This window comes from Pyxidicoccus trucidator (assembly GCF_010894435.1).
GTDB lineage: Bacteria > Myxococcota > Myxococcia > Myxococcales > Myxococcaceae > Myxococcus > Myxococcus trucidator.
The window spans coordinates 57,672-173,014 of record NZ_JAAIXZ010000006.1 but is presented as its reverse complement, the minus strand read 5'-3'; the positions used below and the strand labels follow the sequence as shown (position 1 = coordinate 173,014).

General features: G+C 69.3%; 84 protein-coding genes and 3 pseudogenes (2 of these 87 cut by a window edge). 30 read left to right on the top strand and 57 right to left on the bottom strand.

Features of this window, described 5'->3' with window-relative positions; all coding sequences use genetic code 11:
• Positions 1-1,947, top strand: the 3' portion of a protein-coding gene (locus G4D85_RS18975) for an error-prone DNA polymerase (protein WP_164013904.1). It extends 1,074 nt beyond the left edge of the window; the window shows 1,947 of its 3,021 coding nt (coding positions 1,075-3,021); its start codon lies off the left edge, out of view; the stop codon is at positions 1,945-1,947.
• A gap of 163 nt (positions 1,948-2,110) precedes the next feature.
• Here G4D85_RS18975 and G4D85_RS18970 read toward each other — a convergent pair whose 3' ends face one another.
• The 5 genes and pseudogenes from G4D85_RS18970 to G4D85_RS49495 all read right to left on the bottom strand — a co-directional run.
• Positions 2,111-3,712 carry a DUF262 domain-containing protein gene (locus G4D85_RS18970; RefSeq protein ID WP_164013902.1) on the bottom strand — a complete coding sequence of 534 codons (1,602 nt, stop codon included), beginning with the start codon at positions 3,710-3,712 and terminating at the stop codon, positions 2,111-2,113.
• A complete protein-coding gene (locus G4D85_RS18965; protein ID WP_164013901.1) occupies positions 3,709-4,530 on the bottom strand; it encodes a hypothetical protein in 822 nt (273 codons plus the stop codon). Before G4D85_RS18965 ends, G4D85_RS18970 begins: the two co-directional genes overlap by 4 nt.
• A 157-nt stretch (positions 4,531-4,687) precedes the next feature.
• A complete protein-coding gene (locus tag G4D85_RS18960) occupies positions 4,688-6,349 on the bottom strand; it encodes an acyl-CoA dehydrogenase family protein (RefSeq protein ID WP_164013899.1) in 1,662 nt (553 codons plus the stop codon).
• A 130-nt stretch (positions 6,350-6,479) separates the two neighbouring features.
• Positions 6,480-7,082 (bottom strand): DUF6209 family protein, encoded by a 603-nt coding sequence (locus tag G4D85_RS18955; RefSeq protein WP_240359367.1) that lies wholly within the window; start codon positions 7,080-7,082, stop codon positions 6,480-6,482.
• Positions 7,083-7,126: 44 nt separating this feature from the next.
• Positions 7,127-7,255: pseudogene (locus G4D85_RS49495) on the bottom strand (DUF6209 family protein); the annotation flags it as partial.
• 173 nt (positions 7,256-7,428) lie between these two features.
• Between G4D85_RS49495 and G4D85_RS18950 the strand changes: the two are divergent.
• Entirely contained in the window at positions 7,429-9,234 is a 1,806-nt protein-coding gene (locus tag G4D85_RS18950) for an ATPase (RefSeq protein ID WP_164013897.1), read from the top strand.
• A gap of 1 nt (position 9,235) precedes the next feature.
• On the opposite strand, the gene G4D85_RS18945 is transcribed toward G4D85_RS18950, so the two are convergent.
• Positions 9,236-10,003 (bottom strand): WbqC family protein, encoded by a 768-nt coding sequence (locus tag G4D85_RS18945; RefSeq protein ID WP_240359395.1) that lies wholly within the window; start codon positions 10,001-10,003, stop codon positions 9,236-9,238.
• A 213-nt stretch (positions 10,004-10,216) separates the two neighbouring features.
• On the opposite strand from G4D85_RS18945, the gene G4D85_RS18940 reads away from it, so the two are divergent.
• Entirely contained in the window at positions 10,217-12,283 is a 2,067-nt protein-coding gene (locus G4D85_RS18940; protein ID WP_164013893.1) for an ATP-binding protein, read from the top strand.
• A gap of 33 nt (positions 12,284-12,316) precedes the next feature.
• On the opposite strand, the gene G4D85_RS18935 is transcribed toward G4D85_RS18940, so the two are convergent.
• Complete coding sequence (locus G4D85_RS18935; RefSeq protein ID WP_164013891.1) at positions 12,317-13,099, bottom strand: phytanoyl-CoA dioxygenase family protein; 783 nt, start codon at positions 13,097-13,099, stop codon at positions 12,317-12,319.
• 145 nt (positions 13,100-13,244) lie between these two features.
• Between G4D85_RS18935 and G4D85_RS18930 the strand changes: the two genes are divergently transcribed.
• The 6 genes from G4D85_RS18930 to G4D85_RS18905 all read left to right on the top strand — a co-directional run bounded on the left by G4D85_RS18930 (position 13,245) and on the right by G4D85_RS18905 (position 20,405).
• Complete coding sequence (locus G4D85_RS18930; protein WP_164013889.1) at positions 13,245-14,219, top strand: alpha/beta fold hydrolase; 975 nt, start codon at positions 13,245-13,247, stop codon at positions 14,217-14,219.
• A gap of 96 nt (positions 14,220-14,315) precedes the next feature.
• Positions 14,316-14,993 (top strand): response regulator transcription factor, encoded by a 678-nt coding sequence (locus G4D85_RS18925; RefSeq protein ID WP_164013887.1) that lies wholly within the window; start codon positions 14,316-14,318, stop codon positions 14,991-14,993.
• A complete protein-coding gene (locus tag G4D85_RS18920) occupies positions 14,990-16,387 on the top strand; it encodes a sensor histidine kinase (protein WP_164013885.1) in 1,398 nt (465 codons plus the stop codon). Before G4D85_RS18925 ends, G4D85_RS18920 begins: the two co-directional genes overlap by 4 nt.
• A gap of 230 nt (positions 16,388-16,617) precedes the next feature.
• The gene (locus G4D85_RS18915) at positions 16,618-19,074 is read left to right on the top strand and encodes a sensor histidine kinase (protein ID WP_164013883.1); all 2,457 of its coding nucleotides are present in this window, start codon (positions 16,618-16,620) and stop codon (positions 19,072-19,074) included.
• Positions 19,075-19,242: 168 nt separating this feature from the next.
• Positions 19,243-19,659, top strand: coding sequence for a hypothetical protein (locus G4D85_RS18910; RefSeq protein ID WP_164013881.1), 417 nt, complete (start codon positions 19,243-19,245; stop codon positions 19,657-19,659).
• An 89-nt stretch (positions 19,660-19,748) separates the two neighbouring features.
• Entirely contained in the window at positions 19,749-20,405 is a 657-nt protein-coding gene (locus G4D85_RS18905; RefSeq protein WP_164013879.1) for a hypothetical protein, read from the top strand.
• Between the two features lie 531 nt (positions 20,406-20,936).
• Here the strand turns inward: G4D85_RS18905 and G4D85_RS18900 are convergent.
• The 8 genes from G4D85_RS18900 to G4D85_RS18865 form a co-directional block, all read right to left on the bottom strand.
• A complete protein-coding gene (locus tag G4D85_RS18900; protein ID WP_164013877.1) occupies positions 20,937-21,695 on the bottom strand; it encodes a DUF5953 family protein in 759 nt (252 codons plus the stop codon).
• Positions 21,692-22,609 (bottom strand): DUF6310 domain-containing protein, encoded by a 918-nt coding sequence (locus G4D85_RS18895; protein WP_164013875.1) that lies wholly within the window; start codon positions 22,607-22,609, stop codon positions 21,692-21,694. Before G4D85_RS18895 ends, G4D85_RS18900 begins: the two co-directional genes overlap by 4 nt.
• Positions 22,610-22,946: 337 nt before the next feature.
• Entirely contained in the window at positions 22,947-23,444 is a 498-nt protein-coding gene (locus tag G4D85_RS18890; RefSeq protein ID WP_164013873.1) for an HXXEE domain-containing protein, read from the bottom strand.
• Positions 23,445-23,845: 401 nt separating this feature from the next.
• On the bottom strand, positions 23,846-24,970 hold the full coding sequence (locus G4D85_RS18885) for an alpha/beta hydrolase (RefSeq protein ID WP_164013871.1): 1,125 nt from the start codon (positions 24,968-24,970) through the stop codon (positions 23,846-23,848).
• A gap of 142 nt (positions 24,971-25,112) precedes the next feature.
• Positions 25,113-25,664 (bottom strand): hypothetical protein, encoded by a 552-nt coding sequence (locus tag G4D85_RS48865; RefSeq protein ID WP_205525605.1) that lies wholly within the window; start codon positions 25,662-25,664, stop codon positions 25,113-25,115.
• Between the two features lie 73 nt (positions 25,665-25,737).
• Positions 25,738-27,381: a carboxylesterase/lipase family protein gene (locus G4D85_RS18875; RefSeq protein WP_164013869.1), complete on the bottom strand. Its 1,644-nt coding sequence runs from the start codon at positions 27,379-27,381 to the stop codon at positions 25,738-25,740.
• Between the two features lie 440 nt (positions 27,382-27,821).
• On the bottom strand, positions 27,822-29,633 hold the full coding sequence (locus G4D85_RS18870) for a hypothetical protein (RefSeq protein ID WP_164013867.1): 1,812 nt from the start codon (positions 29,631-29,633) through the stop codon (positions 27,822-27,824).
• Positions 29,634-29,695: 62 nt separating this feature from the next.
• Positions 29,696-32,380, bottom strand: a complete 2,685-nt coding sequence (locus G4D85_RS18865) for an endonuclease/exonuclease/phosphatase family protein (protein WP_164013865.1) — start codon at positions 32,378-32,380, stop codon at positions 29,696-29,698.
• A gap of 388 nt (positions 32,381-32,768) precedes the next feature.
• On the opposite strand from G4D85_RS18865, the gene G4D85_RS18860 reads away from it, so the two are divergent.
• Positions 32,769-36,509, top strand: a complete 3,741-nt coding sequence (locus tag G4D85_RS18860; RefSeq protein ID WP_164013863.1) for a Calx-beta domain-containing protein — start codon at positions 32,769-32,771, stop codon at positions 36,507-36,509.
• A gap of 84 nt (positions 36,510-36,593) precedes the next feature.
• On the opposite strand, the gene G4D85_RS18855 is transcribed toward G4D85_RS18860, so the two are convergent.
• From G4D85_RS18855 to G4D85_RS18845, 3 genes are all read right to left on the bottom strand, one after another.
• Complete coding sequence (locus tag G4D85_RS18855) at positions 36,594-37,142, bottom strand: DUF4334 domain-containing protein (protein ID WP_164013861.1); 549 nt, start codon at positions 37,140-37,142, stop codon at positions 36,594-36,596.
• Positions 37,139-38,257 carry an NAD(P)-dependent alcohol dehydrogenase gene (locus tag G4D85_RS18850; RefSeq protein WP_164013859.1) on the bottom strand — a complete coding sequence of 373 codons (1,119 nt, stop codon included), beginning with the start codon at positions 38,255-38,257 and terminating at the stop codon, positions 37,139-37,141. The genes G4D85_RS18855 and G4D85_RS18850 overlap by 4 nt, the downstream gene beginning before the upstream one ends.
• A gap of 97 nt (positions 38,258-38,354) precedes the next feature.
• Positions 38,355-38,564: a hypothetical protein gene (locus G4D85_RS18845; protein WP_205525604.1), complete on the bottom strand. Its 210-nt coding sequence runs from the start codon at positions 38,562-38,564 to the stop codon at positions 38,355-38,357.
• 310 nt (positions 38,565-38,874) lie between these two features.
• Here G4D85_RS18845 and G4D85_RS18840 point away from each other — a divergent pair, with 310 nt between their 5' ends.
• On the top strand, positions 38,875-39,654 hold the full coding sequence (locus tag G4D85_RS18840; RefSeq protein WP_164013857.1) for a MarC family protein: 780 nt from the start codon (positions 38,875-38,877) through the stop codon (positions 39,652-39,654).
• Between the two features lie 38 nt (positions 39,655-39,692).
• Here the strand turns inward: G4D85_RS18840 and G4D85_RS18835 are convergent, their stop codons facing one another.
• Positions 39,693-40,583, bottom strand: coding sequence for a DUF3455 domain-containing protein (locus G4D85_RS18835; RefSeq protein WP_205525603.1), 891 nt, complete (start codon positions 40,581-40,583; stop codon positions 39,693-39,695).
• A gap of 230 nt (positions 40,584-40,813) precedes the next feature.
• On the opposite strand from G4D85_RS18835, the gene G4D85_RS18830 reads away from it, so the two are divergent.
• Positions 40,814-41,578 (top strand): zinc-dependent metalloprotease, encoded by a 765-nt coding sequence (locus G4D85_RS18830; RefSeq protein ID WP_164013853.1) that lies wholly within the window; start codon positions 40,814-40,816, stop codon positions 41,576-41,578.
• Positions 41,579-41,668: 90 nt separating this feature from the next.
• Here the strand turns inward: G4D85_RS18830 and G4D85_RS18825 are convergent, their stop codons facing one another.
• The 5 genes from G4D85_RS18825 to G4D85_RS18805 all read right to left on the bottom strand — a co-directional run bounded on the left by G4D85_RS18825 (position 41,669) and on the right by G4D85_RS18805 (position 53,814).
• Positions 41,669-43,384, bottom strand: a complete 1,716-nt coding sequence (locus G4D85_RS18825; RefSeq protein WP_164013851.1) for a choice-of-anchor D domain-containing protein — start codon at positions 43,382-43,384, stop codon at positions 41,669-41,671.
• 276 nt (positions 43,385-43,660) lie between these two features.
• Positions 43,661-45,313 (bottom strand): ABC transporter substrate-binding protein, encoded by a 1,653-nt coding sequence (locus G4D85_RS18820; RefSeq protein ID WP_240359366.1) that lies wholly within the window; start codon positions 45,311-45,313, stop codon positions 43,661-43,663.
• Between the two features lie 14 nt (positions 45,314-45,327).
• Positions 45,328-46,458 (bottom strand): SCO family protein, encoded by a 1,131-nt coding sequence (locus tag G4D85_RS18815; RefSeq protein ID WP_240359365.1) that lies wholly within the window; start codon positions 46,456-46,458, stop codon positions 45,328-45,330.
• Positions 46,458-48,434: a YncE family protein gene (locus G4D85_RS18810; protein ID WP_164013849.1), complete on the bottom strand. Its 1,977-nt coding sequence runs from the start codon at positions 48,432-48,434 to the stop codon at positions 46,458-46,460. Before G4D85_RS18810 ends, G4D85_RS18815 begins: the two co-directional genes overlap by 1 nt.
• Positions 48,435-48,540: 106 nt before the next feature.
• On the bottom strand, positions 48,541-53,814 hold the full coding sequence (locus G4D85_RS18805) for a cupredoxin domain-containing protein (protein WP_240359364.1): 5,274 nt from the start codon (positions 53,812-53,814) through the stop codon (positions 48,541-48,543).
• Positions 53,815-54,336: 522 nt separating this feature from the next.
• Here G4D85_RS18805 and G4D85_RS18800 point away from each other — a divergent pair.
• The 3 genes from G4D85_RS18800 to G4D85_RS18790 all read left to right on the top strand — a co-directional run bounded on the left by G4D85_RS18800 (position 54,337) and on the right by G4D85_RS18790 (position 57,974).
• Complete coding sequence (locus G4D85_RS18800; RefSeq protein ID WP_164013847.1) at positions 54,337-56,316, top strand: lamin tail domain-containing protein; 1,980 nt, start codon at positions 54,337-54,339, stop codon at positions 56,314-56,316.
• 77 nt (positions 56,317-56,393) lie between these two features.
• Positions 56,394-57,176 (top strand): exodeoxyribonuclease III, encoded by a 783-nt coding sequence (locus G4D85_RS18795; RefSeq protein WP_164013845.1) that lies wholly within the window; start codon positions 56,394-56,396, stop codon positions 57,174-57,176.
• An 18-nt stretch (positions 57,177-57,194) separates the two neighbouring features.
• Positions 57,195-57,974 (top strand): lysophospholipid acyltransferase family protein, encoded by a 780-nt coding sequence (locus G4D85_RS18790; RefSeq protein ID WP_205525602.1) that lies wholly within the window; start codon positions 57,195-57,197, stop codon positions 57,972-57,974.
• Between the two features lie 37 nt (positions 57,975-58,011).
• On the opposite strand, the gene G4D85_RS18785 is transcribed toward G4D85_RS18790, so the two are convergent.
• Positions 58,012-58,539 (bottom strand): hypothetical protein, encoded by a 528-nt coding sequence (locus G4D85_RS18785; RefSeq protein ID WP_164013841.1) that lies wholly within the window; start codon positions 58,537-58,539, stop codon positions 58,012-58,014.
• A 106-nt stretch (positions 58,540-58,645) separates the two neighbouring features.
• Here G4D85_RS18785 and G4D85_RS18780 point away from each other — a divergent pair, with 106 nt between their 5' ends.
• Entirely contained in the window at positions 58,646-59,863 is a 1,218-nt protein-coding gene (locus tag G4D85_RS18780) for an aspartyl protease family protein (protein ID WP_164013839.1), read from the top strand.
• A 36-nt stretch (positions 59,864-59,899) separates the two neighbouring features.
• Positions 59,900-61,003: a hypothetical protein gene (locus G4D85_RS18775; RefSeq protein ID WP_240359363.1), complete on the top strand. Its 1,104-nt coding sequence runs from the start codon at positions 59,900-59,902 to the stop codon at positions 61,001-61,003.
• 29 nt (positions 61,004-61,032) lie between these two features.
• On the opposite strand, the gene G4D85_RS18770 is transcribed toward G4D85_RS18775, so the two are convergent.
• The 3 genes from G4D85_RS18770 to G4D85_RS18760 form a co-directional block, all read right to left on the bottom strand.
• The gene (locus tag G4D85_RS18770; protein WP_240359362.1) at positions 61,033-62,997 is read right to left on the bottom strand and encodes a PAS domain-containing hybrid sensor histidine kinase/response regulator; all 1,965 of its coding nucleotides are present in this window, start codon (positions 62,995-62,997) and stop codon (positions 61,033-61,035) included.
• 35 nt (positions 62,998-63,032) lie between these two features.
• The gene (locus G4D85_RS18765; protein WP_164013835.1) at positions 63,033-63,821 is read right to left on the bottom strand and encodes an alpha/beta fold hydrolase; all 789 of its coding nucleotides are present in this window, start codon (positions 63,819-63,821) and stop codon (positions 63,033-63,035) included.
• Between the two features lie 150 nt (positions 63,822-63,971).
• Positions 63,972-64,433: a universal stress protein gene (locus tag G4D85_RS18760; RefSeq protein WP_164013834.1), complete on the bottom strand. Its 462-nt coding sequence runs from the start codon at positions 64,431-64,433 to the stop codon at positions 63,972-63,974.
• Positions 64,434-64,618: 185 nt separating this feature from the next.
• Between G4D85_RS18760 and G4D85_RS18755 the strand changes: the two genes are divergently transcribed.
• On the top strand, positions 64,619-65,491 hold the full coding sequence (locus tag G4D85_RS18755; protein ID WP_164013832.1) for an SDR family NAD(P)-dependent oxidoreductase: 873 nt from the start codon (positions 64,619-64,621) through the stop codon (positions 65,489-65,491).
• Positions 65,492-65,501: 10 nt separating this feature from the next.
• On the opposite strand, the gene G4D85_RS18750 is transcribed toward G4D85_RS18755, so the two are convergent.
• From G4D85_RS18750 to truD, 7 genes are all read right to left on the bottom strand, one after another.
• The gene (locus G4D85_RS18750; RefSeq protein WP_164013829.1) at positions 65,502-66,296 is read right to left on the bottom strand and encodes a trypsin-like serine peptidase; all 795 of its coding nucleotides are present in this window, start codon (positions 66,294-66,296) and stop codon (positions 65,502-65,504) included.
• Positions 66,297-66,653: 357 nt separating this feature from the next.
• Complete coding sequence (locus G4D85_RS18745; protein ID WP_164013827.1) at positions 66,654-68,141, bottom strand: FAD-dependent oxidoreductase; 1,488 nt, start codon at positions 68,139-68,141, stop codon at positions 66,654-66,656.
• Positions 68,138-69,484: a 2Fe-2S iron-sulfur cluster-binding protein gene (locus tag G4D85_RS18740; protein ID WP_164013825.1), complete on the bottom strand. Its 1,347-nt coding sequence runs from the start codon at positions 69,482-69,484 to the stop codon at positions 68,138-68,140. The genes G4D85_RS18745 and G4D85_RS18740 overlap by 4 nt, the downstream gene beginning before the upstream one ends.
• Before the next feature lie 234 nt (positions 69,485-69,718).
• Complete coding sequence (locus G4D85_RS18735; RefSeq protein ID WP_164013823.1) at positions 69,719-71,227, bottom strand: DUF8173 domain-containing protein; 1,509 nt, start codon at positions 71,225-71,227, stop codon at positions 69,719-69,721.
• Between the two features lie 7 nt (positions 71,228-71,234).
• Entirely contained in the window at positions 71,235-71,738 is a 504-nt protein-coding gene (locus G4D85_RS18730; RefSeq protein WP_164013821.1) for an anti-sigma factor, read from the bottom strand.
• Positions 71,735-72,310 (bottom strand): RNA polymerase sigma factor, encoded by a 576-nt coding sequence (locus tag G4D85_RS18725; protein WP_205525623.1) that lies wholly within the window; start codon positions 72,308-72,310, stop codon positions 71,735-71,737. Before G4D85_RS18725 ends, G4D85_RS18730 begins: the two co-directional genes overlap by 4 nt.
• 111 nt (positions 72,311-72,421) lie before the next feature.
• Complete coding sequence (truD, locus tag G4D85_RS18720; protein ID WP_164013818.1) at positions 72,422-74,059, bottom strand: tRNA pseudouridine(13) synthase TruD; 1,638 nt, start codon at positions 74,057-74,059, stop codon at positions 72,422-72,424.
• 71 nt (positions 74,060-74,130) lie between these two features.
• On the opposite strand from truD, the gene G4D85_RS18715 reads away from it, so the two are divergent.
• The 6 genes from G4D85_RS18715 (at position 74,131) to G4D85_RS18690 (ending at position 83,169) form a co-directional block, all read left to right on the top strand.
• Complete coding sequence (locus G4D85_RS18715; protein ID WP_164013816.1) at positions 74,131-75,057, top strand: hypothetical protein; 927 nt, start codon at positions 74,131-74,133, stop codon at positions 75,055-75,057.
• 132 nt (positions 75,058-75,189) lie between these two features.
• Positions 75,190-76,851, top strand: coding sequence for an adenylate/guanylate cyclase domain-containing protein (locus tag G4D85_RS18710; RefSeq protein ID WP_164013813.1), 1,662 nt, complete (start codon positions 75,190-75,192; stop codon positions 76,849-76,851).
• Positions 76,848-79,226, top strand: a complete 2,379-nt coding sequence (locus G4D85_RS18705) for a serine/threonine-protein kinase (protein ID WP_420821713.1) — start codon at positions 76,848-76,850, stop codon at positions 79,224-79,226. The genes G4D85_RS18710 and G4D85_RS18705 overlap by 4 nt, the downstream gene beginning before the upstream one ends.
• 156 nt (positions 79,227-79,382) lie before the next feature.
• The gene (locus G4D85_RS18700) at positions 79,383-81,089 is read left to right on the top strand and encodes an ELWxxDGT repeat protein (RefSeq protein WP_164013812.1); all 1,707 of its coding nucleotides are present in this window, start codon (positions 79,383-79,385) and stop codon (positions 81,087-81,089) included.
• A gap of 210 nt (positions 81,090-81,299) precedes the next feature.
• Positions 81,300-82,517, top strand: coding sequence for an MxcI protein (locus tag G4D85_RS18695; protein ID WP_164013810.1), 1,218 nt, complete (start codon positions 81,300-81,302; stop codon positions 82,515-82,517).
• A gap of 16 nt (positions 82,518-82,533) precedes the next feature.
• Positions 82,534-83,169 carry an MXAN_6652 family MXYO-CTERM-anchored protein gene (locus G4D85_RS18690; protein WP_164013808.1) on the top strand — a complete coding sequence of 212 codons (636 nt, stop codon included), beginning with the start codon at positions 82,534-82,536 and terminating at the stop codon, positions 83,167-83,169.
• A gap of 157 nt (positions 83,170-83,326) precedes the next feature.
• On the opposite strand, the gene G4D85_RS18685 is transcribed toward G4D85_RS18690, so the two are convergent.
• Complete coding sequence (locus tag G4D85_RS18685) at positions 83,327-84,094, bottom strand: hypothetical protein (RefSeq protein ID WP_164013806.1); 768 nt, start codon at positions 84,092-84,094, stop codon at positions 83,327-83,329.
• Positions 84,095-84,438: 344 nt separating this feature from the next.
• Here G4D85_RS18685 and G4D85_RS18680 point away from each other — a divergent pair, with 344 nt between their 5' ends.
• Positions 84,439-85,377 (top strand): hypothetical protein, encoded by a 939-nt coding sequence (locus tag G4D85_RS18680; RefSeq protein WP_164014454.1) that lies wholly within the window; start codon positions 84,439-84,441, stop codon positions 85,375-85,377.
• A gap of 60 nt (positions 85,378-85,437) precedes the next feature.
• Here the strand turns inward: G4D85_RS18680 and G4D85_RS18675 are convergent, their stop codons facing one another.
• The 3 genes from G4D85_RS18675 to G4D85_RS18665 form a co-directional block, all read right to left on the bottom strand.
• The gene (locus tag G4D85_RS18675; protein ID WP_205525601.1) at positions 85,438-87,810 is read right to left on the bottom strand and encodes a hypothetical protein; all 2,373 of its coding nucleotides are present in this window, start codon (positions 87,808-87,810) and stop codon (positions 85,438-85,440) included.
• A gap of 159 nt (positions 87,811-87,969) precedes the next feature.
• Complete coding sequence (locus G4D85_RS18670; protein ID WP_164013804.1) at positions 87,970-89,577, bottom strand: sigma-54-dependent Fis family transcriptional regulator; 1,608 nt, start codon at positions 89,575-89,577, stop codon at positions 87,970-87,972.
• A 13-nt stretch (positions 89,578-89,590) separates the two neighbouring features.
• Positions 89,591-90,424, bottom strand: a complete 834-nt coding sequence (locus G4D85_RS18665) for an MBL fold metallo-hydrolase (RefSeq protein WP_164013802.1) — start codon at positions 90,422-90,424, stop codon at positions 89,591-89,593.
• A gap of 345 nt (positions 90,425-90,769) precedes the next feature.
• Here G4D85_RS18665 and G4D85_RS50740 point away from each other — a divergent pair.
• Positions 90,770-90,835: pseudogene (locus tag G4D85_RS50740) on the top strand (Smr/MutS family protein); the annotation flags it as partial.
• 48 nt (positions 90,836-90,883) lie between these two features.
• Here G4D85_RS50740 and G4D85_RS18655 read toward each other — a convergent pair.
• From G4D85_RS18655 to G4D85_RS18635, 5 genes and pseudogenes are all read right to left on the bottom strand, one after another.
• Complete coding sequence (locus tag G4D85_RS18655) at positions 90,884-93,172, bottom strand: Kelch repeat-containing protein (protein WP_164014452.1); 2,289 nt, start codon at positions 93,170-93,172, stop codon at positions 90,884-90,886.
• Positions 93,173-93,508: 336 nt separating this feature from the next.
• Positions 93,509-93,700, bottom strand: a pseudogene (locus tag G4D85_RS18650) (ISKra4-like element ISMfu2 family transposase); the annotation flags it as partial.
• A gap of 95 nt (positions 93,701-93,795) precedes the next feature.
• Positions 93,796-94,107 carry a hypothetical protein gene (locus G4D85_RS18645; RefSeq protein WP_164013800.1) on the bottom strand — a complete coding sequence of 104 codons (312 nt, stop codon included), beginning with the start codon at positions 94,105-94,107 and terminating at the stop codon, positions 93,796-93,798.
• A gap of 64 nt (positions 94,108-94,171) precedes the next feature.
• Complete coding sequence (locus G4D85_RS18640) at positions 94,172-94,783, bottom strand: MBL fold metallo-hydrolase (RefSeq protein ID WP_164013798.1); 612 nt, start codon at positions 94,781-94,783, stop codon at positions 94,172-94,174.
• Between the two features lie 65 nt (positions 94,784-94,848).
• Positions 94,849-95,610, bottom strand: a complete 762-nt coding sequence (locus tag G4D85_RS18635; RefSeq protein WP_164013796.1) for a hypothetical protein — start codon at positions 95,608-95,610, stop codon at positions 94,849-94,851.
• Positions 95,611-95,722: 112 nt separating this feature from the next.
• Here G4D85_RS18635 and G4D85_RS18630 point away from each other — a divergent pair, with 112 nt between their 5' ends.
• Both G4D85_RS18630 and G4D85_RS18625 read left to right on the top strand, forming a co-directional pair.
• A complete protein-coding gene (locus G4D85_RS18630) occupies positions 95,723-96,658 on the top strand; it encodes a LysR family transcriptional regulator (RefSeq protein WP_164013794.1) in 936 nt (311 codons plus the stop codon).
• A gap of 179 nt (positions 96,659-96,837) precedes the next feature.
• Entirely contained in the window at positions 96,838-97,668 is an 831-nt protein-coding gene (locus tag G4D85_RS18625; protein ID WP_240359361.1) for a pirin family protein, read from the top strand.
• Positions 97,669-97,782: 114 nt separating this feature from the next.
• Here the strand turns inward: G4D85_RS18625 and G4D85_RS18620 are convergent, their stop codons facing one another.
• Positions 97,783-98,223, bottom strand: coding sequence for a protein kinase domain-containing protein (locus tag G4D85_RS18620; protein ID WP_164013789.1), 441 nt, complete (start codon positions 98,221-98,223; stop codon positions 97,783-97,785).
• 160 nt (positions 98,224-98,383) lie between these two features.
• On the opposite strand from G4D85_RS18620, the gene G4D85_RS18615 reads away from it, so the two are divergent.
• Together G4D85_RS18615 and G4D85_RS18610 are read left to right on the top strand one after the other, a co-directional pair.
• Positions 98,384-99,208, top strand: coding sequence for a hypothetical protein (locus tag G4D85_RS18615; RefSeq protein WP_164013787.1), 825 nt, complete (start codon positions 98,384-98,386; stop codon positions 99,206-99,208).
• Positions 99,205-100,125, top strand: coding sequence for a type VI immunity family protein (locus tag G4D85_RS18610; RefSeq protein WP_240359360.1), 921 nt, complete (start codon positions 99,205-99,207; stop codon positions 100,123-100,125). Before G4D85_RS18615 ends, G4D85_RS18610 begins: the two co-directional genes overlap by 4 nt.
• 69 nt (positions 100,126-100,194) lie before the next feature.
• On the opposite strand, the gene G4D85_RS18605 is transcribed toward G4D85_RS18610, so the two are convergent.
• From G4D85_RS18605 to G4D85_RS18550, 12 genes are all read right to left on the bottom strand, one after another.
• Positions 100,195-101,556 carry a serine/threonine-protein kinase gene (locus tag G4D85_RS18605; RefSeq protein ID WP_240359359.1) on the bottom strand — a complete coding sequence of 454 codons (1,362 nt, stop codon included), beginning with the start codon at positions 101,554-101,556 and terminating at the stop codon, positions 100,195-100,197.
• 283 nt (positions 101,557-101,839) lie between these two features.
• Positions 101,840-102,346, bottom strand: a complete 507-nt coding sequence (locus G4D85_RS18600; protein WP_164013783.1) for a hypothetical protein — start codon at positions 102,344-102,346, stop codon at positions 101,840-101,842.
• A 44-nt stretch (positions 102,347-102,390) separates the two neighbouring features.
• Entirely contained in the window at positions 102,391-102,975 is a 585-nt protein-coding gene (locus tag G4D85_RS18595) for a YdeI/OmpD-associated family protein (protein ID WP_164013782.1), read from the bottom strand.
• Positions 102,976-103,061: 86 nt separating this feature from the next.
• Positions 103,062-103,619 carry a hypothetical protein gene (locus tag G4D85_RS18590; protein WP_205525600.1) on the bottom strand — a complete coding sequence of 186 codons (558 nt, stop codon included), beginning with the start codon at positions 103,617-103,619 and terminating at the stop codon, positions 103,062-103,064.
• Positions 103,616-104,413 carry an archaeosortase/exosortase family protein gene (locus G4D85_RS18585; RefSeq protein WP_164013779.1) on the bottom strand — a complete coding sequence of 266 codons (798 nt, stop codon included), beginning with the start codon at positions 104,411-104,413 and terminating at the stop codon, positions 103,616-103,618. The genes G4D85_RS18590 and G4D85_RS18585 overlap by 4 nt, the downstream gene beginning before the upstream one ends.
• A complete protein-coding gene (locus tag G4D85_RS18580; RefSeq protein WP_205525599.1) occupies positions 104,410-106,725 on the bottom strand; it encodes a PEP-CTERM sorting domain-containing protein in 2,316 nt (771 codons plus the stop codon). Before G4D85_RS18580 ends, G4D85_RS18585 begins: the two co-directional genes overlap by 4 nt.
• 293 nt (positions 106,726-107,018) lie before the next feature.
• On the bottom strand, positions 107,019-107,825 hold the full coding sequence (locus tag G4D85_RS18575) for an aldo/keto reductase (RefSeq protein WP_164013775.1): 807 nt from the start codon (positions 107,823-107,825) through the stop codon (positions 107,019-107,021).
• Between the two features lie 86 nt (positions 107,826-107,911).
• Entirely contained in the window at positions 107,912-108,328 is a 417-nt protein-coding gene (gene rnk, locus G4D85_RS18570) for a nucleoside diphosphate kinase regulator (RefSeq protein ID WP_164013773.1), read from the bottom strand.
• Between the two features lie 98 nt (positions 108,329-108,426).
• Positions 108,427-111,255, bottom strand: coding sequence for an ELWxxDGT repeat protein (locus tag G4D85_RS18565; RefSeq protein ID WP_164013771.1), 2,829 nt, complete (start codon positions 111,253-111,255; stop codon positions 108,427-108,429).
• A 126-nt stretch (positions 111,256-111,381) separates the two neighbouring features.
• Complete coding sequence (locus G4D85_RS18560) at positions 111,382-112,878, bottom strand: condensation domain-containing protein (RefSeq protein ID WP_164013769.1); 1,497 nt, start codon at positions 112,876-112,878, stop codon at positions 111,382-111,384.
• A gap of 151 nt (positions 112,879-113,029) precedes the next feature.
• Positions 113,030-114,025 (bottom strand): hypothetical protein, encoded by a 996-nt coding sequence (locus G4D85_RS18555; protein ID WP_164013767.1) that lies wholly within the window; start codon positions 114,023-114,025, stop codon positions 113,030-113,032.
• A gap of 129 nt (positions 114,026-114,154) precedes the next feature.
• Positions 114,155-115,343, bottom strand: partial view of a serine/threonine protein kinase gene (locus G4D85_RS18550; protein WP_240359394.1) — the 3' portion only. 833 nt of this gene lie beyond the right edge of the window; 1,189 of the gene's 2,022 nt are visible here — the last part of the coding sequence; its start codon lies off the right edge, out of view — the gene reads right to left on this strand; its stop codon occupies positions 114,155-114,157.

Here is a 115,343-nt window from a genome sequence, read left to right as displayed (position 1 = left end):
CTGAGCATGGAGCGCAAGGAGCCGCCCGACATTGACGTGGACTTCGAGCACGAGCGGCGCGAGGAGGTGCTCCAGTACGTCTACGAGAAGCACGGCCGGCAGCGGGCGGGGATGGTGTGCGAGGTCATCTGCTATCGGGGCCGGCTGGCGCTGCGAGAGACGGGCAAGGCGCTGGGGCTGTCACTGGACCAGGTGGACAAGCTGTCGAAGGTGGCGGCGGCGAACGGGTTCCAGGTGACGCCGGAGGTGCTGCTGGAGGCGGGGCTGTCTGCCTTTGACAGCCGGGTGCAGAAGACGCTGTCGCTGGCGATGGAGATGGAAGGCTTTCCGAGACACCTGTCCATCCACGTGGGCGGGTTCGTGATTACACGCGAGCCGCTGACGGAGTTGGTGCCGGTGGAGAACGCGGCGATGCCGGGCCGCACGGTCATCCAGTGGGAAAAGGATGACATCAACTCGATTGGCCTGCTGAAGGTGGATCTGCTGGCGCTGGGGATGCTGACGGCGCTGTCGAAGTGCTTCGCACTGATTCGAGAGCACCGCGGGAGGGAGCTGTCGCTGGCGACGATTCCGGCGGAGGACCCGAAGGTCTACGACATGCTGTGCGAGGCGGACACGGTGGGGGTGTTCCAGATTGAAAGCCGCGCGCAGATGAACATGCTGCCGAGGCTGCGGCCGAGGACGTTCTACGACCTGGTGGTGGAGATCGCGCTCATCCGCCCGGGGCCGATTGTCGGGAATATGGTGCACCCGTTCCTGCGGCGGAGGCATGGCATCGAGAAGGTGGAGTACCCGAGCGAGGCGGTGAAGGAGATTCTCGGGAAGACGCTGGGGGTGCCGCTCTTCCAGGAGCAGGCGATGAAGCTGGCGATGGTGGCTGCGGGCTTCACGGCGGGGGAGGCGGATGGGCTGCGGCGGGTGCTGAGCCACAAGCGGGCGGAGTCGATGCTGTTGCAGTACAGGGGCCGCTTCGTGGAGGGCTGTATCGCGCGCGGGTACGCGCCGGGACAAGCAGAGGAGTGGTTCGACAACTTTCGCGGCTTCGCGCACTACGGGTTCCCGGAGAGCCACTCGGCGAGCTTCGCGCTGATTGCGTACGCGTCGAGCTGGCTGAAGTGCCACTACCCGGCGGCCTTCACGGCGGCGCTGCTGAACTCCCAGCCGATGGGCTTCTACGCGCCGCACACGCTGGTGGCGGATGCGCAGCGGCACGGGGTGGAGGTGCGGGAGGTGGACGTGCAGCGCTCGAGTTGGGACTGCACGCTGGAGGAGGGCGGACGGGCGCTACGGCTGGGCCTGCGGATGGTGAAGGGCCTGGGAGAGTCCGCGGGGCGCCGGGTGGAGTCGGCGAAGGGGGAGGGGTTCCGGGACGTGGGAGACCTGGCGAGGCGGGCGCGGATTCCCAGGCACGAGCTGACACGGCTGGCGCTGGCGGGTGCGCTGGCGGGGCTATGTGGAGCAAGGCGCAAGGCGCTGTGGGAAATCCAGGCGCTGGGGCCGCTGGACTCGGACGACCTGTTCTTTGGGATGTCGATGGACGGCACGGAGGTGGAGCTGCCTTCGATGAGCCTCTACGAGCGCGTGGTCGCGGATTACGACACGGTGGGGCTGTCGCTGGAGAAGCACCCGCTGGAACTGCTTCGGCCGACATTGAAGAAGCTGGGCGCGGTGACGGCGGAGGGACTGAAGAAGGTGCCCTCGGGTCGGAAGGTGGCGGTGGGCGGGATGCTCATCTGCCGGCAGCGGCCGCCCACGGCGAAGGGCATCTGCTTCATCTCGCTGGAGGACGAGACGGGCATCGCGAACCTCATCGTGCCTCCGGACGTGTACGAGCAGTGCCGGAAGCAGATCCACGGCGCGCTCTTCCTAGTGGGGCAGGGTGTGCTGGAGCGCTCGGGCAAGGTAACGAACTTGAAGACGCGAAGTGTAGTTTCGCTCAACGGTTGATATGGGAGGCTTGTGTCATGAGTGTAGAGATAAATTCATGACACAAGCGCGCTTGGCATACTGGATATTTTATCCGGTAGTGATCGCTAGTTTGGACGCAAGCGGCAACTGCTCTTCTGAAAGCCCAGCCTGAGTGCGCGGTGGGCTGTTCATCTCCAGGGTATTACGTTGTCAGCAGCTCAATCGATTGTTCGATGATATACTGAGCGCGAGAGTATAAGAAGGCGTTCCAGTCCCCCTCTTTCAAATGACGGAGGCATTCGTCAGTGATCAGCTGTGAGTCAAGGATACTGTTCGCAGATTTTCCAAATCGCTTAGGGGCGGTAAGGATTGTTTCCAAGACGGACGTCTTCCTGAACTCTTTCCTGTCTGAGGGGACTCCGAGAATCATGTTTGGAAGGAGCCGGGCGGTATCGGACTCAATCTCCGAGACGCTCAGTTCATTCATTTCAACAATCGGATAGTATGATGATTGATTGAATTCAGACATGAATTCCTGTGGATCTATTGCGTCTCCTGTCACGAGGCTCTTGGCTTCTCTCATCGAGAACAGTGTTGCCAATGCACTGGAGAGCGCTCGGCGGACAATAAATCGCCGATACACCAAGTCTTCGGGCTCCAAGTCAATGCGAATTTCGTGCAGTGGGGAGCGACTGTCTTCCAGGTGCTCGACGGAGTCGACAAGGTTGGCTATGTAGCTGTCAGGCTTTCCTTGAAGTCCCTCTGTCAGGTTGGTCGCCCATAGCCAGTTGCGGATGATTGTTTTTGATGCCGCTGTTTGTTTCTTTGGGCTAAGAAGAAAGAGTTTTGCAACGACTATGAGTTGAGCCTCATATGGGACGTAGTCGTATGAGTAGATTCTGAAGTCAGATTTTAGGAATTCAATTGATTTGCGAAGAGCGTTTTCGGTGAGCTTCATGGCTCCCCGCAGTTTGACGGCACTCTTGCCCCTGAGTTCTAGCATTTCGTCCAAGGTGGGGGCCTTGCCGAAGCTGACAGCAAGTACCTTTACAAAGGTTTCTGGCGGTATGTTGAAGCCGTCATCTTCTAGTGAGAGCTTGAGGCGCGAGGTCTCTTTCGTGAGGTCAAAGCGCTCCGACCACGTAACCGCTCTCATGAAATCGACTGCGCTTAGCCTTGTTCCTGTGTTGTTGATTCGCTCGAAGATCTCAACAACCTCCTTTGTATTTCGACCTTTGATTGTGACGGTTGGTATCATGTACTCTTGGAAAACGGCATGGAGCGTGATCGCTTGGTCGAGTAACGCCTCGCCATCCGGCAGTTTGGCGAGTTCTCGCTGAGCATTCAGGAATTCCCTAGGAGCAAAAAGAACGCCCAAGTTGATTCCTCCCTCCATCGAGTCTCTTGTTCTCGTTTGGTAAAAAGCTTGTTTTCTTAGGTCGAAGGAGACATTGAATTTCTCTTTATCTTTGATGTCTCTTGGGTAGAAACAGTTGAATAGGGTTGTCAGGCGTTGCTGGCCATCGAGGATGAATGATGTGGGCTGCTTGTTGTCTGCGCCTGGAGATGGGAAGTTTTGGTCGGTTTCTGTGATTAGCGTACCGCTCTCGGTGTTCCAGAAAAGAAGGCTTCCGATTGGATAGCCTTTGTATACGCTTTCCAGGAGTTCAAGAATTTGCTTCTCAGACCAGACGTAGCCGCGCTGAAATGCCGGAACACGAATTTCGCCTGACTGAACACGACGAAGTACGGTCGGTAAATGCTGCACTTCGGGAATGGGAGGGGGGAGGTGGGCTCTGGTCATTTTGCTGCTCCCTTCTTCTTCTTGGATGCCTTGCTGGACTGGCTCGTGTGTCGCAGTTCCATGATCGTACCTTCAAGCAGATGTAGAGTATGCCCAAGGTAGCTCGCTTTGAATCGTCCTGTGGAATAATTCCACTTCCACTCGTCTCCTTCTCGCTGCTCTTGGAGTCGAAGCTCTTCATAGAAGACGTGCGTCAGGGCGCGTAGTACTTCCTGAAGCTGTGTGGTTAGCTGGACTTCGACCCTGACTGGGGCGCGGAAGGTTCTCCAAGTTGGCCTTACGAGTTCTACCTCAATGTCCACGTAGAAGTGGTACGCATAGTACCCGCTGTCTTGTTGTCTAGAGTAGAAGTCCGAGGCGAGACTAAGCTTGTCTGCGCGGGCAGACAATGCCTGGGCCACATACTCAGGGCCATCAAGATATGCGCAAACAAGCTCGCCTCGGACAGTGTCATTGAGGCGCTGCATCCAGTTGTCCGGCGTGATCCATCCTTCTTGGGGCTTGCTTGGGAAATTCTTGTTTTTGATGATGTTTGTACGATAGGACTTGTTGACAACTGAGTCGTAGGTCTTAGGGGTCAATTGAAGCGCTGAGTTTGTAAATAGTCTTGTCCCGGTCCTGTCCTTGTATGACGACTCTAAGTCGATAAAGAAGTCGTCAAGATCGCTGAAGAACGGATGCGCCTGGGCCGTTGACAGTGCTGCTGTTGCGTTGGTTTGATAGATTTTCTTTGTCTTTTCGTCGAGAGCCTGTCTCAGCTCTGTCTTTGCCCACTGCGGGTATGCACTGTATTTTGGTAGCTCCACGACTTTTTTCATTTTTTATCCTTAGGCGTCGAGGGCGTGTGGAGGGCCGTATCTGTTGGAATTGGCTAGAAAGGTTCGTTTTTTTTGCTGCTTTGATGTTGTGCTTCGTGGATTTTGCGGACTTGGTGTGCCTTCTATGTGGTTGGTGCTTGTTGTGGCCGGCTGGAGATCATTCCAACAGACGCGCGTCCTCAAAGTCCAGTTCATCCCGGATGAGGTCCACGCCATGCTGCGCGAACCGCCGCGCCGCCGCCTTGCTTCGTGGCCCGTGCCCGTTATCCAGACACCACTGCGCATGATCGCTCAGCAGCGCCAGTTCCAGCGTCCGTCCCAGCGTCAGTGAGAACCGCCGAGCCCCAGCCTCCATCGTCGCCGGATTCCCCATCGCCCCAGTCACCCACGCCCGCGCGTGCTCCAGCGCACTGCCTGCCGCCTCCACACAGGGCCGCAGACCCGAATCCCTCACTCCGGCCAGTCGCCCCTCCACCTCATGGAAGAACGCCTCCAGCGTTCCCTCCTTCGCCAAGGCCCGCAGTGCATCCAGGGACAGCACATTCGTAGTCCCCTCCCAGATGGACAGCACCTGAGAGTCCGCCTGCAACCGCGGCACCCCGGTGTCCTCCACATACCCGGCCCCACCGAACGCCTCCGACACCTCCGAAGTCACCTGCACCGCCTGGCGCCCCGTGGTCAGCTTCGCCAGCGGAGTCACCAGCCGCTGAAGCAGCAGCTCCCGCTCCGTGGCCACCTTCGCCTCCATCCGCCCCAGCAATTCCACCGCGCGCAACGCCAGCATGAACCCCGCCTGGAACTCCGCCTCCAGCCCGGCCAGGGTGTCCACGTGGAGCGGCTTCTCCGCCAGCTTCGCCCCGAACTGCACCCGCCGCTGTGCATAGTCCCGGGCCAGCGCCAAGCCCCGGCGCATGCCCCACACCGCGCCCATGGCATTCCACGTGCGCGTCACATTCAGCATCCACGCCATGTTCTTGATGCCGTCCGTCAACCCGGCCACCGGAGTCGCCAGAGTCCCATCCAGCGTCAGCTCCGCCGTGGGCACCTTCCGCGTCCCGAACTTGTCCTTCAGCCGGTTGATCTGAATCCCATTCAGCTTCCCCGCGGCATCCCGGGTCTCCACGTAGAAGATCGCCAGCCCCTTGCCCCCGGGTCCATTCCCCTCGGGGCGCGCCAGGGTCAGCGCCATCTGCGCCGTCGTCGCGGACGTGAACCACTTCGTCCCCGACAACCTCCACCCCTCGGGAGACTGCCGAGCCGCCGTCTGCGTCAGCCCCACGTCCGAGCCGCCGGTCCGCTCGGTCATCCACTGTCCCGACGTCCAGAAGGTCGCCGGATCCCGCGAGGTCAGCCGGGGCAGGGCGCGGTCAATCAACCCCTGATTCCCCAGCATCAGCAGCGACCGCGCGGCCCCGTCCGTCATCGCCAGCGGACACGAGTACACATCGAGCGACGGCTGCACGAGGTAGTTCAGGACGAACTGGTGCACCCGGCTGAGCTCAGCGCTCTTCTGCTCGTACGCCGTCGCCACCAGCCCGTGCTTCGCGGCGAGAACCTCCGCCTCCTTCCACAGCGGCGACACCTCGATGTGGTCGATGCGGTGCCCCCACGCATCCCACTGCGTCAGCTCCGGCTCGTTCAGCCTGTCCCGCAGCTGGAACTCATAGAAATACCCCCCGCCCAGGTCCCCCAGCTCCCGCAGCTCCCCGTGAATCGAGCGCCGGAGGTCCTCGGGCAGGGTGCGCGCCAGGTAGCTCTGCAAGAGCGCGTCGTCGTCGTACTGGTTCCCAAGCCTCGGCGGTTCCTGGAAGAAGCCCATGCGCCGAAATTAACACCCGCTCTTCCGGATGGGCACCCAAGCCGCGTGGGCCACTCCGGACCCACCAAACACAGATGCCCCGAGGGCCAGGGGCCCACGGGGCATCCAGAAACACCACCGACTCCAGCCGCTACGGCTGCAGCGAGAACCCGTAGTTCGCGTTGAGGTTGGAGTCCCAGCGGCGGCAGTAGCCCCGGTCCCAGTTCTCGAACCACATCGTCACGGACCGCGCACCCACGGGCGGGTTGATCGTCACCGGCACTCCCCGGCGCGAGTACCCGGAGACCGCCGTGACGCTCACGTCCGTCACCGGGCCGTTGTCGAAGCGGTAGTGCATCGCCACTTCCCACGTGGGCGCGCCGTTGTAGAGGAGCCGGCACTCGGGGAGCCGGTCGAGGTCGAAGTCCACGACCAGCGGCTGCCCCGCCCTCGGCGTGCCGACGACGTACTCCACCCAGCCCTCCTGGAACACAATCGTGGGCGGTACCGCCGTCCCGGTCGCGTGGACGGTGAAATCGAAGTTCGTCCCGTAGTTCGAGTCGTAGTTCTCACAGCCGGGGCTGGCCACGCGGAACCACACCTCCAGCGGGCCCGCCACGGGCAGGTCGATGACGGCCGGGGCTCCCGTGGACGGAGCGCCCGCGACATCGAAGCTGGCCTCGGCGCCGCCGTTGAGGCGGTAGTGGCCGGTGAGGCTCCAGCCCGGGTGCCATCCGGCAGCGTGACGCGGCACTGCGGCAGGCGGGCGGCGTCGTAGGCAATCTGCACCTGTCCGCCGGCGACCAGCGGGGCGGACTCGGCGAGGCTCCAGTTGGCGTTGAAAGTGATGACGGGAGCGGTCTGCGCTGCGGCGGCGGTGCCGGCCAGCAGCAGGGGGAGGGTGAGGAGGGACAGGAGTCGCTTCACGGATGGGGCTCCGGGTGTGGGGGGAGTGCCTCGACGCGCGCATCTTTGCCACAGCCCCCTGACGCGGAAAACCCGCAGCCAGAGGAAACCCGTCTCAACCCGTCACCGTCGTGTTTCGTTGAATCCTCAGCAATGCGGTAGGCTCGCGGCAGCACAACTTCGAGCGAGCGCCAATGTCCCTGTTCAGGAGGCCGTCCCCCCCGGCCGCAGGCGAGCCAGCCGACGATTCCAACCGCACCGTCACCCCGGTGGAAACGCCCGCTGTCCCCGCCCTGTCCCCCAGCCCGGTGCTCTCCGGCCCGCCGCGCCCGCGCACGGGCCTCACGGGCGCATCCCCCGCGCTCCCGAGTCGGCCCGCCGTCCCCCAGCGCCCCCCTCTGCAGGAGAGCGCCGACGTCTCCACCGAGCGCCGCTCCGTCGTCGTCTCCCCGGACGCCGCCATCCCCGAGCGCCGCGCCCCACTCGCGCCCCCACCCTCCGCTCCGCCCGAGCGCCGCGCCCCACTCGCGCCCGCCGCCGCCGCGCCGCCTGAGCGCCGAGCTCCGCCACCCGCGGCCCAGGCTCAGGCCCCGGCCCCGTACACGGGCCCCGAGCGCCGCACCGCCAACGCGCCCCCTCCGGGCCCTGACCGTCGCGGAAGCGGAGCCGGCCCGCAGCGTCGGAGCGCGGACGGCTCCAGCCCCCCCGCCTCCACGGACCGCTTCTGGCCCGCGCAGCCGCGCAACCTCGAGGAGACGGGCCTTACCGCGACGTTCATCGAGGAGCTGGTCCTCAAGGCCCTCTTCTCCGCCGGTGAGATGCGGGGCATGGACCTGGCCGCCCGACTCCAGCTCCCGACCTCCATCGTCGACGACACCATCGAGGGGCTGCGCCGTCAGAAGTACGTCGACATCCGCGGCGGTGGCGGCTCGGGCGTGGGCAGGTCCACGATGATCTACCAGCTCACCACGTTCGTGACGGACGTGCTGCGGCAGATCAACGACCGCAACCGCTACAACGGCCCGGCCCCCATCCCCTTCCAGGAGTGGGCGGCGGCGGTGAAGAAGCAGACCGTCCGCGGCAACCGCATCACCCGCTCGCGGATGGAGGACAAGTTCGGCGACCTCGTCATCCGCGACTACATCTTCGACGGCATCGGCCCGGCGATGAACTCCGGCCGCGCCATCTTCTTCTACGGCCCGCCCGGCAACGGCAAGACGGCCATCTGCCAGGGGATGGTCAACTGCTTCGAGGGGGACGTCTTCATCCCCTACGCGCTGCTCATCGACGACTTCGTGGTGAAGATCTTCGACGCCAACCTCCACAAGCCCGTGGAGGAGGAGGGCGCGCCCGCGTACGACCGGCGCTGGGTGCGCTGCAAGCGCCCGCTCGTGGTGGTGGGCGGAGAGCTGACGCTGGAGATGCTCGACCTCGTCTACTCGCCGGAGGTGAAGTACTACGAGGCCCCGTTCCAGATGAAGGCGAGCAACGGGATGCTCCTCATCGACGACTTCGGCCGGCAGAAGGTGTCCCCCAAGGACCTGCTCAACCGGTGGATCGTCCCGCTGGAGAGCGACATCGACATGCTCACCCTGCACACCGGCAAGAAGGTGCAGGTGCCCTTCGACGTGTTCGCCGCCTTCTCCACCAACCTGGACCCCAACGACCTCGTGGACGACGCCTTCCTGCGCCGCGTCCGCTACAAGCTGGAGGTGCAGCGCCCGGACGAAGAGCAGTTCCACGAGATCTTCCAGATCATGTGCCGCAAGCGCGGCGTGGCCTACGACGCGGCCGCGGTGGACTACCTCATCGACACGCACTACCGGCCGCTGGGGCGTCCCTTCGCGGCCTGCCAGCCGCGAGACCTGCTCGACCAGGTCATCGACATGGCGCACTACCAGGGCACGGAGCCACGCCTGGCCCCGGAGCTGCTGGACGGAGCCGTGCGGGGCTACTTCGTCCGCTTCGACAAGGACAAGCCGGCCGGCAAGACGCCCTGAGTCAGCCGCCGCCCGGGGCCTGCGCGAAGGGCCCCCAGGGCGAGGGCTCCAGCCACCGGCGCACCTCGTCCACGGGGACGTTGGACAGCACGTCCACCAGCGACATGCCGTGGACGAAGCGCCCCTCGCGGCCCTGGGAGTAGGGCGGGTGGCGGAAGCGCTGCCACAGCACGCGCACGTCCGCGTCCCGGAAGAGGTTGAGCTTCAGGTACAGCGACGAGCCCATGCCCGAGTAGTACGTGTGCGCGCCGAGCTGCTGGCAGTACGCCACCAGCCGTCCCGTCTTGTCCTCGCCCTGCTTCTCCAGCGTGGAGGCCAGCACGAGGTTCGGCCGCAGCCCCAGCGGCTCGTAGAAGAGCGCCATGCTCGCCAGCAGCACCCGCAGCAGCGAGCCCGGCCCGCCCTCGCGCCCCGCCGCGTCATAGAAGGGCTCCACGCGCGGCAGCACCTGGGTGTTGAAGTGTGGCCGCCGCCCGTACAGCGTCACCAGCGTCTGCAGGTGCTTGCGGGCCCAGGGCTGGCGCGTGTCCACCGCCAGATCTCCAATGATGGAGTCCCGGTGGGGGTCCTCCAGGGGGATGGACAGCCACTGGAAGCCGGGCTCGGTGGGGGGCGGCAGGGGCACGTTGGCCGGCAGCGCCACCCGGGTGCGCCGCTGCCAGCCGCGCCGCAGCCACTGCACGTTGTCCAGCACCAAGAGGGTGCCCGAGCGCGCCACCTGCTCGTAGAAGTCCACCCACGGCAGGTAGTGCGGCTGCTCGGCCACCAGGATTCCAGGGATACCCGGCACGATCCAAGGATATGCGCCAGTGGCACCTCTCGTGACACCTCTCTTTCAATGGAGTCACCCGTTTGCAGCTTGCTCGCAGTGCCATGGGGCAAGTCAGACCCAGCTTGGAGCGGGGCACGGACGGTGGATTCAGCTACTGCGGGATTGTAAGATTTCAGACGTACGGCTCCCCCTCGGGGCAGGAAGGATGGGATGAAGTTCCTCTGCGTCAGCGCGGCTCCGCGGCACCCCGTGGCAGAGGAGCTGCGCCGTCAGGGGCAGGACGTGACGTTGGCCCAGACGGTGCTGGAGGCCGGCGCGGTGCTGATGCACGGGCCGGTGGACGTGCTGGTGGTGGAGTCGGAGGAGCTGGCGGCGGACGCGCGGTGGCTGGACTCGCTGCGGATGCGGGCGCGGCCGGACGAGCCCTTCGTGCTGGGGCTGGCGGCCACGGACGCGGCGCTGGAGCCACTGCTGGCGGCGGGCGTGGACGAGTACCTGGTGGCGCCCTTCACGCCGGTCGAGCTGCACGCGCGGCGGCTGCTGCTGGAGCGACGCGGCGCGGCGCGGCGGCAGCGGCGGACGTCCGAGGAGGCGGCGCGGGGGGAGATGGAGCGGCTGGCGGCCATCATCCAGACGCAGGCGGACGTGGCGCTGGCGGGGCTGGACCTGGACGAAATCATGGGGCTGCTGTGCGAGCGTGCGCGGGTGCTGTGCGGCGCGGACGGCGCGGCGGTGGCGCTGATCGACGGCGAGGAGGTGGAGTACCGGGTGGCCACCGGCAGCGTGGCGCAGCACACCGGCTTCCGTCTCAAGGTGGAGGGCAGCCTCACCGGCTCCAGCCTGCTGCGCGGCGAGGTGATGCGCACCGACGACACCGAGACGGACGTGCGCGTCAACGTGAAGGCCACGCGGCAGGTGGGCTCGCGGTCGATGATCTGCGTCCCGCTGTGGCGCGAGGCGCGGCCGGTGGGGGCGCTCAACGTCATCTCCGGCCGTCCGCATGCGTTCGACGACCGGGACGTGCGCACGCTGGAGCTGATGGCGGGCCTGCTCGGGGCGGCGATGGGCAACGCCGCGGAGGCGCAGGCGCGCCAGGAGCTGATGGCCCAGCGCACCGCCGCGCTCGCCGCGCTGCAGGAGTCGCAGGAGCTGTTCGCTTCCTTCATGAACAACAGCCCGGTGGTGGCCTTCATCAAGGACGAGGAGGGCCGGCGCGTCTGGGTGAACGAGTCCTACCGCCGCTTCTTCCGGCTGCCCGAGGGCATGGACCTGGCGCTCATCGACGACACGCAGCTGATGCCGCTCACGTCCGCCCAGCACGTGCGCCGCGAGGACCAGGCGGTGTTCGCCTCCGGCAAGCCCCACGTCAGCGAGGGGATGATTCCGGCGCCGGACGGCAGCGAGCGCTACTGGCTCACCTACCGCTTCATCGTGAAGGAGCGCTCGGGGCGGCGGCTGCTGGGCGGCGTGTCGCTGGACATCACCGACCGCAAGGCCATGCAGGCGCAGCTGGTGGTGTCGGACCGGCTGGCGGCGGTGGGCACGCTGGCGGCTGGCGTGGCGCATGAAATCAACAACCCGCTGGCCTTCGTGCTGTCCAACCTGTCCTTCCTCTCCGGGGAGCTTCAGGGCGTGTCGCGCGAGCTGCCGCCGGGGCGCACCGCGGAGATGGAGGAGGTGCTGCGCGAGGCGTCCGACGGGGCGCACCGTGTGCGGCAGATCGTCCGTGACTTGCGCACCTTCTCGCGCGGAGACGACGAGGCGGCCACCTCCGTCAACGTGCAGTCGGTGCTGGAGTCGGCCATCACCATGGCGCGCGGCGAGCTGAAGATGCGGGCCCAAATCGTCCGCGAGTACCGCGACGTGCCGCTGGTGGAGGGCAACGAGGGCCGCTTCGGGCAGGTGTTCCTCAACCTGCTCATCAACGCCGCGCAGGCCATTCCGCAGGGCAAGCCGGATCAGCACGAGGTGCGCCTCGTGCTGCGCCACGCGGGGGACCGGGTCATCGTCGAGGTGACGGACACCGGCGTCGGCATGCCCCCCGAGGTGCGCGCGCGCATCTTCGACCCGTTCTTCACCACCAAGCCGGTGGGCGAGGGGACGGGGCTGGGGCTCTCCATCTGCCACGGCATCGTCACCGGCTTCGGCGGCGAAATCTCCGTGGAGAGCGAGGAGGGCCGGGGCAGCACCTTCCGAGTCGTCCTCCCGGTGGCACAGGCGCAGCGCGCGCGGGAGACGCCGCTGGCGCAGCCCCCGCACCTGCACCTGCTGTCCTGAGCCTCCCGAGCCTCCCGAGCCTGGGCGTCGCGTCTACCGCCGGAACACGGGGTGGAAGACGCGGGGCGCCTTCTTCTTCCTCAGGCAGCGGATGTCCGCGCCCATGTAGCAGGCGGAGAAGGCGCGGCGGCGCAGCCCGGGACGGCCGCGTCCGGAGCGGTGCCACAGGTGGTTGTGGATGAGGATGGACTCACCGGCGCGGACGGGCAGGGGCAGCACGTGGCGCTCGGCGTCGGCGGCGGCCACGGCGTCCGCGGGGATGACGCCGCCCAGCGCCGTCACCAGCCCGCCGCGGTGGCTGCCGGGCACCACCTCCAGGCAGCCGCCGTCCTCGGGGGCGTCGTCCAGCGCGGTCCAGAGCTGCAGGTCGGGCTCGCGGGTGAGGCCCCACAGCCGGCCGCCGTCCTGGTGCCAGGGCAGGTTGCTGCCCCCGGCCTGGCCCTTGTGGAAGAGGATGGCGCGGTAGAGGACGACGTCCCCGGAGATGCGGGCGCGGGCGATGCGCTCGAAGAGGGGGTTCTCCAGCCACGCGAGGAAGCGCGGGTCCTTCTCCAGCTTCTCCAGCTTGCGGTAGTCCAGCGAAGGGCCCTGCCAGCCCAGCCCCAGGGGCGCATCCTCGTAGCGGCCCGTGGCGGCGTCCGGCTGGAAGAACAGGCCTTCATGGACCACGCGGCCGAGCATGAGGTCGTCCGCCCGCTCACGCAGGGCCTCCAGCCCCTCGTCGCCAAGCACCCGGCCCAGGCGCGCATAGCCGTGCTCGGCGTAGTGCGCGAGGGCGGGACCGATATCGAACTGTTCCGCATCGACGCAGAGCATGTGCCCCACTCTTAACCCGGCTGAGCCATGGGCGGGGAGCGTCACGGTGGGGGGCCGGGCGGGGGCGGGCGGCCTGGGGGGAAGCCTGGCTGGTGGCAGGGAGACCTTGCGCCCTCCACGGGGGCGACCCATGGTTGGAAGTGGCATGCCCTACCGCCGCTCCACGCGCTACGTCTCCGCCCCGGATGGCACCCGGGTGGCCTGGCATACCCACTTCGGAAACCTGATGGAGACCTCCGCGGACGCGGAGCTCGAGGGCCGGCCCGCGGTGCTGCTGACCAACGGCATCGGCACCTCGGAGAACTTCTGGCGGTACATCGTCGCCAACCTGGAGCAGGACCACCGGGTGGTGCACTGGGACTACCGGGGGCACGGCGGCAGTGAGAACTCGCGGAACGGGGACTACCGCGTGCCCGTGCACGTGGACGACCTGGAGCGCGTCACCGAGGCGGTGATGGCGCGGGGCAATGGGCGGCCGCCGCTGCACGTGGCCTTCTCCATGGGCGTGCGCGTCCTGCTGGACCTGTACCGGCGACGGCCGGACCTGGTGCCCGCGATGACGCTCATCGCCGGCACGCCGGGGGCGCCGGGCTCGGGGAGCAACCGGCTGCGCGCGCGGGTGGCGCTGTCCGCCACGCGGGGGTTGTTCCGGGCCACCACGCCCGCCCTGCCGCTGGCCGCGCCGGTGGTGCACGCGGTGATGGCCAGTCGCTTCGCCTACCCGCTGGGCCGGGCGGTGGGGGCGCTGCGGCCCCGTGCGCCGAGGGCGGACATCGACGAGTTCATGCAGGCCCTGCGGCGGATGAGCCCGGAGGCGTACTGGTACACGCTGCGTGGGCTGGCGGAGGGGCACGCCTGGGACGTGGTGTCGCGCGTGCGGGTGCCCACGCTCATCATCGCCGCGCGAGACGACACCCTGGTGCCGCTGAGCGAGATGGAGCGCATGCGCGACTCCATGCCGCACGCCCACTGGATGCGGGTGGATGACGCCGGCCATGCGGGGCTGCTGGAGGCGGGCACGGAGATCGCCGACGCCGTGCGTGGCTTCCTCGTGCAGCACGGCATGGAGGCGCCGGGGCCGGGCTCGATGTCCGTGCCCGTGGAGCCGCTCCCGGGCTGAGGCCGGGCGCGCGATGACTCTGGCTCCGCCCGGCACAACCGTGAAAAAGTATTCACGGATGTGAGGCTGGCAGCGGCCTCCGAAGGGGGGCCGTGCGTGAAGATCCTGCTCGTCGAGGACGAGGAAAAGATGGTGGCGCTCCTCCAGCGCGGGTTGACGGAGGAGGGCCACTCCGTGGATGTGTGCTCGGAGGGCCGCGCGGCGCTGGAGCGCGGCGCGCAGGATGGCTACGAGGTCATCATCCTCGACTGGGCGCTACCGGGCGTGGACGGCCTCACGCTGCTGAAGCACTGGCGGAGCGCCGGGGTGCGCACGCCGGTGTTGATGCTCACCGCGCGAGGCACGACGCCGGAGAAGGTGGCGGGGCTGCGCTCGGGTGCGGACGACTACCTGGTGAAGCCCTTCGACTTCGACGAGCTGCTGGCGCGCTTGGAGGCGCTCTGCCGCCGGGGCGAGGCGGAGGACGGGCCGCTGCGGCTCGGGGGCCTGGTCCTGGATCCCCGCCGCCGGGTGCTGCGCCGGGGTGAGCGCGAGGAGCCGCTGACGGCGCGCGAGTTCGCGCTTTTCTCCGCGCTGGCGAAGCACCCGGGAGAGCCGCAGGTGCGGGCGCGGCTGCTGACGCAGGCGTGGGGACCGGACTTCGACGGCAGCGGCAACGTGCTGGAGGTCTACGTGGGCTACCTGCGCACGAAGCTGGAGCGGCTGGAGGCGACGGACGTCACCATCCGCTCCGTGCGGGGCGTGGGCTACAAGCTGGTGGTGGCGGCTCCGTGACGCTGACCCGGAGGCTCTGGCTGTTGGGGGCGCTGGTGCCGACGCTGACCACGCTCGCCGCGCTGGTCATCGCGGGGCGGCTGTTCCGCTATGACCTGGAGCGCTCATTGGACAGGGCGCTGCTGGCACAGGCCGCGGTGGAGAGCGTCAGCCTCTTCGACGGGCCCGGCCAGAAGGTGCACCTGCACATGGCGGTGTCCCCGCTGGAGGAGCAGGTGCGCCCCTTCGCGCCTCGGGGTTACCTCTACGGTCCGGACGGGGAGCTGGTGATGCGCTACCCGCCGCTCCCGGAGGGGGCGCGCCCGCAGGCGCGCGTCGTGCCCGGCGAGCCCGGCGCGGAGCCGGTGCTCTCCACCCGGACGGACCGGAGCGGCGGCCGGTGGCGCGAGGTGCTGGTGAACGTGCGCTCGCCGCATGGAGAGCGGTACGCGCTGCGGCTGTCAGCGTCGCTGGGGCAGGTGGACGGCTCGGTGGGCACGTACTACCGCATGGCCTTCTCGCTGGCGGCGGTGACGGGGCTGCTGTTGCTGGTGGTGCAGACGCTGCAGGCGCGGCGGCTGGCCCGGAGGCTGGATGCGATGACCGGGCACCTGGGCCAGCTGCGCGAGGGGAACTTCTCGCACGCGCCGGCCGAGGACCAGGGAAGCGACGAGATTGGCGAGCTGCGGGCGGTGCTGGCGGAGGCGACGCAGCGGCTGCGGGGGGCGAGAGAGGCCCAGGAGCGGCTCATCGCGGACGCGGCGCACGAGCTGCGCACGCCGCTGTCGCTGATGCGGACGACCATGGACCTGGCGCTGCGGCGCGAGCGGGAGCCGGAGGAGCTGCGGGCCAGCCTGCGGGATGCGCGGCGCGAGGTGGATCGGCTGGCGGTGCTGGCGGAGAACCTGCTGGACCTGGCGGCGGTGGGGCGGGGCGCGTGGGACCGCAAGAAGGGGGACCTGTCGGAGGTGCTGACGCAGGCGGTGGAGGGGGCACGCGCGGAGGCGGAGCGGCGGGGCCTGCTCATCCGCCTGGACGCGCCGGGGCCCGCGGAGGCGCGCTTCGATGCGGGAGGCCTGCGGCAGGCGGTGGACAACCTGCTGTCCAACGCCCTGAAGTTCTCCCCGGACGGTGGGGAGCTTCGCGTGCGGCTGTCCCGGGAGGCGGATCGCTACCGGGTGAGCGTGGCGGACGACGGGCCGGGCATTCCCCCCGCCGAGCGCGAAGCGGTGTTCGCGCCCTTCCACCGACTGGTGGACACCGCCTCCGGCAAGCCCGGCTCGGGGCTGGGCCTGGCCATCGTCCGCGAGGTGGCGGCGAGGCATGGCGGCCGTGCGTACGTGGCGGACGTCCCGGCGGGGCAGGGGGCGGAGGTGGTCATCGAGCTGCCCGTCGCTCCTGGCACGGAGGGGTAGGGTCCGTGAGCACGTAGGGCCGTTCGCCTCCCGTCCGAGCGGCCGGTGAGTCCCTCGCATCATCATGAGGCGCCGGGCGGCGCCGCGTTCGCGGGCGGTCGCGGAGGTGCCTACTTTTGCTCGGGCACTCCTCGCGAGAAGCGGCCTCGTGCGGAGGGGAAGGCGGTGGCGCGATGGCCCGCGAAAACTTCGCCCGGATGGCGGCTGCGCAACTTTCGGGAGCCGTCCTCGTGGGTCTGGCCTACGCCGTGCTCGCGGCGCTCAGCGACAGGTATTTCTATTCCGACCCCGCCCGGTTCCTGGCGTTCTGGCTGCCCGCCGGCTTCACCCTCGCGCTCCTGCTGCGCACGCCGACGCGGAGCTGGCCCGTCTGGCTCGTGACCATCTTCATCTCGGAGACGCTGATCGAACTCCTCCTCCACGGGCGCCCCGTGCAGCTCGCCGTGGCCTGGGCTGTCTCCAACTGCCTTGAGCCCCTCCTGGGCGCCTCGCTGCTGCGTGCCGTCCTCCGGCGCCCCATGACGCTCAGCCACCCTCGGGAGGTGCTCGCGCTGGTGGGGCTCGGGGCCCTGCTCCCCGCCATGGTGAGCGGGCTCCTGGCCGGAGCCGCGGCTGCCCGGTGGCTGGCCCCGGACGTTCCCTTCCTGACGTGGTGGACGAGCTGGTGGCTGGGAGACGCGCTCGGCGTGGTGCTGATGGGGCCGTTCTTCCTCACCGCCTTCCCCATTCCCCGCCTCCGCTTCTGGCGTCGCGTGGAGTCAGTGGTGCTGATGCTGCTGCTCGCGGTGCTCAGCCAATGGGTCTTCAGCATCCCCTCCGTGCCCGGCACCCGCGGGCCGCTACCCACCGTCTTCATCGTGCTGTATGCCGCCTTTGGCTTCTTCGTGTGGGCGGCGCTGCGCTTCGGAGTGCCCGGGGTGTCCACCGCCACGGGGGTGCTGGCCCTCATCGCGGGCTGGAACGCGGGCCGGGGGCTGGGCCCCTTCCAGCACAACGCGGCCACGCCCCATGAGGCGCTCGTGGCCACCCAGGCCCTCCTCGCCGTCCTCGGCATCCTGACCCTCATGCTGGCCTCGGCGCTGCGGGAGCGGCGCCGGGTGGAGCGGGGACAGCGGCTGCTCGCGGACGCGAGCGTGATTCTCGCCGAGTCGCTGGATGACAAGGCGCTCGTGCGGGTCGCGAAGAGGATGGTCCCCGAGCTGGCGGATGCCTGTGTGCTGTCGCTCCGGCACGGCGGCCCGCGGGACCTGATCCCCGTGGGCGTGGCGGGCGAGCCGGCTGCCCTGGACTGGCTCCTGCCCATGCGTCCTCCCGCGCCACGTCAGACGATGACCGCCGCCGCTGCTGCCACGGCGTCTCCACGGGATGGTGCGCAGCTCACGCTCCCACTCGACAGCCAGGGCCGGGTCCTGGGGCAGCTCACGCTCTTCCGTACCCGGGCGGGGCGCACCTTCGAGCGGGAAGACCACGCCCTCGCCGAGGAGCTCGCCCACCGCTGCTCGCTGATGATCGAACGTGCCCAGCTCCATGACCAGCTCAAGGACGCGGTGCGGAGCGCGCGGGAATCCCTGGCCCAGCTCGACACCGTGCTCCAGACGGCCCTCATCGGCTTCGCCTTCTTCGACTCCGACTTGAAGTGCCAGCGGGCCAACGACGCCTTCCTCCGCCTGCTCGGGTTGGGGGAGGCCCGGCCGGCGGAGCGACTGGCCGAGGACCTCTGCTCGGACCTGGCGCCCCTCCTGCGCCGGACGCTCCAACTGGGAGAGCCGGTGAAGGAGCGGGAGCTGGAGAGACGCTCGTTCGGGGAGGAGCGGCACTTGCTGGCCAGCGCCTTCCCGGTGCGGTCCGCCGCGGGACGGGCGCCGTTCGGTGCCGGCGTGCTCCTCCATGACGTCACCGACCGCAAGCGGGTGGAGCGGGTCCATACGCGGCTCCTGCGCGAGGCGCGGACGGCCATCCGCGCGCGCGACGAGTTCCTCACCCTGGCCGCGCACGAGCTGAAGACGCCACTCACCCCGCTGGCGATTCGCCTGGAGTCGCTCGCGGGCCGGCTGCGCTCGGACCACCCGGACGAGGCGCGGACGTTGGAGGGCCTCCGCGGCCATGTGCGGCGCCTCCAGCGCCTCATCGAGCACCTGCTCGAAGCCGCCCAGGTGGACACGGGGCGGCTGTCCATCCGGCTCGCGCCCGTTCCCCTCCACGCGCTGGTGCACGCTATTGCGTCAAGCTTCCCGCGCAATGGCACCTCGCACGTGCTGAAGCTGGAGACGGGAGGCAGCGAGGCCTGGGTGCTGGGGGACAGGTTCCGCCTGGAGGAGGTGCTGCTCACGTTGCTGGAGAACGCCGTCAAGTACAGCCCGGAGGGAGGCACCCTCCGGGTGAATCTCGACGTGGCGGGAGACGAGGTCCAGGTGTCCGTGTCCGACCCGGGCGTGGGCATTCCTCCCGAGCAGCGGGGCCATGTGTTCGACCGCTACTTCCGGGCAAGCAACGCGCCCGTGCACGCCTATGGCGGCCTCGGGCTGGGGCTGTATCTCTGCCGCAACATCCTGGAGTCCCACGGCGGACGCATCTGGTTGGAGAGTGAGGTGGGGCAGGGCTCCACCTTCACCTTCGCGCTTCCGCTGCTGCGGGCCACCAAGGCGCCTCCGGAGCACGAGCCGGCCGAGGCCCACTGGGCGAGCTGACCCGTGGGCGAGGTCCGGCGCCGCTCCAAAAACGAAGCAATAAAGGAATAACGAATAATCCAGGCATGCCCCGTTTGGAATTTCGGCGCTTGATGGAGAGGGCGCCTCAACCCCCAAATGGAGTACTGACAAATGAGCTCGACTGTCATTCGTTCCCTGAAGGCTGGCATGGTGGCTTCCCTTGGCCTGTTTGCCGCCAGCGCCGGCGCCGCCGTCAATGGTGCTGGCTTCGACTTCAGGGCGATGAACCCCGCCGACGCCGGGTGCCTTGTGCGCTCCAGCTTCGGCGGCGTCGTCAACAACTGTTCGACGTCGAAGGAAGTCACCGCCTCGCTGTCCGTCACCACGACGGGGGTGCACCCGACGTCGATCAGCATGTTCGGGAGCAACAGCTGGTGCCAGTCGGTGAGCACCAACGGCGTGGGCAACGGCGCCAACGTCGGCGCCTTCACCTGGACGGTCGCCGGTCCCCAGACGTGGCAGACGCTGAACACCGGTGACCGCACCGTCTGGAGCTGGAGCCCGGTGGTCTTCCGCTGCTCGCTCGAGGCTGGCGGCATCATCGGTTCCTACACGGTGGGGTAGTCCCTTCCGAAGCCTCGCTGAAGCGGGAGCCCGCCTTGCCTCAGGGGCGGGCTCCCCGCTGTATCCCTCTCAACCCCTGGTTTCGCTAGATGCGCTCCAAGACCTGGCTGCCGTCCCTCATCGTGGCGTGCATGGCCCTCATCGTGTCGCTGTACCAGTCGAGGCGTCACGAGGCTTCGCGCGCCGAGCTCGAAAACCTGAGAGAGGAGGTGCGGCGCCTCGACGAGCTGGTGCGCAATCAGCCCAAGGTGCCGCCGCGCGAGGACGGCCGGGCGGTGGCGGAGGCCGTCGCCTATCTGGAGCAGCAGGCCGCGTTGCGGGAGGCCCGCATGCAGGCACTGGCCGGGGCAGGGGCCTCGAGCGACGCGGGTGCCCGCCAACAGGACACGCAGGCTCCGCCGCCACAGCCGACCTACGCGCAGGCGCAGGCCAATGTGCTGTCAGCGTATGAGCTGGAGCTGCCGGACGACGCCTGGAGCGGCAACGCCGAGCGCAGGCTGGGCGAGCTGGTCCGCGGCAGGCTGCCGGGTGGCTCGCGGCTGAACGTGCTCGAGTGCCGGGCGACGATGTGCCAGGTCGAGGTGTCCCATGCGGATCAGAAGGCGCATGGCCCATTCCTCATGGATGGGTTCATGGGCTGGCCCGGCTCCCTCTTCGTCGCGAGCGAGCGGCAGGAGCACGGCGAGCTTGTCGTCACCATCATCGCGTCCCGGGAAGGCACCGATCCGCCCACGGGCATGCGGTAGCCGCCACACGAAGAGAGTCCTCGTTCTTGATTTGAAAATCATTATCCACCGAGAACGGGCTCGGTGCCCTACGGCGGACGAGCTGATGCCGCCACGCAATGCGCGGTTGGGCATATGCGACGGTATCCGGCGCGGTGGCGGAAGGCGGTGTAGGGCTGACGTTACTTGCCTCCATGGAGGGCGTCGCGGGAACGTTCCGGCCATAGCGGCGACTCGGCGGCCGAGGTCTGGTTGCGCATGGACGGCCAGCCGGAGGTTCTCTCCTGGTAGCGGTTGTTGATGGTCACCAGAAAGCGCGGGAATCTGGTCATGGTCGAGAGAGGGCCTTGACTTCAGGCCAGTGCTCTCCGAGCGCTGGCCGGTGGCCACGAGCCCTGGAAATCCGGTCGACCTGTGACCAGAAATCTGCGCTTTCACGAGACCGCCAACAGCGCGCGTCGGACAGCTCCAGCTCGGCCCGGGTGCAGAGCGCGTCCGACAGTGCCAGCTCGGGCCGGGTGGAGTGTGCCAGGAGACGCGCGGCAGCCTCCTTCAGCGTGGAGAGTCGCGCCCGCCGATCACCGGGAAGCGCTCGTAGGCCCGATTGAGCGCGTCCAGGTGGGCGGGGTTGTCATAATCGAGCGGCGCATCAGTGAGCTTCACAACCCATCCGCCCGACGGCGTGCGCCGCGCCCGCGTGAGCAGTTCGGCGTCGCGGGCCGGGTCCGGGAACCCGATGGCCTGCGCGGCAGCAGCAGACCAATAGTTCAGCCACCCGAGGAAACAGGGAATCTCAGGCGCGGGGAGGTTTTCTGGAAGATTGAGCATGGGAAGCCCACGGGGTGAGCGCTCCGGTCCATGAGCGGAGCGGCGAAACTGATCCCCGACTTCCGAGCCGTAACCATACCGGGACGCATGCCCCCAGAACGAGCGCGCCCCTTCCGCCACGGCCTCAAGCATGGCCGCCGCTGCCGCGATCACAGGCTCGTCTAGTGGCAACTTCGCATGAACGTCGAGTTGCGGCTGACCGCCCGGGCTGAGGAGTGCTGGGCTCTGTCTCCCCGAAACCGTCACGGGGTAACTCTCGTCCCCGTTGCACAGAAGAGGGATTCTCCCGTCCTTAATCCTTTCTATGAGCCACGCGTCGCGCTGCGGCAAGGCGATGGGGCGCCCGCTTTCGGAGATCCTCCACGCCAGGCGCAAACCGGGAAGGGCATTTTCCATCCCATGGATGACATCGAGCGCGCGGTCGTCTTTGCCCACGAGCGCAGGCGCGTAGACGATGAGGGTGAGGGCTCTAGGCTTGGTCATCGTGTGCACCCCGTAATGACGACATTGAGCCCGGGAAGCACTTCGCGCAGCGCATCTTTGTGCCCTTGCGTGCTCACCCCAACGACGAAGTCGTATCCACAGGCCCGCGCAGCGGCGAGTTCCTTGGTCAATTGCTCCACCTCCTTCTCAATCTCCCGCTCCTGGATAAAGTCAGGGTAGGTGTCAAATCGGTGGGTCTTGATCTCCCACAGCACACGTACGCCGACTTGCAGCGCATCGAAGCGCTCACCTCCCACGAATACGTCCATGCCGGGATAACGGTTGGGCGGAAACTTATCGGCGCACTCGTTATGCGGGACATCTTCGCCCGCGTGCCGCACCGGGATGGGCTCGCACGACGGACGGCGCGGCGTGGTTTCTGGCGGTGGGGGGAAGATGTCTCCGGTGCTCGACCCCTTTGGCTTTGGCGTTCGGTCCGCTAACGGTTCCTTAGCGGGCTGCGTTTGAGCCTTGGGCTTCGCGCGCTCGCGGGATGCGTTCCGTTGATAAGCATCAATCCCCTCCTGGATGGCGGCTGCTACCACCACCGCGCCAAGAACAATCACTGCACCGACGACGATCTCGGGTGCCGCGAAAACACAGAGGGCCACGACTGCGGGAGCGGCTGCATCCGCGTAGGCGACAGCGCATCTTTTGGTGACATCCCTCAACCTGACCCTGTCGCGATCGAGAGCATGAAAGCACCGCTCCGCAAGGATCGGCCACTCGTTGGAGGCTTCCCGCACCGCGCATTTCCCATCATCCGTCCACGGGTACTGCGCCGCCCGCTGAAGGTTGGCGAATCTCGGACTCTGGGGACTCGGGTCCTCCAACTCTCCCGGGCTCGGATCCATCGTGGCGCAGGCCGAGAGCAGGAGCAGGAGCAGGGGGGCGCTGCAAGTTCGCGCACGCATGGCCACGTCCTTTCAATCAAGCAAGGTGCTGCGGGTCACGGCTCCGGTTCTCCGCTGGAGCATATCAGCACGTCCCAACAGCGAGAGCCGATGGAGGAGCGCGCGTCCGACAGCGCCCGCTCGGGCAGGTGGTGCGCGCGCGTCGGACAGCTCCAGCTCGGCCCCGATGGGCGCGCGCGTCGGACAGTTCCAGCTCGGGCCGGTGGCGTACGCCCGCAGCTTGGCAGTGCGGAAACCGGGCAAGGGAGCGCGCCCGGGGAGCACGGCGCTAGCAGCAGCCCGCCGCTTTAAGCCGCGCCCCTTCGGACTGGAGCGGCTCGTGGGCGTCGCGGGGCGCTCAGGCCGCGAACAGAAAGCGCCCCAGCCAGAAGAGCAGGGGGATTGCGCCCACAATCACAAGGGCAACGACAGCACAGGCCCTGGCGAAGCGGCCCGGAGTCAAGGCTCGCTCCTGGAAGGCGCGGCGCAGGAGGTACGCGTTCACGGGGAGGATGAGGAGCAGGGCGGTGGCCAGGCCCGGCGCGTATCGGCCCAGCGCCACGGTGGCGAGCAGGTGCGGGAAGAGAACGTTGAGGAGCATCACGCCCCACAGGCCGGTGAGCGCGAGGAACCAGCGCCCCCCGCGTCGCAGCGCCATTGCCGTGAGAAGGAAGCCGCCCACGGTGAGCACGGCCAACGCGAAGCGGAGCTCGACCGCGCCAACCGGCGGGTGAAAGCGGCCCGCGTACCGGGACCAGCCCGGAAGCCAGATGGCCTCCTCCAGGTTGTGGAGGGCGAAGGCGATGGGAAAGAGCCAGAGGACAGGGGAGCGCCGCCGCGGGCCGCTGGAGGTCATGAGCGCGCCCGCCGCTTACGGTGTGGGGGAAGCGGCATTGCAGACCATGTACTTCACCGGCATGAAGCAGCCTTGCAACGGACAGTCCGGAGACGCTGCCTGCTCCTTGTCCCTGGCGATGATGGGCTGAAGCGTCTCTCCCCGAGAGAGACAACGAACCTCCGGTGCGACCCCGCCGCAGCAACCACAGCCGCAGGCAAGATAGGAATCCCCAGGCGCTGGAGCGACCGCTTCCTCTGGAGGCGGGTCTTCCGCTGGAAGCTGCCTGGTGTCCTGTTCAGCGAGTGGCGTCTCCGAAGCACATCCCACCGTCAGGGCCCACAGCATGGTGACAAGGATTCGCATTCCCAGAGGATAAGCTCCAGGAAACATCACCGCATACTGGCTCCCGCACTCGAGCGCTACGCGCCGGGGGTCCAGCGCATCGCCAGGCTCCGCAGCATGCGCAGGTGCCGGTCCTGGAAGTCATCCGCGTGCCCGCCCTCGAACACCTGGTGCCGGAAGGGAATCCCGAAGGACTCGAGGGCACGGTCGAACGCCTCCGCGCCGAGGAAGGTCTCCTGGCTTCCCCGGTCCATGTAGAGCAGGTCCAGCGTGCGCAGCGCGGCATGGTGCCGGGGCAGCAGCGTGAGCGGATCCTCCTCCAGCCACCGCCTCCACACCGGGTCGTCGTCGCGTCCGCTCTGGAACGGCAGCTCGAGGAAGAGTGGGGGGTGGGACCGCGCGGGTGAGAACACGGCGGCCTTGGCGTAGATGGACGCCACCGTCCAGGCGTCCTCGAACGGGTACAGCGCCATGAGCTCCCGGGCGTCGCGTGCCACGGGCTTGTTCGCCAGCGCGTCACGGTACAGCGTCCTGCGCTGCTCGAGCGACAGCGGGCTCGCGCTCAAGGTGCCGACGCTCGAGAACAGGCCCGGGTATTTCATGGCCAGCTTGATGGCGCCGTGCCCGCCCATCGAGAAGCCGGCAATCGCGCGCCACTGCGCCTCGGCACGCGTCCGGTACCGTGCGTCCACGGCCCCCACGACTTCACGGACCACGTACTGCTCGAAGTCCCCGGTCGTGGGCGAGCGCGTGTAGTAGCTCCCACCCAGCGAGGTCGTCCCATCCACCGCGACGAGGATGTGCTCGGGAAGCTCGCCCGACTCCATCTGGTGGAACGCGGTGCGCTGCACGCCCACGTAACCCAGGTGCCCGTGCTCCCGCGGCCCCAGGCCATGGAGCAGGTACACCACCGGAAATCTGCGCTCGGGGGCGTGGAAGTACGAGGGCGGAAGCAGCACGCCCAGCTCCCGCGTCCGTGAGTCCCCCAACAGATTTCCATCGAGGGCGCGGCTGTCGAGCCGCACGTATTCCAGGTGCCGTGGCAGCTCTGCATCGCCCCGGACGAAGCCCAGGAGCGGCACGCCCCGCCCCGAGCCTTGCTCCCCATGTGCCGTTGCGTTCGAGGCACGGACCAGGGCGAAGGGCAGCATGGCGAGTGTCATCCCCAGGGCGGTGAGTGCAAGTGCGATGCGGCGCGACATCCGTGCCTCCTCTACTGGGGAGGCTTCATCTGCGAAGCGCATGCCGACGTCGTGCACACGCCACCGGCCGTTCGCGCCCACCACGACCCTGGTGGATTGCCATGCGCCGCCTTGCAAGATGCGGCTGCCTGAGCCGCGCGGGTCACGGCGCGCGCTGCCACTCCACCAGTGTCCAGGCGAAGTAGCCGATCGCGGCCAGCCCCCCGAGGCCCAGGAGGAGCACCAGGCCATGATGCAGGACAAGGGCCATCGCGTAGCGGAGTCGGCGCGCTCGCGTCCGTGGAGGCCCGAACTCATCCTCCAGCCTGCGGGCCTCCTCCTCGGTGACGAGGAACAACGGCGTGTCCGTCACCTCGTCGATGATGAAGGATTGCCACAGGGGAACATGGAAGCGCCCCTGGTCGTCCCGGTCGAGGTAGGTCTCGAGCACCTTCGCCTGCTCCAGGTCCTCCCCGCGTGTCCAGAGCGTGCCGCCCGGCGGGAGGTCATGGTCGTCTTCGCGGAGGCAGCTCACCTCGAAGGAGATGCGCGAGGAGAGCAGCTCTGGAGCGCCTCGGAACACGCGCGCCACCCGTCCCACCACCACCGCCTCGCCCGACTTGCCGGGCGGCAGTTCGACGCGCTCAATCTCGACTTGAACGTGCAGCGCCGCGTCCACCGCGGCGCGCGCGTATTCGTCAGGGGGCAGGGCCATGGTTGGAGCTTACCCTGGCCCTCCCTGTTGCCCACGCCCTGCCAGGCTCAGTCGTCCAGGAGGTGTGCTCCCTTCACGAGTGGCCCCCTGGAGGGGCCGGCTCGGGTGTGGGTTCGTGGTCTGCATACGCGCCCGTCTCGGTCGCTTCGGCCTCCTCCGCATTCTCGCCCGAGAGCACCGCCTCCAGGATGGGATACATCAGGATGAAACGGTCGAGACGGGCTCTCCGGAAGTTCTTCTGGAGAGTGATTGCCTCGTCCAGCTTCAGGGTGTTGTCCTTCGGCGCGAGGACCCCGTACTCGTTCTTGGTCCACGCCACGCTCCCGCTGGGGATGCCGGTGTTTGCGAACGAGTACCAGTAGTCGACGACCTTCTCGGACACCGCCCGGTCGTTATCCGTGAAAACGTCCTTGCTCCCCACGAAGATGTCGCCCGTGCCCATGGTGTAGACGACCTCGTTTCCGTGAGCGACGCCGTAGGGATTCTCCTGGCGGTCGGCCTCCGTGACGTAGCTGAAGTAGTAACGCCAGCTCGACGACTTCTTCGAGTGTTGGTCCGAGATCCAGCGGGCCTGCATGGTGAACAGCATGTCGCGCAGCAGCAGGGGGGCAAAGCGTCGGTTGCTGTCGAGCTCCTTGGGGTCGACCTCCGGATCGTTGGCGTAGAGGCCCTTCAGCTCTTGCAATACGGTCGCCGCGTCCTCGCCGGCGGCATTGACGAACGCGGCCAGCACGGCGGTCGGCTCCAGCTTGAATGCCGCGAGCACGCTGGCTTCGTTGCTGGTGCTCCCGATGATCAGCGGCAGCGCCTTCTGATCGCCGTCCTTGAAGGCTTGCCGGATGGTCTTCTTCAGCACCACGCCGTCGACCGCGGGCACCGGGGCCAGCCCACCGACCGGAACCGGCTGCCCGTCCGGGCCCTCCATCACCGTGGAGGCGAAGACCTCGGCCGGCACCCTCCGTAGCTCGGCTGCCGTGGCATCGGGGCCCAGCTTGAACAGCGCCCTCGCCACGGTGGTGCCCATTTCGATGGCCTTCTCCCGCGTGTGCTCGGGAATCGCATACGGGCTCTGCGAGATGCCCCTGCGGAACAGCCCGGTCGCCAGCGGCGAGGCGAACAGGGCGAGCACGCTCACGCCGCCGGCCGACTGGCCGAAGAGGGTCACATTGTTCGGGTCGCCTCCGAACGCGGCGATGTTGCGCTTGACCCACTCCAGCGCCGCGATCTGGTCCTGGAGCCCGAAGTTCACCGGACCCTCTCCCTCCGTCTCCTCCTCGAGGGCAGGATGCGCGAAGAAGCCAAGATTGCCGAGGCGATAGTTGACGCTGACGACCACGGCGCCCTTCTGCGCCAGGGGCAAGCCGCTGAACATCGTGATGTGGGAGGCACCCACCTTGAAGGCGCCACCGTGGATCCACACCATGACCGGCTTGAGCTGCGATGCGTCGACGCCGGGCGTCCAGACGTTCAGATACAGGCAGTCCTCGCTCTGGTCGCCCACGGGCTCGGAGCCATCCAGCGAGTCCTCATAGACAGGCTGGATGCAGGCTCGTCCGAAGGTGTCGGCCTTGAGTACGTCCTCCCAGTCGGCGACCGCCTGCGGCGGATGCCAGCGCAGGTCGTCCACCGGCGGCGCCGCGTAGGGGATGCCCTTGAATACGTGAAGGCCTTCCTCGGTTGTTCCTTCGACACGTCCCTTGTCTGTTTCGATGATCATCGGCACTCCTCTCCTTGATTTGCAAACTCAGCGCTGGCCTGGGCAATCGGCACAGGCGACGCACCACTCAAGATGTTCGGCGTGAAGCGGTAGCGGTCACCCGTCCGTTTGCAGTGGGTTGGTTGGCCATGAGGACCATGATTGGTTTGCGAGGAAGAGGCGTGATGCGCCTCGCGGTGAGCAGGAATCTTGGGCGGGCGCGTCGACGCGGCCATCTGCTCCCAGGGAGGGCGCAATGGCATACGCCGGATAGAGGGATGGGCCGCACCGGCCTGCTTGCTTCGACGGTGTCGGCAGGGTGTGGAGGGGCGTACCGGACGTTTCCCGGTCTATGGCAAACCAATTCCAGGCCAGTGCGAGCGCGGCTGCGTTCCCGTCCGCCCCGGGGTGAGGTACCTGGCACACTGCCTGGCGAAGCACATCACCGTTCGCCGACCGCCCTACCACCCCGCCATGCCGGGCCGGCTCGGGTAGGGGTAGCAGCAGGCCGGATAGGGGTTCTCGGACAGCTCGGGAGCCCCCTCCGTGTACGCAAGGCTCACCGTCTCCCAGCTCCACACGTCGCCATCGGTGGGGCCGACTCCATCGTCGGCAAAGGGCAGGTGGATGAGCGCGCCCCCGGGATACGCGGGCTCATGCTTCAACCCCAGGCCCACGCGCTGCTCGGCGAGCGCTCCCGCGGGGAGCTGGACGCGCACCTCCACATGCACGGTGCCCAGCTCATCCGCGGGCTCGGACACGCGCGCCGTCCAGCCCCACAGCTCGGGACTGTGGGCCGCGTCGAAGGCTCCCGTGCAGGTTCCCTTCCCCTGGGCCTGCGCCGTCACCTTCGCCACCGTCTCTCCGGGGGGAAGGGTGTAGCTGAAGCGGAGGCGCCGGTCCTCCGGTCCGGGCGAGGCGGGGCTGGCCGGGCAACCCTGCCCCTGGAGCGTGGTGAGCCGCCCATCGTCCAGCCACAGCGTCACCGTGCCGCCTTCCTCGCCCGGGGCCGCGCCATTGCCCGCGAGCTTCAGCGAGGCATACAGCGAACCCGAGTCCTTCGAGTGCACGAGTGCCACCTGCGTGGGCGCATGCGCCGGGTTGCCCTGGTCCACCACCAGGAAGCGCGTGGCGTTCTTCAGGTCCGTGCCCCGCACCACGCCATCCACCACCGGCTCCGCGAAGACGGCCCAGTCGGGCGCCCAGGCCTGTCCCACCTGCTGCGACGGGACATAGGCGGTATTCGGCATGGCACGCACCACCGTCCAGCCCCCATGGGTCCCTCCACCCGTCCACTCCACCGGGCCGCTGCCCACGCGAATGGGTGACGTGTCCGGCGTGCGCCCGGAGAAGTCATGCGCCTCCACCACGCGGCCCGCGCCGTCTCGAACCGTCACCCGGTCCACCCGGGCGGTGTCCAGGCCCTCGCTGCCGCTCCCGTTCTTCACGTACGCGAAGCGGACCTTCTTCGTGCCCGCGCCCACGTTCAGCCGGACGTGCGAGGCCTGGTTGCGCCCGGACGCCGACCACACCGGCGGGCCCGGCTTCGGCGCCATCACGTCGAAGATGTAGACGTTGAGCCGGTCTCCAGCCTCCGAGTCCACGAAGGCGTCGAACTCCAACGTGCCCTTCCACGGAGGGCAGCTGGGGGTGCACGCCGGGGAGCTCCAGGTGAGGGTGCGCTCCATGTATGACGCGCTGTTGTCCTTTCCTGCCTGCGCCCCCGGCCTCGCGACGCTCTGCTGGACGCCCGGAGTGCTGGGCTGCCATCCGCCACCGAAGCCCGCCGCCAACCAGCCCACGGGGACTGCGTTCGTCAGCGCGTCGAAGCGGTGAATCTCGAAGCGCCCGTGCCCTCCCGAGGAGAACGCCGCCACGTCGTCCACCCAGGCGGTGTCCGTCCCCTCGGTGCCGGCCGCATCCTTCTGGTAGGCGAAGCGCACCTTCACGTTTCCGCTGGCGGCCACGTTGAGACGCATGCGGCCCCGGCGGTTCAGCCCGGACATGGACCACACCGGGTTGACGAGGTCATTCACATACACCCGCAGGAAGTCCTTTCCCTCCTCCGAGTCCACGAAGTAGTCGAACTCGATGGCGTTGGTGCCCGCTGGGAACGCGATGGTGCGCTGCAGCACGGACAACTGTCCATGCTGGTCCACCATGGCGGCCGGGCGCTCCATGCGGCGGTCGATGACGGGCATCCGCGTCGCGGCGGAGGCGTGGAGGGAGAGGAGCGTCAGCAGGGCCAGGGCCCACGGCAGGACATTTCGCATGGGAAGGGGAGCCGCGACGGAGTGAGCGACGGAGGGCGGGAAGCGGCGCGAGCGCGGAGAGCTCATTGGCACTTCCCCGCCTTGCAGGCCGTGCCCGAGGGGCAGCCGTCATCCGGGCCCACGTGGCAGGCGGGCCGCGAGTGGCTCAGGCGGTACACCATGTCGTACCAGTACTCGTCGTCATCCGCCCGCCAGGTGTACTTCGCGGCGGCCGCGTCCCTGTCCGCGAGCGACGCGGGCAGCGCCTTGATGCGAAGGACGTCGGGCCGGGGCTGCAGGTACTGCTCCCCGCCAATTCCCTCGCCGTCCTGCCACAGGTTGGGCACCACGCTCTTCTGGAAGGCGCCGGTGAGCGCGTGCGGCAAGGCCCGGTTCGGGTCGCCGGTACCGGCCTCGCTCAGCAGTGAGCCGTCGTACATCTCGTTTGTCGCATCCGCGGACCCGTCTCCGTCGTACAGGCGCGACACCCAGAAGCAGTCGAGGTAGGCCGGGCCGCTGGACTCGCGGCACTTCGATAGCTGATTGGGCCCGTCGAAGACGAAGCGGGTCCAGATGTCGTCGCCACCCAGGTCGGTCTCCTCGACCTCACAGGCAAGCTGCAGCGGGTGGAAGTAGCTCAGTGACGTCTCGAACCAGACCTTCAGGTCGACTGGCTGGCTCACATACGCCATGTCGCGAAGCACCCGGAGCAGGTATTTCTCCGGCAGCTTGTTCGCGGTGCCAGGCAACGCCCCCGACCTGGCCGTGTGGACCTGCACGTGGCCGCCCGGGATGGCCGTCCACGGCTCCACGGAGGTGATGCCGGTTGGGAGCTGATTGTCGGACCGGTCCGCCAGCTCCGCGCCGAAGGGCGACGGGCTGAACACCACCGGGTCCGTCGACTTGGGAGGCAGCGAGGTCTGGACGTGGAACGTCACCCGCGGCGGATTGTCCAGGCGGTCGTGCGCGGTGACGAACTTGAAGTACATGGTCTCGTTGGCATTGAGGCGCCGGTCGGGCCACTGGCGCGTCAGGGCCACCGCGGGCTCCAGGGGGCAGGCCTCCGCGGGGGACGAGCAGTCGAAGCGGTGGAACTGGACGGTGTACGGCATGTCTCCCACCGTGCGGTCCGGCTTCGCGTTGGGGTCGGACGCCCGGGTGTCCACCGCGAAGACGCGCACGAAGTAGGGAGGCCTGGGCGCGGGATACGTACACTGGAAGCTCCGGGTCTCCTTCACCTCCTCGCACTCACCATCGAAGGGAGTCAGGGGCCGGGACAGGTCGCTGCCCTGGTACACCATCCAGCTCACGCGGGAGCCCGTCATCGTCACCCGGAAGGGCTCCGCCTGGTCCAGCACGTACCACTGCATGCTGCCGGGAAAGGTGAGCCGGCCATCCGCGAAGGTGACGGTCTTCGCCTGCGGTGAGCTGGGGTCCGCGAGGTTGAACACCACCGGCTCGGGCCCGTTCGGGTGGGTGATGCCGGGCGTGGGGTTGTTCACGTCGTCCACCTTGCGCGGGTGCGGGCTGCACCGTGGCGCCGCCCGGTTCACGTCGATGGTGACGGAGAGGTGGTCCGACCATTCCCTGCCCTGCACCGCGCGGGTGAGGTGCTGGGTGCAGTACTCGCGCTCATGGTTCAAGGGCTTGTTGTGGAGGATGTAGTCCAGGCGCTCGCCGTCGGTAGGGCCGGTGAACTCGGTGGCGCCGCCGTTGTTGGAGGACGAGTGCGTCTGCCCCACGTCCAGTGGCGAAGTCTCATAGGCCCAGCTGTCGACGAAGAACGTACCCGCGTTGGTGGCAGGGTCGTAGGTGCATGGCGCGTTCTGGCAGGCCCAGTAGCCGCCATGGTCGCTCTTGGTGTCATGGAAGGTGTATTGCCATTCCGTGAACGGCTTCCAACTCACCGCGTCCAGGTCCGGGTCACCGTCGCAGTAGAGGTTGCCCATGAAGTCTTGGCCACAGACGGGGATGAAGGGAGGGCGGACGGTGCTCTCGTGGTGGCGGCTGCCGTCGATGTTCAGGTCGCCCAGGATGTAGATGGGTTGGACGTTGCGGCTGAGCTGGCTGATGGACGCCTCGACGATGCTGCGTATCGTCTGGAGCTGGCCCCGGCGGTCGTCGAAGTCCTCGTAGAAGCGCCAGGCCTCCGTGTCCGGAAGGCTGGACTGCATGTGGGTGAAGCCGACATTGAACGGCAGCCGGCCATCGCACTCGTTGAGGATGCGCACCAGCGCGAAGCCCTTGTTGGACCAGGCGTCCGCGCCGTTGGTGTTGTCGCTGCTGTAGATGTCCCAGCTCGCGATGTTCTCGTCGTAGTAGCCGTCGTGCCACGTCTCCTGGAAGCCTTCGTCATTGAGGGTCCTGTCCAGCGCGGCGAAGCCATACTTGGAGAAGAGCATCAACCCGCTGTCGTTGTCGGTGTCGTGCTCGTCCAGGGTGTAGATGTAGTTCGGGTAGCGGGTGGACAGCTCCTTCACCAGCACGTCGCGCGCGGCGTCCTCGTTGGCCTCGCTGAGCACCACGACGTCCGGGTCCTCGGCCAGGATCTGCCTCGCGATGTCGCGGGCCCGCTCGACATGGGGCCTGCCGTAGTTGCTCTCCGTGTTGTTGGGCGCCACCTGGAGATTGAGGTTCCAGGTCTTGATGCGCAGCGAGGCACCCACCGGCGCCGGACAGAGGGCCCACGCGGGCAGGGCCCCGAGAGTGCAGCAGCCGAGCACCAGGGCACCCAGCCAGCTCCGAAGGGAAGAGACGGGAGGACTCATGCCTGCTCCAACGGCGGGTGCTGGAAACCTTCTGCGATGAGTCGCGACGGACCGTGGACCCGTGCCCCCACTTCGATGGGGTGTGAGGTCCACAGTTCGCCGTGTCTTCACGAGCAACGCGCGGCGTTCTCCTCCGAGTGAGCCATGTTTCGTCGGTGGCCCGGGGCTTGCCTGAGCGCGCGCCACCATTCACCCCAGTGAGACTTCGCTGGAGCGCGTCGCGCGACGTGAATGACTTTTCTCGTCTTCAGAGAGCCCGTTGTCCATTGATTGGAGCAAGTGCGTGTCACCACGAAATCATCTTCGCGCGTTACTCATCGGAGGACTGCTCGTCGCTGGGGGAGTACCTGCCTGGGCGCAGTCGTCTCGCGAGCCGGGCGCCACCGGCTTGAAGCCCCTGACGCCCCGGGAGGTCGAACAGCTCCGCTCGCAGGGCCAGGAGGTCCGGCAGGTCCTTCCGAACCGCATCGCGCTGGAGCGCATCAACGGGCTCCGGCGCGCGAAGGGGCTGAGGGAGCTTGCGCCCTCCGCCGCCGCGGCGGTGGGCGAGGAAGTCCTTGCTCCGGGCCTGCGCGCACCCTCCGGCGTCGCCTCGTTCGCCGTGCTGCCGTCGCACGTCGACAACAGCGTCCTGGACTTCTTCCCGCCCATCCGCAGCCAGGGGTCGATTGGCTCCTGCACCGCGTGGGCAACGACGTACTACCAGCTCAGCCACACCGTCGCGCTCCAGTACGGCTGGGACGCGAAGCACAGCGCGGACAACGCGCGCCTGTTCTCTCCGAAGTGGACCTACAACTTCATCAACTACGGCGTGGACGGGGGTAGCTACATCTCCGCCGCCTACGATCTGCTCTCGCGTCAGGGCGCGACGACGTGGGCCAACATCCCCTACGACTCCAACTACACGTCCTGGCCGGTGGACCCGGCGGTGTGGCGTGGTGCCCTCCCGTTCCGGACGAACCCGGTCCAGTACATCAACCAGGTGAGCACTCCGGCGGGCCTGGAGCGGGTCAAGGAGCTGCTGGCCAATGGCTACGTCCTCGTCTACGGCACGTACGTCAATTCGTGGCAGGGAATGACCATCAAGAACGACCCGGCCACGCCGGACGATGACGCGTTCGTGGGCAAGTCCGTCACCTACTGGCAGAACGGCTACAACGGCTCCCATGCGATGACCATCGTCGGCTACGACGACACGATCTGGGCCGACATCAACAAGAACAACGTGGTGGACCCGGGAGAGAAGGGCGCGCTGCGCATCGCCAACTCCTGGGGCACGGGCTGGAACGAAGGGGGCTTCACCTGGGTGGCCTACGACGCGCTGCGAGCGGTGTCGGCCGTCACCGGCGGCCCGAGCACGAGCCGTGTTCCTCTCTTCCAGGGCGACCTCGTCTACCACGTCACCGTGCGCCCCAACTACACGCCGAAGCTCGTGGCGGAAGTGAAGGTCAGCCACCTGCGCCGCAACCAGCTCGGGGTCAGCCTGGGCATCTCCGAGGTGGGGTACGGCATGCCGGTGGCGACGTTCCAGGACGCGGTGGCCTGGGGCGACGAGGGGGCCGGATTCCTGGCGGGAGAGGGTGAGCGGGACGCGGGCCAGCCGGGCGGTGGTGGCTCGACGGGCGATCAGGACGCCGGGCAGGGCGGGGGACGTGACGCGGGGCAGGGCGGAGGGAGTGACGCGGGGGTGGACCCGACGGTGTGGCGCTCGACGAGCGTCTGGTACGCCGGTGGGCCGAGAGCGTTCAATGGCTCCACGCAGACGGCGGTGGACGCCACGCTCGTGTTCGACTTCACGGACCTGCTGCCCGCCACGCTGGCGCAGAAGCGCTTCCTCGTGCGGATGACGGACACCACCGTGGGAGACCCCGCCGTGCTGAGGTCGTTCCGCATCGTGGATGTCGCGAACGGGGACCTGGCCGTGGCCAGCCTGGATGCGCCGCTCACCGTCGATGGTGCCACGGGCTACGCCCATATCGACTACACCCTGGTGAACCGTCCCCCCGTCATCACCAGCGCGCTGCCCTCGGGCAGGGTCAAGCTGGGGCCGGCGGGCACGGTGGAGCTGGCGGTCCTGGCGCAGGACGCCGACGGTCATCCGCTGTCCTACGCCTGGAGCGTGGATGGCGCTCCCGTTGGGGGCAACGCCTCGGTGTTCACCTACGCGCCGACGGCGGTGGGAACCCACTCGGTGCGCGTCGCCGTCTCGGACGGCGTCGGAGGCGTGGCGCTCCAGCACTGGGGCGTGGCCCTCAACTCGCGGCCGCTCGCCAACAGTCCGAGCGCCACGATGACCGAGGACTCCACCCGGGTGTTCGCGCTCACGGCCTTCGACGCCGATGGGGACGCGCTGACGTGGACCGTGGTGGACCCGCCCGCGCACGGCACGCTGACGGGCACGCTGCCGAGCCCGCTCTACCGGCCGGAGACGAACTACGCCGGGCCAGACAGCTTCACGTTCCAGGCGAATGACGGCATGGAGACCTCGCCGCTGGCCGTGGCCACGGTGACGGTGACTCCGGTGAACGACGCGCCGACGGTGCGCATCGCGTCCCCGGCCTACGGCGCGGCCTTCGCCGCCCCCGCGACGGTGACCTTCGACGTCACTGCCTCGGACGTGGAGGGCCCCGTGGCGCGCGTGGAGCTGTACCAGGGCGCCACGAAGCTGGGCGAGGACAGCGAGGCTCCCTTCTCCTTCCAGCTCGACGGACTGGTGGCCGCGACCTACAGCATCAGCGCGAAGGCGTATGACGCCGCCGGTGCCGTCACCACGTCTTCGTCCGTCTACATCTATGTCCAGTCGCCCACCGTGAGCGTCTCGGTCTCGGACGCGACGGGCTCCGAGCCGGGGACGGACACCGGTCGCTTCACCATCTCCCGCTCGGGCGGCGTCGCCGGCCAGGTGCTGACGGTGCCGTATACCGTCACGGGGACGGCAACCCCTGGCGTCGACTTCATCCCCGTCACGGGCTCGGTGACGCTGGCGGCGGGAGTGAACTCCGTGAGCGTCGACGTGAGGCCCCTGGACGACACCACCGTGGAGGGCCGTGAGACGGTGGTGCTGACCGTCTCTGCGGACCCGACCTACAAGCTGGGAAGCACGGTGAGCGGGACGGTGACGCTGCTGGACAACGAGCTGCCCGTGGTGACTGTGTCCGCGTCGGACTCACTGGCCGCCGAGCCAGGAACCGACACGGCGCGCTTCTCGGTGACCCGTACGGGAGCGACCACCTCGGCGCTCACCGTGCGGTACGCCCTGACCGGAACGGCGGCGGAGACGGACTTCGTCGCCCTGCCGGGCACGGTGACGATTCCGGCCGGCGCGGCCTCGGCGAGCGTGGTGATCACCGCGTCCGATGACGCCCTCGTCGAGGGCAAGGAGACGGTCATCCTGACGCTGCTGGAGGAAGTGGCGTATCAGGTGCACACCAGCGCGTCCGCGACGGTGTCGCTGCTGGATGATGAGCTGCCCGTCGTCACCGTGACGGCGAGCGACGCGGAGGCCGCGGAGCCCATGAACCCGGGAGCGTTCACCGTGACGCGCACCGGGCCGACGCTGGCGCCACTCACGGTGCTGCTGACGGTGAGTGGGAACGCGACCAGCGCGAGCGACTACCGGCCTCTCGCGACCTCGGTGGTCATCCCGGAGGGGGCGGCCACGGCGGTGCTGCCGGTGGACCCCGCGGATGACGTGCTGGTGGAGGGCAAGGAAGCTGTCACCGTCACGCTGGCGGCGGAGGCCGCGTACCAGCTCGCCACGAGCACCGCGGCGACGGTGTACCTCTTCGATGACGAGAAGCCGGAGCTGCGCATCACCGCGACGGACTCCGCCGCGGGCGAGGCCAACGCGAATGGCGGGCTGTTCTCAATCACCGCCATCCCGGCGCCCAAGGCGGACCTCTCCATTGCCTTCACGGTGACGGGGACCGCCACCCAGGGCACGGACTACACGGCGCTCGTCTCGCCGCTGACCCTGCCGGCTGGAGCCACGTCGGTGGGGCTGCCCGTCTCGCCCATTGACGATGCGGTGAAGGAGGGGAGCGAGACAGTCGTGGTGACGCTCACGGCGACTGCCGGCTACACCGTAGGCGCGGCGAGCGCGACTGTGTCGGTCGCCGACAACGACTGATGGACCCGGGCCGATGACCCGGCCCGGGTGTGCTCCTGCCTCGGAGCTGAAGTACCGGGGCAGGAGCGCTGGCGGCCGCCGGGTCTACCTCGCCCGGTCCGCTGGGTCGCCTGTCACCGAGAGGGGAGGGGACTCCGCATCGCGGCGCAGCACGAAGAAGTACGGCGTCGCCATCCCTCGCGCGTCCATCGCACCGAGCACCGTGTCCGGGTCGACCTTCCGGAACACGTCGTTGGTGGGCCAGTCGTCGTAGAGCATCGTCGCGCTGAGCTGCCCGCGATACTCGGTCATGCGCAGGCGCGCCTTGAACTTCCGGGTCTCCACCTCTGCCCGGTGCGGGCCCACGAGACCGGGAAGCTTCGGCGACGGCCACTTCCTCGGGTCCACCGGGAACAGCGCCGCGCGGTCCTCCGTGAAGAACAGCAGCGGGTGCACGCTCTCGGCGTCGATGAACTGCTTCCCGTACCAGCCGGTCGCTCCGAGCATCCCGTCCATGGGGTGCCCCGTCTGGAGCTCGCTGCCCTTCCACGTGCCGCGCAGGAACGCGAGCTCCACCGTGGGCAGGCTGTCGAACAACGCGAGCGCCTCTTCCACCCGGATGCGTCCTGCCTTCACTGCTTCGTCGAAGGTCATCGCGTGCTTCCTCCGTGCATGCGCAGCACCGGCTTGATTGCCGTGCGCGTCTCCATGGCGTGAACCGCGTCGTTGATCGCCTCGAAGGGATGGGAACGGCTCAGCTTCTCGAGCGGAAACCGTCCTTCCGTGTGGAGGGCGATCAGCTTCGGGATGAAGGTCTTCGGGTCGGCATCTCCCTCCAGGATGCCCACCAGCTTCTTCCCGGAGAGGAGGGCAGTCATCGGTAGCGTGACCTCCGCGTCGCGGCCAGGCAGGCCGAGCAACCCGCAGGTGCCCAGTGGCCGTGTCACGTCGAACGCCTGCCGCAGCACCTGCGGCGAGCCGACGCACTCCAGCGCGAAGTCCACGCCGCCCCGGGTGCGCTTCAGAATCGTCTTCGTGAGCTCGGGCTCGTGCGCCAGGAAGGTGTCCGTGGCACCCAGCTCGCGCGCGAGCTCGAGCCGCTCCGCGCTGAGGTCCACCGCGATGATCCTCGCCGCGCCCGAAACCCGCGCCGCCATGATTGCGGCGAGGCCGACGGAGCCCGCTCCGAAGACCGCGAGCTGCTGCCCCGCCGCGAGCCGGAACGCCTCGAGCACCGCGCCCGCACCGGTCTGGAACCCACAGCCCAGCGGCGCGAGCAGCTCGAGCGGCGCCGACGCGTCGACCTTCACCGCGTTGTGCTGGTGCGCCAGCACGTGCGTGGCGAACGACGACTGGTGGAAGAAGCTGGAGCGAACCGGCTCTCCGCGCCACCGCATGGGGAAGGAGCCATCAGGCCGCGCGCCCGAGAGGTTCCCCGCGTACCCGCGCTCGCAATACGCGGGATGTCCGCTGGCGCAGGTGTCGCACGCGCGGCACGAGAAGTAGCTGAGCACCACCGCGTCGCCGGGCGCGAAGTCCGTCACGCCCTCGCCGACGGACTCCACCACGCCCGCGCCCTCATGTCCGAGCACTGCGGGGAGGGGGAACCGACCCGCGCCCGCCCGGTACGTGAGGTCGGTGTGGCAGATGCCGCTCGCCGTCACCCGCACCCGCAGCTCGCCCGTCCGAGGCGACTCGAGCTCGACCTCGTCGATGACGAAGGGACCATTCACCACCTGCAGCAGCGCGGCACGCACCGGAAGACCCATGAGGGTTATCTTATTGGCAGTTTGCCAATAATGTCGCTGCCGAATTTCGCCGCGAGGTCGCCTCCATCTCCTGGAGGCGGCCATCAGGCACTGCGTGCTACGGCACGATGGTGGTGCACTTGAAGTTGCGCTGGGCGGACGCCGTGGCGCCCACGGAATCCGTGACGGTCAGCGTCACCTGGTTCGGGTTGCCGATGGTGCTGATCCTGCAGGTCCCTTCGATTCGCGTGTTCGTGGGGCCGGTAGCGACGTGGTCGATGGTGACGTAGCTGTTGGACGTCCAGGCGAAGGTGCAGGGCGAATTCAAGATTGTTCGGATTTGTCGGGAGATTCATGGAGCGAGATGCTGACACGATTTCTGCCAGCTCCACGGCAGCCGATCCTGTCGTGCCAGCCATTGCCATGGGGGCACACTCCTCCGGCATCCACGGCGGCCGTGCCGCCGAGCGAACGTCAGAGCGGGCGGTCCGTCCGCGCCTTACCCCTGTGCATGGCTTGCGGACCGCTCTCGCGGCACTCAGCTTTCAGGTGACCGGTTCGCTGCCGCCGGAGGCGTTCGGGCAGTGACGCGCGGCGCGACCGCGCGGAAGGCCTCAGCCATGGCTGTCGGAGATGGATTGACGTCGCTTCCCGCGCCCACGCCCCGACGCCGGTGGCTCGGGGAGGCCGTGCTCATTGCGGGCTTTCTCGCGCTCGCCATCTGGACAGTGGTGTCGGTCAGGCCGGACGCGTCCCTCGAGGCCGAGTCGGTCACCCGCACCTTCTCGTTCGGAAAGATCTTCACGCTCCTTTTCCTGACGATGGGACCGCTCAAGGTGGTGGAGCCCTTCGCACGCCTCACGCAAGGGCAGGCCCAGGGAATCAAGCGGAGACTTGCCCTAGATGCCACCGTGATTTCGGCGGTTGCCACCTTCGCAGCCGCGGGCATCGGCGCGATGGCCCTGCGCAGCTGGGGCATCTCGGTCGGAGCGCTGCAGCTGACGGCTGGCATCATCCTCTTCCTGGTTGCGCTCCGTCAGGTCCTCGGCCAGTACCTTCCGCGCACGGGCGCCCGGAGTGCCAGTGACGCGCCCCAGGACCCACCTCAACCGCTGCCGGCCGACCTCGCATTCATGCCGTTGGCCTTCCCGACCATCGTTACGCCTTACGGCATGGCGTTGCTGGTGATGCTCGTGGCCCTGGTCTCCGGCAGTGTCTGGCAACTCCTCCAGATGCTGGGCATCACCGTCTTCGTGCTGGTGTTGGACCTCCTCGCGATGCTCGGGGCAACCCGAATCCTCCAGACACGCTCGTTGGCCTCGACGTTGGGCATCGTCGGCACGGTGATGAGCGTGCTGCAGGTGTCACTCGGCGTCCAGGCGAGCATCGACGCGCTGAAGCTGCTGGGAATCACGTAGCGCCGGGCGGGGAGGGCGCGAGTCGCAATCAGCCATCGTCACCGGGGCGTCTGGACTTCGAGGAAGTAGTAGTCCGCCGTGTATGGCACTCGCTCCAGCTTGCCCTCGTCCGCGGCGCCCGCGCAGCCCGAGGTCGGCGCAATCCCTCCCAGGGTGTTGAGCCGGAGCACGTAGCCCCGCTGGCTTCCATCGGAGGTGGTTCGTGAGAACACGTCGGACGGCAGCCCCGTGTCGATGCGCGCGGCATTGGAGAGACGGAGCAGCGGGACGTTCTCGGCCCCGTTGGGAACCGAGGCATCGGCGGCCCCGATGAAGAGGCTCTGGCCCGAGGTGGGCACGCCCTGGTTCAGCGCCGCGGCGGAGACCCGCCAGGCGGGACCGATGGGAGGCGTTCCGGTGGGAGGCCCATAGTCGATGCCGCCCGGGTAGCGGAAGTGGTCGAGGATCAACGTCTCCAGGCCTACGACGGGCTCGGTGGTGAGGGGTCGGAGGCCGGCTTCGGGCCGGAGGAAGCTCCAGGCGAAGAGACCCAGGGAATTGCGGCACTCATACACCTGGGCGGCTGGCGCCGAAGGCGTGACGTCCGTCGGAAGGCTCGCGGAGCTCGTACCCAGGGGCGGCGCGTCCAACGGGGTGGAGACAGTCTGGTACGCGGCGACGATGCGCGCGGAGGGACGTGAGCCCGGGGCGCGGCTCAGCAATTCGCGGAGGTCGTAGTCCGCGCCTCCCATGGAGACGCGCAGCAGGTCCGCCGGCACGTCATCCGGCAGCTCGGTGAGCGCATCATCGGAGATTCGCCGCAGGGCCTCGGTGGCCACCTCAGCGTCCGAAGGGCCGTCATCCTCCTCATCATCGCACCCTCCGAGCACCACCGTGGAGAGTGCAAGCACGGCAAGGGCAAAGGCGGGCCTCATGCGAGAAGTCTTCAAGGTGTCCTCCTGCGACAGTGGGCGCACGGTGGGGCCGGCCTGTCGTGCCAGCAATCCGTGCGGGTGGAGGAACCGGTGTTTCGCGTTGGACGGTGCATTTCGGATTAATCGCCTAAATCTACTCTTTTGCCATTTGCAGAGAGAATGTCCTAGAAAGTCCAGTGTCCGCCCCGACGCTCCCGTGCCGGGACCGTGGGGAGCACCGCTTCAGGACAAAAGGGGAAACGGCAATGTTCAAGCGAGTGGCAGTCGTCGTGGTGAGCTGTGGCGCGTTGCTGGCCGGCTGCGGTACCGAGCCACAAATCGACAGCCAGGAGGAGATCATCTCCAACCTGCTCGAGGCCGGCTTTCAGGCCGAAGACATCATGGTCGTCGAGGATGCCGTGTACGTGGGGCGCGACGCGCATGTGACGCTCGAGGCCTCCCGGGAGATGCTCCAGCCCGGCGAGGGGAGTGCGGAGCACTACCGCACGACCAATCTCGTCGGCACCGCCGTGACGAAGATCTGCGTCAATCCCACCGCCACGTTCAACAGCTATACCCGGCTCAGCCAGGGGCTCGATCTGGCCCTCGCCAATTACAATGCCCTGGCGCTCAGGATCAGCTTCGCGCGGGGACCGACCACCGGCTGCACCGCGAACATCACCGCGGCGACCATGGCCGGCAGCGGCGGCTCTGCTGGATACCCCTCGGGTGGTCGCCCTTATGGACAAATCAATATCGGCACCGGGCTGAACGCCTACAGCGTGGACCTGAACGAGCACGTCATCACCCACGAGCTTGGCCACACCATCGGCTTCCGCCACTCGGACTTCTTCAATGTGGCCCACAGCTGCGGCGTCAGCGAAGGCTCCGCTGGCGTGGGTGCCATCCACATTCCCGGAACGCCGACCACGTCCCCTGCGGGCACCTCGCTCATGAACACCTGCTTCCGGTCGAGCGAGACCGGTGAGTTCACCAGCTCCGACATCACCGCGCTGAACTACCTCTACTGAGGGCCGGCGCTATAGGCCCGGGTCCGTCCATGGCTCCGTGGCGCCCGCGGAGCCAGGACGGATGGGGGCACCGCCTACGCCTGAGCGGACTCAACCGCCCGTCGGGTAGATGACCTCCACGGCGGAGGCGGGCGGAGGCGCGGCGGGCGTGTCGAAGATGACGGCCTGGGTCGGCGGGTCGAACTTCCAACCGGACCTCACCCCGCCCCCATCCACCCGCACCGTGATGCGCGAGGTGTCCGAGGGTGTCCCGGTGAGCGGGAAGGCGCGGTTGGGAGCAAAGGCGCTCTTCGACAGCTCGCGCAGGGATGCGGTCCAATCGGGCGTACAGATGCTCTCCACGATGCCGCCGGTGGCCTCGGCGAGCTGGATGTAGCGCGAGCCGGGGGAGCTGGCGGTGGGACAGGTGCCCAGGTCTAACGGGGCGACGATGGCGGAGACGCTGAACTTCGAGCGATCCCCTCCCTTCAATCCCAGGAGGAAGTCCTCATAGAAGCGCACCGGGGAGGAAGAAAAGTCCTCCTCATCGGAGATGAAGATGACGGCCAGCGTGGCATCCTCACGCAGGAAGCCCGCGTTGCCGTCCCGCGGCAGGGGCGTGCTCGGGTCATCCTCGCTGGACGCCAGCGGCGCGGACAGGGCGCGGTACATGGCGTCCAGGCCCTGCTCGTTCCAATGGCAGACACCCAGATTCGTGTTGGTCGCGAAGACCGCCTCCGCTTTCGGCGTGGCGGGGGTGATGATGCGGGGCGAGGAATGGTCCGGGGGGAAGAGGCGGCCGTTCTCGCCGCCCGCCGCGCCCCCCGGGCATTCCGACCAACCGCCCGGTGACGGATCAAGTCCCGTGGTGGTGACCGCGATGTGGTAGTCCAAGCCCCAGGAGGCCGCCTGGACGCTGAGGGCCCTGAAGTTCGCGCCCAGCAACTTCTGCTCTTCCATCATCGAACCCGAGTTGTCGACGACGAACAGGACGTCCACCTTGGGCTCGGGGTGCTGGATGAAGCGGTCGGCCTTTCCGCGCAGGCCCCGGCCGCGCAGCGGCACCCGCAGGTGGCCCGCGCCGGGTAGGTCCATCCAACCCTCGGCCACACCGGTGAAGTCATCCTCCGCGGTCGGCTTGAAGCGCACGAGCAGCCTGGCCTGCTGCCTGGGTTCGAGGGCGGTGGTGGCCACGGGCTCCGCGTGAAACGCCTCGTCCGAGTCTTCGTTCCGCCGCAGCTCCCTGAGGACGCAGGGGGTGGTGCCGATGTTGCGCACCACCACGTCGAGGGTCCTCTCCTCATCCACCGGCACCTCGCCGAAGTCCATCTCGGCCGGCTCCAGCGCGTACTGGCAGGGCAGCTTCTCCTCCTGGCGGGTGACGAGGCCGTTGCCGGAGAGGCGCACGACGACGTCCGCCCGCACCTCGCCCTCCGCTCCCAGCGGGCCCGAGCGGGTGCGCAGCCTCAGCTCGCCCTGCGCCGCGCCCTCCGCGTCCGGCGTGAAGCGCACCTCCAGCTCATGCTCGGCGTTGCCCTCCAGCGTGAAGGGCTCGAAGGGCTGCACGACCATGTGGGGGGCGGTGGTGCTCGCTCCTTCGATGGTGAGCGGCGTCTGCCCCTGCTTGGAGAGCCGCACCTTGAGCACCTGCGTCGCCCCCACCGTCGTGGGACCAAACTCCAGCGTCTCCGGTGTAACGACGAGGTTCGAGGGCTCAGCTATCACGACGGGGTTCGAGGGCTTGGCGGGCGCCGTCGAACTCCCACAGCCCACGATTGCAATGGCCCACAGGACCAGGGGCGTGAGCACCCAACGCGGTTCGTTCATTGCTGCCTCCTCGGATTGAGGAGGCGCGCGACATGCAACCTACAAGCCTTGAGAGGCTTCCCTCTGAGCCCACCTCTCCGTGCACGCGGGCGGCCGGGAAAGGTTTCCGGACTGATCTCCAGGTGACGGGAAAAAGCGCGGTTGCGCGCCCGCGCGAGCCTTCTCGTGCATGTCGCTGACGGGCTCCTTGCCGGCCCGACTCGAGGGCAGGAAGACGTCGCCCATCAGAAGCTACCCTGCGAATCCACCTGCGCGCCGCCGGGTCCGCATGCCGGCTCACGGCGTCAGGGGAATCCACTCTGACGCCGCGACGAGCCGGCCCGTTGCCGGATCCAGGGCCGCGAGCTGCGCGCCCTGCACGCCCACACGGCGGTTGACGCCGAAGGTGACGGGCGGAGACACGCCCGTGTCGAAGTCGCGGAGTGCTTCCAGGTGCTGCACCAGGCTGGCCCGCGTCACATCCGCGCCGGTGCGCGTGAGGGCTTCCACCAGCACTCGCGCCGCCGCATAGGCCCCGAGCTGGAAGGCCGTGTGTCCCGGCTGCAGGTCGTGCCGCTCCATGAAGGAGGCGAACTCCTTCAAGTCGGGTGCGCGCTCTCCCAGCCCCGCCGGGTACACGAAGCGCACGCGTCCGGTCGAGCCTCCCACCGCCACGGCATCCGCGAGGCTTGCCGGAGCGAAGACCGGTACCGCTGGCGCATGCGCCTCCAGGGCCCGCAGCAGCGTGCCCAGTCCGGACGAAGTGCCCGTGTACAGCACCGCATGCGGAGGCGCGGAGGCCCAGCGCTTCACCGTGGCCTCCAGGTTCGCCAGCGTCCCGTCCGCATCTGGAGCCAGCTCCACCGGCGCCGCCAGCTCGCGGCGCTCCGCCTCCTGACGCACCGCCTGTGCCCAGGCCTGCCCAGCCTCGCCGCCCGCATGCGCCACGACCAGTGGCTTGCGGCGCAGCTCGGGCTCGTTCAGCCGGGCCAGGTGCTGAACCGTCAGTCGCGCCAGGGAGGGTTCATCCGGGTAGAGGAAGAACACGGGACTGTCTTCCTCCGACGCGCCGCCTCCCAGGGTCAACGGCAGGACCAGCGGCACTCCCTCCTGGACCAACAATGCGTCCGAAGGCAGCGCCCCCTGGCGCACGCTGGCCACCAGCGCCAGCACGCCCTTGTCGAGCAGCCGCGCGGTGGCATCCGGCGCCACGTTCGAAGCGTTCTGCCGCGCATGGAGGGCCGCGTCGTCCTCCACCACCAGCTCCAGCTTCCGCCGGAAGATGCCGCCGCCCGCATTCACGTCCGCGAACACCGCGCGCACCACGGCCGCGGCCTCCCGTCCCAGCGGTCCCAGCCGCCCGCTCAGCGGCAGCGCGGCCCCCACGGTGAGGGTGGTGGTGGTGACGCCCGGATCCGGCTGTTCCCCGAGCTGCTGGAGGTACGCGAGCAGCTCCTCACGCTCCGCCTCGCCCAGCGCATACCGGGGCATGGCCACGCCCAGCTCACGGCCACTCGCGGACACGCCCTCGGTGATGGCCCGTAGCAACATCTCGCGCGTATACGCGGGACGGGCCCGGTCCTCGACCTCGCCCACTGCGCGTGCGCGGACATGCCCGAGCGCGCCCGGAGTGATGTCCGGCACCTCCACGCCGCCCTCGCGACTGCCACGTCCAGCCGGCCCATGGCAGCGCGCGCAGGCCGCCACCTCGCCGCTCAGCTCCACGCGCTCGGGCGCCAGGAACCCCATCAAGGGCTCACCCCGGACGCTCTGGCCGCGCTGGAACAGGCTCCGTCCACGCTTCGCCGCCGCCGGATCGAAGGGAGGAGGGGAGGCTTCCTGTCGCCTGCATCCCACCAGCCCCGCCATCAGCCACAGCACGAGCGCGGAGGCCCGCAGCCACGCCGTGCTCCAGCCGCACCCGGGCACTCCGCCTCGTCCCAGCCGCATGCCACGCATCGAAGTCACTTCGGATCGTTCAGGTGTTCCACCGCGTGGACGATGTTATCCACCTGCGCCATGGCGGGAGACTTCACCCACATGCCCGTGGCTGAATCCCCGATGAGCAGCGTGGTGTTGTGCGCGTCGGGGTTGTCCACGTACCCGCCCAGCTTCTTCAGCACGAGGGTGATGTTCTCCCGCGAGCCGGTGAGGAAGTACCACCCCTTCTTCACGCCGAACTTCTTCGCGAACGTGCCCAGGCTCTTCGGAGTGTCGTTGGCCGGGTCCACGGAGAGGGTGATCATCGTGATGTCCTTGCCCACGCGGCCGCCCAGCTTCTCCTGCACCTCGGCCAGGTGCTTCGTGATCGGCGAGCACGCCCCCTTGCACGAGGTGAAGGCGAAGTTGATGAGCACCTTCCGGCCGCGCACCAGGTCCTCGTAGAAGCGGTGCGTCTTGCCGTGCTGGTCCACCAGCTCCGTGTTGGTGAAGTACTTCGCGGCGGCCGCGTCCTGGGCGGCGGAGTCACTGGCCGCCGAGCCCAGCTCGGCCGGAGCCGCGGACGCGGCCTGCGCCTCGCGGATGGCCTCCAGGATGCGGGACGGGCTACCCAGCCCGTCCACGCGGGTCCACGAGTCCGCCACCGCGTTGCCCACGAGCACGGTGGGACGGTGCGCTTCCTTGTCGGGCACGTAGCCACCCAGGGCCACCAGGGCCTCCTTCACCTTCGCTGGCTCGCCGGTGAGGAAGGACCAGCCGGGTCCGGGCTTGAAGGGCTCGGCGAACTTCGCCATCCGCTCCGGCGTGTCGTTGGCCACGTCCAGGGTGATGGAGATGAAGCGCACGTCGTTCTTCGGGCCCAGGTCCTTCTGCACGCGCGCCATCGTCGCCGTCATGGGCGTGCAGATGGTCTTGCACCGCGTGAAGATGAAGTTGATGGCCACGGTGTGTCCGCGGACCAGGTCCGTCCACAGCCGCACCTTGCGGCCCGTCTGGTCCACCAGCTCCACGTCCGGCACCTCCACGTCCAGGGACGCGGGCTTCGCGGCCGCCGGTGGGGGCGTGGGGACGGAGACCTCCGCGGCGAGCACGGGCGTGGCGAACACCAGCGCGGCGGCCAGCATCCAGCGAGAGGGAAGGGCGTGCGGCTTCATCAGGGGACCTCGGTGGAAGCGGTGGCGGCGGGAGACGGCAGCACGCCCAGGGTGAAGGTGGGCAGGCGGCCCAGGTCGATGCCCCGGCTCTCCACGCCCACGACGAACTTGTACTGGCCGGGCTCTGGCGGCGCGAAGTCCACCTCGAACTGGCCCTCGGCGGTGCGGCGCGGCTCCGTGCGCCACTGCCACGTGCCCGGCGTCTTGAACATCAGCACGCGAATCTCTTCCGGCTGCACCGAGGGGGCACCGGTGCCCGCGGTGGGCTCCAGCTTGAAGCGCAGGGGCACCGTGGAGCCGGCGGTGAAGGTCGCCTTCGGGTCGAACTCCGGCGTGAGCGCCAGCGGCAGCTTCTTGACGAGCGCCGCGTCCTCGGGAACGCCGCCCACCTTCCACTCCGTGCAGACCACCGCGCGCGGGTTGTCCACGAGGAGCTGGACGTCGTAGGTGCCGTTCTCCCGCACCATGCCCGAGGCCGTGTAGACGCCGGGCTCCACCTCGCGCAGCGAGCGGTCCAGCACCAGCACCGCGCGGGGCTCGCGGCCGTAGTTCAGGTGGGTGCCGCGCGGGGCCATCATGCCCTCCTGGTAGAGGTAGAGGGCGCGGTCCGCGGCACCGGCGACGATGACGCCATTGCCTTCCGGCAGCGGGGCGATGGCGTCCGAGCGGCCCAGCTCGCGCGCGTCCGCCGGCCGCTTCTGCCCCATGGTGACGTGGACGATGGACGGCTTGCCGGTGCCCTCCAGCGTCCGCAGCTCCACCAGGGACACGCGGCCCTCCTGCGTGTTGCGCACGTAGGCGAAGGCGTCCGTGAAGATGACGGAGTCCGGCGCGGAGAAGCCGGTGAGCGAGTGCGCAACCTGGCTGCGTGCCGCGTCCACGATGTCCACCACGCCCGCGTCCTTGTGCACCAGGAAGGCCCAGCGGCCGGTGCGGTCGAAGCGCAGGGCCTCCAGGCCCGGCTTCACGGGGATGCGGCGCGACACCTCGCGGCTCGCCGGGTCCACCACCAGCACCTCGTGGGTCCGTGTCTGCGCCACGAAGACGGCGCGAGCCACCGGGCTCCAGGCCACCGTGCCCGCGCCCGCGCCAATCATCACCCGGCCCAGCACCTCGCGAGAGGCCACGTCCACGGCGAGGAGCGAGTCACCTTCCTCGCTGGTGAGCCACGCGGTGCGGCCCTCATCGGAGAAGGCCAGCTCGTGCCGTCCGGGGCCCGCCTCCACCGTGTCCACCACGGCGTGCGACGCGGTGTCGATGACGCTGACCGTGCCGTCGCCGTCGTTGCTCACCCAGGCGGTGCGGCCGTCCGGAGCCACCGCGATGCGGCCCGGCTGCCGTCCCACGCGAATGGTGCGCAGGGCGAGGAAGCGCTGCGTGTCCACCACGGACACGCTGTGGCTGGTGGGCACCGTCACGTACACCGCCGAGCGGTCTCTCAGCAGCGCCCAGTCCGCCACCGCGCCGCCCACCGACACCAGGCTGTGCAGCTTGGTGCGGCCGAAGGCAATCTGCGGGTTGATGACGGACAGCGTGTGGTCGTGGTTGAGGGTGAGGAACCAGTAGGCGTTGAGGTCCACCTCCGCCCGCGCGGACAGCAGCCCGCCCAGGTACGTCTTCACGCGCTCCTTGCACGTGGCGTCGTCCAGGGGCGCTGCGTCCTTCGCCCGCAGCGACAGCCAGCCCAGCGGCCGGCGGCCTTGAAGGGGCTCGCCCGTCTTCGCGTCCTTCAGCACGAAGCGCGCGGTGCCCTGCAGCGGCGCGCCGCGCTCGGCCTCCAGGGGACGCGGGGCGAGCGCCAGGTCGAAGGACACGGCGACGCCCTCGCGCTCCACGGACACCGCGGGCGCGGTGATGGCGGGGAGCGGAGCGGCGGGGGCTGGAGGCTGGGGCGCGCGGGGCAGGAACAGCCAGCCGGCGGCCAGGGCGCCCGCGGACAGCAGGCCGGAGGCGGTGAGGATGAGGTGCTTGCGCATGGGGTGTGCGGAGGAACAGGCGGCGAAGGGAAACGAAGAAGCGGGTGCGGCGCAGGCGGGGGGTGAAGACCCGCGCCGCACCCGGTGTTGCTCGACGAACGGGTGGCTACTTCACCCGGTACACGCCCCACAGACCGCCGCCGCTCCAGAGGAAGCTGGCGTGGTCCCGGTACAGGTAGTCACCCTTGACGCCGTACGCGCCGCCGGCCCCGTACTCGGGGATGATGTTGTAGGACTGCATCACCGACGCGCCGCCCTGGGTGGCGATGATGGGCGAGGACGCGTTGGGCCCCATGACGCGCGACTGCGCGCCCGCCGCCCACGGGTTGCGCCGCCACTCCGCGCCGTGCAGGGAGATGGCGTGCTGCCGCGAGTGGCCGCTCGGGTGGCCGAACCGCCAGCGCAGCGGCTCACCGGCATTCACGGTGAAGATGGGCGTGGCCGGGTCGCCGTACACGGCGGAGCTGAGGATGTCGCGCAGGTCGTAGTTGTTGATGTCCTCGGGCGACGTCTGCGGCGGCACTCCCAGCCGGGCCCACAGCGGCTCGGTGCGGTAGTTGAACGCCTTCTGGCCCGTGTCCTGCGAGTCGTCGATGCCGGCCGTGTTCCGCAGCGACCGGCCACTGTTCAGGCCGTCGGTGTCCCAGAACTTCGAGTTGTCGCTCTGCAGGCCGAGGTCGTCCTGGAAGAGGTTGACGAACTCGCGGAACGTCTCCTGCGAGCCGTCCGGCCGGGTGTACGTCACCCGCGCCTGGGCCTCGGTGCCGGAGTCGGTGGTCCAGGCCGAGTTCGTCGGCTCGATGATGAGCGCGCCGATGGCGCCGTGCATGCCGTGATTGATGACGTCCGCCATGTTGCGCAGGTTGACGATGCCGAACTCCATGCCCGTCACCTTGCCCAGGGGGAATGGCGACCCCTTGGGCGAGCTCTTGAACTCGCCGGCGTACCACCGGTACACGCGCGTCTTGCCCGGTGCCACCGTCTGCACCGCGTTGAGGCCCACGGTGGCCCCGTCATCCGTGTTCACGTCGTAGCTGACGAGCTGCGGATGCAGCGACACCCGGTTCGACATCCGCACCTGGTTGACGTTGAAGTTCTCGGTGATGGCGGAGTGGTGCGCCCAGATGTCCGTCTTCGGCAGCGGGGTGGAGGGCAGCCGGTTGGTCAGCGACACCTGCACGCACTCGCCCGCGCGGGCCCGGAGGATGAGCGGCTCCGGCCTGCGCTTGCCGTCCCGGAGCGGAACCAGGTGCGCGTCCTGGGCGAAGATGATCGCGTCCGGGTCGTAGATTGCGTACTCGTCGTTGTAGACGAGCCGCTTGTTGGGCAGCCAGTTCTTCGCGTCGATGGCGGAGACCCGGTACGTGCGCACCGGCGAGCCCTTGGGGCACGAGTCCACCAGCACGGGCTTGATGCCGAACCAGCCCGCCAGCTCGTACTTGGTGACGAGGTCGGCGTCGACCTTCATCATCGCCTCGCGGTCGGCCATCAGGTGCTCCACGGTGCGGGGCTCCAGCTCCTTGCCGGACTCGTCCACCTCGTAGGACTTCTGCACCACCTCGTCCTGCTCGCTCAGCTGCTCCAGGCCGGCCTCGGCCGGCAGCTCCTCCAGCAGCACGGGGGGATAGGCCGTCAGCTCACGCGCCTGGGCGTCCGGAGGCTGGAGCTTCGGCCGCTTGTCCGCGGCGAGCAGCGCCACGTCCGCCAGCGAGCGCGTGCCAATCTGCTTCCGCTTGTACGTCCGCATGATGCCCCACATGCCGTTCCACAGGTCACCGTTGGACGCGCTCATGTACATGTAGTCGGCGGTCTCGTACGGGCCGACGATTTGCGGCATGCCGGCGCTGAGGTCGAACTCGAAGTGCTCGGAGATGCCAATGGCCTGGCCGTTGTAGAAGCCGCTGTGCGGGTCGTACATCTCCTTGAGCCACTTGTTGCCGTGGAGGCTGAACGAGTGCTGCTCCTCCTCCGAGCCCTGGATGAGGCGGATGCGGACCTTGTCGCCCACGTAGCCCTCCAGCAGCGGCGTGTACGGGTCGCCGTGCACGTCCGAGCGGAAGACGTTGGCCATGTCTCCGCGCCAGTCCGTGTACTGCGCGCGGTCGCTGCAGCTGTAGCGCTGGGAGATGCGCAGGGGGATGGGCTCGTTGTAGTAGTTGACCGTCATCGCGCCCGGGTCCGCGGCGCTGATGGCCTCCGGCATCGGCGTGCTCCCGAAGCCGATGGCGATGGGCAGCTTCTCCTCCTTGTAGTTGGGAGGGTTCACCGGCTTGCCGCACTCGTCGTAGTAGGGGACGTAGTCGGCGAAGGCGAGCGCGAACTCACGGAAGCTGTTGGCGGGGTTCGCGGTGATGATGTTCGCGCGCCAGCTGGTGGGGCCACCGTCGGCCACTCGCGAGCCGAAGTACACGCCGCTCTTCGGGTCCTTCCACTTGGAGCCCGGCTCCTCGACGATGAGCGCGCCGTAGAAGCCGTGCTGCTGGTGTGACGACGGGCCGAAGTGGTCGTGCGTGAAGACAGTCTCCAGCGTGTGCTGCTTGCCCGTCGAGGTGGTGCCCAGCGGGTCCGCCCACCAGCGCTGCACGGTGGTCTGCGCCGTCGGCGGAGCGCGGGGGATGCGCGGGTGCGTGGCGGGGATGGTGAGCAGCGTCCGAGGGCCCGTCTCGCCCACGTTGCCGTCCACCGCGAAGGCGCCGCCGGCCGCGTTGGCCAGGTGGATGCGGTGCTCCACCGTGTCCGCGGACAGCGTCCCGTCCTCGTAGTTCCACCCATTGCCGGCGCCGTCGGACGCCGTCACGTCGAACTTCACCAGGTGGATGTGCTGCCCGATGATGTCCGTGGGCGTGTAGATCTGGAAGTCATCCGGGTTCAGGTGCGCGGGGATGATGTTGGTGGCGTAGAAGTTGATGCAGTCGTTCGAAGCGGCGCGGAAGAAGAACGGCTCCGGAGGGCGCTTGCCGTCCTGGGTGGCCGCCACGTCCTCGTTGAGCACCATCAGCCGGCCCTGCGGGTCATGCCAGCCTGCGCGATTCATGTTCTGGATGGCGACCTGCAGGTACGCCGCGCGGTAGTTGCGCATCGGCACGCCCGTGGGGCAGGGGTCCGCGAAGGGCGCGCCGGCCACCGCCGGGCGGCCGTTGATGAGGAAGCGCCCGCTTGCGCCCGACGGCGTGTAGGCCGGGTAGGACCTCGCCGCGTCGCCGTGGTAGGTGACCGCCGCCGCGGCGTTGGGGAAGGTGCCCGCGTGGAAGGACATGGCCGCCTGCTCCATCGCCGTGCCGTTCTGGGGCAGCAGCTTGATGTTGAGCGCGGAGGGGTCCACGTCGAAGCGGCCGTCGTTGCCGTACGTCACCGGACCCACCGCGCGCGTGACGATGTGGCGCGGCAGCCCGCCGTCGTACTCCAGGTCCAGCGGCGCCTGGGGCGCGCGTCGGCCGGCCAGGCCGGCGATGTAGAAGGGGAAGCCGGGGAAGGCGGGCCGCGTCATGTTGCCGGACGGCGTGCTGACCACGGTGGCCGCGTACGTGGGCATGGGCGGCATGGCCCGCTGGGGAATGGGGATGACGGCCGGGTTGGGCGTGCCGCCGGAAATCTCCGCGTCCGGCAGCATGCGGTCCTTGGTGCCCGCCTCGAACACGTCATGGACGCGCCAGAGGGCCCACATGCCCTGGGCGAAGTGCGGGTACAGGTGGCAGTGGTGGATGGAGTCGCCCGCGGTGAGGTTGCGGTTGCCGGAGCCACCGAAGTTGATGTCGTAGGTGAAGGCGGAGGCCGGGCCGATGGTCTGCGAGTCCAGGTAGTTGGAGTCGTTGACGCCCGGCGAGTACTTCCACTGGTGGGCGTGGAGGTGGAAGACGTGCGTCTCCGCGGGGCCCGCGTGGATGTTGCGGATGCGCACCGGGTCGCTCAGGTAGCTGTGGTGCACGTTGGACGGGTCATCCGGGTAGAGCGCCTCCACGGCCTTGCCGCTGGCGTCCTTCTCCACGTTCATCGCAGGGTCGCCGTTGGCCCAGGACTCGAGGAAGAACTCCTCGTACTCGCAGGTGACGCAGTCCTTGGTGGGGCCAATCTTCGCGCGGTTGGCGAGCAGCTCCGCGCCCAGGCCGGCCACGCCGTAGTTGATGCCGAAGCCGTCGCGCACGCTGTGGAAGGTGGGGTTCCACTCCAGCTCGTCGAAGGCCTGAACCGCCTTGATTTCGTCGTGGTAGATGGCGGTGATTTCGCGGAAGTGCCCCTGGTCCTTGGACGTGTTCGTCTGCATCACCGTGGAGCGGTAGCCGGTGATGATGGCCTCCAGGTCTCCGTGGCGGATGCGGTTGCTGCCGTCGAGGATGGCCAGGTGCGGCCGGCCGGTGGAGTCCGCCAGCTCGTAGTTGATGCGCGGGGTGCCGTCCGGGTTGGAGCCGGTGGTGACGGCCTTGAGCACCGCGTTGCTCACCTTGGAGCGGTACCACTTGCTGCCCTGGGGCTCCACGTTGACGGCGCCGAAGAGGCCCTGCGCGGTGGAGCCTCCGTCGCCCTGGCCGCCGAACGAGGCGCCCATGCTGTAGAAGAAGAAGGTGCCCTCGTGGTCCGCGTACCACGTCTGGTCAATGCTGTTGCCGGGGGCCACGAGGCTGCTGCCATTGAAGCCCACGTTGGCGCCGTCCGAGGCCATGTTGACGTACTGCAGGCCCTGGATGTGGAGCGACGCATGGCGCGTGGCGGGGGAGTCGTCCTTGTGGTCGCTCTCGAACTCCAGCTCCTGGTTCGGGAAGAACCACCGGCCGCCCACGGCCTTGTTGTTGATGAGGGAGAGGACCGGGTCATACGTCAGGTCCCACACCCAGGTGGGCAGGGCCTTCTGCAGGAAGCTGATGGAGGTGGAGCCTCCCGCCCTGCTGGGGCCGGGCTGCGACTGGCTGGGGCTGGGAATCATCGAGCGCGTGGGCGCCAGCCAGTTGGTGAACTTCACGTTGAGGCAGTCGCCCACGTTGGCGCGCAGCGCCAGCGGGCGGGGGCGCTTGCTCACCTTCAGGCGCGCGTTGCCCGGGCCAATGGGCTTGCTCGTGGAGATGGCCTCCACGTCCTCACGAAGGGCATACACCATGCCCGTGGGGTTGTAAGAGCCGAGCCGGTTGTAGGTGTAGACCTGGTCCAGGGCCACCACCTCCGCGGTGACGGTGCGTGCGCAGGTCGGCGCGGTGAGCGGCTGGGCCGAGGCCTCCACCTGCTCGGTGTTGGGAGGGCTGATGGGCTGGTAGCCGGGCGCGGCTGCTCCGCCCGCGGCGTCTGGCTGGCAGGCGAGGGCCGAGGTCAGCACCGCCGCCAGCACGGAACGGCCGAGCGCGGGCGTGCGCCTGCCTTCGGACAGGGTGCCCCTGTCCTTGCGTCGATTCACGGTTGAGAACACGCTTCCCCCTGGGGTGCGGGCGCATGGGATTCCTGAGAGATGTCTCAGGAATCACTTGCATGTTTCTGAGGAAATCCTCATCAAACACAGACGCACTGTCCGTGTTTCACGCTTCTCAGTAGCTGCCTGACTTCATGAAAGTAAACAGGTCTGCGTAACCGTGCGGACTCTGGCCGCTTGCCGCGAGCCGCTACACGCTGTCTGAGAGGTTTCACAGGAAGTGACGGCGCGTCATGGCGTGGATGGCGCCGTCCGGAAACCGCCGGAGCTCGGCACCAGGAACCGGCCAGGACGGGGCCGGCATGGGCCGGGAGGGGAGGGGCGCGCCAGACCCCGGTGGTCGGCGGCGCCCCGGTCCGGTCGGCGCGCATGCCCCTGAATTTGCTGGAAAACATGGAAGGACTGAAACCGGCAGGTTTTGGTGGGCCTGTAGCCTGCCGCTATTTGCGAAATGGAGGACATTTGTGGGATTCAAGGAGGCCCCCGCAAGCCGCAATGGAGTCTTCCCCCATGACCTGGTCCTTCCGGCAGCTGCTGGCGCCGCTCTCGGCGTTGCTCCTCCTTGTCACCGCCTGCGGCGATGATCCTGAGTGTGGGAACGGCATCGTCGAGGCCGGCGAGCAGTGCGACGACGGCAACACCGCCAACGGTGATACCTGCCCGAGCAACTGCCAGCCCGCTCCTGAGACAGATGCCGGCAGCCCTGTCTGTGGAAATGGCCGGTTGGAGGGGACCGAGCGTTGCGACGACGGCAACCGCGCCTCCGGCGACGGTTGCGAGAATGACTGCACCGTCACGCCCGAGCTGCAGATTGATTCCGGTGTGACGGACTCAGGTGTGTCGACGGACGTGGATGGCGGCGCGGATGCGGGCGACGGCACCGACGCGGGCAGCGACACGGATGCCGGTTCGGAGACGGACGCGGGTTCCGACACGGATGCGGGCACGGAGACTGATGCCGGCTCTGACACGGATGCGGGCACGGGAACTGATGCCGGCTCCGACACCGATGCGGGCACGGGGACTGACGCCGGCTCCGACACGGATGCGGGCACGGGGACTGACGCCGGCTCCGACACCGATGCTGGCAGTGGCACAGACGCGGGCAGCGATGTCGACGCGGGCACGGATGCTGGCTCCGACGTGGATGCTGGCATGGACGCGGGTTCCGACCTCGACGCGGGCCCGGCTCCGGACGCTGGCTCCGATGCAGGCACCGCCACCGACGCTGGCACGGGCACCGACGCGGGCACGGATGCAGGCACCGCCACCGACGCGGGCACCACGCAGGTGGCGCTGGCCGACTTCGGTCCGACGGGCACCTTCGCGCGCTCGGGCTTCAGCGGCCCGACGTTCCCGGATGCGCTCCGGGTGACGCTGAAGGAGCCCGCGCCCGTGGAGGTGTGGGTGGAGATGAGGTCCTCCAGCCCGGCCGTCGTGGTGGAAGACACCAACCTGGTGCGAATCCCCGCCGGCGCCACCTCCGCCACCGTACTGGTGAGCGCGGACCTGGCGGCGGACCCGGGGGTGACGAAGGCCGTGCTGACGGCCACCCTCGGGAACGTCTCGCGCGAGGCCACCGTGCGGGTCATCGCCGTGGACGAGCCGGTGTCGCTGTCCATGCTGACGCCCGAGTCGGCGGTGGTGGCGGGCGGCAGGACGCACACCTTCACCGTGGTGCTCGACGTGCCCCCGGCGGTGGATACGGAGGTCCAGCTCGCGGTGCAGCCCGCGTCGCTCGGCACCGCGCCGGTGCGCGTGACGGTGCCCGCCAACACGCTCTCCGCCAAGTTCGACTTCACCGCGGGCTCCACGGCCGGCCAGGGCCAGGTGTCCGCGACGCTGGGCGCCCGGACGGCGGTCTCCTCCGTCCAGGTGACGGGCGTCGGCGCGAACCACATCGTCATCAGCGAGTTCGCCGTGCGCGGCAGCGCGACTGGCCCGGCGGGCGACAACGACGAGTTCATCGAGCTCTACAACCCCACCGCCAGCACGGTGGACCTCGGTGGCTGGCAGGTGCAGTACAAGAGCTCCACGGGGCCGGACTACCTGAGCTTCAGCCTGCCCCCGGACGCGAGCATCGCGCCGGGGAGCTACTACCTGGTGGTCTCCGACGCGTATCCCGCGAGCGCCCCCGTCCAGGGAGACGCGAGCTGGGAAGGGCTCTTCCACCTGTCCGCCAGCGCCACGGGTGGCGGCCACGTGCGCGTGGGCCCGCCCGACCTGGGGACGAAGCCCGAGGACCCGCTGGCGGTGGACACGGTGGGTTATGGCACCGCCAACCGGCCGGAGGGCACCGCCATCCAGGGCTACCCGCCCAACGGCGGCAGCTTCGAGCGCAAGGCCAACGTCGACTCCACCGCCGCCAGCATGCAGACGGGCTCGGACGCGCTGAAGGGCAACGGGCACGACTCCAACGTCAACGCCGCGGACATCATCCTGAGGACGACGCGCCAGCCGCAGAACGCGTCCAGCCCGGTCGAGCCCTAGGCAGAGCCGGCAGCCCCTACCGCCAGTGTGCGTGGTAGGGGCTGGAAATACCGCCCGGGCCGGGCCATAAGCCTTCCGTGCGAGTCGTCTCTTGGAACGTCAACGGTCTGCGTTCGGTGCACCGCAAGGGCTTCCTGCCGTGGCTGGCGGGGGCCCGGGCGCAGGTGGTCGCCGTGCAGGAGGTGCGTGCGCGGCAGGACCAGCTCCCCGACGAGGTCCGGGCTCCGGCGCGCTGGAAGACCCACTTCGTTTCGGCGGACCGCCCCGGCTACAGCGGGGTGGGCCTGTTCTGCCGGCTGGAGCCGGACGACGTGGTGACGCGGCTGGGCGTCAGTGAGCTGGACGTGGAGGGGCGGCTGCAGATTGCCCGCTTCGGGAAGCTCACCGTGGTGAATGGCTACTTCCCCAACGGGAATGGGAAGGACCGGGACCTCAGCCGCATCCCCTACAAGCTGACGTTCTACCGGCGCCTCTTCGAGCGGCTGGAGAAGCCGCTGCGGGACGGGGGCCGGGTGCTGGTGGTGGGGGACTTCAACACAGCGCATCAAGACCTCGACCTGGCCCGGCCCCGGGAGAACCGCGAGACGAGCGGCTTCCGGCCGGAGGAGCGCGAGGAGTTCGACCGGTGGATTCGGGCCGGCTGGGTGGACACCTTCCGCCACTTCAACAAGGCGGGTGGGCACTACTCCTGGTGGAGCCAGCGCTTCGGGGTGCGGGAGAAGAACATCGGCTGGAGGATTGACTACGTGCTGGCCACGCCGGCGGCCATGGCATACGTGCGGAAGGCCGGAATCCACCCGGATGTGCTGGGCTCGGACCATTGCCCGGTGAGTGTGGACCTGGACCCGGCGGTCCGCTGAAGGTTGCTCGAGGCTCTCATGAATGCACTGCTCTCCATCTGGACGTGGATCGAGATTGGCCTGGTGGCCCTGGTTGGCTTCTTCGTGCAGCTGGCGCTGGCCATCCTCACCTGGGCCTTCGACAGGAACCGCTACGCGACGGGGCGCTGCTTCCGGCTGATTGGCGTCACGGCGGCGAAGCTGACGCCGTTCTGGCGCTTCGGCGTACACGGCCCGGTGCCGGCCGTGGTGGCGCCGAACACCGTGGTGGTGAGCAACCACGAGTCCAACGCGGACCCGTTCCTCATCTCGCACCTGCCGTGGGAGATGAAGTGGCTGGGCAAGGCCAGCCTCTTCAAGATTCCGGTGGTGGGGTGGATGATGTGGATGGCCGGCGACATCCCCGTGCACCGCGGGGACCGCGATTCCGCCACGGGGGCCATGGCCCGCTGCCGCGAGTGGCTGGCGAAGGGAATGCCGGTGATGATCTTCCCCGAGGGCACGCGCTCGAAGACGGATGATCTGCTGCCCTTCAAGGACGGCGCGTTCCGGCTGGCCATCGAAGCGCAGGCGGACGTGCTGCCCCTGGCGGTGAGCGGGACGCGCCGGGCGCTGCCGAAGCACTCGTGGCGCTTCGCCACGTCACGTGGGCTGGTGACGGTGGGCACGCCCATCTCCACCAAGGGCATGACGCTGGCGGACACGGAGCGGCTGAAGGACCTGGCGCGCGCTCAGATTCTCGCGCTGCGCGCCGGGCTGATGCCGCACACGAGCGGAGGCGCCGAGCCCTCCGCCCCGGGCGCCGCGCCCGCGGCGTAGTCCTCCGACTTCCGGAGGCGCCGCGGGCCCGGGTGCCTCAGACGTCCTTGTCCGCGTCGTCGATGATGTGGCAGCGCAGCTCCTTGTCGAGGGCCCCCTCGATGAGGCTGCGCACCACGTCCTTGCCGCCAATCTCGAAGGACAGGCTGACCTTGTCGCCCGCGACGGCGTCGTCCTTGTCGACGGTGAGCCGGCCTCCGAGCGCCACCGCGTTGCCGTCGACGCGCGCGCCGGAGTGGACGCGAACCTCCCCACCGAGCGACACCGCGTCGCCCTTCACCTGGGCGCCGGCCTCGATGATGACGCGGCCGCGGATGGCGACGGCGTCCTCGACCACGGCGCCCTTGCGGATGATGACGTTGCCCTCCACGGCGACGGCGTCCTTCACCTTCTCCCCGGCCTCGATGACCAGGTCGGTGCCCTGGACCATGCGGCTGCCGTCCTTGGTGTTGTTGGCGCACACCACCCGCCATTCATTGGGCTTCTTCGCGGAGTCATCTCCCGCGAAGGCCGGGGCGGCGAGGGTGAAGGTGAGGGCCAGGACGGGGATGGGGGACAGGCGCATGGACGGCTCCTGAGGACTCCGGGACAGGCTTCCTACGGACGTTCCGTGGGTCGATTGCATGGGCCCTGCTTTGCGCCTCCCCGGAGCGCGGGCTAGAAGGCGCCCCGTGCTGACCGAGCCCACCTGCATCCACAACTCCGACGCCGACCCCGCCTTCCGCTGTGGCGGCTGTGACAAGGTTCTCTGTCCGAAGTGCGCCACCTTCGAGGGTGGCAAGGACCGCTGCGCCGCCTGCGTCGAGCGCTACCACCGCGCGAAGACGCTGCGCACGGTGGGCGTGGGCGTCACGCTGGTCGTGGCCGCCGTCGCCGCGGGAGCCTGGTTCGCACTGCGTCCCGCCAGCGAGGCCGCACCGGAGGCCACGGCCTTCGACTACGGCAAGAAGGGCGTGTTCATCCGCCACCTGAAGGAGGAGCTGGCGCGCCAGCCGTGCGACAAGACGAAGGGGCGCGAGCTCGCCCAGGCCCTGTTCGAGGCCCGCGACCTGAAGGGCACCATCCAGGCCGGTGACGACTTCATCGCGAAGTGCGGGAAGTCCACCGCGCTCCGGCAGCTCACCTACACGGCCCACGTGCAGCTCCAGGAGTTCGAGCTCGCCGCGAAGGACGTGTCGGAGCTCATCGCCGGCGCGCCCGACAACGCCAACTACTTCGTCTGGCGCGGCATGGCCTACGAGGCGAGCAGCGCGCTGGACAAGGCGGCCGCCGACTTCCGGCAGGCCTTCTTCCTCAAGCCCGGCGAGACGCAGGTGGCCAACCTGCTGGCCACCGTCGACGCGCGCCGGGGGCGTCACTGCCAGGCGCGGCTGACGGTGCAGGAGAACCTGCTCGTCGGAACCGTGCCGGCGCCGGGCTCGAAGATGGAGGAGCGGCTGACCGAGCTCGTGAGCGCGGGCCGCTGCGGGACGGACGGGCAGGGCCGCGCGGAGGTGTCGTTCCCCGCGAAGGGGCCGCGCGAGGTGGAGGTCACGGTCGGCGGGAAGGAGCGCGGTCGCTTCCTCATCGACGGAGACTCCGTCCGGGTGGTGCTGTCGAAGGCGTTCGCGGACAGGCTCGGGCTCCAGGTCGAGGGCGCCCCCACGTTCCGGCTCCAGGCGTCCCATGACATCCTCACCGTCCGGCTGGTGAAGGTGCCTGAAATCGCGCTCCAGGGGGCGAAGGCCACCAACGTCGAGGTGGCCGTGACCGACACGCTGCCCGACGGCGTGGACGGGCTGCTCGGACTGAGCTTCCTTGCCCGCTTCGACCAGAAGCAGGACGCGAAGGCGGGCCGCCTGACGCTCATCGAGCGCCCACGCGAGTCGCAGGTGGTCTTCACGCCCTGAGCGTCCACGGCCCGCGAGGAGGGCAGGGCATGGCCGTTGCAACGTGGTATCCAGGTCCACCCCTGGAGGAACACCCTGGCTCCCGCGTCGACGCCGCACGATGACTCGAACGACCTGACCATCTGGGTGTACGCCTTCGGCTACTTCGCGGCGTACGCCCCGTACAGCGCGCTGACCAAGGCACTCTCGGGGGGCTCGCTGCCGGGGATGGAGCACGGCATCTCCGGCTTCACGCTGCTGCCGGTGAGCACCTCGGCCTCGCTGGTGGGCATGTTCCTCTTCCTCACCCTCAAGGGGTGGTGGCGCTACGCGGGGCATCGCGAGGTGCTGGGCGTCCGGGTGCCCGTCCCGGGGCGGTGGACGCTGCTGTCCGGACTCTGCTCGGCGGCCATCATCGGCACCACGACGCTGGCGTACACCCTGCCGGGTGCGTCCATCGTCTTCATGATGTTGCTGATGCGGGGTGGGGTGCTCGTCCTCGCGCCGGTGGTGGACGCCCTGAGCGGGCGGCGGGTGCGCTGGCCCTCGTGGGTGGCGCTGGGCCTGAGCCTCTCGGCGCTGGGGGTGGCCACGGGGACGAACGTGAGTGCCACCCTCACCCTGCTGGCCACGCTGGACGTGGGCATCTACCTCGCCGCCTATTTCTTCCGGCTGCGCGCCATGAGCAACCTGGCCAAGTCGGGAGTCCGCGCCGTGTCCATCCGCTACTTCGTCGAGGAGCAGATGGTGGCCACGCCCGCGCTGGTGGGCACGCTGGCGGTGCTGGCGCTCCTGGGCGGGGACGGCATCCTCGGAGAGCTTCGCGCCGGCTTCACCGGCTTCCTCTCGCGAGGCCACCTGCTGGAGGAGGTGCTGGTGGGGCTGCTGTCGCAGGGGACGGGCATCTTCGGTGGCCTCATCCTCCTGGACGCGCGCGAGAATGCCTTCACCGTGCCGGTGAACCGGGCCTCCAGCGTGCTCGCGGGCGTGGTGGCCACGGCGGTCCTCGCCGCCTGGTGGGGACTGCCCGGGGTGGGGGCGACGGAGTGGGTGGGCGCCTCGCTCATCATCGCCGCCATGATGGTGCTCGCCGTGCCCACCGTGCTCGCCGCGCGCGAGCGGGCCGCCCGGGAGGCACGTGCCCGGGTCCGCCCCGGCTGAGAGCGCTCCCGTCCGGGGCGGGGAATGAACTACGCCCGCCGCGCCTCCGCCTTCAGCGCCGAGATGATGGCATCCAGCTCGCGGTGGATGGCCTGGAGCGCGGAGGCGAGGTGGTCCGGCGTACCCGAGGCGTCCGCCAGCGCCGCACGCCCTGCTTGCACGGCCGCGCGCAGGGTCTGCGCCTGCAGCAGCTCCACCGTCGGCAATATCTTGTGGGCCTGGTACTCGAACGCCTCCCGGTCGCCGGCCTCCAGCGCCTTCTGGAACCCGACCTTGTATTGCTCGCAGCCGCTGAGGGTGAGGGCGCTCAGCTCGATGATGGCCTGAGGGTCCTCGTCGACGATGCGGCGCAGCGGCAGCAGGCTGAACGCCGGCCCCACGGCCCCCGGGGCGGAAGGCTCCGTGGGAGCGCCCGCCAGGGCCTTCGCGGCCTGCTTCCAGCCGCTGTGCTGCACGAGCTTCGCGGCAAGCGCCGCCGGCTTGTAGGGCTTGCCGAGAAAGTCCGTGAAGCCCGCGGCCTGCGCCCGGTGCTCCAGGCCCAGCCGCGTCGAGGCCGTCACCGCGATGATGGGGATGCGCGCGAAGTGCTCGCCGGGGCGGAGGGCCCGGATGGCGCGGGTGGCGTCGTAGCCATCCAGCTCCGGCATCCGCACGTCCATCAGCACCAGGTCGTAGTCGGCCTCCTGGATGCGCTGGACGGCCTGGCGCCCGTCCCCGACGACGTCGAAGTCGGCGCCCCACTTCTTCAGGAACTGCGACAGCATGAACACGTTGATGTCGTTGTCCTCGGCCACGAGGATGCGCAGGCCCTGGAGCGACTGGGTGCTGGCGGGGTTCTCCGCGGGCTCCTCCACCTCGGACGCCTGCCCGGGCTTCATCCTCAGGGTGAAGTAGAACGTCGAACCCTGGCCCTGCGTGCTCTTCACGCAGATGCGTCCGCCCTGCAGCTCCACCAGCTTCTGGCTGATGGAGAGCCCCAGCCCGGTGCCGCCGTACTTCATGCCGATGCTGGAGTCGGCCTGGGTGAACTCCTCGAAGATGCGACCCAGCCGGTTCTCGGCAATCCCGATGCCTGTGTCCGTGACGGCGAAATCGAGTGAGACGGCGTCCTGGGACTGCTCGCGGACCCGCAGGCCCACCGTCACCGCGCCCAGCTCGGTGAACTTGATGGCATTGCCCACCAGGTTGGTCAGCACCTGCCCGAGCTTGACCGGGTCTCCGACGAGATACTCCGGCACCTGCTCATCGATTTCCGCGATGACCGACAGGTTCTTCTCCTCCGCCCTGGCGCTGAGGGCGAAGAGGGTGCCGTAGACGAGCTGGCGGAGGTCGAAGCTCCGCTGCTCCAGCGTCACCTTGCCGGCGTCGATCTTGCTGAAGTCCAGGATGTGGTTGAGCAGGCCCAGCAGGTTCTCGGAAGACGAGCCCAGGATGCGGACGTACTTCTCCTGCTGGGGGGACAGCTCGGTCTTCTGCAGGAGGCTCGCGATGCCGATGATGGCGTTCATCGGCGTGCGAATCTCGTGGCTGACCATGGACAGGAAGTCCGACCTGGCCCGGGCGGCCTGCTCCGCCTTGCGCCGCGCCAGCACCAGCTCCTGCTCGTACTTCTTCCGGTCGGAGATGTTGAAGAGGGTGATGCGGTTCACCACGCTCCGGCCGGCGGCATCCCTGCGCTGGACGGTGTTGACCAGCACCGGCAGGAAGACGCCCTCCCGGGTCCGCACCTCCAGCTGGACTTCGTTGATGAAGCCCTGCATCTGCAAGAGGGGCGCGAAGTGCGTCTCGTAGAAGATCTTCCCTCCCACGGACAGCAGCTCCTGGAAGCGAACGCCGGAGAGCAGCTCCTCGCGCGCGCGGCCCAGCCAGGTGAGGAACGTCTGGTTGGCCTTGACGATGACGCCGTTCGGCAGCGTGGAGATGTAGCCACAGGGCGCGTTCTCGTAGAGGTCCTCCGCGCTCTCTTCGAGAAGCTCCGGAGGTTGGTCGTCCAACGCGCGTGTCCTGGAGTTCAAGGGGCAGTCCGGCGCTACAGGAAGAGTTTCATCGCCGCGATGGTCTCCTCGGGCGCGCTGAGGTTGGGGCAGTGCCCCGTCGCCTTGAGCACCACGAGCTGGCTGTTCGTGAGGTGCTGGTGCACGTACCGCCCCACCGCCTCGGGCGCGATCACGTCCTCGGAGCACTGGAGGACGAGCGACCGGGTCTTCACCTTCGGCAGGTCCGCCCGGTTGTCCGAGAGGAAGGTGACGTGCGCGAAGTGCCGGGCAATCTCCGGGTCGGTGCGGCAGAAGCTGTTGGTCAGCTCCTCCCCGAGCTCCGGCCGGTCCCGGTTGCCCATGATGACGGGCGCCATCGCGCTGGACCACCCCAGGTAGTTGCTGTCGAGCGACTCCAGCAGCCCGTCGATGTCACCCCGGGAGAAGCCCCCCACGTAGTCACCGTCGTTGATGTAGCAGGGCGACGGACCGATGAGCACCAGCTTGTCGAACCGCTCGGGCTCGGCGGCCGCGGCCAGCACGCCAATCATGGCGCTGACCGAGTGCCCCACGAAGACCGTCCGGCTCAGCCCCAGCTCGCGGCAGATCTCCAGGACGTCGTCCGCATAGCCCTTCAAGCTGCCATGCCGGCTGCGGTTGTAGGCGGAGGCGTCCGAGCGGCCGGCGCCCACATGGTCGAAGAGGATGACCTTGTAGTCGTCCAGGAAGGCGGGGGTGAGGAACCGCCACATGTTCTGGTCGCACCCGAAGCCGTGGGCGAAGAGCATCGGCTGCTCGCCGCGACCCAGGACCTGGACGTTGTTCCGGTGGAGGACGTTCACGAGCAGGGGGGCTCCAGGGCCGGGGGGAGGGTAGACTGCGACTCCCGCCCACTTGACCCCGAACATTCACCCCATTCAAGGACTTCAGCCCTGGACGGTTGGTGCTGGACACCAGGCGCCGTGCCGGCCGCCCCTCCACCGTCCGGGTGGCTATTTCTCCGGCGCGACGTGCAGGGTGACCACGGGGCAATGCGCGCGGGAGACGATCTTCTGCGCCACGCTGCCCAGCAGCAGCCGGGGCAGCCCGCGCCGGCCATGCGTGCCCATGACGATGAGGTCGAACTTCCCCTGGTCGGCCAGGTCGAGGATGGTGGACGCGGCCTCGCCGACGAGCACCTTGTGCGTCAGCGGCACCGGCGGCGACTCCAGCTTGTGGACCAGCGTTGTCAGCTCCTTGGTCGCCGTCTCCACGGCCACCTGCTCCAGCGACAGCGAGTTCCACCCGGGCGCGGCCACCAGCAGGTCAGGCGCCACGTACTGCGGCGGCTCCCAGGTGTGGACCACGTGCACGGAGGCACCGAAGGGCCGGGCGAGCTGCACGGCGTAGTCGATGACGGCCCGCGAACCTTCGGACAGGTCCACGGGGGCGAGGATGCGAGTGGGAGCGGACATCGGGCCTTCTCCTTGCGGGGTCCACCCCCGCTTGCTGACACCGGGTGGGTTCACCCTCATTGGAAGAAGCATGCCGGGGCTCGCGGGCCAGGCCGTCGAGCAAGCGTGCAGGCTTTGCGCGAGGGGAGGCGTGCGGCGCAGACCGTGCGCAGGATGGGCAACTTACCGAAGTCGAGGACCCCTCCATGCTTCCTCCTCCCATCGATCAAGGTACCGTCCTCATCATCGGCGCGACGGAAGGAATCGGCCGGGAGCTGGCCCGGCTGCTCTCCCGGCGGGTGCGCACCCTGGTGCTCGTCGACCGGCGCGCGGAGCGTCTGGAGCCGCTGCGCGACGAGCTGCTCACGCGCAACCCCACGCTCGGCGTGATGATCGAGCGGTGCGACGTGAGCGACCCGCGCCAGGTGGACGGGCTGCTGGCCTCGCTGGAGGAGCACTTCGTCCGCGTGGACGTGCTGGTGAACAACGCCGCCGCGGGCGACCGGGCTCTCTACGCGGAGGAGCGCTGGGGCCGCGTGGAGGAGATGCTGACGGCGAACGTGTGGGTGCCCGCGCTGCTGACGCACCGCCTGCTCGGGCCCATGCTGGCGCGGGGGCGCGGGGGCGTCCTCAACATCGGCTCGGGCGCCGCGCAGCTCTTCCTGCCCGGCTCCGCCACCTTCGCCGCCACCCAGCGCTTCCTGGACGGCTTCACCGAGGCGCTGCGGCTGGAGGTGGAGAGTAGCGGCATCACCGTCACGCGCGTGGCGCCGGGGCCTCTCTGGGACGAGGGCGCGGACGCCGCCACGGACGAGGTGGCGCCCTTCTTCCGCATCTCCCTGGCGCGCTGCGCCCGCGCGGCGCTGGCCGGCTTCGAGCGGGGCGCGCCCCTGGTGTACCCGGGCTTCGGCCACCGCTGGGTGATGCGACTGCTGCCGCTGCTGCCACGCGGCCTCAAGCGGAGCCTGGGCCGGCTGGCACTGCGGGGCCTGCGGCGTGAAGCGCTGCTGTCGCCACAGGCCCCTGGAATCGGGCCCGGCCGGCCGGTGCTGCTGGCCGGCGAGCCGTCGACGGCGTGAGTCGCGAAGCCTACAGGCCAATCTCCGCCAGGCGCGCCTTGACGCGGGTGGCCTTCACGCCGGTGTTGGCGGTGCCGCGGCCCGACGAGTTGCCGCCCAGGCCGATGTGGTGCAGGCCCACCACCTGGTTCGTGGAGGAGGACAGCACGGGCGAGCCCGAGGAGCCGCCCAGCGTGTCCGCGTCGTAGGACAGGTCCGTGGTGCTGTAGTTGGCGTTCTTCACCACGCCCGGCGAGTACTTCTTCGTCGGCGAGCAGCCGCTCGTCGTGTAGTAGTCGCAGTTCTGGTGGACCACGTAGACGCTCGCGTTGGTGGCGGCGTTGGTGGTGGAGACGGTGAGCCAGCCGTACACGTCACCGGGGAGCTGGCCGTTGAGCGCGCTGCAGCGCACCGCCGTCATGTCGTCCGAAGACCACGTCTTGATGAAGGTGGCGCAGTTGTACCAGATGCGGCCGGTGGAGCTGACGCCGTCCTCGTAGTTGAAGGACACGCGCGCGCCGACAGCCTGCGAGGCGCTGCCGATGCAGTGGTTGTTGGTGATGATGACGTCGCGCGACACCAGCCACGCGGTGCAGCGCGAGCCCACCGCGGGGATGGACAGGTAGCCCACGGCCAGGGAGCGCGTGCGCTGGGTGCCGGACAGCGAGGTGGCGCTGGTCCAGTTCACCGAGCCGACGATGACGTTGGACTCCTGCGACGCCAGCGGCTCGTTGGCCTCTACGTCCGGAACATCCGGCGGAGCCTCGGTACCGCAAGCCGACACAGCACCCACCAGGAACAGCGCACGAACGCTCTTCGCGAACATCGGACCACCTCCACGCGCGTGATTGCGCGGCGAGGGGCCCAGGCACGCTCCGTGCCAGCGGGCTTCACCGCCTGCCTTCCCTCTGAGGCGCCCCTGGCGCGGAACTCCAGGTGGTGTGTGCCTGCTCGTGCAACTCAGTTGCGTTCGTAAAGAGTTTTCACGTCAGCACGGACGAAGCTCAATGATTGTCCTGAGTTACGTGGTTTTCCGGGAGCGTCGCTTCCCTGGGCGGCCGGAGACCCCCTCCCTGTCTCCGGCCAGGACAGGCCCCGGAAAAGTACAAGGGCCGCGTTCCGGGCCGGCGGTGGGCACGGGGGCGCGGCCCCTCGGGGCACGGCGGAGAAGGCGTGGGGCCCGTCAGCCGATGATCATGTCCTCGCGCTCCAGCGGGCCGCCGGAGAAGCGGCGCAAATCGAAGCGGGTGAAGAGCTCATCGGACTCGCCGGTGGCCATCCACTTCGCCATCCGCTCGGCGACGGCGGGGGCCATCATGAAGCCGTGGCCCACGAAGCCGGACATCTGCAGCAGGTTGTCCAGGCCCGGCGTGCGGCCGAGAATCGGGTTGTTGTCGGGCGTCACGTCGTAGCAGCCGGCCCACTGGCGAAGCACCTTCACGTGGCCCACCTGGGGCAACTGCTCCATCAGCGCCTGGGCGAAGCGCGCCACGAAGCGCAGCGTGCTGCCCATGTTGAGGCCCGCGGGCTCCTTCGGGTCGCCCATGCCGCCGACAATCTCTCCGCGCATGGACTGGCTGAAGTACAGGCCGGTGTCGAGCACCGACACCAGCGGCCCGAGGAAGGGCTTGAGGGGCTCGGTGCTGAGGATTTCGTGCCGGTGCGGCTCGTTGGGCAATTGCACGCCGACGAGCTTCGCCACCTCGGGGCTCCACGCGCCGGCGGCCAGCACCACGGTGTCGCAGGCGATGTCGCCGCGCGTCGTCTTCACCTTGCGCACCTGGCCGTTGCTCGTCTCGAAGCCGGTGACGTCCGTGTAGGTCTCCACGCGGACGCCCTTCTTCTTGCAGCCCTGCGCGTAGCCCCACAGGAAGGGCCAGGGGAAGATGACGCCGTCCTCCGGGTTGTAGGACGCCGTCAGGCAGCCCTTCATGGTGAGGCCGGGGACGATGTCGCGCGCCTCGTCCGGGCTGATGATGCGGGTGGGCACGCCGAACTTGTTGTGCAGGGCCGCGTTGCGGTCCAGCCGCTCCGCCACCGGCTTCGTCTTCGCGAGGAAGAGGTAGCCGCCCTGGCGCAGCCACACGTTGATGCCCAGCTCACCGGCGAAGCCCTTCATCAGGTCGATGGAGCGCTTGGCCAGCTCGACAAGCGCCGGGGTGCCCCACTGCATGCGCACGCCGCCGCCGTTGCGGCCGGATGCGCCCGCGCAGAGGTAGCCGCGCTCCAGCACCACCACGTCCGTCTCGCCCTCGCGGGCCAGGTTGTACGCCAGCGCCAGCCCCATGACGCCGCCGCCGATGATGACCACCTTCGCCTTCTCGGGCAGGGGGCCCTCCGGGCGCAGCGCCGACGGGAAGACGTCCACCTCCAGGGGCACGCCGCCCACGGGCGGCTGGGACTCGTCCACCGGGGCGGTGGCCAGCACGCGCAGCTCGGTGGGGTAGAGCGGAGGACGTGGCGTGAAGGGCACCACGGCGGCGGGCTTGAGCGCCTTCTCCTGCTCCAGCAGCGAGGCCACCGCGGCCAGGCAGCTCTTGCCCTGGCAGATGCCGGTGCCGAAGCCGGTGTAGCGCTTCACCGACTCCACGTCGCAGAAGCCCCGGGACACCGCGTGCCGGACGTCGTCGACGGTGACGTCCTCACACGAGCAGATCATCGCCTTGCTCATGACAGCCCTCCCACCAGCGCCTCGGCCGCGCGGCGGCCGGCGGCCACCGCTTCCTTCGCCGTGCCCCCGCCGGTGAGGTCCCCGGCGGCGAACACGTCCGTTGCCTGCGTGCGGCCGTCCGCGTCCGCCTCCACCACGAAGAGGCCGCGTCCCGCATCGAACGGCACCTTCGCGCCGCCCTGCCGTGCCAGCTCGAAGCTGGGGCTGACGGGCACGGAGACCAGCACCGCGTCACACGACACCTTCCTCCGCTTGCCGCCCAGGGGCGTGTAGCTGAAGGCCCCCACGTGGCGCAGGCCGTGCGCCTTGGGCTCCGAGCCCTGCATCGCCAGGGGATGGGCCCCCTCGGGCGGCGGGCCCTTCAGGTCCACCACGGCTGTCAACTTCACGCCGCGCTCCTGCATCAGGTTCGCGAGCGCGTGCAGCTCCGGGCCCCAGCCCACCAGCGCCGCCATCTTCGGCGCCACGTCGTAGCGGCGCAGCAGCAGGCTGGCCGCGCGGCCCGCGTACACGCCGGGCAAGTCGTTGTTCTCGAAGGGCACCATCGGCGGGTGGCCGCCCGGCGCCAGCAGGAAGCGCTCCGCGTAGACCTTCAGCAGCCGGGGGCCCTCGGGCTCCAGGGCGCCCACCGCGAGGTAGCGCCCGCTTTCGTCGTCATACAGGCCCAGCACGGTGGCGCGGGTGACGACGGTGCCCTTGGGGAACGAGGCCGCGTCCTGCACCGCGGGCGCGTCCGGCTCCGGGGCGCCGTGGGCCAACCGGCCCCCGAGCGCTGTGTCGCGCTCGAAGAGGAGGAAGGGCACGCCGCGGTCGGCCAGCACGCGGGCCGCCGCCAGGCCCGCCGCGCCGCCGCCCACCACCGCCACGCGGGTGCGCAGCGTGCGGGCCGGGGGCGGCATGGGGGCCTCTTCCTTCGGCAGCAGGCCGAGGCCGGCGAGCTGCCGCGCCACCTTGGCCATCACCTGCTCGGCCACGGGCACGCCGGCGAACATCTCGTGGTGGTCCAGCCCCTTGGGGAAGAACCAGTCGATGGTTTCGAAGACGTCCACCTTCGCGGAGGGGTACGCGTTCTGCCGCTCCAGCCGCATGCCGTCCCGCGCCGGAGTGCGGCACGTGTAGACGTTGGGCATGCCATCCACCCGCATCAGGCAGTGCGAGCAGGCGGCGGCGAAGCAGTACGGGCTCCGGGGCCGGTGGTACTTGATGGAACGGGCGAGGACGGGCTCTTCCGCGGCGATGAGGGAGCACGCCACCGGCTCGCCTTCGACGGCGGGGATGCTCTCGCCGTCGAGGTCCACCGTGATGACCCTGCCGCGTGGGGGTGCGTCTGGGAGGCGTCGCATGGGGTGCCCAAAATGGCGCACGGCGACCACCGGGTCAAAGCCTGTCGGGCCATGACGCACCACGGCCATGCGTGTCAGCCGACAGTGGCGGTGATGGGGGGCGCGAGCTTCTCTAAGGGCCCGCAAGCACTCCGGGGACCGCCACGGGCCGTGTAGGCCTCGCGACAGTCCCCGGGAAACGTGCAGGAGCCGACTCTACCGGGTGTGCCGGGCAGGGCGCCCGGCACGGGCCCGTCAGATGGGCTGCTCGGTGGAGCTCATGATGGGCTGGGGCATGCCGCTGGGCCGGATGTTGCCGAAGCGGGTGCGGATGACCGCGCCGAGCGCCATCAGGACAATGGCCGCAGTGACGATGAATCCCAGCACCGGGATGATGCCCACCACCATCAGCACCAGCAGGCCCAGGGCCAGCACCACCGCCTGCGTCTTGCGGCCGCGCAGCAGGGGCAGCCGCGTGCCCAGCTCGCTCGCCACCGCCGCGTAGCCCAGCGCCGCCGCCAGGGGCGCCGCCATCCAGAGGACCATCGCGGCGGGGATGCCGATGATGGTGATGCACAGCACCACCGACAGGGGAACCATCGCCAGCAGGCCCAGCAGCCCGGTGAGCCCCGACTGCACGGGCTTGCGGCGAATCTCGTCCCCGAGCTGCTTCATGCGGGCGGGGAAGAACATCTGCCCCAGGAAGCCCAGGCCGAAGAGCACCGCGAACGTGAGGATGAACGCGGCCAGCCCCTCGCCGTCTTCGTCATTGTCGCTGGACTCGTGACGCTCGTCGTGGCGGGACTCGCGCATCCCGTTCTTGATTTCCCCGGCCACCATGCGGCCGATGCCGGCGCCGCCGAAGGTCTCGATGCTGCCTTCCACCTCCGCGCCGTCCGCGCGCTCGACGGTGCCGCCGAAGGAGGACACGTCGCCCTCCACGTGGGCATCCGGCCCGAGGATGACGTTGCCGCCGAAGGCGTGCGCGTCTCCCTCCACGTGGCCGTGGACCTCGAGGTTGCCGCCGAAGGCGACCGCGTCGTCCTCCACGTGGCCCTTCACCACCAGGTTGCCGCCGTACACCACCGCGCTCTCGACGTTCTGCCCCTCCTTCACCTCCAGGGACTGGCCGCGCGCCACCACATTGCGGCCACCGGAGCGGCGGCTGCGCCGCAGCTCCTCACGCGTCCGGTGCATCTGCTCGCTCGCCCGCTGCATCTCCTCCTGGCTCGCCTCACGCGCCTCGCGAATCGCCTCCGCGTCTTCCTCGGAGGGGTGGCCCGGGGTGGGAGGCACCGGCGGCATGGCCGGCAGCGGAGGCGCGGGCGGCGTCGCCGCTTCCGGCGCGGCGGCGACTTTCGGCGGCGCGGCCGCCTCGACGGGAGCCGGGGTCGCGGAGGTGTCACCCGAGGCCGCCGCCTCCTGCTCCTTCGCCGTCATGGGGCGCAGGGTGAAGATGGAGCCATCCTGCTCCAGCCGCAGCGAGTAGGCGCGGGCCACGGTGCGCAGGGCCTGGTTCGCGGTGACGCCGCGCAGGTGCACCTCGGCGGGCGTGTCCAGGTCGCCGGTGACGACGAGGTTGAGGCCGCCCTTGTCGGCGATGGTCTTCAGCGCGTCGCGCAGGCTGCCGCGGAAGCTGACGTCGATGGTGCGGCTAGCGGGCGCGGTGACGGCGGCCTGCGAGGCGGTGGGGGCCTCCGCGCCCAGCGCGAGGGGGGCGCCGAGGAGCAGAGCGGAAACGAGGATTCGGGAGGAGATCGTCATGGTTCGCTCAGGCTTCGGAGGGGGTGGGAACGCTGCCGGCAAGCCGCTTGAGGCCAAGCAGCGACGTCAGGATGAGGAGGGCGAGGGTGGTGGCCACCGCGAGTCCCGCGGTGGACCACAACGCGTGGGCGCCACTGAGCACCCCTTCGACGAAGAGGCGGCCCTCCACCACGAAGGAGGCGACGCCGGTACCCAGGCGGCCGAGCGCCTGGTCGTTCAGCAGCAGGTACCCGAGTCCTCCCACCAGTGAGGTGAGGAGGATGGCCACGCCGGACCAGACCTCGGTCCGCTGGGGCACGGGCTCGGCGGCCACGCGCGCCATGACGCTGGCGACCAGGGAGGGGGGCGGGAGCGGGTCCGCCAGCCGGTACAGGTCCTGCTCCATCAGCCGGTGCTCTTCCAGGACGGCGCTGCACGCCTCGCACTCGGCGGCATGGTCCAGGGCGAGCCCTTCACCAGCGTCCAGCTCCGCGAAGAGGACTTCCAGGTCCGGGCACGGGTGCGGGGTCATCGGGAGGTCTCCTCGGGCGCGGGGGTCATCTTCTTGCGCAGCTTCTCGCGGGCGCGGAACAGCCGCGCCATGATGGTGCCGGGAGCACACCCCATGACCTGGGCGATCTCCTTCGTGGTGCGCTTCTGGACGTAGTAGAGCGCGAGCACCTCGCGGTCCTCGGCGGACAGCGTGGCCATCGCCTCCTCGAGCGACTGCCGCTCCTCGCGGGCGATGGCGCGGTCCTCCTGCGACACGTCGCCGCTGGGGAGGACCTCCTTCATCGGCTCCAGCTCCTCCGTCTTCACCTTGGTGCGGCGGCGGAGCAGGTCCAGGCAGAGGTTGCGCGTAATCGCCAGGACCCAGAGGTCGAAGGGGCGCGACTCGTCGTACTTGTGGAGGTTCTGGTAGGCGCGCAGCAGGGCTTCCTGCGCCACCTCCGCGGCCTCCGCCTCGCGCTGGAGCAGGCGCAGCGCCAGGCCGTACACCGGGCGTTGCACGCTGCGCACGAGGGACTCGAAGGCGGAAGGGTCGCCACGCCGGGCGGCCAGCACGTCCGCCTTCCAGGGAAGCGGGGGAGCCTCCTCAGCCATCAGCATCCCGATGGCGTGGGCGAGCATCCCGGGGGCGTCGTCGAGGGCAAGAGCGGTCACGTCTTGCACTACGACGTGCCCGTCCGCCCATTGCGTCCGACTGTGACATCTCTATTTCTTCCGTGATTTCGCGGGCTTGGAGGCCTTGGGGGCCTTGCTCGCCAGCTTGGCGGCCGTTTCCGCGCGAGCATCCTCGCGGGCGGACTTGCGCTGGCGCTGCCGCTCGCGGAATCCCACGGGCACCGCGGGCTCCGGGACCTCGACCGGCTGCGTCTGGGTGGCCAGCGTGCGGCTGCGGGTCGGAGTCTCGGCGGCGCGCGACTCACGGCGCTCGGTGTCCCGGCGGCTCGGCGCCGCCGGTCCCCGGGCGCCACGCTCCTGGCGGGCTCCTGAAACGCCGCGCTCCGGGCGGGCTCCTGAAACGCCACGCTCCTCGCGGGCCGGCGCCGCGCGGCGGCGGTCTCCGTCCGAGCCCCGGTCGCCCCGGCGGCGCGGGCCGTCGTCCAGGTCGGCCTGCTGCTGCTCGGCCTCGACGAAGCGGGGGCGCTGGGAGGCGCGGATGACCTCCGGGGTGTCCTCGGTGTACTCGAAGTGGAAGAGGCGCTTGACGACGAGCGTGGCGTACGCGCCCGGCGGCAGGGTGAAGGCGACGTTGACCTTCACCTCCCCGCGGTTGATGTCGTCGGGCAGGGTGCGGCCGATGACGAGCTTGTGCGGGAACACGAGCAGCGGCCGCTCCTCGTGCTTGAAGTAGAGGCGCCGCTCCTCCTCGATGCGCAGGTCCGAGAGCTTGAGCTTCTCCTTGCCCAGCACCCACGCGACGGCCTCCTCCTTCTGGGGGTCGGTGATGACGCTGTCGGGAGCGAGCAGGGGGAAGGTGGCGTCCCGGAGGATGCGCATCACCTCCGCGCTGGCGTCCCGGTGGAACAGCAGCGTGCCAGCCTGGTAGCGCATGGGGAACAGGTGCTCGCGCGGCAGCAGCAGCTGGAGGTAGCGCCGCACGCCCTCGTTCCAGAGGTAGCTCTGGTACGTGAAGAGCAGCATCGCCCGGTAGTCCGAGTCGATCTGCATGAAGGCGCGGAGGAAGTCCTTCGGATGATCTCTCAGGGACTTGAGGATGCGGTGGTACTTGCGCGTGCCCTCGTAGGGGACGCGCGCGTCCCAGCGGCCCCAGTTCTCGCGCCAGAAGGCCTTCACCTTGGCGTCCTCGGTGCGGTCCAGCTCCGAGGGGGCGGCGAGGTAGTTGTGCAGGGCCGCCTCGAAGTCGCCCCGGATGAGGTCCTTGGCGATGAAGCCCTGGCCGTGCTTCAGCGAGCCGAAGCGCTGGCTGTCGAAGTAGTTCACCACGCCCAGGCGGTTGACCTCGGCGGTGGCGACGTTGAGGGGCCCCAGCGACTGGGGGGTCAGCGCGCGCACGGTGACGGAGAAGCGGTTGGAGGTGATGTTGGCGGAGGACAGGGGCTTGTCCGTGCGGCCCAGGTACTTCAGGCGCAGGTCGGGCTCCTGCATGTCCACGTCCGCGCCGTCCACTGCGATGATCTGCTCGGTGCGGCCCTGCTTGTCCTTCAGGCCGCAGTAGCTGATGGCGCCGGGCTTCAGTCCGAAGGCGTCCCTCAGGCGAGTCACCGCGTCGAACGTGGACAGCTTCTGCTTGTCCATGAGGTACACGCGGTGGCGTCCCGTCTCGACTTCGTCGAAACGGTAGGACTCCTTGACGGAGAAATCCTCGGGCTTCTGTTTGATTCTCACGTCGCCCCCCTTAGCAGCGTGGGCTCGCGGATTGAAGCGCGAGCGCCAGGAAGGGCATAACGTCGGACTCCATGAGGCTTCTTCCCGTCCCGCTGCTCGCCCTGGGGCTCGCCCTGACGCCCGGCTGTGCCACCACGCTTTCCACCATGCAGACGGCCCGGACTCTTGAGCCGGGGCAGGTCCAGGTGACGGGGGGGATGGGGGTGTTCCTCCCCGTGGGAAACCTCATCCGGGTGGTGGACACCGGCATCGAGCAGGGCGAGGAGGCCCGGGACGCGGTGGACGACGACCGCCCCTACACCCTGAGCGAGGAGGCCCAGCAGCGGCTCCTCACGGCCGGGGTGGCGCTGATGGTGGCCCCGCCGGGCGTCAACCCGGAGCTGTCGGTACGGGTGGGGGTGGTGGACCGGGTGGACGTGGGGCTGCGCTACAGCGGCATCTCCCTGAGGGCGGACGCCAAGGTGCTCCTGTTCCACGGTGGGCGGGAGCAGGGGGGGCGGATGGAGGCCGGGGAGCGCTCCTATGACGTGGCCCTGGGGCTGGGGGTGGCGCGCCACTTCTTCTCCAGCCCGGTGTTGGACGTGCTGGAGGTGGTCCAGATGAACGACTTCAGCCGCTACGACATCGAGGTGCCGCTGTACGTCAGCGCGGACTTCGGGGACATCTTCAAGCTCTATGGTGCGCCCAAATACGTCTACAGCCGCACCCGGCTGGACCAGCAGCTGGTGGACTACTCCCAGCAGGGGGCGCCGGTGTCGGGCTTCGACGCGGCGCTTCCCGCCACGGTGGACAGCCACTTCGTGGGCACCACCGTGGGCATGTCCCTGGGCTACCGGTACGTCTACCTCTTCGCGGAGCTGACAGGAGGGTACGTCATGTGCAATCCCACCCTCTTCGGGGTGGAGCGGAGGTTGGGGAGCGTCACCTTCTTTCCCTCCTTCGGGCTGGCGGTCCGGACGGGGGCCTCGGAGGGGGGGCGGAGTGGCCGGGGGCGCTGACAGGCCGTCCCCGGGGCCGGACGCTGACCGGCCGTGCAGTCCTTCGTCTGTTGGGAGGAAAGGGGGGATGGCGTCGAGCGTTCCCCGGATTCGGGCGGCAATGGTACTGTCCGCCCCGGTGAGGATTCGCGCGTGACCCAGGCCCCCGCCCCATTCGCTCCGAAACCCGGGCAGATCCGCGGCCCCCGCCTGACCGGGCGCTTCGCGGACGGCAGCCTTGGGGAGTTCCCCCTGGGACCGCTGACCTCCCTGGGCCGGCATCCGTCCAACACGCTCCGGCTGGTGGACCGCGAGGTCTCCAAGGAGCACGCCATCATCGAGCGTGTGGGCAAGGACTTCGTCCTCAAGGACCTGGGCTCGTCCAACGGCACGTTCGTCAACGGCCGGCGGGTGAAGGAGCTGAAGCTGCGGGACGGGGACGAGGTGGCCCTGGGCTCGTCGCGGCTCATCTTCCACAGCGGCGAGCCGGCGGTGAACCACAGCGCGCCCACCGCGCCCGGCGTGACGGTGGTGGCGCAGTCGGTGTCCATGCCGGCCTTCCTGGCGCAGATGGACCAGGTGCCGCAGAACTTCCGTCCGGTGGAGCTGGTGACGGACGTGGAGGCGCTGAAGCGCGACTACGAGAAGCTGCGCATCGCCCACGAGTTCCACCGCGAGGTGAGCCTCCAGGGCAACCAGACGGGCCTGTTCGAGCAGATCCTCAAGGTGGCCTTCAAGCTGCTGGCCGCGGACCACGGCGTCATCCTGAAGGTGGCGGACGACGGCCAGTTCATCCCCGCGGCGGTGCACCACCGCACGGGCAAGGCCGTCAACGTCATGCTGTCGGACACCGTGCTCAAGCGCGTGGTGGAGACGCGCAAGGCGGTGCTGACGGCGGACGCCATCATCGACGAGCGCTTCTCCGCGGCGGAGAGCATCGTCGCGCAGGGCATCCGCTCCGCCATGGCCGTGCCGCTGATGGTGAAGGAGAAGATCAAGGCGGTGCTGTTCCTGGACAGCCGGCAGCAGATCAACGCCTTCTCGGAGAAGGACCTGGCCATCCTCTCCGGCATCGCCGCGCAGGCCGGCATCGCCCTGGAGAACTCGGTGCTGGCCGAGCAGATCCGCAACGAGGCGGTGACGCGGGCGGAGCTGAGCCGCTTCCTGTCCAAGGCGGTGGCGGACGCGGTGATTGCCGGCGAGGCCGAGGACCTGGCGCAGAGCCGGCTGGCCGAGGTGAGCTGCCTCTTCGCCGACATCCGCGGCTTCACGACGATTTCGGAGAACGAGTCTCCGCAGGCCGTCGTGGACATGCTCAACGGCTTCTTCACCGCGATGGCGGACGTGGTGTTCCGCCACGAGGGGAACCTGGACAAGTTCATCGGCGACTGCGTCATGGCCGTCTGGGGCCCGCCCCTGTCCCACCCGGACGACGCGGCGCGGGCGCTGCGCGCGGCGCTGGAGATGCAGGACGCCGTCGCCGCGCTGAACCGGACGCGCGTGTCCGAGGGCAAGCAGCCGATTGAGGTGGGCATCGGCGTCAACACCGGCCAGGCGGTTGTCGGCTACATGGGCAGCGCCGAGCGGCACGAGTTCACCGCCATCGGCGACACGGTGAACACCGCGTCGCGCCTGTGCGGCATGGCCAAGAGCGGCGAGGTGCTGGCCTCGGAGTCCACCGTGCGCAAGGCGGGGAACGGCTTCGACGTGGAGGGCCTGCCGGCCATGCAGGTGAAGGGCAAGGAGAAGGCCGTCCCGACGTACCGGGTGCACGGCGTGGAATACACCACCGCTGCTTCTCCGCGCCGCGCATGATGACGACGCAGACCTGTCCCAACTGCGGGACGCAGCACGACATCCGGGTCTACGTCAGCGGGCAGAAGCTGACGTGCCGTTGCGGCATCCGGATCGAGGTGCGTCGCGGGGACTCGGGTGCCGCGGTGGGCTCGCGCAACACGGTGGTGCCGGGCGCCAGCGGCGTCTTCGACCGCCGTTCCCGGAGCGGGAATGGGGTGACGGTGGTTCCCGGCTCGGGCGTTCCGTCCACGGGCCTGAGCCTGAACGGGGCGGCGCGCGTGGGGGACAACGTGACGTTCGTCCCAGGCTCCGAGCCGGCGGGTGTCCTGGCCCAGTCCTCGGGCGTCTCCGTCGTGCGGCCGGTGGCGGCCTCGGCCGTGTCCCTGGCGGTGGACCCGGAGGCCCCCCAGGGGGCGCCGGCCAACGAGGATGAACCCGTCGCGGGGGGCGTCGTGCTCCCGGGCGTGGCCGCGCCGGCGGAGGTGACGAGCGGGGTGGCGACGCCCGCCGACGTGGCGGCGGCGAAGGACCTGCCGGTGGAGGCGACGGTGGTGCGCTCCTCGGTGAGGACTGGAAATGGGACGGCGCACTCGGACATGGGCGAGCAGGACCTGAGCACCTTCGTGGCGGGCGGGAAGGTGGACCTGCCGGGCTTCGAATTGCTGGAGATGCTGGGCCGGGGCGGCATGGGCGAGGTGTGGCTCGCCAGGCAGCAGTCCCTGGGGCGCACGGTGGCGGTGAAGCTGCTGCCGCCGCGGCTGGCGAAGGATCCGGAGTTCGTCACCCGGTTCGAGAAGGAGGCCACGGCGCTGGCCGCCCTCAACCACCCGCACATCATCCAGATCATCGACCGCGGCGTGGCGGGCGAGCACTACTACTTCGTCATGGAGTACGTGGAGGGCCGCTCGCTGCGCGAGGCGATGGCGGCGGGCCTCACGCCGGAGAAGGCGCTGAAGCTCCTCCTGTCGGTGGCGCGGGCGATTGAGTGCGCGCACGACAAGGGCATCATCCACCGCGACCTGAAGCCGGAGAACATCCTCCTGGACGGGCGCGGGCACGTGAAGGTGGCGGACTTCGGGCTGGCGGGCATCCGCGCGCAGGACTCGCGGCTGCAGCTCACCGCGACGGCGGTGGCCATGGGCACGCTGAACTACATGGCCCCGGAGCAGCGGCGCGACGCGAAGAACGTGGACGGGCGCGCGGACCTCTTCTCCATTGGCGTCATTCTCTATGAGGTGCTCACCGGCGAGCTGCCGCTGGGGCGCTTCAAGCTGCCCTCGGTGAAGGTGCCGGGGCTGGATCCGCGCGTCGACGACGTGGTGGAGCGGCTGCTGGAGACGGACCCGGAGGCGCGCTACGCGAAGACGGGCGAGCTGTGCGCGGCGCTGGAGGCGATGGTCTCCAGCACGTCCTCGCCGGGGCTGCCGCCGAGCGAGGTGGAGGGGCGGGTGGTGCCGGCGGGCACGCGGTCGGCGAGCAAGCTGTCGCGCCGGGTGAAGCTGGGCTGGCGGCGGGTGCGCGCGGGCCTGTCGGTGGTGGGCGGGCTGGCGATGCTGGGCTTCGCGGTGCGGTCGTTCGTGGGGCCGATGAACCTGCACATGGGCGAGGACGACAAGGTGGTCATCGGCACCAACGGCCTGCAGTTCCGGGGGAGTGACAAGCCGTGGCCGCCGAATACCTATGGCGAGGTCTTCGCCTCGCTGAACCTGGTGGCACCGCAGAAGCCCGGTGGGACGTCGCGGTTCGAGGTGGGGTTCGACAAGGGCGAGGAGGAGATCAACGTCCACAGCGGCCAGTGGACGCTGGTGGACGGGCAGCTGCGGGCGGTGCAGGGCGGCAAGGAGACGGACGGGCAGCGGCTGGTGCCGCGCGCGTACGTGGCGCACCGCTACTTCTCCATCAACGACTTCCGGGCGGAGGTGTTGATGGGCGTGAAGCCGCTCGGGAAGGATTACCCCGAGGAGCCCGACGCGCAGCACTACGGCGAGCTGGCCTTCCGCATCAAGGATTTGCAGCTGTCGGCCTTCGCCATCCCCGGGGCGGGCATGCGGCTGGCGTGGCGCTACTTCACGGATGACGGCCAGGAGGTGGTGGGCAACAGCGCGCTGGACACGGACAACCTCGTCGAGGACGAGATGCCGCTGCCGGCGCATGGGCCCTACCTGGTGCGCCTGCAGATGCAGCGCGTGAAGAACGGCGGCGTCCTGGTGGAGGCGTTCCTGAACAACGAGCGCTTCGCGCGCAAGCTGCTGCCGGGCCTGGAGAACCGCGTCGGTAAGGTGGCGCTCGGGTGTCGGAACCTGGAGTGCACGTTCGACGACCTCAAGATTCGCGGCGTGCTGGAGTCCCGCCCGCAGCGCCGGGTCGCCAATGGCGCCGGGGGCGTGGAGTAGGGCGCTCCGGCTCCCCCTTCCCGCGAGCACCCCTCCCGGCGGAGGGTGATGTCCTGCGCCGCTCCCGTGGAGCGACCTCGGGGGGGCTGGGCTGTCACAAGCTGGCTCCCAGATTCCCAATCCGTTGCGGCATGCGCCGCTTCCGGAGGGGACGTCATGAAATGGCCCTGGTCGTCGTTGCTCGTGTTCTCACTCTTTCCCCTCGTCGCGTCCTCGGGCGAGCTGGAACCTGGCGCCGGTAGTGGGGAGAGGAGCGGTTCCTGTCCGCGGCCGGATGCGCCGCCGGCCTTCCTGCTGCGGGACATCCGCCCCGGACTGGAGGGCTCGGGCCCGTTCCTCTTCGCGGAGACGGGCGGCACCTTCTTCTTCATGGCCTTCAACGAAGCCTACGGCTACGAGCCCTGGGTGAGTGACAGTACGCCCGCGGGGACGCGGCTGCTGAAGGACGTCAACCCCGGCCCGGCGAGCGGGTTCTCCACCGAGGACGCCGACTTCAGCTCGGCCGTGGTGGGCGGCGACTTCTACTTCCCTGTCACCGATGGCGTGTCCGGCATCGAGCTGTGGACGAGCGACGGGACGGCGGCGGGCACCCGCCTCGTCGAGGACATCAACCCCGGCCCCGCGAGCTCCAAGCCGTCGTTCCTCCTCAACCTGGGGAGCGGAAGGCTGCTGTTCCGGGCCGATGACGGCGTCCGTGGCTGGGAGCCGTGGACGAGCGACGGGACGGAGGAGGACACCGATCTGCTCAAGGACATCGACCCGGGTCCCACGGGGTCCGGCGGCCCCTTCGCGCCCTTGCGCGTCGGGGGGCGGGCGTACTTCGCCGCGAACGACGGCACCCAGGGTGGCGAGCCGTGGGTGAGTGATGGGACGCCACGCGGCACCCGGCTCATCGCGGACGTGAATCCCGGAGCGGATGGCTCGAACACCTTCGGGTTCACGCCCGTTCGTGGGCGGGTCGTCTTCCAGGCGGAAGATGGCACCCACGGCGCCGAGCTGTGGGTGACGGACGGGACGGAAGGGGGGACCCACCTCCTGATGGACATCCGCCCGGGTGCCGCCGGCTCGTTCCCCGGGAGTTTTGTCGCCGCCGGCAACCGGGTCTTCTTCACCGCGGACGATGGCGAGCACGGCGGGGAGGTGTGGGTGACGGATGGAACGGACGCCGGCACCCGGCTCGTGCGCGACATCCTGCCGGGAGGAGGGAACGGCTTCTTCGGGGGGAACATCGGCGTCCTCGGCCGCACGGCGTACTTCGCCGCGGACGATGGCGAGCACGGCGTCGAGCTGTGGCAGAGCGATGGGACGGAGCGGGGCACCAAGCTCGTGCGGGACATGATCCCGGGGCCGGCGAGCGGCTTCCCCCAGGGGCCGGAGTTCTTCGCCACGGGCGAGCGGCTCCTGTTCGGCGCGGATGATGGGCTGACGGGCATTGAATTGTGGAGGAGCGACGGCACGGAGGAGGGCACCGTGCTGTTGCAGGACATCCGCCCCGGGCCGGAGGGCTCCCTGCCGGTGGCCTTCACCCAGAGCGGAGGCCGCATCCTCTTCGTCGCGAACGATGGCACGCACGGCGAAGAGCCCTGGCTCCTGCCGCGCTCGGTGCTCTCCGATTTGCGCGCGCCCCGCATCACCTGCCCGGGCACGGTGGAGGTGGAAGCGACGGACGCCTACGGGGCCGCCGTGCGGTTCCCACCGGCCCGCGCCGAGGACACCGTCACCCGCTGCCCCTTCATCCGCTACAGCCACGAGCCCGGGAGTGTCTTCTCTGTCGGCACCACGCGTGTGACGGCCACCGCGACGGACACGGCCGGCAACTCCGCGAGCTGCACCTTCAAGGTGATGGTCCGCGCCAGACGGTGAAGCGCCCGTGGCCGGCGCGGGTGCTTCACCGCTTCAGGGGAGCCCCCGCCGGCATCCTGGATTTTGAGTTTGAGCACCGGCTTCTTGACATGGGGGCTTTCCCCATTTATTGGCGATATTGAGAATGCGTATCATTTCCATCTTCGAGGGCCGCGAGCCCCATCGGATGGAGCCACGCACTCATCCCCCCGCCGTCGAGAGGCCATTCTGATGAGGCAGCCTGTTGCTTTTTCTTCCCTGAGAGTTCTCACCGCGCTGCTCGCTTTGTCCCTGTTCGTGGGTTGTGGTGACTCGGACGAGCCGGGGAATGACGCCAATTCGCCGCTGTATGCCATCACCACGCAGCAGCTCGTGGCGGACCCGGTCGAGAGCTATGTGGTCGTGACGGCCGACGCGGAGCGGACCGCGTCGCTCTCGCTGACCAACGCCATCAAGGTGCCCGGCCGTGCGCTGGGCGTGGGCATTCCCAAGACGGGCTCGCTCTACGTGGTGAGCGATGAGAGCGCGACGGTGACCCGCTACACGCTCAACAGCGCTGGCGCCCTGGAGCCGTCGGGCACCGTGAGCTTCGCGAGCCAGGGCGTGAGCTCACTCGGGGAGTACCAGGCCAACTTCCAGTTCATCTCGGAGACGAAGGCGTACTACTTCGACGGAACCACCGCGCAGGTCGTCATCTGGAATCCCTCGGCGATGACCGTCACGGGGCGCATCCCGCTCGATGCGCTGGTCATCCCGGAGACCCTCCTGGCCTTCTCGGGCGCGGTGGTGTGGGTCGATGCGCAGCTCATCATGCCCGTGGGCTGGCGTCCGGTCTCGGGCGTGGGCATCACCCGGAAGGCGGGCGTGGTCTCCATCGACACGGCGACGGACGTGGCCACCATCGCCACGGATGACCGTTGTGGCTACACGCATGACGCCGCCGTGGGCCTCGATGGCCAGGTCTACGTCGCGACGGAAGCCTACGGAGCGGCGGTGCGCCGGGTGGTGGGCGCGGACGTGCCCGAGCCGTGCCTGCTCAGGTTCGACCCGCGGACGCGGCGATTTGATTCGACCTTCTACCGCTCTCTCTCGGGACTGGTGGGGGGCGGGACCGCGGGCGCGCTCATTCCGGGGGCCACGGGGACGGCCTACGTGCGCGTGCTCGACGAGAGCATCGCTCCGGTCACCGAGGGCACCCATCCTCGCACCGTGGCGAGCGGGACGGGCTGGCAGTGGTGGGAGCTGAAGCTCGACACGCTGACCGCGACGCGGAAGGCCGACTTCCCGTCCACCTCGGGCAGCGTCTTCCTCTTCGAGTCGGAGAACCAGACGCTCTACACCGAGTTCGGTGCGGGGGCCGCGTCCACGACGCTGCATGTGCTGGGAGACAGTGGCAAGGCCACGGTGACCACGCAGGGGCTGTCCTTCTCGTTCCTCCAGCTGCGCTAGCGCCCCCGACAATCCCATGAGACTTCCAATCCGAATCGCAGGGGTTCTCGCCGTTTCCCTGTCGTGGTCGACTCCCGCCTTCGCCACCAGCACGGGCATCACCGGCCAGTCCGGCAAGGAGGGGCCGGCGTGCAGTGTCTGTCATCAGGGCGGCACGCTGCCCACCGTCGTGCTCGAGGGCCCCTCGTCCCTGGCTCCGGGTGAGACCGGCCAGTACAGCTTCATCATCCGGGGCGGAGCGGCGAGGACGGGAGGCGCGGACATCTCCGTGGACGTCGCGGCGGCCAGCCTCCAGGCGGGCACCGGGCTGAAGAAGCTGGGAAGCGAGCTGACCCACTCCGCGCCCCGGGCCTTTACCGACAATCAGGTGCGCTTCGACTTCTCGCTCGTGGCTCCCGCGACGGATGTCACGCTCACGCTCTTCGGCGCCGGCAACTCCTCCAACGCGGATCTGGACAGTAGCGGCGACCGGGCCGCGGCGACGAAGCTGACCGTGAGGGTGGGGAACGGGTCGCCCGTCGTGACGCCGGATGAGGATGGCGGTGACGGCGGCGGAGGATGCGCCACCGCGGGCAGCGTGCCCGCGTGGGGCCTCGTGATGGCAGGTGTCTCGCTGGTCCTGCTCCGACGCCGCCGCCGCCGCCGCCGTTGAGGCTGCGGCTGTCGCGGGGAGCCAGGCCGCCGGGTCTCGGGGGGGAAGCCAATCCCCTTCGAGTCCTGGCGCGCCTGCCCGCGAGAGAGCTTCGCTGGACGCGCCTGGAGAGGTGAGGCGCGGACGGCGAAGCGCCCGTCGACGGCGCTCTTGTTCCTCAGAGTGGGAGCCAGGCGACGCGCAGGCCCAGCGTGAACAGCGCATGGAAGCCGTCGTCCACGGGGGGCAGCGCGCTCGTCTGGGCGGGCAGGCCGGGCAGCGTCACCGTCCGCTCTCCCGTCCGCACCGTGTAGCTGCCCAGGGACGCGGTGAGGATGGGGCCCAGGAACCACGAGCGGGTGAGCCGCACGTCACCCCCGAGGCTCAACCGGGCGAAGGTCGGCCCCCGGTCGGTGGAGGACGTCTCGACCCGGGCGGTTACCGGGCCCACGTCGGGCACAGGGATGGTCCTGTCTCCCTCCCCGCTGCTCTGGCCAATCTCCAGCCCCACGCCGAGCGCCACCCACGGGTCGAAGCCAGCGCCGGGCGAGATGTGGAGCCGGACCTCGGGACCCAGGCGCCATTGTTTGGCTGAGCATTCGAACCCCACCGGACAGGAGCGGTCGCTCTCCTTCGTGAACACCTTCTCGTACGAGCCCCACACCCCGAGGTAGAGGTGTGGGCTCGCGCGGTAGCCCACTTCGAGGAGGACGGGGAGGGTGACGCTGGAGGCGTCGGTGAGCTTCAGGTCCTCTGGCTGCCCCGTGGTGGGTGACACGCCATTCTTGTAGACGTAGCCCACGCCTCCGCCGACCCCGGTGCTCAGTGCGAGCTGCAACCCGGAAGGGCACTCCGACTCTGGAGAGTCCGATTCCCGGGCCGCCGCCATTGGCGCGAACCCGAGGGTGATGACCACCGCCAACGTCCAGCAGCGCCTTCCAGTCATGGGAGTTCCCCCTGCGTGAGCAGCGCCGCGCCAGCCATGGAAGCGGCGCCTGCCGCCGGGATGGCGCGCCGGGCACCGCCGTGTCGAGGACGACCGAAGGACTCGCGGACTGCATTCAACGACCCACGAGCCGTGTAGCGTTGGCATCCCTCCGCTCACAAGCGGCCGGGCGTCGGGGGCGGAGGTTGGGCAGGCGTCGGTTCATGCCGCCACGGCCGTGTCCTGTCGGCGAATGGACACCCGCATGCCCGGCGCGCGGCCTTGCACGGGTGGGAAGGCATCCCCACCTTGCCCCGGTCGTGGTCCGCCATGAGGCGACCGCGACGAGCCTGGCGGGGGACGGGATGGACCTGTTGCGCATCCTGCTGGCACCGCTCTACGCGGCGTGCCTGGCGGCGCTGGTGGTGGCGGCGTTCACCTTCGGACGGAGGGACTCGTCCGCGCACCCATGGCGCACGCCGCTGGTGTGGTTCGGCATCCTGGCGGTGGGCTCATTCTGCGTGGCGCTGCAGTTCCGCGGCGGTCTCGGACAGGTGCTTTCCGCGGAGGTGGTGCCCAAGGCCGCGGGCCTGGCGTTGCTGATGGTGGCCGCCGGGCTGGCGGTGCGGGGCTCGCGCTCACGCACCCGGGCGGACGTGCTGCGAGCCTCGGTGCCCCGGTCGCTGGACGAGGCCGTCGCCTCGCTGCGCGCGGGGACTGCGCCGGGTTGGGGCGTGTACCAGGGCAGCCTGGATGACGCCGATGCGCTGACGTCTCCGGGCGGTGTGCCCTGCGCCTTCTACGAGGCGGAGGTGCGCGAGGTGGCGGCGGACGGACGCAAGGGCCCGATGCTGTCTCGCGAGCGCGCCTACGCGCCGGTGCTGGTGCTGAAGGGGAGGCAGGTGAGGGCGTCCGTGCGCTTCTCCCCATCCACGCTGATGGCTCCCGTGGAGGTGCGCCGCTGCCAGGCCCTGCCGGGGACGGTGCCCGCCTCCTGGTACGAAGAGGCGCCCGTGACGGACTCCGGGAGCCCGGCCCACATGCGGGCCTCGGAGCCGGAGGCCCTCTCCTGGGAGCGCGTGGGCGAGCCAGGAGCGCCGTGCTTCGTGGTGGGCGAGCTCCGGCGCGGGCCCCAAGAAGGCTCGTACGTGCTGTGCGGGCGGGACGGAGGGCCGGCGCTGGTGGTGCTCGGTCCCGAGGCCCCTGTCTCCGGAGGCCTGCTGGCCCGCCGCGCCTGGACGCACTTCGCGGCGGCCGGAGCGCTGTCCATGACCGCCGCGCTGGTCCTGTCCCGGGTGATGTAGCCCCGCGTACCAGGAGCCCGGGTGCGGCGACCCGGGCTCCCGTGATTCAGCTCAGGCGACTCAGCTCCCGGTGCCCCGGGTGGTGGAGAACACCAGCTGCTCCCCGCGGTCCGCCATCGTCACCGAGAACGTCCGTTCCACGCCGGCCAGGCCCAGCGGCGTCGCGCGGGACAGCTCCGACAGCAGCGAGCCCGCGGCGCGCAGGTGGAAGCCCGTGTTCCACATGCCCTCCAGCTCGCCGAACACGGTGCGCAGCTCGTCCGGCGCCTTGCGCTCGTCGATGGCCCGGCGCAGCCGCACCATGCCGCTGACGAAGGCCTGGCACTTGGCCAGCGTGCCCCGGTTCTTCTCCGTCACCTGGGCGAACGTGAAGCTGCCGGCGTCGGGACGCCACTCGCTCTCGATGAGCAGCAGGTCCTTGCCCAGCTCCTTCACCGTGGGGTCGTTCCGGAGGAAGTGCTCGGCGATCTGCGCCGCGCGCGTCGGCGCCAGGTCTCCGGACATGAGGCTGCCCTTCTGCTGCACCTCGCGCAGGTAGGCCTCCCACATGGGCGCGTACACGGCCCGCCGGAACTCGGCGGAGGCGCGCGGCGTCTGCTCGCTCCACGGCATGGCCCGGGCCAGCGCCCGCGAGAACAGCCCCACGTCGAGCTCCTGCACCTTCGGCACCAGCGCGCGGAAGGTGTCATCCGCCATCTTCAGCTCGAGCCGCGTCTCGATGGGCTCCTTGCCCAGGTCTCCCTGGATCGTGCCCATGACGGCCACCGCGTCCGCCGCGTCCAGCACGCCCCACACGACAGCGTCGTCAATGGCCGCCTGGAACTCCTTGCGCGACATCTTCTTCTGCCGGCCCCACAGCATCAGGTGCAGGCCGTAGCGGAAGTCCGAGGCCACCGGAGTGGGGGAGAACCGCTCCATGTCCGCCTTCAGGTCCACCACCCACTGCCCGCGGTTGCCGAGCAGCTTGTCCTCGTAGCCGCGCCGGCCCACGAAGGCCTGGCGCCGCGCGCCCTGGAAGTTCTCCTGGGTGACCCAGGTCTCCTTCCGGGAGCTCTGCGCCTTGAGCACCTCGAACGAGCCGAGCCCCAGCGAGAAGCCATAGGCCTGCTGCCGCGTGAGCGACGCGGTGTGGAGGTAGTTCTTCAGCTCGAAGGACTTCTGGTTCTCCGGCAGCTCCCGCATCCACTTCAGCAGGTCCACCAGGTTGCCCTTGATGAGCGAGCCGTGGAAGCGCATCGCCGTGGCGTCGTCCACCACCACCTCCAGCAGCGTGGAGGACTCGGACAGGCGCAGGTACTCGTGCTGGAAGCCGGAGGCGATCTGCGTCTTCACCACCTCGTCCAGCTTGCCCTCCACCTTCTTCTTGAAGTCGTCCCAGGCCGCCTTGACGTTGGACAGCTCGGCGAGATTCGGGTCCAGGCCGATGCGGTCCAGCGCGGCGCGCAGCACCTTCTTCTGGAGCTCGTCCAGCTTCAGCTTGCTGGCCTTGTCCACCAGCGCGTCCATCACCTGCACCGCGCTGGCGTTCGCCGGCGTGCCCAGCTTGCCGGCCAGCTCAAGCAGGGCCGGGCCCAGGAGCGCGTCGAGCACGTGGCCGAGCTGCGCCTTCACCGCCCCCACGTCCACGAACTCCACGGTGACGCCCACTCCCGCGCCGAGCGTGGCCTCGTGCGACTTCGCCTTGCGCATGGCGATGCTGATGCGCCCGGGACGTGGCCGGGAGAAGGTGAGCTGGTAGTCGTCGGTGATGCCCACCTTGGCGGACACGCCCGCCTTCACGTCCGTCTTCAGGGCCAGCAGCTCACTGCCACGCACGAAGGCCAGCCGGCCCAGGTTGGAGGTGAAGAGGTCCGCCCAGTTGAGCTCCAGCCGCGTCTGGATGTGGCCGCGCGCCTGCCACGCCAGCGCATCGCCCGTGGCCAGCTTGGCCAGGTCGGTGACCTGCATCAGGCGCAGGTCGGCGAGGTCCATCTTCGCGGCCTCTCGCATGTTCCGCGCGAGCGGGTGGGCGCGGTAGTCGCTGAGCGTGACGGACAGCTCGCCCCCGGTGCCGGCCGAGAGGAAGGCCAGGTTGACGCCCGCCGCGGACTTCACGCGCGCGGTGACCTGGTAGCGCATCCACCCCTGGTCTCCGCCGAGCAGCAGCTGCGGCCTGGGAGCACCGGGCGTCGCCTCGTCCTGCGTCGCCTCGCCCACCACGTGGTTCTCGTCCACGTCGCCGGGCGAGTTGAAGTTGCGGACGGAGGCCTCGCCGCCTGCCTCGAAGGAGAGGGTGAAGTCGGTCAGGTTCAGCTTGGGCGGGAGGATGTTCTCCGTCGTGAAGGTGCCCTGGGCGAGGGACACCTTGATGTCCTGGTCGAGGAGCTTCACGTCCGGAACCTGTCGAGCCACCTCGTCCGGGAGCTTCGCCAGCAGCTTGTTGACCACCTTCATTCGGTCCCCCTGGGGTATGGCCTCGCGGCCATGGAGTTCGAGCCCTCTGGTCGTACGCCGACCGCGTGCCCGGAACAAGCCACCCGCCCCAATTGACCGCCAGTCACCGGAAGCCCTGCCCCGGAAGACAGGGGCGTGCGCAACCCCTCGCGCGGCGCGTCAGGCCTCGTCGCCCAGGCCGTACTCCTTGAGCTTTCGCGACAGCGTGTTGCGGCCAATCTCCAGCACCCGCGCCGCCGCCGTGCGGTTGCCCTTCACCGCGTCCAGCACGCGCAGGATGTGGCGCCGCTCCACCTCCGCCAGCGGCAGGAGGCCGGCCTCGGCGGAGCCACCGGCAGCGGCCTCGCTCGCGACGCGGTCTTCACCCGACGCGGGAGCGGCGGAGACGGAAGCGGGCGCCGCGCGGTCCAGGTTGGGCAGCGGCAGGTGCTCCTCGAGGATTTCGCCCTCGCACAGCACCACCGCGCTCTCGATGCAGTTCTCCAATTCGCGCACGTTGCCGGGCCAGCGGTAGCGCTTGAGGCGCTCCAGCGCCGCAGGGCTGAGGCGGGGCGGCTGCAACCGGTGGCGCTTGGCCACGGCGGCGACGAAGTGACGCGCGAGCCGCTCGATGTCCTCCGCGCCGCGCTCGCGCAGGGGCGGCAGCACCACCTCCACCACCTTGATGCGGTAGTAGAGGTCCTCGCGGAAGCGTCCTTCCGCCACCATGCGGGCGAGGTCCCGGTGCGTGGCGGCGACGATGCGCACGTCCACCTTCACCGCCTGGGTGCCACCCACGCGCTCGAACTCGCGGTCCTGGAGGACGCGCAGCAGCTTGCCCTGCACCGGAAGGGGCAGCTCGCCAATCTCGTCGATGAACACCGTGCCGCCGGTGGCCGCCTCGAACTTGCCGGGCATGCGGTGGTCCGCGCCGGTGTAGGCGCCCCGCTCGTGGCCGAACAGCTCGTTCTCAATCAGCGTGGCCGGCAGCGCGGCGCAGTCCACCTTGATGAAGGGCTGATCTCTCCGGGGGCCGTTGACGTGGACGGCGCGGGCGAACAGCTCCTTGCCGCTGCCGCTCTCTCCACGCAGCAGCACCGTGGCGTCGGTGGGCGCGGCCTTGCGCACCAGTCGGTAGATGGTCTGGAGCTGGGGAGACTCGCCGATGATGCGGTTGAAGAAGTAGCCGACGGGCGCCTGGGGCTGGTCCTTGGCGCGCTGGAGCTCCTGGTAGAGGCTGGTGCTCTGCAGCGCGGTGCTCACCTGCGAGGCAATCGCGGTGAGCCGCTCTGTGTCGTCCGCGGTGAAGGTGTCTCCGCCGCGCCGGTTGAGGACCTGGAGCACGCCGTAGAGGGCGCCGTCCGCGTCGCGCAGGGGCACCGCCAGCAGGCTGGTGGTGCGGTAGCCCGTCATCCGGTCGATGTCCGCGAAGAAGCGGCGCTCGCCGCGCGGGTCCGGCACGTTGATGGCCTGGCCCATCTCGGCCACGGTGCCGGCGACGCCCTGGCCCAGCTTGACGCGAATCTGTGACACCTCCGGCAGGTGCGCCGCGCGGCTGAACAGCTCGCGGCGCGCCGGGTCCAACAGCCACAGCGTGCCCCGGTCCGCCTGCATCGTCGTGGCGATGCGGTCCATCAGCGTCTGGAGGAACGCGTCGAGGTCCACCTCCCGCCCGACAAGGCCGCCGAAGGGGAGGAGGACCTGGGTGATGTCCGCGGGCGGGTGGGGCATGGGGGGCAGCGGCGGAAGGACGAACGCCGCGGCTTCACCATAGCATCCGGAGGGCATGGGGCCGCCCCTCTCAGGCCGCGTGGCCGAGGACGAGCCGCTGGCCCTCACGCGCGGGCTCGACGACCGGGAAGAGCGAGCGGGCCTGCTCGGCCATGTCCTCCAACACCTCGTCCGGGTGCGCCGGGTCGTGGTGGAAGAGGCACAGCCGGCGCGCGTTCACCAGCTTCGCCACGCCCGCCGCGTCCATCATCGTCGAGTGGCCCCAGCCCTTCTTGGGCATGCCCTTGCGGCCCTCGTACTCGTCGGGCGTGTACTGGGCGTCCAGGCACAGCACGTCCACGCCGTCGAAGAGGCGCGCCACCTCGGGGGCGAGGTCCTGCATGCGCACCTCCACGTCCGTGGCGTAGACGAACGAGTGGCCGTCCGCCTCCACGCGGTACGCGAGGCACCCCTGCGGATGCGGCACGTCGATGGGCGTCACCTTGAACGGGCCCACCTCCACCGGCTGCGCGTGCAGCGCGGAGCGGAAGTCCATCCGCGAGCGCATGGTGGACAGCGGCACCGGGAAGTGCGGCGGCTGCATCTGCGCCGCCAGCTCGGACTGGAGCGCCTGAGCGCCGTTGGCGCCGGGGCCGTACATCGTCAGCTCCGACGTGGGCAGGTACGCAGGCGTGAAGAAGGGGAAGCCCTGCACATGGTCCCAGTGCAGGTGCGAGAAGAACATGGTGGCCTTCTGGGGAGCGCCCTCGCGCATCATGACTTCGCCCAGCGCCCGGATGCCCGTGCCCGCGTCGAGGATGAGCCGGTGGCCCTGGCTCGTCACCTCCACGCACGCCGTGTTGCCGCCAATGCGCGAGCCCGACACCGCGATGCTGCCCCGAACCCCGTAGAAGCGGACTTCCATGATGAGTCTCCTTAAGTGGGGTACATCCTCTTCGGACGCCCTGACACCCGGAGACATGAGCACGTGGAGTGCCAAGTCTAACTGGCTGGATTTATTGGGGTGGATTTGCCCGATGTGGAGCGGTGCACCATTCTGGATCGCCACCGGATGGTGCGGGCGCGCCATTCCGGAGCATCCGGGCTGACGGGGGTTGCGGCTCTAGGCGGAGGACGCGGTCGGCTTCGTGCAGCCGGTCGAGGTTCCCATCGACGGGAACCTCGACCGGCACCTCTTTCACCCTCGTGAGGTGAAGGAGCTCGTCACCGAGCACCTCTCTGGGCCTGCCGCGAGAAGGGCCTGCCCGACGTGCGAATCGTCCACGGCAAGGGCACCGGCGCGCTGCGGTGCACCGTGCACACGCTGCTACCCCGGCTGCCCGAGGTGGAGTCATTCCGCCCGGCTTCGGAGGCGGACAACGGGTCAGGGCGTGTAGAGCTCCGCCGAAGCGACGTACGCCCCATTGTATCCCCCCACGCAGAGCACCTGGCCGGAGGGGAGCAGGGTGGCGGTGAAGGAGTAGCGCGCCGAGACCATGGAGCCGGCGGACGCCCAGGTGCTGGTGGCTGGGTCGTACACCTCGGCGGAGCCCAGGGGGTAGTTGGGGCTGTAGTCTCCCGCCGAGACGAGCACCTTGCCGGAGGGAAGCAGGGTGGCGTTGGCGAGCGAGCGGCCGATGGACATGTAGGTGGTCGAGGACCAGGCGTTGGTGGCCGGGTCGTACAGCTGCGCGTAGGCGCGGGCGATGGTGAACCAGCCGCCCGTGGCGAGCACCTTGCCGGAGGGGAGCAGGGTGGCGGAGTGGTAGGTGAGCGGCGTGCTCAGGGTTCCGGCGGGGGACCAGGCGTTGGTGGCCGGGTCGTACGCTTCCGCGGTGGAGACGAGGTTTTCATTCCCGCCCCCCGAGACGAGGACCTTGCCAGAGGAGAGCAGGGTGGCGGTGTGGCTGCGGCGAGCCGTGCTCAGGGTTCCGGCGGGGGACCAGGCATTGGTGGCTGGGTCGTACACCTCCGCGGTGGAGAGGTGGGCGCTGCCCGAGTAGCCCCCCACGATGAGCACCTTGCCAGATGAGAGCAGGGTGGCGCTGTGACTGCTGCGGGCGCTGGTCATGTCGGCGGCGGAGGACCAGGTATTGGTGGCCGCGTCGTACAGCTCCGCCTGGCGGAGAGAGGTGCTGCCATTGATACCCCCCGTAACGAGCACCTTGCCGGAGGGGAGCCGGGTGGCGGTGTGGCCGTAGCGCGCCGAGGTCATGGGGGGGGTGGCGGACCAGCCCTTGGTGTTCGGGTCATACAGCTCGGCCTGGGAGAGGCTGCCGCTAGCATTGTTGCCTCCCGCGATGAGCACCTTGCCCGTGGGAAGCAGGGTGGCGGTGTGGCTGCGGCGGGGGGACGTCATGGTGCCTGCGGACGACCACCCGCTGGGTCCACATGTCGGCAGCCCGGAGACGGCGAAGGTCTTGGAGGCAGATCGGCCGTAGGCATTGGTGACGACCGCGGTGACGGAGGGGGTGACGCCCGCCTGCGCGCACGAAGTTGGCGTCCACACGACGTGGCTGGTGGTGGCGGTCGTCTGCTCCGAGGCCAGCGAGCCGAGGTTGGTGCTCCAGGCAAACGTCATGGCGCTGGCCTGCGGGTCCATCGCGGTGACGTCAAACGCGACGCTCTGGCCCGGGGAGGCTGCGGTGGAGGATTGGTAGAAGTGGGTAAAGACAGGCGCGAAGCGCTCGGTGGAGGCGGAGGTGACGCAGAGGTTGAGGGTCCCCGTGCTTTGCCCCCCGCGACCGTCCTGGACCGTGAGGGTAAGCCGGCAGTTGTTGCAGGCGCTGGAAGGGACGGAGGAGGGGACGAAGGAGGCGGCGCTGGACGTCGCAGCTGTCCAGGTGCCCGGGCAGGAGGCGGTCCACTGATAGGAGAGGGCATCCCCATCCGCATCGGAAATGCTGGCGGAGAGCACGGTGGACTGGCCCGCGTCCAGGCGGTTGAGCGAGGCGGAGACCTTGGAGACGACGGGGGAGAGGTTGAATGAGATGGCGACGGCGACTTCGCCGGTGCTGGCGCCGGAGACGACGTTGATGGCGAGGGAGAGGGAGATGGCGGTCCCCTGGGAGTCCATCACGGAGAGGGTCAGGGTCTGGACGCCGGTGGCGGAGGGCGCCGTCCAAGAGGTGGAGGCCGCGCTGGCGGCGGAGAAAGTGCCGCCCGTGGCGGTCCAGGTATAGGTGAGGGAATCCCCCGGATTGGGGTCCTGGGCCGCCCCGGTGAGGGTGAGAGTGCCTCCCGTCGGGACGGAGGTGGTGGACGCGACGACGGACTCGATGACGGGGGCCTCATTGCCATAGGCAGGAGGGGGCGTTACCTCCTGGAGGGTAAGTGCCACGGCTGTCGTCTGGTTGGCGGTGATGGTGACGCCCCCCGTCTGGCCCTGGAAGCGAAGGGTGCCAGAGGAGTCGAAGGCCTCGGCGAGGAAGGAGCGGTTGGAGTCAGCGGGGAGGTTGCCGATGAGGCCGCCCCATACGCCATTGGATTTGGCCAGCTCGACGACATGGGAAGGCATGTCAGAGGCGGAGACAGTCACCCTGACGCGGGTGATGTCATTGGAGGAGAGTGCCTGGGACACGGAGGCGGCGAACTGAACAGCGCCGGTCGGCTGAGAGGTGCAGGCTGCGAGGGTAATCAGCACGGCGGCGAGAAAAGGGAGACGTCGGTGCATTTGCACGATTTGTCCTTCAGGGTGGCGGTGGTGTTTCGGGGTTGTGTTCAAGCTGAGAACAGGCCACGTCACGCTCAGGGGGCGGAGATGCGGCGAGCCATGCAAGAACTCGTCGCGTTTCTCTCCCATGCGTAGCGGTCCCTTTCTCCCCGATGCAGCATGAGTGGGTACTCGGCTCGTCCCGGGTTCACCTTCGTGGGGCCGAGCAGATCCCCTCAACTTGAAGATGAGCCGACGAGGAGAAAAATGATGCAGAGAGTTCGCGGGTCGTCTCACACCCCCACCAGGGCACACGCTACTGGGAGACTCCCTCGAACTTTCCTGGAGCAGTTGCAGAGGGGAGCGCGTGAAGTTCATGACCGCGCCCCAGCGGTCGGAGAGTGCGAGGGCGCGCAGGTCGAGAACGTGCTGGCCGCTCGTCTCCTTCCAGCGACGGCCGGGCCGCTTCATGCGCAGGCCCATCAGGGACTTGCAGGTGGCTTCGACGTTGCCGCTGCCGGAGCTTCCTCCGCAAGCCCTGACCACCGCAGGGGAGTTGGGCAGGTGTCGAGGCGGACATCCGCGGGTACTTCAACCACATCCACTGAGCCTGCCCCACGGAGCCGGGACAAGCTCACGCTGCTTCAGAGCACGCCGTTCTCCACCAGCGTGGCGAAGACGCCCATGCCCAGGAAGGCCACGCCCAGCACGAGGTAGAGCACGGCCATCCCCAGGGCCCGTCCCCCCGTCGCCTCCATGTGGAGCGAAGGGTGGGGGTCCAGCGGGTTCTTCGGCAGCTGCGAGTGCATCGCCTTGCCGAGCAGGCCCGGCCAGGCTCCGGAATGGGCGGGATTCACAACCGTCATCCGCTTGCGCACCAGGGCGCGCACACCGGACACGAAGAAGAACAGGCTGAAGCCTCCGGTGATGATGAGCACGGCTGGATTGAATTTCATGGGACGGTAGCTTCCTCGGACCCGGGTTCGGCGCGCAAGCCACGTCCCGGCCCCTCCAGAACGCTCAGGTGTCGTGGGGCAGCGCGGCTACCAGTTCTTCCAGGGCCGCGTGCCCGCCGCGGAACACCGGCCAGCCGTCCCCCACCAACACAGCGTCGATGCGCGTCCTGGCCAGCAGCCCACGGACCGAGGCTCGCGCACGGGCCGCGTCCTTCAGCTTCGCGTCCGGCAGGAGGTTGAGCCGGCCGCCCACCTGGCCGCGAATGAGATCTCCCGTCAGCAGCGTCGTGTCCTCCAGGAGGAAGGCCAGCTCGCCGGGCGTCTTGGAGCCGTGCAGCTCCAGCGCCACCAGGCCGGGCACGAGCGTCTCACCGTCGGCGAGCCACCGGTCGCATTTCAGGGGAAAGGTCTCGGACTCGGCGCGGGGGCCGGCCACCTTCGCACCGAAGTCGGCGACCAGCTCCCTCGTGGCGCGCACATGCTCCGAATTGGTCAGCACGGCCCACGCCACCCCGCCCAGCGAGCGCAGGTGCGCGGCATCATGCGCGGACAGTGGGAGCGGGTCGAAGACCACGTTTCCCTCAGGGCGAACCCAGAGGACGCTATGGAAGTCCAGGTTGCGCGCCTCGTCGAAGCGGGACCATCCATGGAGTTCCTTGCGGTGCAGGGCTTTCATGGCGCCCAGCCTGCCCGCATGGCTGGCCGCCGGGAAGCGCCAAACAGGTGGACCCCGCGGGCACTCTACTCGACGACGAAGGTCGTGTGGTCCACCCCAGCGTTGCCGGTGGTGGGGTCAAAGGCCGTCACGGTGACTTCGTAGATGCCCTTCTGCTGGACGGACAGCTCGCCCTCGAACGTGCTGGTCTTCCCCGCGTACTTCATGGGCACCTGGGTGAGCGGCTTCCCGTTGTGCTTCACCGTGGCTAGCAGATCGTAGCGGCTGGAGTCCCAGAGCCCCTTGGGCTCGGTGGGGCAGCCGCACATGAGCGTGAGGTTGGCGCGGACGGGGACGGTGAGCTTCTTGTCGCCCGCGAGCTTGAGGAACTCGTGAGCCGAGGGCGTCACCACATCCACCACGAAGCCGGGCAGCTCCACGATGAGGCCATCGCCCTCGACGTGCTTGCCGGGCAGCAGCCAGAGCTGGGTGGTGCTGGTGGCGAGCGCCTGCCGCTGCGCCAGGGGGCCTGAGACCTCCACCGTCACCAAGCGCGGCTCGGCGAGGTCCACCGTGGCCGTGAACTTCGCGGACGCATCATCCGCGAGGGGCGTACCCCGGGCTTGCGGCTGCTTCATCAACGTCTGGGTGTTGCCGGTGGAGCCGGCGGTGACGCCGCTGGCCAACACCTGTCCGGTCTGGGCGTCGCGGAGCACCACCTGCACGCCCCCCATCGAAGTCCCGACGAACTTGCCGTCACGAGCGCGAGCCCTCACCACCAGCCGCGTCTCGGTCGCAAAGGCCGCCGTGGAGAACAGCAGCAGGGTCCAGAGAATGAGGCTCCGCATGACTCGCTCCATTTCGGAAGGGCTCAAAGTGGAGCCACATAGCACCGCGAGCGCAGGCGGGACAGGCTTCCTACAACGTGCACCAGCCTCGCCGATGTGATGCACTTCCGGGGTGCTCGAAAGCGTCACAATTGATCAGCTCCGGACGCTCCGCGCGGTCGCGGAGGAGGGGAGCTTCACCGCGGCGGCCCGCCGGCTCGGACAGGGCCAGCCCGCGGTCAGCCAGGCGATGAAGCGGCTCGAGAAGCAGCTCGGCCTGCGCCTCTTCGACAGGAGCGGCCGGGTTCCCCGGCTGACCGCGAAGGGGGAGGCCGTCGTCGCCGCGGCGGAGCGGCTTCACGATGACCTCGCCGTCTTCCAGACGTTGATTGGCCGCATCAAGAGTGGAGCGGAGACGAAGCTCTCGCTCGCGGTCGACGCCATGTTCCCGACGAGCGCGCTGCTGGCCTTCATCCACGAGTTCGCCGAGACACACCCCGGCGTGGAGCTGGCGCTCGAAATCGAGTTCCTCGCGGCGGTGACCTCGCTCGTGCGGGAGCGGCGGGCCACGCTCGGCATCGCGGGGACAGATGTGGACCTCTCGGGGTTGGAGCAACGTCCCATCGCCCACCTGCGGATGATTCCGGTCGCCGCGCCGTCACATCCCCTGGCAGCGGGGAAGGACGTCATCACGGATGAACGACTTGCCTCCGCCGTGCAGATCGTCCTCACGGAGCGCACTCCGGCTGGCCAGCCCGGCTCCTCGGACCGGGGCGTCTTCTCGACCCGGACGTGGCGGGTCGCCGACCTGATGACGAAGCATGCGCTCATCGCGGGCGGGCTTGGCTGGGGCCACGAGCCCGAGCACCTCGTCCGTGAGGACCTCGCGGCGGGGCGGCTCGTGGAATTGCGGCTCGCGGCCTGGGAGGGCGGGCTGCCACCGCTGCGCTCGCTTGCCCTCGTCCGTCGCAAGGGCTCACTGCTCGGGCCCGTGGCGACGTGGGCCTCCAATCGCCTCACGAGCCTCTGCCAGGAAGCGCTGGGCGCCGCACCCCATCACACGAGGTGATGATAAGCATCATGCCCACGGCGGATTTACGACGGGGCACGCGCTCTTACATTCCTGTCATGAAGACCGCGACGCAGACCCTTTCCCCTTCCACTTCTCCCCGCTCGCTTCCCCGCGCTCGTCCTCTCGAGAGCGTCCATGGCGGAGGTCCGCTTCACTGGGTCGGTGACGGCTTCCGGGTGCAGACCCTCGTCCCGAGTCGGAGCCTCTCCCAGGAGCGGGCCAGTCCCTTCCTGTTGCTCGACTACCATCCTCGCCACGACTACCCGGCGCTGGCTGAAGGTCAGCGCGGCGTCGGCTGGCACCCTCACCGGGGCTTCGAGACGGTCACCCTGGCTTTCGAGGGGTCCGTCGCGCACCGGGACACCGCGGGCCATGCGGGCGTCATCGGGCCGGGCGACGTGCAGTGGATGACGGCCGCGTCCGGCATCCTCCACGAGGAGTACCACGAGCACGGCTTCTCCCGTCGCGGAGGCGCGTTCCACATGCTGCAGCTCTGGGTCAACCTTCCTCGCGCGAGGAAGATGGACGCGCCGGGCTACCAGCCCATCACCGCGGAGCAGATTCCCATCGTCCCGGTCGGAGGTGAGAACAACACCAGCACGGTCCGGGTCATCGCCGGAGCGTACGGAGATGCCCGAGGGCCCGCGCGAACCTTCACGCCGATCACACTGCTCGACGTGAAGCTCACCGCGGGCACGGCGCTCGAAGTGCCCGTGCCCTCGCATCACAATGTCCTCGTGCTAGTCGCCGGTGGTCGGGTCTCGACCGATGGTGACTCGCTCACCCCGGGGGCGCTCGCAGTCTTCGCCAACGAGGGCGAACACCTCGCACTGCGCGCCGAGGAGGACGCGCACCTCCTCGTCCTCGCGGGGGAGCCCATCCGTGAGCCCATCGTCCATGTGGGGCCCTTCGTCATGAACACCGAGCGCGAAATCCTCCAGGCCATTCACGACTTCGAGGAGGGGCGCTTCGGCGAGGTCCCCACGGACGAGGCGCCGCGGAGCTGAGTCCTCCGCGCCAGGGACGGGTGAGGGGGGGAGCTCAGTCGCCAGGTCTGTCTGACGAATGCAGGTGGAGCGGGCGGCAAGGTTGAGCGCCGCCTGCTCCTGCCGCACCTGGGGCTATGGGGCACCGTCCCGGTGGACGCCGCCGGCCGCGTGGGTGGCCGCGAGGGCGCGCGCCAGCTGAGCGAGGACGCGCAGCACCTGGCGGGAGGAGGGGCGCTGAGCGAGCGCCCAGTCATAGAGCGAGGTGCCCTCGACGAGCTCCATGGCGAGCCACGCGTGGGCCGCGCCCGTGGGGGACAGCCACTGCCCCTGGTCCCGGAGGCGGGGCACGGCCGGGTGCTGGAGGCGGGAGAGCAGCTCGGCTTCGCGAAGGAAGCGCGCATTGTCCGGGTGCAGGGCCAGCTTGAGGGCCCCGCAGTCCGAGGCGTCCTGTTCGGCGAGCACGGCGCGGTAGACGACGCCATAGGCGCCCCGGCCCAGCGGCTCGCGCAGGCGCCCTGGGCCGATGCGCGTGCCCGGGGGCAGGCCTGCTGGATTGAAGTGCTCTGACTGCATGGACTGCCTCGCGAGCAGAGGCACGGTCCGCTCCGCGCGGCGCGAGACTACTCGCACGCGGGGCTCCGTCAGCCCGCGCTCTTGGAGCGTGCGCCCTGTTACCCTCCGCTCGCGGAGTTCCCGACGCGCCCTCCAGAGGCGCGACCTCTTGAAAGAGAACATGCCCACACGCCCATCCTCGCGCGGGAAGTCAGTGCTGCTGCTGCTGGCCAGCGCACTGCTCGCGGCCTGTGCTGGCAGCCCCCACCGCGCCCCACACGGAGAGTTGCGCTTCGTGGACACGGAGACGGCCGGGCGCCTGCGCCATGCCGCCGCCGTGGGCCGGGGCGCGGGTGGGCTGTCGCCCGTCACGAGCCGTACCGTTGCCTCCCTGCTTGTCGAACTCGTCCCCATCCTGGTCACCGTGCTCACGAGCGACCTCGCGGTGGTGGAGTTCCAAGAGCGCCTGGTGGAGTGCGCCCGACTGGCCGAGCGTCGCGTCAATGCCTCCCACTTCGGCAACCGCGCCCCGACCCGCCAGGAGTGCGGCGAGGAGGTGGAGGTGGACGGCTGCGGCGCGCGAGTCACCCGGGCCATGCAGTTGGGGCAGCAGAAGCACGAGGTGGCACTCCAGTGCGCGCGCGAGGCGCTGGAGGAGCTGTGGCCCGGGCAGTTCAGCCTCGAGCAGCGCTACCGCTATTACCCCAATGCCCGGATGCTGGAGAGCGTCAGCCGGGAAGAGGAGGCGCGCCTCATCGCCCAGAGGTGTACCCGCGAGCTGTGGCGCACCATCAAACCGGACCTCGTCCTTCACGCGGGCGGCAACCTGCTGCGCTCCCTGCTCACGCTGGACTTCAAGTTTCCCTGCCCTGATACCAATGAGCCGAGGTGGACGCGTTATGGAAAGACCAGCGCTTATTTCGGCTTCGACCAGCGCGAAATCTACAAAGAAGCACTGGGGGGAGAAGCTCTGATGATCTCGCCACAGACGGGAGTGACTCCATGAGGGAGGACATTCCCATCATTCGCTTGCGGAACGATTACGGCACTCTGGTGGTCCGCGATGGCGTCATCCTCTGCTTCTTCATGCGCCGCTCGCACCGCGAAGTGGCCCACGCCGTATGGCGTGCCTTGCAGGTCTACGTTCGGGCCATTCCTCCGGGGTCGCTCAACTGGTACGTCTCGGACGATGGAGACATGCTCCCGCTCGACGACCCGGGCTGGGAGCACATCCGCGAGCAGATACTCGAGCGTCCCGGGGGCGGTGCATGGCACGTCGAGCTATCCGAGACCCCGGGCGGAGCGGGCGGCTACTTCTTCGAATACAACGGCCGGAAGCTCGACGACCCGATGTTCTCCCACGACGACGGCGCCACCAGCGCGGTGTCCTTCTCGTTTCCCACCGAGTACCTCCAGGAGCATGGCTCCGGCCACCTGCGCTCCCTGGCCCTGGAGCTCGGTCGCGAGCTGCCCTTCAGCTTTGGCTATGCGAGCCTCGCCTTCGTGTCTCATCCGGGCAGCTGGTACGCCGTTCGGATGCAGCTCCTCGAATACCTGAGGCGCTACCTGGGCCTGGACCTCTATTGGCTGGGGGAGACCAGCCGGGTCATCGGCACTCGGGCCCGAGGGGCCTACTGGCTCACCTTCCTGGGGCAGCCGCTGCTGGGGCAGCTCGGCGGCATTGAGGTGTTGCGCGACAAGCTCTCCTTTCCAGAGGTGTCCTTCGAGCCGATGGAGGGAGAGCGGCTGCTGCTCACCCTGGACGAGTGGCCGGACGCCATCGACACCGCGAAGAAGGTGTACTTCCCCCAGTACCGGGCGCTGGCGCACCTGCTGGAGCCGCACCTCTACGAGGAGCGCACCGGCTGGTTCTCCCTGGACAAGGACAACATACGCCGCTGGCTCCGCCGGCTGTGTCAGTGAGCCACTGAGAACGGCGAGGTGCGCAGGGCGCTGGGCCTGGAGCGCCGGGTCGGCCCACCGCGCCCTGCGCTACGGGGCGTCATCACCCGAGTCCGCGGGACCTGACGTGGAAGGGCGCGCCGGTGGGAAGGCGGGGCCGTAACACGCGCCTTTGTAAACGTAGAAGCCATAGTTCTCGTCACAGTCCTTCACGCTCACAGCCACCCTCGTCCAGCACCCACCATTGATGGCAATCAGCGTCCTGCTGGGACAGCGCCCAGCGGCATCTGACCGTGTCTGTCCTGGGAGGGGCTTGGGGGGGACATCTACGGAGATGGCCGACCACGCAGACGGCTCCCGAGCGAGAGGCATCGGGGCCGTCAGGGCGGTGTCTCCGACGGCCACGGTGCCGGCATCCTTCGACTCCTCCTCCTGCGCTGACGCGTGCGCCTGCTCCAATTCCTCTTCGGGATGCGCGCTCAGCATCCATTCGGCTCCAAGCGCCACTGCGCCTCCCAGGCTGGCTGCCACGAGCCAGGACCGGCGGGTGCGCCCAGGCTTCCGATGCACGACGTGCTGGGCTGGGCCACTCGCCTCCACGGGCTGGGATTCCTCCCGGGCGAAGAGAGGCACATCCGCCTGCGGCCCCGCTTTCCGCGCGGCCTGCTCCAGCGCCTCGGCCAGCTCGCGGGCGCTGCCACGCGCTTCGGGGCGCACGGAGAGCATCCGAGACACCAGGTTGCTCAGTTCCGCGCAGCACCGGACGTTGACGTCCCGTGGAGGCTGCGGGCCCGTACCCTCCGGGCCCCAGAGGTGGGCTGCCTCGTCCAACAACGCTGGCGTGGGAGGGTAGTCGTCGGCCACCAGCCGGTAGGCGGTCATCCCCAGCGCGAAGACATCATCCATTGGACCGGGCGCGTAGGCCGTGGCCGACCGAGGGATGGGGAGCTTCACGGAGCGCCAGGCCTCCGGGGAACGGTAGGGCGGCGTCCCGGGAGGAAACGGCGGCGACGTGAGCGTGGCGGCGCCCCCGTAGTGCCCGGAGCCGAAGTCGGTCAGGAACACCTGTCCGTCCTCGGCGCTCACGAGCATGTTGTCGCCCTTCACATCCCTGTGGACTCCCCCTGCGGCATGCGTGGCCTCCAAGGCTCGCGCGAGGCTGGCAAGGGTGCGGAGCACCTGGCGCGAGGTGGGGCACTGCACCCGGGCCCAGTCGTACAGGGACACGCCCTCCACCCACTGCATCACGAGAAAGGGGTGGAGGCGGCCCCCTGGCTGCCGCCAGCTTCCATGGCCCACAAGGCGCGGGACGCTCGGGTGTCGGACGCGGGAGAGCAACTCCACCTCTCGCGCGAAGCGTTCATCTCCAGGGCGCAGGGCCAGCTTGAGTGCGACAGGCCCGAGCTCCCCCTCCGCATCGAAGGCGCGGTAGACGGCGCCGTAGGTACCCAACCCTCGCAGTTCCAGCACACGCCACGGACCGACCCTCGTGCCCGGGGGCAGGCGTGCCGGATTCAGGTGGCCAAGCTCCATGGAGAGTGCCCCGCGAGGAGGGAGGAAGTTCGCTGCGTGTGCGGCGAGCCTACTCCCTGCATCGGTACGTGTCAGCGCAATCTCCAGAGTGGGGCACCCTCAGCGCCACCCATTTCGCCGGCCACGTCTGGAGCCGCTCCGTGTCGGCGGCCCTGGGCCGAAGGGCGCGCTGGATGCCCGTGGCATCAGCGCGTCATCAGTCCTAGTTTTCCGCGAGCTGCGCCTTGGCTTTCTTGATCAACTTCGCGAGCTTCTTGTCCCCTGGTTGGAGCGTGAAGGCCTGCTCGAAATACTCGAGCGCAAGGTCCTCGGCCCCATTCCGGTCGAGGAAGAACTCGCCGAGGCGGATCATGGTCGCGACGTTGCTCGGATCGAGCCGCAGGACTTCCCGGAGGACCTGCTCGAGATCTTCGAGCGTCAGGTCGAGCTCCGAGTCGTCGGGATCCATGTCGAGGAGGGTCTCTTCGAGGCGATCCGCGGCTTCGAGCAACCGCTCCATCTCCGTTTGGGCGACAGGCTTCTTCTTCGCGGAAGCGGGCTTCTTCTTGAGGGGGGCGGCCTTCTTCGCCGCAGCCGGCTTCTTCTTGGCGGTAGCGGACTTTTTCGCGGTAACGGCCCTCTTCGCCACAGCCGGCTTCTTCTTCGCGGCAGCCGGCTTCTTCTTCGCGGTGACGGCCTTCTTCACAGTCTTGGATTTCTTCGCTGCCATGGGGATCAACCTGGGTCGGTGGTTCGAGCTTCGTGGATGGAGTTTCACGGGGCGCCGCGTGCTTCGAGCGCCGTCAGGGCTTTGCGCAGTTGGGCGGCGCGGGCCGTAGCAGTGCGGGCGGTCACGAGCTTCAGGATTACCGCATACTGCTGGGTCTTGCCGAGCGCCTCGAACGCTCGCGCCGCCTTCCGGCTCGCCGCCAGGGCGGCGGCGAGATCGGGTGGGACGGTGGCAGTGCGCTGCGACGCGTAGGCGGCGGCCCACCGCCCGTCAGCCTTGGCGGCCTCGACCTCGGCCAGGCCTGACGGTCGCATCCGTCCGGCCGCGAGCAGCTTCTCGACCTTGGCCACATTGACTTGCGACCAGCGACTGGAGGGCCGGCGGGGCACGTACTTCTGCAGGTAGTAGACCTCGTCGCAGGACTTGCGCTGGCCGGAGATCCAGCCGTAGCACAGGCCGATGTCGACCGCCTCGTCGTCGGTCAGCGACGGGACGCCCGACCCCTTCTTCGCGAGCTTCAGCCACACCCCGGCCTGCAGGTCGACGTGCTTGTCCAGCCAGGCCTCGAACTTCGCGGCGTCGCGGAAGGCAATCACCTCGGCCTCGTTGACGGCAGGCTTCTTCGGCACGCGTGACTCCTGCGGCGGGAGAGGGGCGCCTCCTGCGCGCCGTCGCCGGTGACCAGATTATCGGCGAGCCTGGAGCCCCGCTCGATTCATCTGACTGGTATCCGCGCGGCCTGCCTCGGGTCTTCCGGGGCCCGCTCAGCGACGGTGACGGCCCACCAGGGGCCCGAGGTGCGGCCCAGCAGCGCGCTCCAGTACCACGCGGAGGCATCCGTCCAGCGTCCGCCCGCGCCGTCGGTGATCGCCTCGGACACCTCCAGCGCCGTGCCTCCGCGCGCCGCGTGGAAGCGGTGCCAGGTGACGCCGTCCGCGCCACGGCTCGACGGCTGGGGAGTGATGGCGTAGCCCAGTCCCCGGAAGCAGTCCTCGGCCGGGTGCAGCTGGCGGGTAGGCGCCTCTACCCAGCGCAGCACCAGCTCGCGCTGGCCGTCGCTGAAGCGTCCGATGCGGCCGGGAAAGTCCGCCGCGAAGCGAATCTCGCGCTCGGTGAGGGGCAGGGACTGCAGGGGAAGGCCCTCGAAGGAGGCGGGCCAGCCAGGGAAGGCCGTGGAGGAGGCCCCCTGGGGTGCGTCACGCGCCTCACGCAGGGGAAGCACGGCCGCGAGCAGGCAGCACGCCGTGAAGGCGAGGGTGGCGAGGCGGCTCATCCCACCACCTCCCGTGGCGCTTCTCCGCCCCGCAGCCAGGTGGCGGCCGCGAGGATGGCGAGCGCCACCAGGACGAAGGTGCCGGCCCCCACGCCCTCGTGCAGCCAGTCCGGGCCCGCGACGCGGCCGGTCTCCACCAGGGCGAGCGTGCTGACGCGCAGGGCGTTGCCCAGCACCACGGCGAGGCCCGCGAGCGCGCAGGTGAGCAGGGTGCGCGCCGCGTCCAGCCGCAGGACGTGGGCGAGCACCACCGCCAGGAACAGTCCCACCCACAGCATGCGTGCCCCGCTGCACGGCGCGTCCACCTGCACCACCGTGGAGGCCAGCTGCAGGTCCACCCCCGCGCGCACGGCGGGCAGCCCGAGCAGCTGCAGCATCGGCACGGCCAGCACGGCTGCCGCGAGCCGCAGGGGATATCCCAGGTAGAACTGCACGGAGGCGAGCACCGGCAGCGCGAGGAGCGCGAGCAGCCAGGTGGGCAGGTGGAAGGCGCTGCCCGTGGACGCGCGCGCAAGCAGGGCGGTGACGCACAGCACGCAGCAGGCCGCATGCACCAGCGGAGGCAGCAGCGGGTGCGCGGCGGCGAGCGCGAGGTTGGCGGCGGCCAGCAGTCCGAGGTGCACGGGCGCGAGCGGGTGACGCGCGCCACGGACGCACAGGAGCACGAGGGCGACCAGCGCCACCACGCCCCACGGCTCGTCGGAGCCGTCCCGCATGCGCGTGAGCCACCAGCGCCACGCGGGCCAGCCGGCGACGAGCTGCAGCGTGAGCACGAGGGCGGTGGCGCGCGTCACGCCATCCTCCGGCGCCGCAGGGCCACCACCCCCAGGAGGACGCAGGCCATCGCGAGCAGCAGCCAGGTCTCCGGCTCCGGCACCGTGGGCACCGTGCCCGGGTCCACCGGAGTCAGGCCCGCCGCGTCGTATTGCTCCTTGCGCTCGAGCACCACTGCCCCCGTCACCCCCGTCACCAGCTGGTGCGCGACCGCGAGCGTCTGGGCCTCGTCACGCGTGTCCTCCCGTCCGCTCGCGAGCATCCGCGCCACCTCGTCACGTGCCCACAGCCGGGCGAGGTGCGCGGAGGTCCGCTGCCCCGCGCTGGCGGACGCGCTGGCCGCGACACGCTCCCGCACGAAGGTGGGGCGAGGCGTGCCCCAGGCGCTGAAGAGCCGCTCGAGGTCCTGGCGCAGCGTGGCCGTACGAGGCAGCGGGCGCAGCGGGACGTGGGCGGGCAGCGCCTCGGCGGCGGCGTTCGGTCCGGAAGCCGTCTGCACGTCCACCACCTCGACGGCACGGGGACCCGAGAGGCGGAGCTCCGCCACATCCTGGTCGGGCGGGAGCGGCTGGGCGCCGTGTACCCACAGCACGATGCTGGAAGCGTCGGTGGCGAGCAGGGGCCAGGCGCGAGCCAGCGCGGGGGCGGTGTCCTGACCGCCGGTGGCGGAGAGCTCGCGCAGGCGCTCGGCGGCGATGCCCCTTCCGCCCGCCTCCGCGCGCCGCAACGACACCAGCTCCTCCACGCCATCGCGCGCCGCGAACACGGCCAGCTCCACCCCATCAGGCACGGTGGCGAGCGCGTCCGCGAGCGCCTCCAGGGCCGGCTCCATCCCCTCCGAGCCGTCCACCACGATGAGCAGCTTCGCGGGCTTCGGTGACAGGACCTCCTCTACGCGCTGGCGGATGGTGAAGGCGTCGGGCTGCGGAAGGTCAGGGCTCCACACCATCACGGGTGCGCCGGTGCGCTTCACCCGCAGCGTGGCCTCGTGTGCCCGCACCTGCGCATCGGAGAGCGCCCCCAGCCACTCGTGCACCCCGTCGCCGCGCGCGAGGGCGGGCGCCGCCGCGAGGCCCGTCATGGGCTGGCGCGACTCGATGCGCGCGGCATGGCGGAAGGTCTCCGCCAGGTCGAAGTTGCGCTCCTGGATGGTGGGCAGGGGCAGGGCGCCGGCGCGGCCCGCGTCCTCCAGTACGAGCGGCGCGCTGATGCCGAGCTTCACGCGCATGGGCTTGCCCTTGAGGATGGGGAAGGCCTGTACCTGCACGCGGTCTCCCGGCCGCGCGGTGACGAGCAGCGGGTCCATCCTGCGCTGCACCACCTGCGTGTAGGCCGCGCGCACCTTCCCGGTGCCCGCGAAGGCGGCCTCGCGCGGCTCGCCGTCGATGTAGAGCGTCACCCGGGACACCACTCCGCCCGGAGGCAGCTGCACCAGCATCCGCGCCTCGTGCTGGCCGGGCTCCGTGGTGGCGAACTCCATCGTCCACTCGAGGTAGCCGAGCGCCGCGTCGGCGTCGACCGAGCCCTCCATCGTGGAGGCGGAGAGCGACAGCCCCGGGACGCGTCCACCCACCTGCTCGGAGGCGGTATCCCTGTCCCAGCTGTCCCAGCCACGCACCAGGTGACCCCTGCGGCCCTCGGGGCGGGACTCCGCGTTGAAGGGGCGCCCCGTCACCCGGTAGAACACGCGGCGCGCGTCGTCGGGCAACACGGGCTCGTCCTGGGCGAGGAGGAAGCCGAGCAGGCTGTAGCGGCGGGAGCCCTCGTAGCAGGCCTCGCGCAGCGCTTCCTCGCTGCCCAGCACCCGCAGCACCCGCAGCGCCTGGGCCTGGGCCGAGGGACTCCCCGTCGCCGCCACATGCAGCCCCACGCGCGTGACGGCTCCCGGCAGCTCACCGGCGATGATGAGCAGCACGGCCACGAGCGCGCCTGGCCACCAGCGGGTGGCGGGCAGGGGCCAGCCGCTGCGCAGGAGCCGCCGGCGCAGGAGCACTCCGGAGAGGAGCGAGGACAGGGGCGCGAGCGGGAGCACGCCGATGCCAAAGAAGATCCCGATGAGCGCCAGGGGCAGGAGGGGGAGGAACAGGAGCGTGTAGAGCAGGCCCACGCCGAGCGCCGCGCCGTTGAGCAGCAGCTGCGCCCGGAGCAGGTGCGACGCACGGCGGTGGATGACCACGAGCGCCAGCGCATTCGCGGCGGGCACGGCCGCCACCAGCAGGATGTGCAGGGGCGTGGGCAGCGGGTCGAAGAACGTGTCGGCGCACATCCCCGTGACGAGCTCCACCCCCAGCGTCACCGCGGGAAGCACCACGCCGAACAGCGCGTGCAGCACGGTCCTCCATGGCGCCATCGCGGGTGCGCTGTGCGGTGGTACCGGGTGGAGCGGCGGCGGAGGAGCCTCGAGTGACGGGCTCGGTTGTACCTCGGACATGGCGATTCCCCAGGGCTCGGGACGAGGAGCGAGCCTACGACGGAGGCAAGGCGCGTGCCTGGGCATGGCCTCGCAATCGGGTACACCGGAAGGAGGCTGCCGGGCCTGGCGCGTGGCCGGGCTGCCACGGTGGCGGGCTGCCGCCCTCGGGGTGTGTCAAATCGGCCGAGGCGCCTCCACCTGCTCCGCGTGCGTCAGCCGTGGACGACCTGGCCGAAGTCGCGCATCCACCGCAGCTCGTCGGGGGACAGGGGCCCGCGCTCCAGGGCGGCGAGGTTGTCGTCGAGCTGCGCGGCGTTGGCGGGGCCGGTGAGGACCACGTCCACGTTCGCGTTGGAGAGACAGAAGCGGTAGCAGTCACCGGCCGTGGGCACGGGGCCGTCCCAGCCGCGAGGGCGCTTGAGGAGGCGGCGCCAGCTCGTGGCGGTGTACGCGACGACGGCGGGCTGGCGGCGGGCCAGGTGCGGGAAGATGTCGCGCTCGGCGCCGGGGTGGGCGGCGTTGTAGCGGATCATCAGCGCATCCAGCGGAGAGTCCTCGGCGAGCCTGCCCGCGCGCTGCCGGTCATGGATGGAGACCCCCAGGGCGCGGACCTTGCCTTCCTCCTTGAGCTTCATCAGCACGTCCACGGTGCCGGGCGTCCAGGCGCTGGTGGTGCCGAGCCAGTAGAGCTGGAAGAGGTCCAGGTAGTCCGTGCCGAGCACCTTGAGCGCGCGCTCGCAGCCCCGGCGCACCTGGCTGGGGAACCAGCCGAGGGTGGGGCCCGCGGCGACGACGAAGCGCTCGCGGTCCTGCTTGAGCTGCGCGCGCAGCAGTCGCGTCAGCTTGCGCGAGTTGGGCGTCCAGAAGACGTAGTTGAGGCCGCGCTCGAAGGCGGCACTCATGCCCGCCTCGTCGATGCCGTACTGGGCCGCCAGCCCCAGGCGGTGCACCCGCTTGCCGAAGACAGGGACATAGCGGTGCGTGAAGTCCTGCGCGGTGACTGGAACAGCGGTCGTCATGTGGGCCCCCCCGGGCCCACGCATCGTATGCCGCTTTCGCTTCCGGGAGCACGGCACAGTGCTACTCGGGGCCGTGCTCCGGGCCGTCAGAGGTGGTAGTGCCCCGCGGCCTCGGGCTGGTAGGGCACCGCGATGACGCGCACGCGCCGGGTGCGGCCCCCTGGCATCGGCCACGAGATGGACTGCCCCACGGAGAGGCCGATGAGCGCGCTGCCCATGGGCGCGAGGACGGAGATGCGGCCCTCCTCGCTGCGAGCGTCGCGCGGATAGACGAGCGTCACCTGACGCTGCTCGCACGTCTCTTCGTCCTCGAAGATGACGGTGCTGTTCATGGTCACCACGTTCGCCGGCACTGTCTCCGAGGCCACCACGCGGGCCCGGGACAGCTCCAGGTCAAGCATCTCCGCCAGCTCGGCAGCGCGACCGCCATCATGGTGGTCGATGACGTGGCGCAGGCGCTCCATGTCGGTCTCGGTCACGATGAGGGACTGCTCGCTGGTCATGGCTCTGGGCTCCCTGGACGAAATCGGGGTTGAACCCGGCATAACAGTTGGAGCCCCAGTTTATTCCCGAGCGCGGCCTCTCCGGACGGCGGCGTGCGTCATCCTCCCGGGGGTTCGTCCAGCACCCACCACTCGATGCCGTGCGCTCCGTCATCGGCCAGGAAGAAGACGTGGGGGCCCGCGGGCGTGAAGAAGTACGGCAGCGAGCCGAGGCGTCCCGGTGCCAGCTCCTGACGGAGCCGGGTGCCGTCCCCCGTGCCATCCGTCTGCCACAGCTCCGCGTCCCGCTCTCCATCGTCCGCGTGGAAGAGGGCCACTCCGCCCACTCCGGTCATCCACCGGGGCTCCGAGTGCCCCGGGCCCGGGCGCACGTCCCTGAGCAGGAAGGCGTCGCCCGCCACGCCGTGCGAGCGCCATGGCTCCGTGCCATGGACGCCGTCGGTGGCGCTGAAGAGGACGCCGTCTCCCAGCGCGCCGAACCAGCCCGGGTAGGAGCCCTCCGGCCCGGGCCACACGTCACCCACGAGCCGGGTGCCCTCGGGTGTTCCGTCGGTGCTCCAGGGCTCGCGGCCATGCGTCGGGTCGCTCGCCGCGAAGAAGACGCGGCCTCCCGCCGCGGTGAAGCCATCCGGGACGGAGCTGGGCCACCCGGGCTGGAGGTCTGCCAGCAGCACGGTGCCCGCCTCGGTGCCGTCGCTGACCCAGGGCTCGGTGCCGTGCTCCAGGTCCTCTGCCGCGAAGACGACCCGCGTGCCCAGGGCGGTGAAGCCTCGTGGGAAGGAGCCGCCCTGGCCCGGCAGGAGGTCCTTCACGAGCCGGGTGCCCGCCTCCGTGCCGTCGGTGATGCCCGGCTCCCAGCCCTCGTCCCCGAAGAAGGCGGAGAAGAACAGGCGTCCGCCCACGGCGGTGAGGTTCCCCGGCAGGCCATCGGAGGGGCCCGGACGGAGGTCCTTCACGAGGAAGGTGCCGTCGGGGGTGCCGTCGGTGCGCCACAGCTCGGCGCCGTGGACGCCGTCGCTGGCGCCGAAGTACCCGATGCCCTCCATCACCGCGGCAGGCCCGGAGGCGTCGCTGCCATGGGGGCCGGGGTGGAGGTCCTTCACCAGGACGGTGCCCTCGCGAGTCCCATCGGTGCGCCACAGCTCGCGGCCCATGAGGCCGTCATCGGCGAAGAAGTAGACGTGCTGGCCGAGCACGAAGAACCCCGACGGCTCCGAGCCGACAGGGCCCGGGTGGAGGTCCTTCAGCAGGAAGGTGCCCTCGGGGGTGCCATCGGTGCGCCACGGCTCCGGGCCGATGCTGCCGTCATCCGCGTCGAAGAAGAGGACCCGCCCCAGCGTGGTCCACGCGGAGGTGGAGGCCACGCCGGGGCCCGGGTGGAGGTCCTGCACCAGCCGGGCAGTGCTCCCGTCCAGCATGGGGGCCGGCGAGGTGTCCTGCTCCGTGGAGAGCAGGCGCAAGGGGAAGTCATCGGCAGATGGCCCGAGGCCGATGGCCCAGAGCTCGGCGCCGTCTTCACGGTTGTGGGCGGTGAAGAACAGCTGCGCGCCACTGGCCGTGAAGCCCCGGGCCGAGGAGGACAGGGCACCGCCCGCGACTTCACGGAGGCGGGACGTGCCCACGGAGAGGCCATTGCTCATCCAGGGCTCATGGCCCCGTCCAGGCTCGCGGGCGGAGAAGTAGAGCCGTCCCTTCTGGACCCGCAGGAACGCGAGCGCCGAGCCGTCCGGCCCGGAGGTGATGTCCTTGACGAGCGCGGTGCCGCCCGGTGTCCCATCGCTGCGCCACAGCTCGTCGCCATGCCGGGGAGACCAGGCGGAGAAGTAGAGGAAGCTGCCCATCGCGGTCAGCTCCCTCGGGTTGGAGCTGGCGGGGCCGGGGGCGATGTCAGAGATGCGGTACGTGCCGCCCGGTGTGCCGTCACTGCGCCACAGCTCGTCACCGTGCTCGGGGGTACCGGTGACGAAGAAGAGGAGTCTCCGGGCCTCGGTGGGGCGCGGGTCGTCCGAGAGGAGGGGACGTGGCAGCTCCGCGAGCGGCACCGTTCCTTCCGCCGTGCCATCGCTCGTCCACAGTGTCAGGGGCGGGGGGCTCGGCTGGACGCCGTCATCGACCTCGGAGCGCACGAAGAAGAAGAGTCGCCCGGCCACGTCGGTGAGGCCGCGAGGCCGGACCCGGACACCCGGAAGGGCTTCAAGCTCCCGGACGGCGATGGTGCCCTCGGGGGTGCCGTCGCTCTTCCAGAGGACCCGGTCGACGAAGAAGTAGAGCCGCCCGCCGGACGGAGTGAGGAGGTCGGGATACGAGCCCGAGCGGCCGGGGACCAGGTCCTTCACGAGCCGGGTGCCTGACGTCGTGCCGTCGGTGCGCCACAGCTCGACGCCGGAGTTCCCGTCGTTGGCGACGAAGTAGAGCGTCTTGCCCAGCACCGTGAGGTCCCGGGGCGCGGAGCCGCCGAGGCCCGCGCGGAGGTCCGCGACAAGCGACGTCCCCGACGTCTTGCCGTTGCTCCGCCACAGCTCCTCGCCGTGCTCGCCGTCATTGGCGACGAAGTAGAGCGTGGTGCCCACGGCGGTCAGGTCGTGCGGATCCGAGTCCAGGGGGCCGGGGCGGATGTCCCTCACGAGGAAGGTGCCCTCGTCGGTGCCGTCGCTCCTCCACAGCTCCGTGCCCCGCGAGAGGTCCGTGGCGCCGAAGAGCAGGGTTCCGGCGACATCCGTCAGCTCATGGGGCGCGGCGCTCAGCCGTCCCCCGGCGATGTCGTCCACGGGGTACGGGGCGGGGGTGAGGAGCGCGGAGCCATGGTTCTCCAGTTCCAGCGCCCCATTGTCTGGAAGCGGAGCCGGGGAGGGAAGGGAGCCATCGCAGGCGAAGGCGCCGGCCAGGAGGAACAGCAGGAACCTCGGTCGGACAGGCTGCGAGAGCATCGGGGGCACCGTTCTGCGCGATGGACAGCACGCGCGAGTGGGGCGCCAAAGCTGGTCTTGCCTCGGCCGGTTGAAAGCCTCCCTCCAGGGCAGGTCAGTCGCCGGCTTCCGCACAGCCCCGGGCGGTTAGCGGTCCACGGCAGGAGCGAGCAGCGAGGAGAGCCGCCGGCTCGGCTCCGCGCACGCAACCTCCAGGAGGCGCTGGAAGTCCTCCACGATGCGCTCCACCGTCCGCGCTTCGTAGAGGTCGCCATTGGCCTTGGCGCTCACCAGGATGCGGTGGTCCTCCGTCTCGGAGATGAAGAAGAACATGTTGACCAGCAGGCCGCCTCCCAGGGGAATCGTCATGCGTTCGAGCTGGAGGCCATCGCCGCCGTGCCTGGAGGCTCCGGGACTCTGGAAGTTCTGCAGATTCAGTCCGGGAAACGTGCGCGCGCTCTTGCTGTCCGGATTCTGTCCAATCATGTCCAGCACCTGCTGATAGGGCAGGGCCGAGTGTGCGAGTGCGCCGAGCACCGCCTCGCGAACGCGCGCGAGCAGCTCCTGGAAGGTGGGGTCTCCTTCCAGGTGGGTGCGGATGAGGATGACGTTGGTGAAGCACCCGATGAGGTCCTCCACCTCGACATGCTCGCGGCTTCCGATGTTGCTGAACACGGAGACATCAAGAATGCCGCTGCGCAGCGCGAGCAGGGCCTGGTAGGCGGCCATCGCGACCATGTACAGCGTGGCGCCTTCGCGATGGCAGAGCGCCTTGATGGCGGCGGACAGCTCCGCCGGGAAGTGGGCGGACGCCGACAGCGTGCTGTAGCTGCGCGTCTCCGGGCGGGGCCTGTCCAGGGGGAAGTCAACCATGGTCACCCCACCGGCCAGCTGCCGACGCCAATAGGACTGGATCGACTCGAGGTACGCACCGCGAAGCTGCTGGTGCTGCCACCAGGCGAAGTCCGAGTACTGGATGCGCAATGCGGGCAGGTGCGGCTCCGCGCCGCGAGCGTAGGCTGCATAGGCCTGGCTGACCTCCCGGAAGAGGATGGCCTCGGACCAGCCATCCCAGGCGATGTGGTGCATCGATACCAGGAGCACCTGCTCCTCGGGCCCGAGAGCGTAGAGCCAGGCCCGGAACATGGGCAGGGCCATGAGGTCGAACGGCAGCGACGCGTCCTGGTACAGGCGGTGGCGCAGCGCTTCCTCGCACGACTCCGGAGGCAGCCCGCTGAAGTCCACTTGCTCCAGCCGTACCGGCGCTGGCGGGCACACCTGGAAGGTGAAGCCCTCCTCGCCGCGAGCGAAGCAGGTCCGCAGGACTTCATGGCGCTCCACGAGCTTGCTCAGGGCCTGCTCGAGCGCCGCGACGTCCAGCTGTCCGGTGATGCGGACGCACACCGGGACGTTGCCGGCACTCCTGGGGCGGTTCGGGCCCGCGTAGCCGAGCCACCGGCTCTGGGCCATGGAGGTGGGGCCCGTGGGACGGCCGAGCGCGGTGGGACGCTCCAGGACGTGCCGTGAGGGCCGGCGCTCCAGCGTGGGTTGCGAGCTGTGTGCCGTCTTCTGCTGGAGCTGCTTCGCCAGCCGTGCGCGCTTCTCGGGAGGAAGTGCCGCGAGCTTCTTCTTGATGTCGCTCATGTTGGATGGGGTGTCCCCGGCTGGGACCGCGCGCTGAGCGCTCTGACCTGAGGTCAGGCGCTCAGGGCGCCCCCGAGCTGAGCAACCACATTGCGGCTATCGAACAGCGGACCCTGGCGGGAGGGGCCGTCGGGGGTGGATGGCAGGAGGGCTACTCGCTCTCGAGAGTAATGACTTTCGGGTCAGAACCCTGGATTTGCCAGCCCAGGTGAATCGACATCTGGACCTCGAGCACATCCAGATTGATGGCGATCAGCATCCTCTCGTGAGCTGTTTCAGAGGCTTCGAGTGAAGAAAGGAGCTCATTGAGCCGGGTGAGGAGCTTGAGGACTTGAGGGGTGCTCGCGCGCTCTGACTTGACGACCAGCCACTCTCTCATTCGGCGAACTCTCTCGTGGAGCACGTCGGCGGAGATGGCCCTCCGCAACGGGTCGAATCCGGTTTCCGACCCGGAGTGCAGGTCGGGCGTGGCCGGCGCTGGCGTATTGTGTTTGACAGGCGCTGTCTCCTCGGCCAGGTCGTTTACTCCCTTTGCGTCGCCGGACTTGAACAGCCTGATCCATGTGTCGATAGTCTTGCCGAGGGCAATTCTCTCTGAGGGCGTATGGGCCTGGACGGCCTGGTCGTAGATACTCCGGAACGCAGCAGCGAGTGGTGCCGGTAGCGGGCCACGTGCCCACGCCTGGGCATGGGCCTCCAATTCGCGCAGCTTCGCCAGCAGCCCAATCTTCGAGATGGGTTTAGGGGGAGATGGAGTGGCGGACTGTGGGGACGGCGACTGCTTGGATGCACGCTCCAGCGCGTGCGCCTTGCGGAGCTCCTCGAAGCGCTGGACCAGGGTCTGGGAAGGGTTTTTGATGGGCAGCGGGGCGTCTGGTGCGCGGTCGAAAGCGCTCTTGAATGCTGCTTCCGATGCTGCGGTGTCCTTGAGGCTGTAATGCAAGACACCGCTCATGAGGTCCAGCCAGAGGTGTTCCTGGTTCTTGTTTCCGGAGTAGGCCCTGGCCTTGGGGAGCAGCTCAACCGCCGCCTCATAGTCCAGGGTCTTGTTGTAGTGGCGCGCGATGGATCGGAAATGGGGATTCTTGGTCGCCGGGGGCTTGACTGACTGGGCGTGGGCGGTGAGCGTGAAAACGCTGAGCGCCACGGTGAGCAGGACTGTCGCTGGCCGTAGGGGGAAGCGGCGCCTCTGGGGGAGAGGGGCGCGGGTCGGGGATGAAATCTTCATGAGGCGTCGCCTGCGGTCCCTGGCTGAGACCGTTTGGGAGGTGGCTTGCTAAGGAGTGATCTTGACGGAGAACCTACAGAACTTATCCCCAGGGGTTGCTGTGCAACTGGTTCTGTATTGTTTTCCGGTCGGAGGGTGGACAAGGAGAAGCCGATGCTGCCCCTCGTAGGTGTTCACCTTCGTCTGCCCAAGAAGCGCATGGGCATCCATCTCCTCGACGCGCAGGTCCTCTGGACGCCCTCGAATGGTGACGCTCACCGGTTGAATCTTGAAGGCGACGTCGCGGCGCTCATTGGCAGCGAGTTCGAGGACCTGCTCCTTGTTGAAGGCGTCACCCTGGTGGCTGCCCTTGATGGAGACCTGTATCTTGCCTGGCTTGACGATGTGCTTGCGGGGCGTCTTGCCCACCGTGATGCCATTGACCCTGACCTCTCCGGCAAGGTTGGAAGTCACCCAAAGCGTTGCCATTTCTTCCGGCCCCGGGGCGGACACCGGAGGCAGGGGGCTTCCCGGGACGGCCGCTGCTACAGCGGAGGGAGGGACTCCCGCGTCTGGAGGAATGGGGGGCGTCGGGTGTTCTTCGGCTTGAGGGGACGCGGGGACAACAGTGGCGAGAGGACTGTCCTGTCCGGCGTCCACCTCCTGGACTGGAGGCTGGGGGGCGGCAGGGGATGCAACGGCTTTGGGCCCTGCTGGGGGGGCGTCTCCTTGAGTGAAGGTGGCTACAACCCCAACTCCCAAGGTCAGGAGCAGTGCGGGTCCCCACCAGACCAGGTTCCGTTGAAGCCAGCCGAACTGAGGCTTGAGGGCGTCCTCGTCGTCGTCCTCCGGGAGCGCTGTCCTGGCCTGGGTTGCAACCGAGCGCTTCTCTGGAGGGATGAGCGCGGCGGAGGAGGCTCCCTTGCGCGGAGGGCCTGGGAGGCGGGCGGTGGCGGGCTCCGAGGCGGCTTGGGCCTGCGCGGGGGGCGGCGAAGGAGGAGCGGGAAGCGGGTCGGTGACCCATCGGGTCTCCGCCGTGATGGCCTCGGAACTGGCAGCCGGTGCGGACGCGGGCTCTGATTGCGTGCCGGTCGATTCCGGAGCCACCATTCCGGAGATATCGAGCAGGAGCCGGGGCTCTGGCGTCGTCGGAATGGACTCGCTCGTGCTGTCGGCAGAGGGAGGTGCGCCGCTCATTTCCTGGACGAAGCTGGCAATCTGCGCGGCTCCCACCGGGTCGCTATACAGATAGAGGAAG

Coding starts and splice junctions, on each gene's coding strand:
- G4D85_RS18575 (WP_164013775.1), bottom strand. CDS start 107,825: ATGACGACCGCTGTTCCAGTCACCGCGCAGGACTTCACGCACCGCTAT.
- G4D85_RS18590 (WP_205525600.1), bottom strand. CDS start 103,619: ATGAGCCGCCTCGCCACCCTCGCCTTCACGGCGTGCTGCCTGCTCGCG.
- G4D85_RS18750 (WP_164013829.1), bottom strand. CDS start 66,296: ATGTTCGCGAAGAGCGTTCGTGCGCTGTTCCTGGTGGGTGCTGTGTCG.
- G4D85_RS18825 (WP_164013851.1), bottom strand. CDS start 43,384: ATGAACGAACCGCGTTGGGTGCTCACGCCCCTGGTCCTGTGGGCCATT.
- G4D85_RS18800 (WP_164013847.1), top strand. CDS start 54,337: ATGACCTGGTCCTTCCGGCAGCTGCTGGCGCCGCTCTCGGCGTTGCTC.
- G4D85_RS18640 (WP_164013798.1), bottom strand. CDS start 94,783: ATGAAAGCCCTGCACCGCAAGGAACTCCATGGATGGTCCCGCTTCGAC.
- G4D85_RS18600 (WP_164013783.1), bottom strand. CDS start 102,346: ATGGCAGCGAAGAAATCCAAGACTGTGAAGAAGGCCGTCACCGCGAAG.
- G4D85_RS18785 (WP_164013841.1), bottom strand. CDS start 58,539: ATGCGCCTGTCCCCCATCCCCGTCCTGGCCCTCACCTTCACCCTCGCC.
- G4D85_RS18665 (WP_164013802.1), bottom strand. CDS start 90,424: ATGGAAGTCCGCTTCTACGGGGTTCGGGGCAGCATCGCGGTGTCGGGC.
- G4D85_RS18675 (WP_205525601.1), bottom strand. CDS start 87,810: ATGAAGGTGGTCAACAAGCTGCTGGCGAAGCTCCCGGACGAGGTGGCT.
- G4D85_RS18815 (WP_240359365.1), bottom strand. CDS start 46,458: ATGAAGCCGCACGCCCTTCCCTCTCGCTGGATGCTGGCCGCCGCGCTG.
- G4D85_RS18960 (WP_164013899.1), bottom strand. CDS start 6,349: ATGGGCTTCTTCCAGGAACCGCCGAGGCTTGGGAACCAGTACGACGAC.
- G4D85_RS18700 (WP_164013812.1), top strand. CDS start 79,383: ATGAAATGGCCCTGGTCGTCGTTGCTCGTGTTCTCACTCTTTCCCCTC.
- G4D85_RS18670 (WP_164013804.1), bottom strand. CDS start 89,577: ATGCCCTCCGGATGCTATGGTGAAGCCGCGGCGTTCGTCCTTCCGCCG.
- G4D85_RS18745 (WP_164013827.1), bottom strand. CDS start 68,141: ATGAGCAAGGCGATGATCTGCTCGTGTGAGGACGTCACCGTCGACGAC.
- G4D85_RS18645 (WP_164013800.1), bottom strand. CDS start 94,107: ATGAAATTCAATCCAGCCGTGCTCATCATCACCGGAGGCTTCAGCCTG.
- G4D85_RS18715 (WP_164013816.1), top strand. CDS start 74,131: ATGAGGCTTCTTCCCGTCCCGCTGCTCGCCCTGGGGCTCGCCCTGACG.
- G4D85_RS18885 (WP_164013871.1), bottom strand. CDS start 24,970: ATGTCGCGCCGCATCGCACTTGCACTCACCGCCCTGGGGATGACACTC.
- G4D85_RS18930 (WP_164013889.1), top strand. CDS start 13,245: ATGCCCTACCGCCGCTCCACGCGCTACGTCTCCGCCCCGGATGGCACC.
- G4D85_RS18940 (WP_164013893.1), top strand. CDS start 10,217: ATGAAGTTCCTCTGCGTCAGCGCGGCTCCGCGGCACCCCGTGGCAGAG.
- G4D85_RS18910 (WP_164013881.1), top strand. CDS start 19,243: ATGGTGGCTTCCCTTGGCCTGTTTGCCGCCAGCGCCGGCGCCGCCGTC.
- G4D85_RS18865 (WP_164013865.1), bottom strand. CDS start 32,380: ATGAGTCCTCCCGTCTCTTCCCTTCGGAGCTGGCTGGGTGCCCTGGTG.
- G4D85_RS48865 (WP_205525605.1), bottom strand. CDS start 25,664: ATGGCCCTGCCCCCTGACGAATACGCGCGCGCCGCGGTGGACGCGGCG.
- G4D85_RS18755 (WP_164013832.1), top strand. CDS start 64,619: ATGCTTCCTCCTCCCATCGATCAAGGTACCGTCCTCATCATCGGCGCG.
- G4D85_RS18730 (WP_164013821.1), bottom strand. CDS start 71,738: ATGACCCCGCACCCGTGCCCGGACCTGGAAGTCCTCTTCGCGGAGCTG.
- G4D85_RS18685 (WP_164013806.1), bottom strand. CDS start 84,094: ATGACTGGAAGGCGCTGCTGGACGTTGGCGGTGGTCATCACCCTCGGG.
- G4D85_RS18735 (WP_164013823.1), bottom strand. CDS start 71,227: ATGACGATCTCCTCCCGAATCCTCGTTTCCGCTCTGCTCCTCGGCGCC.
- G4D85_RS18680 (WP_164014454.1), top strand. CDS start 84,439: ATGGACCTGTTGCGCATCCTGCTGGCACCGCTCTACGCGGCGTGCCTG.
- G4D85_RS18695 (WP_164013810.1), top strand. CDS start 81,300: ATGAGGCAGCCTGTTGCTTTTTCTTCCCTGAGAGTTCTCACCGCGCTG.
- G4D85_RS18790 (WP_205525602.1), top strand. CDS start 57,195: ATGAATGCACTGCTCTCCATCTGGACGTGGATCGAGATTGGCCTGGTG.
- G4D85_RS18890 (WP_164013873.1), bottom strand. CDS start 23,444: ATGACCTCCAGCGGCCCGCGGCGGCGCTCCCCTGTCCTCTGGCTCTTT.
- G4D85_RS18855 (WP_164013861.1), bottom strand. CDS start 37,142: ATGACCTTCGACGAAGCAGTGAAGGCAGGACGCATCCGGGTGGAAGAG.
- G4D85_RS18655 (WP_164014452.1), bottom strand. CDS start 93,172: ATGCACCGACGTCTCCCTTTTCTCGCCGCCGTGCTGATTACCCTCGCA.
- G4D85_RS18935 (WP_164013891.1), bottom strand. CDS start 13,099: ATGCTCTGCGTCGATGCGGAACAGTTCGATATCGGTCCCGCCCTCGCG.
- G4D85_RS18810 (WP_164013849.1), bottom strand. CDS start 48,434: ATGCGCAAGCACCTCATCCTCACCGCCTCCGGCCTGCTGTCCGCGGGC.
- G4D85_RS18610 (WP_240359360.1), top strand. CDS start 99,205: ATGAGGGAGGACATTCCCATCATTCGCTTGCGGAACGATTACGGCACT.
- G4D85_RS18620 (WP_164013789.1), bottom strand. CDS start 98,223: ATGCAGTCAGAGCACTTCAATCCAGCAGGCCTGCCCCCGGGCACGCGC.
- G4D85_RS18950 (WP_164013897.1), top strand. CDS start 7,429: ATGTCCCTGTTCAGGAGGCCGTCCCCCCCGGCCGCAGGCGAGCCAGCC.
- G4D85_RS18875 (WP_164013869.1), bottom strand. CDS start 27,381: ATGATCATCGAAACAGACAAGGGACGTGTCGAAGGAACAACCGAGGAA.
- G4D85_RS18965 (WP_164013901.1), bottom strand. CDS start 4,530: ATGAAAAAAGTCGTGGAGCTACCAAAATACAGTGCATACCCGCAGTGG.
- G4D85_RS18970 (WP_164013902.1), bottom strand. CDS start 3,712: ATGACCAGAGCCCACCTCCCCCCTCCCATTCCCGAAGTGCAGCATTTA.
- G4D85_RS18820 (WP_240359366.1), bottom strand. CDS start 45,313: ATGCGGCTGGGACGAGGCGGAGTGCCCGGGTGCGGCTGGAGCACGGCG.
- G4D85_RS18565 (WP_164013771.1), bottom strand. CDS start 111,255: ATGCTCTCGCAGCCTGTCCGACCGAGGTTCCTGCTGTTCCTCCTGGCC.
- G4D85_RS18560 (WP_164013769.1), bottom strand. CDS start 112,878: ATGAGCGACATCAAGAAGAAGCTCGCGGCACTTCCTCCCGAGAAGCGC.
- G4D85_RS18850 (WP_164013859.1), bottom strand. CDS start 38,257: ATGGGTCTTCCGGTGCGTGCCGCGCTGCTGCAGGTGGTGAATGGTCCC.
- G4D85_RS18830 (WP_164013853.1), top strand. CDS start 40,814: ATGTTCAAGCGAGTGGCAGTCGTCGTGGTGAGCTGTGGCGCGTTGCTG.
- G4D85_RS18900 (WP_164013877.1), bottom strand. CDS start 21,695: ATGACCAAGCCTAGAGCCCTCACCCTCATCGTCTACGCGCCTGCGCTC.
- G4D85_RS18705 (WP_420821713.1), top strand. CDS start 76,848: ATGATGACGACGCAGACCTGTCCCAACTGCGGGACGCAGCACGACATC.
- rnk (WP_164013773.1), bottom strand. CDS start 108,328: ATGACCAGCGAGCAGTCCCTCATCGTGACCGAGACCGACATGGAGCGC.
- G4D85_RS18635 (WP_164013796.1), bottom strand. CDS start 95,610: ATGCGGAGCCTCATTCTCTGGACCCTGCTGCTGTTCTCCACGGCGGCC.
- G4D85_RS18760 (WP_164013834.1), bottom strand. CDS start 64,433: ATGTCCGCTCCCACTCGCATCCTCGCCCCCGTGGACCTGTCCGAAGGT.
- G4D85_RS18740 (WP_164013825.1), bottom strand. CDS start 69,484: ATGCGACGCCTCCCAGACGCACCCCCACGCGGCAGGGTCATCACGGTG.
- G4D85_RS18870 (WP_164013867.1), bottom strand. CDS start 29,633: ATGCGAAATGTCCTGCCGTGGGCCCTGGCCCTGCTGACGCTCCTCTCC.
- G4D85_RS18615 (WP_164013787.1), top strand. CDS start 98,384: ATGCCCACACGCCCATCCTCGCGCGGGAAGTCAGTGCTGCTGCTGCTG.
- G4D85_RS18895 (WP_164013875.1), bottom strand. CDS start 22,609: ATGCGTGCGCGAACTTGCAGCGCCCCCCTGCTCCTGCTCCTGCTCTCG.
- G4D85_RS18905 (WP_164013879.1), top strand. CDS start 19,749: ATGCGCTCCAAGACCTGGCTGCCGTCCCTCATCGTGGCGTGCATGGCC.
- G4D85_RS18725 (WP_205525623.1), bottom strand. CDS start 72,310: ATGGCTGAGGAGGCTCCCCCGCTTCCCTGGAAGGCGGACGTGCTGGCC.
- G4D85_RS18690 (WP_164013808.1), top strand. CDS start 82,534: ATGAGACTTCCAATCCGAATCGCAGGGGTTCTCGCCGTTTCCCTGTCG.